Consider the following 113,595-nt stretch of genomic DNA (forward strand, 5'->3'; position numbering starts at 1 on the left):
GCCTACTTCAAGGTGCCCGCCCGCTGGCTGGTCACCGCGGATCCGCTGCCGCGCAACGCCACCGGCAAGGTGCTGCGCCGCGACCTCACTCTGGGGAAGTGAATTCCTGTGTACGACACCATCATCAAGAACGGCCGCTGGTTCGACGGAACCGGCGCGCCGTCGGCCATCCGCAATCTCGGCATCCGTGACGGCCGGGTGGCGACGGTCTCGGCCGCGCCGCTGGACGAAACCGACTGCGGGCGCGTGATCGACGCGACCGGCCGCTGGGTCATGCCCGGCATGATCGACATCCACACCCACTACGACGTGGAGGTGCTGCTCGACCCGACGCTGTCGGAGTCGCTGCGGCACGGCGTCACCACCCTGCTGCTGGGCTCGTGCTCGCTGTCCACCGTGCACGTCGGCGGTTCGGACGCGGGCGACCTGTTCGGCCGGGTGGAGGCGATTCCGCGCAAGCACGTGGTGGAGGCGGTCGACGCGCTCAAGACCTGGAACAGCGCGCACAGCTATGTGGCGGCGCTGGAGTCGCTGCCGCTGGGCCCGAATGTGGCCGCGTTCATCGGTCATTCGGACATCCGGGCGGCGCAGCTGGGTCTGACCCGCGCCACCGACCCGAAGGTGAAGCCGACCGAGAACGAGCTGACGGCCATGGAGCACAAGCTGACCGAGGCCCTGGACGCGGGCTTCGTCGGCATGTCCTCGCAGCAGCTGCTGTTCGACAAGCTCGACGGCGAGGTGTGCCGTTCGCGCACCCTGCCCTCGACCTACGCCACCGCCAAGGAGCGGCGTCGCCTGAATCGCATTCTGCGCGATCGCAAGCGGGCGTTGCAGGGCGGTCCGGACGTGGCCAAGCCGCAGAGCCTGATCGGCATGGCGGCCAGCAGCCTCGGCTTCTTCCGCCCGCACCTGAAGGTGAGCCTGCTGTCGGCGGCCGACATCAAGGCCATTCCCGGTGTGGTGAAGGTCTTCCCGCTGCTCGGCAAGATCATCAACAAGCTGGGCGGCGACTTCCGCTGGCAGCACCTGCCGGTGCCGTTCGAGGTGTACTCCGACGGTATCGACCTGCCGGTGTTCGAGGAATTCGGTTCCGGCGCCGCGGCTCTGCACCTGTCCAACCAGATCGAGGAACGCCGCGCGCTGCTGGCCGACGAGGAATACCGGCGCTGGTTCCGCAAGGACTACGACAAGAAGTGGGGCCCGCGAGTCTGGCACCGCGACTTCTTCGACGCCGAGATCACCGAATGCCCCGATGAGAGCGTGATCGGCAAGACCTTCGGTCAGGTCGGCGTGGATCGCGGCGGCGTGCACCCGGTGGACGCCTTCCTGGATCTGGTGGTGGAGTACGGGCCCAAGGTGCGCTGGCGCACCACCATCTCCAACCACCGGCCCGAGGTGCTGAACGTGCTGGCCGCGGATCCCAGTGTGCAGCTGGGCTTCTCGGACGCGGGCGCGCACCTGCGGAACATGGCGTTCTACAACTTCGGGCTGCGGCTGCTGGAGCGGGTGCAGCGGGCGCAGCGGGCGGGCAACCCGTTCATGACGGTCGAGCACGCCGTGCACCGGGTCACCGGTGAGCTGGCCGACTGGTACGACCTCGACGCCGGGCATCTGCGCGAGGGCGACCGGGCCGATGTGCTGATCATCGATCCCGAGCGGCTCGACGACAGCCTCACCGCCTACGCCGAGAACCCGGTTCCGGAGTACGACAACCTGTCGCGCATGGTCAACCGCAATGACGAGACCGTCACCGCGGTGCTGGTCAACGGCGAGTTCGTGTTCGGGCTCGGCGAGAAGGCCGAGACGCTCGGCACGGAACGGACCGGCGAATTCCTGAAGGCGGGTGCCCGATGAACGCACGCAGATTCGAGGGCCGCACCGCGGTCGTCACCGGCGCCGCCTCCGGCATCGGTTCGGCCATCGCGGCCGCCGTGATCGCCGAGGGCGGGAATGTCGTCGGCCTCGACATCGACGCGGCCGGACTGGAGAAGCGGGCGGCCGAACTCGGTGACGCCTTCGTCCCGGCGGTCACCGATGTCACCGACGAGGCCCAGGTGGAGGCGGGAATCGGAGTCGCCGCATCGCGGTTCGGCGGTCTGCACGCCGCCTTCAACTGCGCGGGCGCGTCCCGCATCGGGGCGGTCACCGACCTCACCGAGGCGGATTGGGACTTCACCATCGACCTCATCCAGAAGAGCGTCTTCCTGTGCACCAAACACGAAGCGCGCCTGATGAAGTCGACCGGTGGCGGCTCGATCGTCAATATCTCGTCCCTGGACGCCCGGGTCCCCATGCCCGGCGGCAGCCCGTACTCCACGGGTAAGGCGGGCGTGGTCATGTTCTCCAAGAACGCGGCCCTGGAACTGGCGCAGCACCGCATCCGGGTGAACGCCGTGCTGCCCGGCCTGGTGGACACCCCGCTGGTCGCGGCGGTCATGGGGTACGAGCCCGCCAAACAGATGTTCCTGGACCGCATTCCGATGGGCGCGCCCGCGACCGCGGAACAGATCGCGGGCCCGTGCCTGTTCCTCGCCTCCGACGAGGCCTCCTATGTCACGGGCATCGACATGGTGGTGGACGGCGGCTGGGAGCTGAGCAATTTCCCCAACCTCGCGAAGCTCGCGGGCTGAGCGGCACGCGATGGACACCGATGAGGTCATCGCCGGAATCGACCTCACCGGTCGCGTAGCCCTGGTCACGGGAACCACGGGTGGTCTCGGAGCCGAGACCGCCCGTGCCCTCGCGGCCGCCGGCGCCACGGTCCTGCTCGCCGCTCGTGACACCGTCGCGGCGGGCACGGTCGCGGCCGGTATCCGTGAGCGGTTTCCCGGTGCGACAGTCGATGTCGTGGGGCTGGACCTGAGCGATCTCGGCAGCGTTCGCGCGGCCGTGCGGGCCGTGGCCGAGCGCGCGCCCGCGCTGCACCTCCTGATCAACAACGCCGGGGTGATGTACACGCCGTTCGGCCGCACCGCCGACGGCTTCGAATCGCAGTTCGGCACCAACCATCTCGGCCACTTCGCCCTCACCACCGGCCTGCTGCCCGCACTGTCGGCGGGTGCGGACCGGTCCGGTGCCGCGAGCCGCGTCGTCACCGTGTCCTCGGCGGCGCATCACGCGTACCCGGCCGACCTCGACGACCCGAACTTCGAGCGCCGCGAGTACGACAAGTTCGCGAGCTACGGGCAATCCAAGTCCGCGAACATCCTGATGACGGTGGAACTGGCGGCCCGAGGCGCGGAGCGGGGCATCCACGCCTACGCCGTGCACCCGGGCGTGTGCGCCACCGACCTGTCCCGGCACATGTCCCGCGAGGACTTCGCCGAGATGCGCAAACTCACCTCCCGCAATCCCTCGGCCGTGACCGCCCTGAAGACGATCCCGGAAGCGGCCGCGACCTCGGTCCTGGCGGCGACCGCCCCCGACCTGACCGCGCACTCGGGCGGCTACCTCGCGGATTGCGCTGTCGCCCAGGCCAGTCCGCACGCCACCGACCCGGCCACCGCCGCGGCTCTGTGGGGGCTCTCCGAACGCCTCATCGCCCCGTCGTCGTAGGTCGGTCGACACCGGTCCCGGCCCCGCGTGGTTCGACCGCGCGGGCCGCGTTCCGGACCTGTTGCGGCGTCCGGCCGTACCAGCGCCGCACCGCCCGGGTCAGCGCGGACTGTTCGCGCAGCCCGATCAGGGTGGTGATGCGGCTCATCGGCAGATCGGTCTCGCACAGCAGCCCGTGCGCGATATCGCGGCGGGCCGCGTCGAGCAGGGCCGTGAAAGTCGTTCCCTCGGCGGCCAATGCGCGTTGCAGGGTGCGCTCGTGCACGGTGAGCATGCGGGCCACGGTGTCGATGTCGGCCCGGGATTCGAGCAGGGCGCGATCGATGGCCGCCCGGACCCGCGCGGCCGTGGTCCGGTCGGGGCCGGGGTAGTTGCGGTCCAGGAACTCCATGGCGACTTTCAGTGCCCGGCCCAGGGATTCGGCGGGAACCAGGGCGTCGCCGTCGGCGATGGCCTCGGGGGTGATCCCGAATCGCCGGAGCAGGGCCGCGCCGTCGCCGCCCAGTTCGTCGATGAGTTCGCGGTATCCGCGCAGGCTCGCCGCGCGCGCCATGATCGCCATCGGCCGGTCGCCCTCCCGCCGGTTCTTCGTCTGCGCGGGGGATCGTAACCTGGCCCGCCGACTGTCTGGGACGGAATGGCCGAATGTGCTTGTCGCACAGGGGTAAAACGATGTCGCCCTGGGGCGAGTCGTTATTACCAGCCAGTAGCAACAATCTGTCCCAACAACGGTGCGAGAGGTGGGACTCAATGCTGAAGGTGCGATGGCGAACCCGGAGATCGGCCGGGAAAGTACTGGTGATCATGGCCGCGGTGGTGGCGGGAACCCAGTTCCTCGCCCCGATGGCCGTGTCGGACACCGCATTCACCGGAATCGACGGCGGCCCGTACGCGGCGGACTGGACCGCCGCGGTGGACGGACCGCAGCCGCACAACGGGATCGTCCCCGATCTCGCCGTGCCGATCACCATGTCCGACGGCGTCGTGCTCAAGGCCGACATCATTCATCCCGCCGACAACGGCCGTGTCCCGGACGGTCGCCGGCCGGTGATCCTCCAGATGCAGGGATACGGCAAGCTGCCGCTGCTGATCGGCGAGGCGGTGCTCAGCGCCGCCGACGGCCTCGGCATCAAACAGCCGCTGGAGGCGTGGGCCGCGTCGCTGAATCTGCCGGGCGTCGGGGTGGACGGCCTGTTCGACATGACCCGGCAGCTGGATTCCGGGGCGCTGGAGGCGGCCGCGCAGGACTGGGCGCTCGCCGAGGCGGGATACACCCTGGTGCAGGTCGACACCCGGGGCACCGGCACCTCCGAGGGCGCCTGGCAGGTCTTCGGCGACCGGGAGAAGCAGGATGTCGCCGAGGTGGTGGACTGGATCACCCGCCAGTCCTGGAGCGACGGAACCGTTGGGGCCATGGGGATCTCGTTCACCGCGATCACCGCGTTGGAGGCCACCGACCGGATGCCGCCGGGCCTGAAGGCCGTGTTCGCCTACGAGGGCAGCGCCGACATCTTCACCGATATCGCGGGCCCGGGCGCCGCGGTGGGCGTCGGCTTCCTGGTGCCGTGGCTGCTGGGGGTCAACGCGCTCAAGATGATTCCGGACGTGACCGCGCTGCTGGTCGGAAAGTTCGATCCCGCACAGCAATCCCGCTGGCTGCGCGACCGCCTCGCCGATCCGCTGACCCTGGTCGACATGGTCGTCAACGGCTACACCGCCCTGACCCCCGACCAGCTGACCGCGCGGACCCGTGAACTGGTGGACCCGAATTCGGGCTTCCGGCGGGGCCTGAAGACCGACATCACCCACATCCGGGTCCCGACCTTCATGGTGGGCGCGTGGTTCGACATCTTCGGCACCACGCCCACCGACACCTTCGCCGCCATCCCGCTGCCGCCCGAGCAGAAGAAACTGATCATGGGCGACGGCTACCACCTGGGTTCCGGCGTCGGCGGTTTCGGCCATCCGGGGATGCCGCCGCGCCTGGATGTGTTGCAGCGGGCCTGGTTCGACCACTGGCTGCGCGGAATCGACAATGGCGTGGACAGATTCACGCCGCTGATCGTGAAGCAGCAGGGCGGCGGCTGGACCGACGCGCCGGAGTTCCCGCGCGCGGACGCCGTCTACCGCCGGATGTATCTGAACGACATCCCGTCCGGCACCGGTCCCGGCTCCCGCTACGACGGCGGCCTGTCCGCCGACCCCGGGCAGCCGGCCGTGCGCGATCTGACGGTCACCCCGGCCCTGTCGAGCCTGTGCGGCCGCGACGCCGCCCGCATCACCGCGGGCCTGACCGCGATTCTCGACCTGTGCACCAACGATTCCCGTGTCTGGGAGAACGACGGCCTGTCCTTCACCAGTAGCCCGGTGTCCGCCCCGACCACGGTGTCGGGCCCGATTAACGTCCACCTGAACGTGGTCGAGGACGCCGCCGACGGGTACTGGGTCGCGACCGTCAACGATGTTGCCCCCGACGGTGTCTCGCACGAGATCGCGACCGGCCAGTTGGTTGCCTCCATGCGTCAGATCGACGAGGACGCCAGCCTCCGCTCCGCCAACGGCGACTACACCGAACCCCACTACTACCTGGACCTGGCTCGGCGGCAGCAGACCGTCCCCGGCGTCCCGGTCACCCTCGATATCGCCCTGACCCCGATCGAGGCCGTCCTGCGGCCCGGCCACCGCCTCCGGATCGACGTCTACGCGAGCAATTTCCCCAAGGCCCTCCCGCCGATGATCTTCCTGGCCGATTCCGGTCTGAAGCCCGAACATCTGCGGCTGGATCCCGACGCCCCCAGCTGGGTGAACCTCCCGTCGACGGTCGCGATCCCGGACTAGTTCCGCGGCGCGCCGAGGGGTCCGGGGCTCGCTGGGGGGTAGCCCCGGACCACTGGGTGGGATAGTTTCGGGTGCCGACCGACTGGAACCGGTGGTTGCGGGTACGGTTTGCCTGATCAGGGCGGACCGGATCCGATGCCCCCAGCAGTCGGGGCCAGTTTTCCGAATCCGGGCGGGTAGGGGTGGCTGGTTTTGTACACTCCCCGCTGAAGTGAACATCTATCACTTCAGTTTTGAGCTCCGATTCGAGGTACTGATGAAGTCTGCTACACCAGGGGTGTTCGCCGTTCGTGCCGCCGCGGCAGTGCTCGGCGGGGCGTTGTTGTTCGCGGGGGTCACAGGGTGCGGCAGCGACAAGTCCTCAGAGGGCTCACCGACCGGTGGTGCGGTGGTGTCGTCGGCGGTGAAGGCCACGGGCGCCCCCGCGCCCACCACCACGGCCGCCGCTCCCGCGCCCGCCGAGTCTCCCGCGCCGGAGCCCGCGGCCACCGAACCGGCCGCCCCGCAGCCCGTCGCGCCGGAAGCCCCCGCGCCGCAGCCCGTCGCCCCGCAACCGGTGGCGCCCAAGCCCGCTCCGCAGGTCGAGCAGCCCGCGAAGCCCGCCCCGCCCACCCTGGACGCACCGGGCTTCGAACCCCGCGCCGGATACTGAGAGAGCTGGACTAGTCAGTTGCTGGGCAAGAATGGACGGTGGCTGTGTGCTGCCGTCGTCGCGGTGGCGGCCTCGGTCTCCGCGATGAGTACCGCCCCCGCCGGCGCCGATCCGGGCGCCGGGGGCAGAGAGCTTGTGACCCTGGGCGATTCGTTCTCGGCGAACGCCTGGGACTTCATGGACGCGGACAACTCCTGCAATCGGCACGGGCGCACCGCCTGGCCGGTGCAGCTGGCCGAGCTGATGGGCGTGCACGGCACCGACCGGGTGTCGGACCCGTCCTGCCCCGGTTCGTCGATCGACAGCGGCCCGGGCTGGACCATGGCCCAGCAGGCGCAGAAGGCCGACAAGGAAGGCGCGTTCGGTCCCAGGACCAAGCTGGTGACGCTGCAGTTCAGCCTCAACGACAAGTGGGGCAAGAACGACCAGACGCTGTGGGGGTCGCTGCAGAAGTGCGTGTTCAACCTTCCGCTCGGCTGTGACCCCGAGGCCGTCGACGAGAACCGTTTCCCCGACTACAACGGGGTCTCCGGCGCGCTGATGGCCAAGCGCATGAGCAATGCCGTCACCTACATCAAGTACTACGCGCCGAACGCGAAGATCGTCCTGGTCGGTTACCCGGAGCTGTTCACGCCGGGCACCGGCACGGTCTGCCTGAGCATCGGCGGCGTCGCGCCCTTCATCCAGTCGCGTGGTCGCGCGGTGGTCGAGTACTTCGACCGGATCGACAAGGCGGAGCGAGAAGCCGCCCAACTACTCGGGATCGAGTTCCTCGATGCCCGCGGGCTCACCACCGGTCATGGGCTCTGCTCGTCGCAGCCGTGGCTGAACGGTGTGTTCGACCCCCGGACAGATCTCGACGGTCTGTTCTTCCATCCGTCCACCCAGGGTGACACCGTCGTCGCCCGCGCCATCTACGACCGCTACGGTCACTGACCGTGTGCACAGCCGGTTATCGACGGTTTGTCCGTCGGTAGCTACTCGTCGAGTCTGCTGGTTGCGCAGGGGTTTTGCAGTTTGCCGAACCCCTGTCGCGGCTCTCGCAGCCTCTTGTACACTCCGCGCAAAAGTGAAAAATCCGCAGTTCAATTTGCGATACGAGGGTTCCAACATGAACATCCGCATCACCGGCAAGTCGACCGCTCGCGCCACCGTGGCCGCCATCGGTTCCGTCCTGCTCATCGGTGGACTCGCTGCGTGTGGCAGCGACAAGGCCACCGACTCGCCCGCCACGACCACCTCCGTGGTCGCCCCGGCGAGCAGCTCGGCCGCTCCCGCGAGCAGCGCGGCCCCCGCGCCCGCCGCCCCGCCGGCCACCACCGAGGCCCCCAAGGCCGAGGCCCCCGCCCCGGCGCCCGCGCCGCAGGTCGAGGCACCCGCGCCGCAGCAGGTCGCGCCGCAGCCGGTCGCGCCCAAGCCCGCGCCGCAGGTCGAAGCGCCCGCCAAGCAGGCGCCGCCGACGCTGGACGCCCCCGGCTTCGAGCCTCGCGCAGGGTACTGACGCACCAGCGCAGGTTCTGAAAGACGGAGATAAGTGCACGTGTCGGGAAACAACGGACGGTGGCTGTGTGCCGCGGTGATGGCAGTCGCCGCGACCATGGCGGGAACTTCGGGGGCACAGGCGGATTCGACTCCGCAAGGTAGAGAACTGGTCATTCTGGGTGACTCGTTCACCGCGAACGGGTGGGACCCGCTGGGGCAGGACAAGACCTGTCAGCACGGCGCCACCGCCTGGCCGGCGCAGCTGCAGGACCGCTTGGGCCTGCGCGGCGACGGACAGGTGTGGAACCAGTCCTGCCCGGGCGCGTCGATCGACACCGGGAACGGCTACATCCTGAAGGTCCAGGCGAGCAACGCCGACAAGGCGGGCGCGTTCGGTCCGAAGACGAAGCTGGTCACCCTGCAGTTCGGTCTCAACGATGTGTGGGGCGACTCCACGAAGTCGCCGTGGGACTCGATGCAGGCCTGCTTCTACGACCCCGCGGGCGGCTGTGGGGCCGACGCGGTGGCCGACGGCCGGATGGCCGACCCGAAGAACGTGACCGGCGCCGAGTACGCCGCACGGATCAGCAAGGTCGTCGCCTACGTCCGGTATTACGCCCCGAACGCGCGCATCGTGATCGTCGGGTATCCGGAGTTGTTCACGCCCGGCCAGGACGCGATCTGCTTCGATATCGCCGGTCTCGAGATCGGCCAGCCCAAGGGCCGCACGGTCGTCGACTACCTCGATCGATTCGATCAGGCGCAGCGGGAAGCCGCGGCCCTGTTGAAGATCGAGTACCTCGACAGCCGGGCGCTCACCCGCGGGCACGGGCTGTGCACACCCGACCAGTGGGTCAACGGCGTGTTCGACCCGAAAGTCAATGTCGCCGGTCTGCCGTTCCATCCGGCTCCGCAGGGCGACGCCGTGATTGCCAACGCCCTGCAGGAGAGGTACGCCCGATGACCCGACCACCCGAAGTCGTGCCCGGCACGCGGGAGGATCCCACCGCGCTCGCGGTGGAGTCCTTCTCCACTCAACTGATCCAACCGGCGCCCGCGGCCCGCCCTGTCGAAACCGCCGCGCCCGCCGTCGAATCCGTCATCGAACGCGCCGCCCGGGTCCGCCCGCCGCTGCCGTCGCTGACCGGCGCGCGCTGGTGGGCGGCGTTCGCGGTGTTCGTGCTGCACGCACTGGTGTTCCTGCCGGTGTACCCGTTCCAGAAGTCGGAGATGTTCCGGAACATCCACGCGTGGATTCCGATGCAGCTCGGCGCGGCGGGTGTGACCTTCTTCTTCGTGCTGTCGGGCTTCATCATCTACTGGTCGTTCCGGCCGGGCATGGCGAAGGGCGCGTTCTATCGCCGTCGCGTGCTGAAGATCTACCCGTCCCATCTGCTGGCGGCCGCGGCGTTCATCGTGGTGGCGAGCGTGCCGCTGCACCGCGCGGTGGTGTGGGTGCCGAACCTGCTGCTGGTGCACACCTACGTGCCCAAGTGGACCACGGTCGGCGGCCTGAACGTGCCGTCCTGGTCGCTGGCCGCGGAAATGCTGTTCTACCTGAGCTTCCCGCTGGTGCTGCCGCTGATCATGAAGATCCCCACGCGCCGGCTGGTGCTGGCGGCGGCGGTCCTGCTGCTGGGCATCGCCGCCCTGCACACCTCGTACTTCCTGTTTTTCGACGGCCCCAAGGGCATCGCGAACGCGTTCGCGCCGCGACTGGTCCCGGGCACCACGTCGCCGTACTACGAGCTGCACGCCTCCCCGGCGTGGTTCCAGCAGGCGAACATCCCGGTGTCGCTGTCGTATTGGCTGAGCTACACCTTCCCGCTGTCCCGCCTGCCGGAGTTCTTCCTCGGCGTGCTGGCCGCGCGCATGGTGCTGGAAGGCAAGTGGCGCAACACCAACCTGCTGTGGCCGATGGTCGCGCTGACCATCTCGTACGCGTTGACCTGGGTCGTGCCGGTGAACTACAAGATGTCGGTCCTGATGCTGGCCCCGATGACCGCGGTGGTCGCCACCATGGCGAACCGTGACCTGCACGGCATCGGCAAGGTCAATTCCCATCCGCGCATGGTGTGGCTGGGCAATATCTCCTTCGCCTTCTATCTGATCCAGTTCCCGGTCATGGTGCTGATCACCCGATACCTGATCGGCGGCAAGGAGTTCGGCGTCGTCGGCTGGGCGGGCTTCGCGATGCTGAGCCTGGTGGTGTCGACGGTGATCGCGGCGGCGCTCTACCACTGGGTGGACCTGCCGATCATGAACAACTGGGCCCGCTCCAAGAAGAAGAAGCCCGTTAAGTAAACGGTGTTCACCGCCCGGCCATGACAGGTCGGGCGGCTGGACATCTGAAGCGTGTTCCATTCGGGTCGTATTTGTAACGACCCGTAAGGAATACCTATGCGCCACAATGGCGTTCGACAACACCTCGGCAAGGTCCTCGCCCTCTCGGCGGCGGCCGCACTGTCCGTCCTGAGCGGCTCGGCCGTCACCCCCACCGTGGCGCAGGCCGCGGTCACCAGCCCGAACCTGATCGTGGACGGCGATGCCGAAGCGGTGGCGCAGTGCTCACCACGCGGGCTCGACGGCATGACGCTGCCGGGCTGGAACGCCGGCAAGGGCGAGCCGAACGCGGTGTGCTACGGCCAATCCGGCTGGCCCGGACCGTCCTCGACCGGCCCGTCGGACCGCGGCGCGAAGTTCTTCACCGGCGGCGGTACCGGCAGCTCCGAGATGGATCAGTGGATCGACATCTCCGGCGCCGCCGCGGCCATCGACCAGGGTGGCGTGAGCTTCGACCTCAATGGCTGGCTGGGCGGCTACGGCGCGCAGATGGACAAGGCCGGCCTGACCGTGTCCTTCCTCGACGGGTCGCGTTCCAAGATCGGTTCGGCCGACGCCGGGAGCGTGAGCAGCATCGACCGCGGCCTCAAAACCGAACTGCTGCAGCGCGATGTGAAGGGCACGCTGCCCAAGGGCACCCGCTCGGTGCGGGTCGCGGTGGACTTCACCTGGACCAACGGCGACACCACCGACGGCTACGCCGACAATCTGTCGTTTACCATCGGCGCCGCCCTGCCCGCGCCGTCGCTGAGCCAGTCCACCACCACGGTGCCGGGCTACGACCACGTCTTCATGGTTTACCTGGAGAACCAGGACTACGACGGCATCACCGGCATCATCGGAAACTCTCAGGCCCCCTACATCAATGGCCTGCGGCCGCAGGGCTCGACGTTGAGCCAGTCCTTCGCGACCACGCATCCGAGCGATCCGAACTACGTCGCCCTGGCGGCGGGCGGACTGTACGGGCTGGTCGACAACAGCGTGACCACCACGACTCTGAACGCGCGCCATATCGGTAACAGCGTCGACGCCGCGGGCAAGACCTGGAAGGGGTACGCCGAGGACGCCAACGGCAACTGCGATCAGACCCAGCATGGCGAGTACTACCAGGACGACCTGCCGTTCCTGTACTTCCAGAACATGAAATCGGATCCGGCCTACTGCGCCGCGCACCTGCAGCCGCTCACGCAGATGAAGACCGACCTGCAATCCGCCGCCACCACACCGAATTTCGTGTGGTTCGCGGCCAACGAATGCCACAACATGGAGGGCTGCGGCGTCGCCTCGGGCGACCAGTGGCTGAGTGCCACATTGCCGGCGATCCTGAACTCGCCGGCGTGGAAGACACAGCGTTCCCTGCTGATCGTGACCTTCGACGAGGGCACGGTCAAGGCGTTCGGCCCGATGTACCCGAACCGCGTTCCGACCATCGTGCTCGGGTCGCAGAACACGGTGAAGGCCGGGTACACCAGCTCCCAGCGCACCGACCAGTACGGTCTGCTCCGCACCATCGACACCGCTCTGGGTCTGCAACCGCTCACCAATAACGACCGCTACGCGGGCACGGTGAACGACATCTATTCCGGCCACTGACATCTGGCCCCGGGCGCGGCGTGTCCATTGCGACGCGCCGCGTCCTGGGTGGATGGCGGAGGTCCGGGATCCTGTCGGCGGCCACCGCTAATCTGCGAGGATGGTGAAACCGGAATCGGCACTGCGCCGCCTGATGCGCGACACGGGGAAGTTGCTGCAGCCGTACGGTTTCGAGGGGGCCGACCCCACCTGGACGCGGGTGCTGCCCGAGGGCGTGGCCACCATCGCCCGCACCCGCACCTTCCGCACCTTCACCGGCGGACAGCAGGTGCTGCGCTTCGGCCTGGGCGCGTGGGCGACCCCGGCGGCCTGGCAGGAATTCCGCGTGTGGCGCACCGAGCGCTACGGACTGCGCCCCCTCGCGCCCGAGGCGGCGTCCGGCCCCGGCCTGCTCCCCGGCGAGGGTCTGCCCGCCGAGCCCGACGAGCTGTGGTCGGTGCGGCTGGATCGCTACCAGCCGGGCCATGTCCAGGCCGAGGACATCGAGGCCATCCGCGCCGAGCTGCCCCGCCGCGTACACGCCCACGGCCGTCGCGCCCTGCGCCTCCTCGAGCCCGGCGCCTACCTGGAAGAGCTACTGGCCCAGCCGGATCCGGGGCCGGCGACCTGGGAGGCGATCGTAGTGCTGGGCGCGGATCAGAGCCCGGACGAGCGCGTCGACGACGCCCTGGACCGCCTGCGGTCCGCCGCCCGGGAGCAGTCCGTGCACAGCGCTCAGGAGGTCCTCGACTTCATCGCCTCGCGCACCATGTCGAGCCGGTCGGCGTAGAAGAACACCCGCCCGCAACCGAGACAGACCAGCGCGCGCAGGTCCGACAGCGACCGCCCGCCCCCACGCGGCACCAGACGCATCTCCATACTGCAGCCCACCGCTACCCGGTGTCCCCCGCAGTCGGGGCAGGGCGTTTTGGGTGGCGTGACCCGCTCGGGCTCGGTCTTTTTCGAGAACACCCGGCTATTGTTGCCCGTTCGACTTCTGGTATTCGCGCCAGGCCTTCTGGGTGTCGGTGAGTTTCGGCTTCGGCGTGCGATTGCGGAAGAAATTGACCACCATCACGACCGGCAGGATGAAGGCCTGGAAGAAGATCAGGTAGGAGTCGCCGTCGAAGAGGAACGCGAGGTAGAAGGCGTAGCCGAGATAGACCAGCCCGAAGACGGCGTCGATGGTGCGCGCGGTGTTGCTCTGCCCCTCACGGACGGAGGCGAGCACCAGCATGATCACCCCGCTGAGCGCGAGCAGGCCGACATACCAATTGAACATGGATTCCCCCGAAGACAATTCAGGCCCGACCAGTCGGTTGGGCCGGGCCGAACGATAACACCGCGAGAAACCGGGCGCCATCGACTATTCGATGAACGCCCGGTTTCCTGATGTGCGAAATCCGCCTCAGCGGCGCGGAATGGCCGGGGTCTCCCAGGCTTTCGCGTAGCGCTTCTTGTCCGCGGACTTGTCGGGCTTGCTGCGGTAGACCACGTACGGCCGCACCAGGTAACCGACCGGCGCGGAGAACATGTGCACCAGGCGGGTGTAGGGCCAGAAGGCGATGAGCGCCAGCACGACCAGCCCGTGCAGCTGGAAGGTCCAGGGCGTGCCGACCATCAGCTCCGGCTCCGGGTGCAGGGTGAACAGGCTGCGGAACCACGGCGACACGGTCTCGCGGTAGTTGTAGGTGCCCCACAGCAGATTGCTGCCCCAGGTGTTGAGCAGGCCGGTGACCAGCGCCGCGGTCAGCAGGACGTACATGACCTTGTCGTTGACCGAGGTGGCCTGCCGGACGGCGGAGACGGTGAGCCGGCGGTATGCCAGGATGGCGACGCCGATGATGACCGCCAGTCCCGCAACCGATCCCGCGGACACGGCGACCAGGTGGTACGCCTCCTCGGACACGCCGATGGCATCGGTCCAGGACTCCGGGATGAGCACACCCATCACGTGTCCGCCGATCACCCCGAGCATGCCGAAGTGGAACAGCGGGCTGCCCAGCTTCAGCAGCCGCGACTCGTGGATCTGCGAAGACCGTGTGGTCCAGCCGAATTGGTCGGTGCGGTAGCGGTACAGGTGGCCCAGCACGAACGAGGTGAAGGCGATGTAGGGGAGCATCAGCCAGAGCGCGGAGCTCATCGGCGGGCCTCCGTTCCGGAGAAGGCGAGCGGGTCCATGGCGAAGGGGTCGAGGCCGACCTCTTCCTCCGGCGGGCCCTGGGCGGCGAGTTCGGCGATGCGCCGGCGGTCGGCGGTGGTGACCGGTGGCAGGGTCGCCACCACCGACGCCAGCACCCCGGCGTAGGGAGATCCGCTGTCGGAAAGCGACAACCGCAGCAGTTCCAGGACCGGGACGTGTTCGCCCAGCAGCCGTTCGCCGCCGATCGGGTCGACGGTGGCGGCGAATTCGAGCAGCACGGGCAGGTGGTCGGGCAGTTCCTCGTCGCCGAGTTCGACCCCGGCGTGCCGGTAGGCGTGCTTGAACCGCAGCAGCGCCATCCCGCGTTTACGGGTGTCCCCGTAGGCGTAGAAGGTCAGGTGCAGGCTGGCCCGGCGGCGCATGTCGAAGGTCTCGACGTACTCCTGGGCCAGGGCGATCGGGTCGCCGGTGCGCAGATGGGTGAGGAACCCGGCCAGCAGCGGGCGCACCGAGTCCGGCAGTTCCGCGGCGGCGGCGTCGAGTTCGTCGAGCAGCGAGAGAGTCTGCGCGTTCGGGTAGTCCAGCAGCAGCGCGCTCAGCCGCCACACCAGCCGCCGGTCCCGGTCGCTCAGGGCGACGGCGGGCTCGGGGCGGCGGCGCAGTTTCAGCAGGCTCATCGCGACGCCTCGGTGGATTCCGGTGCGGCGCCACCGGTTTCGGAGTTGGCGTCGAGCTCGTCGATCAGCGCGCGGGTGCGCGGGTGCGGGTAGTCCAGCGACAGCGCGTCCCGCCGCCACACCTCACGCCGATCGTTGTCGCTCGCGGTGACGGCGGGTACGGAACGCCGCCGCAGTCTGAGCAGGTTCATCGCGCCGCTCCCGTCGGTTCGGGTTCGATCGATTCGGTGTCGACGGCCGCCGGCTCCGGTGCGGGGGTGTGGTGCCCATTTCCATTGGCTCCATTGCCATTACCAGCGGCGCCGTTGCCGTTGGCGGACGTGGGCACCAGCCCGCTGGTGCTCTTGCCGTCCCAGTTGAGCAGGTTGATCCGGTTGGACTTCTGCTCGGGTGCGGCGGCACCGTTGGTATCGGTGAGGTGGAACTTGTCGGCCATGTAGTCGAAGGCCGTCATGCCCGGGCCGCCGTCGGTGTCCAGGGAGCAGCCGGTGGCGAGCGAATCCAGTTCGTGCGCTTTGGAAGTCGCGCCGGAGGGGATCACGTAGCGGTGCTCGTACTTGGCGATGGCGAGCAGCCGGTACATGGCCTCGATCTCCTCGGGCTCCAGGCCGACCGCGTCCGGGATGGACAGGTCGGGCTCCTGGCCGAGGTTGATCGAGCGCATGAACGACCGCATGCCCGCCAGCCGCTGCAACGAGGCGCGCACCGGGCCGATCTCACCGGCGGTGAACAGTTCGGCCAGGTACTCCAACGGAATTCGCAGCGCGTCGATCGCTCCGAACAGGTTGTTGTGGTTCTCGCCGTCGTGCCCGGTCTGGGTGAGGGTGTCGACCACCGGCGACAGCGGCGGCACGTACCAGACCATCGGCATGGTGCGGTATTCCGGATGCAGCGGCAGCGCGATCTGGTAGTCGACGATCAGCTTGTAGACCGGCGAATCCTGTGCGGCGGCAATCCATTCCGGGGAGATTCCGGCCCGTTCGGCCTCGGCGATGACGCGCGGGTCGTGCGGGTTGAGGAAGACGCCCAGCTGTGACGGGTACAGGTCCTGGTCGTTCTCGACCGAGGCGGCCTCGAGCACCTTGTCGGCGTCGTAGAGCATGACGCCGATGTAGCGCAGCCGGCCGACACAGGTCTCCGAGCACACGGTCGGGATGCCGACTTCCACACGCGGGTAGCAGAAAGTACATTTCTCCGCTTTGCCCGTCTTGTGGTTGAAGTAGATCTTCTTGTACGGGCACGCGTTCACGCACTGCCGCCAGCCGCGGCACTTGTCCTGATCCACGAGCACGATGCCGTCCTCGGCGCGCTTGTAGATCGCGCCGGAGGGGCAGGACGCCGCGCAGGACGGGTTGAGGCAGTGCTCGCAGATGCGCGGCAGGTAGAACATGAAGGTCTCTTCGAACTCCAGTTTCACCTGCTCGGACAGCTTGGCCAGCAACGGGTCCTTGCCGACCTGCTCGGGACCCGAACCCAGCGAGTCGTCCCAGTTCGCGCCCCAGGTGACCTTGGTGTCCTCACCGGTGATCAGCGACTTGGGCTTGGCCACCGGGGTGGTGTCCATCTGCGGGGCGGACAGCAGGTTCTCGTAGTCGTAGCTCCACGGGTCGTAGTAGTCCGACACGGTGGGCAGGTCCGGGTTGGCGAAGATATTGAGCAGCCGCTTCATTCGGGATCCGGACTTCAGCGTCAGGCGGCCCTTCTTGTCGAGGGTCCACCCGCCCTTCCACTTCTCCTGGTCCTCGTAACGCCGCGGATAACCCTGTCCCGGACGGGTTTCCACATTGTTGAACCAGACGTATTCGGTGCCCGAGCGGTTGGTCCACGCCTGCTTGCAGGTGACGCTGCAGGTGTGGCAGCCGATGCACTTGTCCAGGTTCATGACCATGGCGAGCTGAGCCATGACGCGCATATCAGTACTCCACTTCCTGCGAGCGCTTACGAATCGTGGTGACCTCGTCGCGCTGATTTCCGGTGGGGCCGTGGTAGTTCAGCGCGAACGACTGCTGCGCGTAGCCGCCGATGAGATGCGAGGGCTTGATCATGATCCGGGTCAGCGCGTTGTGGATGCCACCGCGCTTGCCCTTGCCGACCTTGGTGTTCTCGCCGCCCTCGATGCGGGGGACGTTCACCGCGCGGTCCTGGGCGTGGTACATGAACACGGTGCCCTCGGGCATGCGGTGCGAGACGATGGCGCGCGCCACCACGATGCCGTTGCGGTTGATCGCCTCGATCCAGTCGTTGTCGGCGACGCCGATCTTCTTGGCGTCCACGTCCGACATCCAGATCGCCTGCCCGCCACGCGAAAGCGTGAGCATGTGCAGATTGTCCTGATACGCGGAGTGGATGGACCACTTGGAGTGCGGCGTCAAATACCGAACGGTCACCCCGTTGCCATCGACGTTGCCGATGCCGGGTTCGGCGAACAACGCGCTCATGTCCAGCGGCGGCCGGTAGATCGGCAGCTGCTCGCCGAGCTCCATCATCCAGTCGTGGTCGAGGTAGAAGTGCTGGCGGCCGGTGAGGGTGTGCCAGGGCTTGGACCGCTCGACATTGATGGTGAAGGGGGAGTAGCGGCGTCCGCCGGTCTCGCTCCCGGACCATTCCGGTGAGGTGATCACCGGAACGGGCCGGGCCTGCGTGTCGGCGAAGGTGATTCGCTTACCCTCGTGCTCGGCAGCCAGATCGGCCAGCTCGGTTCCGGTGCGCTCTTCGAGCGCATGGAACCCTTCCACCGCGAGCCGGCCGTTCGTGGTGCCGGACAGTGCCAGGATCGCCTCGGCCGCGTGGGTGTCCTTGGCCAGAGACGGACGGCCCTGCGCGACACCGGAAACCACCGTGCCGTTCACGCCGCGCAGGTAATCTACCTCGGCATCGGGAATTGTGGTGACACCCTTCGTGGTGAGTCCCAGAGTTTCCACGAGCGGTCCGAGCGCGGCCATCTTCTCCGCGACCTTCGGGTAGTCGCGTTCGACGACAACGAGTTTCGGCATGGTGACACCCGGAACGGGTTCGCATTCACCGTATTTCCAGTCCAGTACCCGGCCACCGGCCTGCGCCATGGCGTCAGCGGTGTCGTGCTGCAACGGCATCGCGACCAGGTCCTTGCGCACGCCGAGATGCTTCTCGGCCAGCCAGGAGAACCCGCGGGCGATGCGGTGGAAGGCCTCGAAATCGGTCTTCGCCTCCCACGGCGGGGAGATCGCCGGGGTGAAGGCGTGCACGAAGGGGTGCATGTCGGTGGAGGACAGGTCGTGCTTCTCGTACCAGGTGGCGGCCGGGAACACGATGTCGGAGAACAGGGTCGTGGACGTCATGCGGAAGTCCATCGACATCAACAGGTCCAGTTTCCCGGTGGCGGCCTCGTCGCGCCATTCCAGTTCCTGCGGGCGAATGCCGGTGGCCTCGGTGGTCTGCAGGTTGGAATCGGCGCCGAGCAGATGCTTGTGGAAGTACTCGTTGCCCTTACCGGACGAGCCGAGCAGGTTGGCGCGCCACACGGTGAGGACACGCGGGAAGTTCTCCGGCGCGTCGGGATCCTCGCAAGCGAAGCGCAGATCGCCGGACTTGAGGCCGTCGACCACGTAGTCGGCGGGCGCTTTGCCCGCCTCGTCCGCCTCGTCGACCAGATCCAGCGGATTGCGGTTCAGCGTCGGGTAGGACGGCATCCAGCCCAAACGCGAAGCGAGCGCGATATTGTCGGCCGCGGTCCGCCCGGCGAACGCGCCCTTGCTCAGCGGCGAGGCGAAGGATTCGCTGGTGAACGGGTCGTAGCGCCACTGGTTGTTGGCCAGGTACCAGAACACGGTGCCCTGCATCTGGCGCGGCGGCCGCTGCCAGTCGGAGGCGAAAGCCAGTGTGGCCCAGCCGGTCACGGGTCGGCACTTCTCCTGGCCCACGTAATGCGCCCAGCCGCCGCCGTTCACGCCCTGGCAGCCGGTGAGCAGCGTCAGGGTGAAGAAGGAGCGGTAGATCTGGTCGCTGTGGAACCAGTGGTTGGTTCCCGCGCCCATGAGGATCATGGACCGGCCCCGGGAACGCTCGGCATTGTCGGCGAATTCGCGCCCGAGGCGTTCGGCCTGTTGGGCGGGGACGCCGGTGATCGACTCCTGCCAGGCGGGAGTGTAGGGCTGAGTCGCGTCGTCGTAGCCGGTCGGCCAATTGCCGGGCAGGCCGGACCGTCCGACGCCGTACTGCGCCAGCAGGAGATCGAACACCGTCGTCACCCGTCGCCCCGCGATGACGGTGGTCGGCACGCCGCGGGTGAGGACAGCCGCATCGCTGCCCGCGGAGAGCCCGTCGAAGCGCGGGAACTGCACGGCCGCAACATCATCGGTGCGGCCGTACAGGGTCAGCAGGGGATCGATGTCCCCCAGATCCAGATTCCACCGGCCCTTGCCCGCTTCGTTGAAGCGGTGGCCGAGGGAGCCGTTGGGCACCCGGGGAGCGCCGTCCGCGTCCAGCAGGACCGTCTGGTGCTCCACGCCCTCGCCGGTGTGGCCGAGATCGGCGGCGGTGAGGAACTTGCCGGGGGTGAAGGTGTGGCCGCTGTAGTCACCGTCGGTGTCCCAGCCGCCGTCGTGCTCGTCCAGCGCCACCAGGTACGGCAGGTCGGTGAAGCGCTTGACGTAGTCGTCGAAGTAGGGAGTCTGCTTGTCCAGGAAGAACTCTCGCAGCACCACGTGACCCATGGCCATGGCCAGGGCGGCGTCGGTGCCGGGACGGGCGGGCACCCACTCGTCGGCGAACTTGGTGTTGTCGGCGTAGTCGGGGGAGACCACCACGACCTTCTGGCCGCGGTAGCGGGCCTCGGTCATGTAGTGCGCGTCCGGGGTCCGGGTGACCGGGACGTTGGAGCCCCACATGATCAGGTATCCGGCGTCGAACCAGTCCGCGGACTCCGGCACGTCGGTCTGGTCGCCGAAGACCTGCGGGGAGGCGACGGGCAGGTCGGCGTACCAGTCGTAGAACGACAGCATGGAGCCGCCGATGAGCGAGATGAACCGCGCGCCCACCGCATGCGACACCATCGACATGGCGGGAATGGGGGAGAAGCCCGCGACCCGGTCCGGGCCGTACTTCTTGATGGTGTGCACGTGCGCGGCCGCGGCGATCTCGGCGGCCTCCCACCACTCGGCGCGGACGAAACCGCCCTTGCCGCGCGCGGACTTGTAGGACTTGGCCTTGTCGGCGTCCTCGACGATGGACTCCCATGCCAGCACGGGATCCTTCAGCCGCTCCTTGGCCGCGCGGTACAGCTCGAGCAGCACGCCGCGCACGTACGGGTAGCGGATGCGCGCGGGGGAGTAGGTGTACCAGGAGAACGACGCGCCACGCGGGCAGCCGCGCGGTTCGTACTCCGGCTTGTCCGCGCCCACACTCGGGTAGTCGGTCTGCTGCGACTCCCAGGTGATGACCCCGTCCTTGACGTAGATCTTCCACGAGCAGGAGCCGGTGCAGTTCACACCGTGCGTGGAGCGCACCACCTTGTCGTGTGACCAGCGGTCCCGATAGAACTCGTCGGCCTCACGGCCACCGGTCTTGTGCAGGGTGCGCAAGTCACCGGACACCTCGCCGCGGTTGAAGTACTTCCCCAGTCGAAGCAGCGCATCGGCGGACGAGTGTCCGTTCTGCGTGATGGTCATAACGCCCCCTTCGAGCTGGAAAACCGGGCTGCTGGCTCGACTGTAGGGACGTCCGGGGAGGCATCAAAACGGTTTGCTCACAATGCTCGAAAGGAGTTTGTGAGCTGTGAGATCGCCGCAATGTTCCGGTCACTGAGGGGTAGCGGCCGAGGTCACACCCTCCGCTCGCGACCTGGGAAAACCCTTCCGCGCCCGGTGAAACGTGTTCCCGTGAGGGTGTTTCGGACCAGTGGCGGTGAAGCTTCCGAAACGGTTGGTTCTCGCTTACTTAATATTTGTTAACACACCTTCGAATAGCTGGATGATCGCTGTTGGGGGCTCGCGGGAAAGAACTCGGCAAGGGTCCTGGAAATGCCGTGACGTCGTGCCTACTCCGCGATCAATTCGGCTTCGGCATCCAGCGCGCGTTGCGCGTCCTCCGGAACACGCACGGCTCCAGGGCGATACGTGACGGCGCGCAGCTCGCCGCTGTAGCGGAACACACCCCGGCGCTCCCGGAGGTCCCACGCCACCGGTCCCCGGGCGTCCAGCCCGACCGAGATGCCGGTCCACGGCGACATGCCCGCCAACTGCACCTGGTCGGGCAATTCGCCGGCGCGCACCCCGTCGATGCCCAGCGTGAAATCCCACCGCAGGTGCGGCCGGACCGTCGCCGACAGGGTGAGGAGCCGACTGCCTTCGGCGATCTCGCCCGCGTCTAGGGTGGCGTACCGCCCGTAGGCGTTGTAACCGAAGATCAGTCGACCGTTCTCGACATAGAGCAGGTAACCGCCGAGTGGGTCACCGTGTGCGACCAGGACGCCCTCGTCCCCGGCCCGATAACCGGAGAGTTCGACGGTGATGGTGAAGTCGCGATAGGCGATGAGCCGCTGGGAGCGGTATCGCTCCAGCGTGGGCGTGCCCGGGAGGATCCGGACCGGATCGCCGAGCCGCGCCTCCTCGGGCCGCCGCAGCGCCAGATCCTGGCGGGTGAGCAACGGGAAAACCGTGTTGTGCCAAGCGGCTTCGTCCCACGCGGCGGCGAGCTCGGCCACCTTGTCGGGCAGCCGCTCGGACAGGTCGTGCAGCTCGGTCGGGTCGGCGCGGACGTCGAAGAGCTGCCAGCGCGGGTCGTCGATATCGCGGCCGGGCTCGTGCAGGGCGAGCAGCTTCCAGCCGTCGCGGTAGAAGCCGCGATGGCCGGTCATCTCCGAGTACTGCTCGACATGCAGGGAGACCGCGGACGGATCGTGCAGCACCCGTGCCGCGGAGATGCCGTCGAAGTCCTTGGCGGGCAGGCCGTTACGAACACTCGGCCGCTCCAGGCCGATCAGGTCGAGCAGCGTGGGAGCCAGATCGGTGATGTAGACGTACTCCTGGCGTACCCCGCTGTCGTCGCCGGTCCGCGGCAGCCCCTGCGGCCAGGACAGCACGAACGGCACCCGGACCCCGCCCGCGAAGGTCTGGCCCTTGTAGAACCGGAACGGCGTGTTCGAGGCCTGTCCCCAGCCGCGCGGATAGTGCACGCCGAGCTTGGCGGTGCCGATGAGTTCGTCGTCGTGCGGGACGTCGCGCTCCCACTCCGGCTCGTCGACCTGGGCGAACTGCGCGAAGTAGGTGCGGGTGCCCTCCGGTCCGCCCTCCGCGGTGCCGCCGTTGTCGGAGGTGAACACGATGATGGTGTTGTCCAGCTCGCCGAGCTGTTCCAGGGTGTCCACGATCCGGCCCAGGCTCTGGTCGATGCTGTCGACCATGCCCGCGTACACCTCCATGTACCGCTCGAACCGCGACCGCTGCTCGTCGGTCAGCGCCTCCCATTCCTGGGCCTCGTAACCCGGCTCGGTATTGCGCGGCTTCTGCTCGGTCCCGGGCGGAAACAAGCCCTGCGCGAGCTGCGCGGCGAATCGGCTCTGCCGCAGTCGATCCCAGCCCTCGCGGTAGCGGCCCCGATATTTGGCCTGATCCTCCGGTTTGGCCTGCAGCGGACCGTGCATGGCGGTGTGCGCGAAGTACAGGAAGAACGGCTTGGTGGCGTCGTGCGCGCGCAGTTCCTTGATGTAGCCGACCGCGCGATCGGTGTAGTCGTCGGTGAGGTAGTAGTCCTCGGGATACTCCTCGATATTCACCGGCGAGCTGTCCGAGATGAGCTGATTCGGGTAGTAGAAGGAGTTCAGGCCCTCCAGGGAGCCGTAATACCGGTCGAATCCGCGTCGCGTCGGCCAGGAATCGCGTCGCGCGGCCGGGTGCAGCGTGGCGTCGCGCACCAGATGCCATTTCCCGACCGCGTAGGTCGCATATCCGTTGGCGCGCAGGATTTCCGGCAGCGTCAGCACATCGTCGGCCAGTTCCAGCCGCAACCCGGGATATCCGGGATCGGCATTGGCGACGAAACCGAAACCGGCGCGGTGGGAATTGATTCCGGTCAGCAGCGCCGCGCGCGACGGCGAGCACAGTGGCGTGGTGTGGAAGTTGGTGAGCCGCAAACCATTCGCGGCCAGCCGATCGAGAACCGGGGTGTCGATCTCCGACCCGAACGGGCCGATATCGCTGAATCCCATATCGTCGACCAGCACCACCACGACATTCGGCGCACCGGCGGGCGCGACCGGCGGATACTGCCATTCCGGTGTGGAATCGGCGGTGGTGCGGCCGATCTCACCGGAGAAGCTCTCATAACCACGGGCATGGGCGGGGACTGACATGCTCCCCAGCAAAGGCCGCCCGCCGGTGTGACGGCCAGGGTTTCACTCTGGCTGCGTGCAACCGGTGATCCGTCATGCATTCGCGGTTAGCGTCGCCGCACACAATCCAGCGATCGGTCCACACTCGAGGATTTCCAGATGAATTCGTCCCCCGGCGCCCTGCACCGCCGTACCTTCCTGCGCGGCTCGGCCGTCGCCGCCCTGGCGATCTTCGGCGGCGGGGCGCTGGCCGCCTGCACCTCGGCGGTGAGCCGGCAGAAGGGCGGCGACGACAATGCGCGACCCGTGCGCGGCGGGACCCTGAAGTACGGCGTGCTGGTCGATCTCGTGCCCGCCAACCTGCTCACCAATACCGGCACCACGCCGTACGTGGTCGGCCTGGTCTTCGAGACCCTGGTGCGGTACCCGCACGACAAGCTCGAACCGCAGCCGCTGCTGGCCAAGAGCTGGACCGTCGCGCCCGACGGCAAATCCATCACCCTGGAACTGCGCGACGACGTGACATTCCACAGCGGCCGCCCCTTCACCTCCAAGGATGTGGAGTTCTCGCTGCGCACCTACGCCGACCCGAAATGGTCGGGCCAGCTCAAGAGCACCGCCGCCGCGGTGACCGGCATCGACGCCAGCGCCCCGCACCGGGTCACGCTCACCCTGGCACACCCGCTGAGCAATCTGTTCGACCTGCTCGACACCGTGCCCATCCTCGACAGCGAATCGATCGACCAGCTGGGCACCGGCGAGAAGATCGTCGGCACCGGGCCGTTCCGATTCGTTCAGCGAATCCCCAACCAGCAGTTGGTGTTCGAGAAGAACGCGAACTACTGGGTGCCGGACCGCCCCTACCTGGACCGGGTCGAGCTCACCATCATCTCCGACAACCAGGCGCAGCTGAACGCCCTCAAGACCGGGCAGATCCACCTCGCCGACGGCGTCACCTACCGCGACAACGAGAACCTGGCCAAGACCGACGGCTACCGCGTCTACACCTACGAGGGCGCCGAGATCGAGATCTACGTCGGCGCGAACGTCGCCGACCCGGTGCTGTCGGACGTGCGGCTGCGGCAGGCCATCGCCTTCGCCGTCGACCGGGAGCGCATCATCGCGGAGGTGTTCCGCGGCGCGGGCTACGCCGCGAACCTGCCGTGGCCCAAGAACTCGCCGGCCTTCGACGCCGCCCGCAACACCCGCTACTCGCGAGATGTGGCCAAGGCCAAGCAGATTCTGGCCCAGCTGCCCAAGCCGCCGAAGATCCCGCTCACCTACAACACGGCGGTGTCCGCGTACGAGGCCGCCGCGCAGATCGTCCAGGCCAACCTGGCCGAGATCGGCATCGAGGTGGAACTCGCGCCCACCGACAACGCCACCTTCGTCAAACAGCTGATCGGCGCGCAGTTCCCGGGCCTGTGGATCACCGACCACTCCTGGGCGCAGTTCGTGCCCTCCACACTGACCGTCAGCGCCTACCCGTTCAATGCCCGGAAGAACGCCTCCCACTTCGAATCGCCCGCCTACGTGGCGGCCGCCGACGCGGCCTGGCAGCTGCCGCAGAGCACCGGCCCGGACGCGGTCCGCGCCTACCAGGCGTTGAGCGATCAGCTGCTCGACAGCCTGTTCCTCATCGAGATCGGCGTCCGGTACGCGCAGGGCTCGGCGACCCGGAAGCTGCACGGCTTCAACTGGACCAAGCGCCGCGAACTCGCGTTGACCGAGGCGTTCCTGGCATGACCGCCTACCTGCTGCGCCGGGTCCCCTCCGCGCTGGCGGTGCTGTTCGGGGCCTCGGTGCTGATCTTCCTGCTGTTGCGGCTGGTGCCCGGCGACCCGGCGACCATCCTCGCCGGAGCCGACGCCACGCCGGAAACCGTCGCGGCCATCCGGCATCAGCTCGGACTGGACCGCTCCATCCCCGCCCAGTACCTGTCGTGGCTGCGCGGCGTGGTGACCGGCGACCTGGGCCGGTCGTACCTCATCGGCGGCCAGATCTCCGACCTCATCGGGCGGGGGTTGTCCAACACGCTCATCCTCGCGGGCGCGGCGCTCCTGCTCGCGGTCGTCGTGAGCCTGGCGGTGTCGGTCGCGTCGGTGCTGTGGGACCGCCGCTGGATCCATGCGATCGTGGCCGCCGCCAATACCGTCACCGTCGCCGTCCCGGTCTTCGTGACCGGCGTGCTGCTGGTGCTGGTCTTCGCCGTGACCATCCCCGTCCTGCCCTCGGGCGGCCTGCCGCCGGACGGCTTCCTCGCCCGGCCCGACATCGCCGTGCAGTACCTGCTGCTGCCCGCGGTGTGCCTGGCCCTGCCGGTGTCGGCGGCGCTGACCCGCTTCCTCACCGAGGCGCTGCGCACCGAACTCGCCAAGCCGTACGTCCTCACCGCCCGCGCCCTCGGCGTCCCACGTCGCCGCATCGTCACCCACGACGCCCTGCGCAACGCCCTGCCCGCCATGCTCACCACCCTCGGCATCCAGACCGGCAATCTCCTCGGTGGCGCGGTCCTGGTCGAGGCCGCCTTCGCGTGGCCCGGCATCGGCCGCCTCATCGAAGAGGGCATCAACCGCCGCGACTACCCGGTGGTGCAAGCCCTGCTGCTGTTCTCGGTCGCGGTGTTCGTGGGCCTCCAACTGCTCACCGACATCGCCCACGCGTACCTCGATCCCCGCATCCGCATCGGAGGCCGCGCATGAGCGAGTCCGCCGCAGCCCTCGACACGCTGCCCGCCGACCACACCGCCCAGCCGGCCGCGGAAGATCCGGTGCGTCGATCGGATCCGGGTCGCTCGCCGTGGCGCGCGCTCACCCGCGGTCAGGGTCTGGCCGGAGTGCTGCTCATCGCCGTCATCGTGGTCACGGCGCTGGCCGCCGGGCTGCTGACGACATACGGGCCGCTGGAGCAGATCCCGGGGGCCAATCTGCTCGGGCCGAGCGGGGAGCACTGGCTGGGAACCGATCACCTCAATCGGGATGTGTTCACCCGCCTGCTCTACGGCATCCGCGTCGACCTGTTGATCGCCTTCCTCGCGGTTCCGGCGGGCGCGGCCCTCGGCTCGGTCATCGGGCTGTCCGCCACGGTGAATCCGGTCGCGGATGTGCTGGCGCAGCGCGTGTTCGACCTGATCCTGGCGTTCCCGGCGCTCATCTTCGCGATCGCGCTGACCGCGGTCACCGGGCCGGGCGCGCACGCGGTCGCCATCGTGATCATCGCCGCCGAGGTCCCCATCTTCGGCCGGCAGATCCGCACCGCCGTGCTGGCCGTGCGCGAACAGCCCTTCGTCGAGGCCGCCACCGTGATCGGCGCGAGCACCGCCTGGACCCTGCGCAAACACGTGCTGCCCAATGTGATCGAACCGCTCGGGGTCCAGCTGGCGCTCTCTCTGTCGCTGGCCGTGTTCGTGGACAGCGCCATGAGTTTCATCGGCATCGGGGTGCGGCCGCCGAACCCGTCGCTGGGGTCCCTCATCGCCGAGTCCACCCGCAATCTGGACGCCAATCCCGCCATGGCGGTCGGGCCGCTGCTGGTGGTGTCGGCGCTGACGCTCGGATTCCTGTTGATCGCCCAGGCTCTGGGCCGCGCCCGGAGGGTGATATGACCGCCGAGACCTTGCTCGACATTCGTGACCTGGCAGTACGTTTCGGTGCGCGGGAGGTCGTGCGCGGCGTGGACGTCCAGGTGGCGCGCGGGGAGACCGTGGCGCTGGTGGGTGAATCCGGCTCCGGCAAATCGCTCACCGCGCGCGCCGTGCTCGGGCTGCTCCCCGCCGGCGCCACCGCCACCGGCTCGGTCCGGCTGGACGGGACCGAGATCGTCGGCGCCACCGAGGACGAGCTGCGGCCCCTGCGGGGCACCCGGGCCGCGATGGTGTTCCAGGAACCGCAGACCGCCCTGAACCCGGTGCGGCGCATCGGAAGCCAGATCGCCGAGGCTCTGCGCGCCCACCGGCCGATCGGCAAGGCGCAGGCCCGCGCCCGCGCCATCGAACTGCTCGGACTCGTCGACATCCCCGAGCCGGAGACGCGGGTCGACTGGTATCCGCACCAGCTCTCCGGCGGGCAGAAGCAGCGGGTCGTGATCGCGCTGGCCCTGTCCGGCGAACCGGACCTGCTCATCGCCGACGAGCCCACCACCGCGCTCGACGTCACCGTGCAGGCCGAGATCCTGCGCCTGTTGCGGGACCTGCAGCGGCGCAACGACACCGCGATCCTGTTCATCACCCACAACCTGGGCGTGGTGGCCGCCATCGCCGATCGGGTGGTGGTCATGCGGGCCGGGGAGGTGGTCGAAACACGGTCGGTCCGTGAGCTTTTCGCGAGCCCGCGGGCGCAGTACACACGGGAACTGCTGGCCGCCGTCCCGGTGCTGCCGCAGGACAGCGCGCCCCCGGCGCCCCCGGTGGCCGTGGTGACCGCGGAGCCCGAGCCGCAGACGCCCGCCGCGGCCGACCCCGAACCGGTACTGCGCGTCCGCGATCTCTCGGTCGTCTACCGCCGCCACGGCAAGCAGTTCCAGGCCCTGCGGGGCGTGTCGTTGACGCTGGCCCCGCGCGAGGTGATCGGCCTGGTCGGGGAATCCGGTTCGGGCAAGAGCACTCTCGGCCGCACCGCGCTCGGCCTGGTGCCCGCGACGGCGGGAGAGGTGGTGTTACAGGGAGTCCCGCTCACCGGGCTACCGGGCCGCGAACTGCGCGGGCTGCGCAAGAACGTCGCCCTCGTGCATCAGGACGTGACCGCCTCACTGGATCCGCGGCGGTCGGTGGAGGACGCGATCGGGGAGCCGCTGCGGGTGCACCGGGCGGCGTCGGGCGCGCTGCTCCGCGCCAAGGTCGGCGAACTGCTCGAATCGGTACGGCTGCCGCGTGAGTACGCGACACGCCGTCCCGGGGAACTGTCCGGGGGGCAACGCCAGCGTGTCGCGCTGGCCCGCGCCCTGGCCCTGGCCCCACGCCTGCTGGTGGCCGACGAACCCACCAGCGCCCTGGACGTCTCGGTGCAGGCGCGGGTGCTGGACCTGTTCGCGGACCTGCGCGCCGAGTACGGATTCGCCTGCTTGTTCATCAGTCACGACCTGGCCGTCGTGCATCAGGTGGCCGACCGGGTGGTGGTCCTGCGAGAAGGGCGTATCGTCGAATCGGGCCCGGTCGACGCCGTGTTCGGCAGTCCGCGCGAGGAGTACACGCGCCGCCTGCTCGACGCGGTGCCCGCCCCGGATCCGGTGCGTTCACGGGAAGCGAAAAACTCTTCCGCGGAACCGCCCTTGGCTTTGGGGGCTTGACGGTAGTTTGGAGATCGGACTCCCCGCCGTCCATCACCGATCCCGTGTCACGTATACCAACAGGATTATTCGGTGATACTGATTGGATTTGCGGCGCTGAGAGGTTCATATACCGATCTGTGTAAGTATCCGTCCTGAAGCGGATCTCGGTGGTGCCTCTATGGGGAGGCGAGGTGGGCCACCGGGATTCCGAGAAGGAGGGAACCAGTGGGCGCGAGAGCGGTATGCGGACAGGATTTTCGGGAACTCGAAGCACCCACGTTCGGAAACCTGCTGCGGCGGCTGCGTGACAATCGCGGTGTTTCCCGCGAACGGCTGGCATTCAACGCCGGCGTAAGCGCCAGCTACATAACGCATCTGGAGAAGGGCGACCGCGGAAACCCCACTCGCGAAGTGGTGACCGCGCTCACCCGCTATCTGGACCGGCTGGTCCCGCTCTCCAGCGAGGACCGTCGCCAGCTCGACGATCTGTCCGGCCTGGGATCGGACCAGGCTCCGTCCGCGGCGGAACTGCGCGCGGTCATCACCCCGGAGATGGTCCGCACTCTCGATCTGCACAGCCCGAATATGGCCGCGCTGCTCGACATCCGGTCCAACCTGCTGGCGTGCAATGCCGCCTGGCGCGACGCGTTCCCCGGACTGCTCCCGCACAGCAATATGCTGCGCTGGTTCTTCGGTCATGAGCTGGCCGCGAAAGTGATGGTCAACTGGGAGTCGGACGCCCGGCTGATCGCGGGCTGGATGCGCGCATTGATCGGCCGCTCCGGAAATACCGAGGGATTCACCGATCTGATCCGGGATCTCGGGGAATTCCCGAAATTCCGGCAGGCGTGGTCCGACGGCGGCGTCGAGTTCGCACCCCACGTCTTCACCCTGCACATGCGCAACCCGATCACCGGTGTGCGCCGCCGGATTCTCGCGCAGACCGGCCGCATCGACGGCGCGGCCTACCCGGGCCAGCTGTTGACCGTTCTCGGTCTCCCCGGCTGAGCCCGGTGGAATGGGGGACGCCGCTCTCAGCCTCGCAGCGGAATGAACTCGGCCAGGGCGCCGTCCTCGGCGTCGGCGGGAACGATCACCAGGCCGTCACGGTCCAGCAGATCGGCCAGATGGGCCGTGTGCAGCCGCAGATCGCCCTGGAAGCCGCCATCGGGCAGCGCCCGCGCCGGGACGATGCGGGCCACCGGAGCGGTCAGCTCGGCCGCGTTGGCCAGCGGGCCCAGCACCCGCCGCGCCGGTGTCGCACCGGTCATGCCCTCCACGATGGCGCCGATCAGCGCCAGCAGGGTGGAGATGGCCGCGAAGGGGTTGCCTGGCAGTCCCAGAACGACTGTGCCGGAAGGCAGTTGGGCAGCCACCGTGGAGCCGCCCGGCCGCAGCCGCAGCCGGCGCAACAGCACGGTGGACTCGGTGCGGTCCAGCGCGGAGCGCAGCTGGTCGGCCGCGCCGCCGCCGGTCGCGCCGACGATGACGAGCAGATCGCAGTCGGCCGCGGCCGCCAGCACCTCGTCGAAGGCGTTCGCGGTGTCGCGCAGGTGAACCCGGTCGATCGTGGTGACGCCGTACCAGGCCAGGATGTCGGGCAGCACCGGGCCGATGGCATCGCGGGTCTGGCCGGTGTGCAGCGGGCCGTCCCCGCGAATCTCGTCACCGGTCATCACGATTCGCGCCCGCACCGGGCCGCGGATCGACGCCGCGGCGACCTCGGCGCTGGCGGCCACCGAGATGAGGGCGGCGGTGACCGGGGTGCCCGCGGGCGCGACTTCCGCGCCGGGCAGCCAGTATTCGCCGCGGCGGCGCACGTCCTCGCGGATCGGCGTGTCCGGCAGCCGGTACAGGGTGCCGTCCTCGCCGATGTGCACGAACTCGTCGCGCACCACCGAACTGGTCCCGTCGGGCACGTGCGCGCCCGTCGCGATGCGGACCGCTTCGCCGTCCAGCAGGCCCACCGGCCGCTCACCGCCCGCGAACCCGATATCGCGGCGCAGCTGCCACGGCCCGTCGCCGCTGACGGCGTACCCGTCCATGGCCGACACGTCGAAACGCGGCAACGCGTCGGCGGCCAGCAGCGGGGCGGCCAGGGTCGCGCCGCGCGCCGAGCGCAGGGTGGCGCGGCGCGCCGACAGCGGGGAGATGCTCCCGCGCAGCACATCCCGCGCCTCGTCGAGCCACAGCGGCTCGGCCGTCCGGACCGCGCCGGTGCGCGCCCGGCGCACATCCTCGGGGGTGTCGCAGTCCTCGACGCCGGGCAGCGCGACCATGGCGGTGTCCACCGGCACCAGCGCCTTCATCGGCCGATTCACCAGGGAGTCCAGGGAATTCAGCGCCGCCTCCAAGGCGGCGCGGCGCCACACGCCGACCAGGTACTGCGGGCGGCCCGAGGCGTCGGCGGCGAATACCGCGTCGCTCCCGGATTCCCTTGCGTGGGACAGCAGTTCGCTCACCGCGGCCGCGGTGAGGAAGGGCATGTCGGCGGCCAGCACCACGATCAGCCCGGCGGGGAACTCACACCCGGCCAGTGCGCCCAGACCTGCGGCGATGGCGGCGACGGGGCCCGCCCCGGCCGGTATCTCCTGTGCCTGAAGGACTTCCGGCGGCAGTTCGGGCCGGTGCGGTCCGACCACCACCGTGCGCGCGCAGCCCGCGACCGCGGTGAGCGCCGCGTCGAGCATGGATTGCCCGCCCACGACCAGCGCGGGTTTGTCCACTCCGCCCATCCGGCTGGCCTTTCCTCCGGCCAGCACGATGGCGTCGACGGGTGTCACGATCCCGTTCCTGGGTGGGGGAGTGTCAGGGCCTCACTGCGCATGGTTGAAGATCGTAGTGGCACGCTGTTCAGGGGTCGCCGGGCACGCCGGAAACCTGCGCTTGCTAAGCAATTGCCGATAGTCGTTACGTTATGAGATGTGGCACGACACATAGTAGAAATGGTCTTGTTTTAACCTTCGGAACAATCGCATATGGCAGTATCCGAGTCGAGAACTGGCGGAGTATGCGGCGTTCGTCACAGTTCGCACCAGGCGTCACACCGGGTCCCACTGTCCGGAACCAGGAGGACTCAGAGCGATGAAGGTTGGTTTGCTGAGTGTTTGTGGAGAGGGAACGGCGTGGTGCTGGGCGTGAAACCGGATAGGGACTCGGACGATCTGAAGCCGCCGACTTTCGGATTGCTGCTGCGCCGCCTGCGTGATGCGCGGGGCGTGTCACGCGAAAGGCTCGCGTTCAACGCCGGTGTGAGCGCCAGCTACATCAGTCATTTGGAGAAGGGCGATCGCGGCCACCCCACCCGCGAAGTGGTGGATGCGCTGCTGCGATATCTGGACCGAATAACCCCGCTGTCCGCCGTCGAGCGCCGCCATCTGCTCGATCTGGCCGGACTCGGGGTGAGCGAATTCCCGTCCGTGGAGCAACTGCGCGCGGAAATCACCGACGACATGCGCCGCGCGCTCGATCTGCACGAGCCGAATCTGGCCGCCTACGTCGATACGCGCTGGAATGTGCTGGCGTGCAACGAAAGCTACGCGCGCGCATTCCCGGGGCTGGAGCGCGACACCAATATTCTGCGCTGGTTCCTGGGCAACGACGCGGCGCGCGAGGTGATGGTCGAGTGGGAGGAAGAGGTCCGGCTCACCGTGCACTGGTTGCGCGGGCTGATCGCGAGCTCTGGAGATACCGCCTGGTCGGTTGAATTCCTCGCAGAACTCGGACGTTTCGGACTTTTCCGGGAAATGTGGGACGAGGGCATCGCCGCCTACGGACGGCCCCGCGCCACCATGCGCCTGCGCGAGCGGCAGACCGCCCGGCGCTTCGATATCGCGGTCCAGCTGTTCAGCGTCTTCAACGCCGCCTACCCCAGCCAGATCCAGATCTTCCTCGGCATCCCGAGCTGGCACGAGGCCGGGATTTCCCCCGATGGGACCGCCTTCGACGAGGGCACCGGCCGGCCGTGACCGCCATGGGCACGGCCCGCGGGGCTCCTGCGCCGGCGACCGGCTACTGCGCGGCCTGAACCCCGCGCTCGGCCCGATTCTCGATCTGACCCCGCTTGGCGGGCCACGGCGCCGACAGCGCCCGCGCCAGCCGGCTCTCGCGCCGGGCGATGGACTGCTCGACCAGCCGAATCAGCAGGGGCGCAACGACTTCCGGATGGGTCCAGGCCGCACCGTGCCCCGCGCCGGGAATGGTCACCACGCCGTCGGCTCCGGACAGCCCGGCGGTGAGCGCCTCGGACTTCTGGGACGTGCTGTTGCCGTCGTGGCTCCCGCGCACCACGAGGGCGGGCGCGGTGATCTCCGATAGTCGGTGCAGCACCGAACGCCGCTCCATCAGGCAGCGGGCGGCGGGCATGATGGCCTGGCGGTCGGAGCTGTACCAGCGGCTGGTCCAGGCCCGCCACTGCCGCGGATCGGTGCCGCCGATGAGCTGCGGGGCCAATTCGGCCACCAGCGGGGCCATCGGCTCCTCTCCGGTCCAGCGTTCGAAGAATTCGCGGTAGTAGGCCAATTCGGCCGGCGTGCACGCGGTCGCCTCGGTATCGATCAGGGCGAGCCCCTGAACGCGTTCGGGCGCGAGCAATGCCATGCGCAATGCGGAGTAGCCGCCCTGACTCATTCCGCCGATGACCGCGCGCTCGATTCCGAGATCATCGAGCACCGCCAATCCGTCGGCCGCGAGATCCCAATAGCTGAACGGTTCGCCATCGGGTGTCTGTGTCCGTCCGTGGCAACGCGCGTCGACCGTTACGAGATTGATACCGGCGGCTGCCAGGGATTCGCGCATCGGCTCGAACATCGACTCGTCCATGAAGAAACCGTGGGCGAGCAGAAGCGTGGGGCCGCTGACCTGGCTGATGTTGTAATGCACTGTTGCTGAACCTGATCGCACATAAGGCATGGTCAGACCATAAACGGCGGAACACGCCACTCCCTATATGTTTGCCCGCGTGGTGCCAGGCACCCTGCGGTGCGGTTCCCGGCGGGTACCCACACTGGCCAGTGTCAGTACTGCTAGGGGTTTGCCCCAGATTGCCCCAAAACTGGACAACAAGATCACGGGCACATTTAAATCAGCGCATGGCGCTTTTGGGACAAGCGCAATTTCAAGGGAGGAAACAAATGTTCGACGTCACCACGGCCCGGCGGAACGACTTCCGGATCGACCGCGGCGCGGGATTGCGGGAGTCGCTCGAAGGCCTGTTGCTCCATGACGGGGTCGGCCTCGATGCCCGTATGCGCCACGCGATCGCCGCGGTCGTTCACCTCGCGGTGGACGCCCCGTTGGGCGTTCCGGAAGACGCCGAGGAATTCCTGGGCCGGCTGGATGCCTCGTGGTTGTTCGCCGCGTGGAATGACAGCGATCAGGAACTCTCTCTTCTGAATACCCTCGCGGGCGGCGAGGTTCCGGCATTGAGCTGGTGCGAACTCATGTTCACCACCGCGCTCGCGCCGTGGTCGGGCGCTCCGGCGGCCGTGCACGCCCGTCGCATCTTCGTCAATGGTGAGCAGGCGCGGTTGGCTGCGGTCAGTGGTGACTGCGGCATGGGTCGGTAAAAACCATACCGTGCGTTTTTCTTTCTGAAACTTGTATTGAAGGGATGAGGATAGTGAAGCTGCTTTTCACCAATTTCGACGCCATGTTCGAATCTCTCGCCCGCCGTGACGGAGCCGACTCCGAATCCTGGCACCAGCAGGCCCTGTGCACCCAGACCGACCCCGAGGCCTTTTTCCCCGACAAGGGCGGCTCCACCCGCGAGGCGAAGCGCATTTGCTCCTCGTGCGACGTGCGCAAGGAATGCCTCGACTACGCGCTCTCCCATGATCAGCGTTTCGGCATCTGGGGCGGACTCTCGCCGCGCGAACGCCGCCGCTTCGAGCGCGGCGCGGCCTGATGGCCGTTCCGGCCCGGCAATTTCGTCGATCCGGCCGGAGTTTTTCGAAGATTTTCGTTAGTAAGGGACAGAATTCCTCCGTGGCTCGGGGCCGGTAGCCGGTTCATTCCTCGAACCGGAACCGGGCCCGCCGCAGGTCCACGCGATCCCCGGCCAGCGGGCAGCCCTCGGCGGCCAGCTGGGCCAACTGCCGATGCGCCAAATGTGGTGCGGGCGTACCGTTTGCGCGCAGCACCCGATGCCAGGGCAGATCCGCGGCGTCGGTGCGCATGATCCAGCCCACCGTGCGCGGTGTGGACAAGCCCGCCGCGGCCGCGATATCGCCGTAGGTGGCGACCCGGCCGGGCGGAATCGCCGCCACCAATTCCCGCACTCGCTCGATTTCGGCTTCGCTGGTGGGCATTTCACGCCTTCCGTGAGATCAGAGCAGTGTGCGGATCAGCTCCGCGGTTCGTGCGGGGCGCGCCTGCGACACCATGTGGTCGCAGTCGAACTCGTGGACGGTGAGCCGATCACCCAGATGCGCGGACAACGCCGCCCGGAAGTCCGGGGACACCAGCGGCGGATCCACCTTCATCGCCTGCACCATGACCGTCGGCAGCTCCCGCGGCGGCAGCACGAAGTCGCGCGCGATCTCACCCCAGTAGGCGATGATCGCGGGCAGCGTCATCCGCCAGCCCACCCGGCCGTGCGCGGTCGGCACCAGATGCTCGGCCAGCTCGGCGTCCAGCACCGCGGGGTCGACCTCGCCCCACGCGGTCTCCAGCTTGTCGAAACGGGCCTGCTCGACACTCTCGTAATCCGGCGACGCCAGCATGGACGTCGCGATGCTCAGCATGCGCTCGGCGTCGAGACCGATGGCCGGATCCAGCAGCACCAGACCGCGCACCAGATCCGGGCGGCGGTGCGCCAGATGCACCGCGACGGCCGCGCCGAACGAATGCCCGAGCGCCACCACCGGTTCGCCGGTGCCGAGTTCCGGCAGCGCGGCGAGATCATCCACGATCGCCTCGAAATCCCACGGCGGCACGCCGGGCGACCTCCCGTGCCCGCGCAGATCCGGTGCGATGATCCGGACGTCGGGGAGATGTTCGTCGGCCAGGGCCTGCCAGCGCTTGCCATGGCCCGTCAACCCGTGCAATGCCAGCACGACCGGACCGGTCGGGGGACCGAAACGATGAGTATGAAGCTCCACCACACGCCCATTCTGCTGCCTGCCCGCGCCGCGGGAAATCGCGGACCACGCTCGCCCCGGTCGATCATGAACGCCTCATGGAATGTGACAGGCAGCACGGACAACTCATGGCAAACGAAAACTGTCGGGCCGGTCTGTTGAAATAGCCGACGTGATGCGATCGGATAGCTCGGTGCAATTGGTGCGCCGAGCCGAGGCGGAGACACTCCCCCGGGAGTGGGACCCCGCCCTCCGGCCGCTCTTCCATGAGCTCGGCGCCGACCCCGGCTGGCGACCCTGGCACGTGCTCGGCGGGCCCGGCACCGGGAAGACCACACTGCTGGCCGAGGTGGCCGCCGCCCGCATCCTGGCCGGGGCCGCGCCGGAATCGGTGCTGGTCCTCACCTACACCAAGCGGGCCGCCACCGCCGTGCGCGCGGCCATCACCGCCCGCGTCGCCGCGGCCGCCGCCGATCCGGCCGGGTTCGATTCCGCCGCGTTCGATCCGGACGTGGCCGGCGTGCCCGGCGCGACCCGGGGGCCGTTGGTGCGGACCGTCCACTCCTACGCCTTCGGCCTGCTGCGCACCTTCGCGGCCGCTCACGGCAATCCACCGCCGCGCCTGCTCACCGGGTCCGAGCAGGACATCGTGATCCGCGAACTGCTGCGCGGCGACCTCGCCGACGGCGCCGCCGGATGGCCCGAACGCCTGCATCCGGCGCTCACCGCCGCGGGGTTCGCTGAACAATTGCGGGACCTCATGTTGCGGGCCACCGAACGCGGTCTGGGACCCGAGGATCTGATCGAACTCGGACGCGAACATCGGCACCCGGAATGGGTCGCCGCCGGTTATTTCGCCGAACGCTACGAGCAGATCATGATGCTGCGCTGGTCGGTCGGCATGGACGTGCCCGAGGCCAGCGCGCCCGCCCTCGATGCCGCCGAACTCGTCACCGCCGCCCTCGACGCCTTCCACACCGACCCGGAACTCCTTGCCGCCGAACGGGATCGGCTGCACTGTGTCCTCGTCGACGACGCCCAGCACCTCGATCCCCATGCCGCTCAACTGATCCGTCGGCTGGGTTCGGGCAATGCCGCCACCCTCATCGCCGCCGATCCCGATCAGGCCGTCTACGCCTTCCGTGGCGCCGACCCCCGCTTCGCCGCCGACCCCGGCGCCCCCGCGGACCGCCGCATCGTCCTCCGCCGGAACCATCGCTCGGCCACCGCTGTCCAGGAAGTAGCCGACCGCATCGCGTCCCGCCTCCCCGGCTCCGCGACCCATCGCACCCCGCCGGGTTCCGGGAACGCTGCGCCCGAATTGTCCGAAACGTACTGGGGTGCGCCGCAACTCGAGGGCGAGGTGCGGGTGCAGGTGCTCACCACACCCGCCAAGGAAGCGGCGCTGATCGCCGACCATCTGCGTCGCGCGCACCTCACCCACGGCGTGCCCTGGTCTCGCATGGCCGTGATCGTCCGCTCGGTACCGCTGTCGCTGGCCCCGCTGCGCCGGGCGCTGCTGGCCGCCGGGGTGCCGGTGCGGCAGCCGCCCGCCGACGTCCCGCTCGCCCGGCGGCGCGGCGCGGCCTGGATGTTGTTGGCGCTGCGCGCGATCACCGCCGGTGACCCGACCGCGGTCCGCCACCCGCGGCCCATCGCGTTCACCGCGGACGACGCGCTCGACCTGCTGGCCGGACCCCTGGGCGGAGCCGACCAGATCAGCCTGCGCCGACTGCGGCGCGGCATCCGGCGCACGGTGATGGAGCTCGGCTATCCGCAGCGTGACGACGCGGACGACGCGGTCATCGCGCCGGGCGACGCGGTGGAACCTGTTGTGGTGGAGTCCGATTCGAGCTTCGACGGAGACGCCGATCGTTTCGCCGACCTGGACCGCTCGTCGGCGGAGATCCTCCGGGATCTGCTGGTGGGCACCGGGAACCGCGTCGTGCTCGAGAAGCTCACCACCGTGGAGGCCGCACCCCTGCGGCGCGTGCTGAAGGCGCTGGGCCGGGCACGGAAGCTGCGCCGCGAAGGAGCCGGGCTCGAAGACGTGATGTGGGGCGTGTGGACCGCCTCCACCCTGGAACGGCGCTGGGTGGGCCAGTCCGAGCGCGGCGGCGCGGGCGGCATGCAGGCCGATCGCGATCTCGACGCGGTGGTCGGGCTGTTCGAGGCCGCCGCGGCCTACGTGGACCGGCTGCCGCGCGCCACCGTCGAGGGCTTCGTGGAATACCTGGAGCAGCAGGTGATCCCGCAGGACAACGCGCCGATCACCGACCCGGGCGAGGCGGTGACCATCTGCAGCGCGCACGCGGCCACGGGCCAGGAATGGGACACCGTGGCGGTCGCCGCCGTCCAGGAGGGGATCTGGCCCGACCTGCGGCTGCGCGGCACCCTGCTGGGCGTCGAGGAACTGGTGGACCTGCTCGCGGGCGTGGGCGGCTCGGGGGAGAAGGTGAGCCGGTCCGCGCCGCTGCTGGCCGAGGAGCGGCGGCTGCTGCTGGTCGCGTGCAGCCGGGCCCGGCGGTCGCTGCTGGTCACGGCGGTCGAATCGGTCACGGGCGACCAGGATCTGGTGCCGTCACGCTTCCTCGGCGAGCTGGACGCCGACGCCGCCGACGGGCGACCGGGCAAGATTCCACCGGCCGTAGACCCGGGCCGCGCCCTGGCCGTGCACGCCCTGATCGCGGAATTGCGCACCGCCGCTTGCGATCCCGAGTCGGCTCCGGAACGCCGCGCCCGCGCCGCCCGGCAGCTGGCACGGCTGGCCCAGGCGGGCGTGCGGGGCGCGCACCCCGACGACTGGTACGGCACCGCCGAACTCTCCTCGGTGAATCCTTTGTGGGACAGCGAATCCGGGATGATCTCCCTGTCCCCGTCCACGGTCGACCAGCTCGAGACGTGCCCGCTGCGCTGGGCGCTGGAACGCCACGGCGGCAGCGACGCCGAGAACCCGCACGCCCTCAAGGGCAATCTGGTGCACACCCTGGTGCAGGCGCTGGCCGGGCAGGTCAGCGAAATCCAGGTGAAGCAGGCCCTGGTGAAGGCGTGGAAGAAGGTCGACCCGACCGCCCGCGACGGCGAGAACTGGCATTCCCGGGCGGAATTGCGCCGCACCGAGACCATGGTCGACACCTTCCTGGCCTGGCTGCGCAATACCCGCGACGAACTCACCGCTATCGGGGTCGAGGTCCCGGTGGACTGCGTGCTGCCCGCCCGCGGCCCCGGCGAGGTGCCGGTGCGGATCACCGGCCGGGTGGACCGGGTGGAGCGAGATGCCTTGGGCCGCTTCGTGATCGTGGACGTCAAGACCGGTAAGACGCCCATCTCCAAACAGGCCGCCGAGGAGCACGCGCAGCTGGCCACCTACCAGGTCGCCGCCGCGGAGGGCGCGCTCGGCGAGGGTGAACCCGGCGGCGCGCGCCTGGTCTACGTCGCCAAACCCAGTGCCAAGGAAGGCGCCACCCAGCGCACCCAGCCGCCGCTGGACGCCGCGGGCGTCGACAGCTGGCGCGATATCGTGCACCACGCCGCCGACGCCTCGAAAGGCCCCAGCTACCTGGCCATGCGCAATGACGGCTGCCGCCACTGCAAGGTGGCGGGCAGCTGCCCCGTGCAGGACCGCGGCCGCCAGGTGACCGACGAGTGACCACCGCATCGAACGGCGATCCCGTGGCAGGCGACGGCCGGGCCGCCGGAGGCCGCGTCACCCCGCGCCAACTGGCCGACGCGCTCGGCCTGCCGCCGCCCACCGACGAACAGGCCGCCGTCATCGCCGCCCCGCCCGGACCCACCCTGGTGGTGGCGGGCGCGGGCGCCGGCAAGACCGAGACCATGGCCGCCCGCGTGGTGTGGATGGTGGCCAACGGCCTGGTCGAACCCGATCAGGTGCTGGGCCTGACCTTCACCCGCAAAGCCGCCCAGCAGCTCACCACCCGCATCCGCACCCGCCTGGCCCGGCTCGCGGGCGCGCCCGTCGTGCGCGACCTCGACCCCGCCGGGCACCTGCGCGCCCAGCTCGCCGCCGCCGAACCGGAAATCAGCACCTACCACTCCTACGCGGGTCGACTGCTCACCGAATACGGCCTGCTGCTGCCGGTGGAACCCACCGCCACCCTGCTCACCCAGACCCAGCTGTGGCAGCTCGCCTACCGCGTGGTCTCCACCTGGGACGGTGACCTGGACACCGACCGCAGCCCCGTCGGCGTCACCGAAGCCGTCCTCGCCCTGACCGGGCAGCTGGCCGAGCACCTCGTCCATCCCCGCGAATTGGCCACGGCCCACCTGGAATTGGAGCGCCTGGTCCACACCCTCCCCGCCGGACCGCGCCAGAAGGGCGGACCCAAACGCGCCCTCACCGACATCGTCGAAGCCCAGCAGGAGCGAGTCGCCCTGCTCCCGCTGGTGGATCGCCTCGCCGAGGAACTCCGCCGCCGCGGGGCCCTCGACTTCGGGGCCCAGATGTCGCTGTCCGCCCGCCTCGCCGCCACCCACCCGGAAGTCGGTGTGGCGGAACGGGACCGCTTCCGCCTCGTGCTGCTCGACGAGTATCAGGACACCGGGCATTCCCAGCGCATCCTGCTCTCGGCGCTGTTCGGAGCGACCGCCGATGCACCGGCTGTGACTTCGGAATCAGGTGCACCGCAGCACGATTCGAGAAGTGGTATCGAACGCGATGCCGGAGCGGGTCGTGAGCCGGCGCGACCGGCGACCGGGGTGGATGATCCCCGCGCCCAGTCCGAACCGGCCGAGCCGAGTGTGGTCAGGCCGCATCGTCAGCGGCTGGCGGTGACCGCCGTGGGTGATCCCATGCAGTCCATCTACGGTTGGCGTGGCGCGTCGGCCGCCAATCTGCCGCGATTCACCACCGACTTCCCCAGTGCGCCAGGGGTTCCCGCGCCCGTGCTGCCGCTGCTCACCAGCTGGCGCAATCCGCCCGAAGCGCTGGATCTGGCCAACCTGGTGTCGGACCCGCTGCGCGAGCGGGCCGCGCGCGGCGGGGGAGTGACGGTCGACGCGCTGCGGCCCCGGCCCGACGCCACCGACGGCCTGGTGGCGCTCGCGCTGGCGGAAACCATTGCGATGGAACGGGAATGGGTGTCCGAACGGATCGCCGCCGAATGGGCCGAGGCCGCCGAGGCCGAGAACCCGCCGCCGACCTCCGCGGTGCTGGTGCGGCGCAATGCCGATGCCGCGCCGCTCGCCGAGGCGCTGCGGGAGCGCGGGCTGCCGGTGGAGATCGTCGGCCTGGGCGGGCTGCTGCACACGCCGGAGGTCGCCGATATCGTCGCCACCCTGCGCCTGATCGCCGACCCGGCCGCCGGCAGCGCCGCGGTGCGCATCCTCACCGGCGCGCGCTGGCGCATCGGCGTCTCCGATATCGCAGCCCTGTCCCGCCGCGCGCGCGAGCTGTCCATCCGCCGGCCGGCCGGGCAGACCGACGCCATCACCGACACCGCCACCCTGGACGAGGCGCTGCGCGAGGTCGCCCCCGAACCCGCCGAGAAGGCGGGCCTCGGCGACGCCATCGCGGATCCCGGTGAGGCGGAACAGTATTCGCCGCAGGGTTTCGCCCGCATCGTGGCGCTGGGCCGCGAGCTGGGCGCGCTGCGCGAACGCTCCGGGCAGCCGCTGGCCGAACTGGTCGCCGATGTCGAGCGCACCATCGGCGTCGGCGTGGAGACCCAGGCCCGCCGCACCCACGCCGCCGCCGGACGCGAACACCTCGACGCCTTCGCGGAGGTGGTGGCCGGTTATACCGCCGACCACCGGTCCTCCCTGACCGGGCTGCTCGACTTCCTCGCCGCCGCCGAGGAGGTCGAGAACGGTTTGGAGCCGGGCGAAGTCGAGGTCGCCCACGACCGGGTCCAGGTCCTCACCGTGCACGCCGCCAAGGGCCTGGAATGGGAGGTGGTCGCGGTCCCGCACGTGGTGGACGGCACCTTCCCCTCCGGCACCAGCACCGCCACCTGGATGGGCGCGCTCGCCGAACTCCCCACCTCGCTGCGCGGCGACCGCGCCCAGGAGGACGCCACCGACGGCGTGCCCGTCCTGGACCTGGCCGACCTCTACGACCGCGCCGACCTCGAACGCGCCCTCGACGAACACAAGAAGGCCCTCGCCGCCCGCCGCCTCGACGAGGAACGCCGCCTGTTCTACGTGGCCCTCACCCGCACCGAACGCGCCCTGTTCGTCTCCGCCCACCACTGGGCCGAGACCGGCTCGAAACCCAAGGGCCCCTCCGGTTTCCTGCTCGAACTGAAGAACGAGACCGAGACGCCGGGCTCGTCGCTGTCCGGCGGCGTGCAGATCGACCGCTGGGACGACCCGCCGCTGCCCGGCACCCCCAACCCCTTCACCGACAACCCGCAGACCGCGACCTGGCCCCGCGACCCGCTCGGCGCCCGCCGCGAATTCGTGGAGGAGGGCGCGGCCCTGGTCAAGGCCGCCCTCGACGTACTGCGCGACGAATCCCGGCCCGAACAGATCGAACTCGACTTCGGTCCCGGATTCGGCGACCCGGCAAGCGATCCCGAGACCACCGACGGCGCGCCGGACGACTCCGCGGACGAGGACCCCGAGGGCTGGGCCGAGGACGTCGACGCCCTCATCGCCGAGCACCGCGCCGCCGAACAAGCCACCCGCGAGATCGAACTCCCCGGCCAGCTCGCCGCCACCGCCCTGGTCGACCTGCGCGCCGATCCCGCGAAACTCGCTGCGCGCCTGCGCCGTCCGCTGCCCTACCCGCCCAGCCCCTACACCCGCCGCGGCACCGCCTTCCATGCCTGGCTGCAACGCTGGTTCGCGGGCGCCCGCCTGCTCGGCTTCGAAACCCTGCCCGGCGCGGCCGACACCGGCGACACCGACGCCGACCTGATGCGCCTCCAGGAAGCCTTCCTCGCCTCCCCGTGGGCCGACCGCAATGCCGTGGAAGTCGAGATCTCCTTCGAGACCACCATCGCCGGCACCGTGATCCGCGGCCGTATGGACGCCGTCTTCCGCCGGCCCGACGGGGCCTGGGTGATCGTGGACTGGAAGACCGGCGCGGAACCCCGGCGCGGCGAAGAGGATTCGGTCGCCGTGCAGCTGGCCGTCTACCGGCTGGCCTGGGCCCGGCTGGAAGCCGCGCGCAGCGGCCGCCCCGAAGCCGAGGTGCTGGCCGAGACCTTCGCCGCCTTCCACTACGTCCGCTCCGGCCGCACCATCGCGCCAGCGCACCTGCCCGGCCCGGCCGAACTCGCCGCCATCATCACCACCGCGGCTCCCCGCCGCGCGCCGCAAGCACCGCCCCTGCCGGACGAACCCCCGCTGCCGGACGAACCGGACTACGACGACCCCGGGCCCACCGAACCCGTCGAGGTCGAATTGCTGCGCCCCCGGCCCACTTCGACGCGCCCCGGAACTCCGGAACGCCCCGAGCCCGCGGCGCGCCCGGGAGTCTCCGCGGTCGAGGACGCCGCCGCGCCGCCGCCGGGCTCAGAAGCGCCACTCGGCTCGGATGCGCCGCCGGATATCGAGCCGCCCGCCGACCCGGACACCGGTTCCCGGTCCGGCACACTCCGGGATCCCCTGCCCGACTTCGACTTCCCGCAGTCCGACTTCGATCTCCCACCGGATTTCGAGCCGCCACCGGACCCGGAGTACCTGCCGCCGGACCTCCAGGGATGAGTCCCAGGTCGCGGCTCGAGTTCGCGACGCGCCCCGCTGGGAACCGCCGGGCCCTGGTTCGCCCGGTACGCTCCGGACCTGTGCCGCTGCCAGAAGTGCCAGAAATGAACGGTGATTCGCGTGTTGGGTGATTCTTCGCGCGGACTGGCCGGGCTCACCGATCGGCCCGACTTCGCGCTCGTCGGTGTGCTGCGGATCCCGTCCGCGCAGTCCAGCCCCTGGTATTCGCTGCTGCGGCGGCTCGGCCTGGCGGTGCTGCTGCTGGTCGGGGCCACCCTGGTCGTGTACGTCGGCCGCGACGGCTACAACGACAACGCCCGCGAGCACATGGGTCTGCTGGATTGCGCGTACTACGCGACCGTCTCCCTGTCGACCACCGGCTACGGCGACATCACCCCTGTCACCCCGACCGCGCGGCTGATCAATATTCTCGTGGTCACGCCACTGCGGATCCTGTTCCTCATCGTATTGGTCGGCACCACCCTGTCCGTGCTCACCGAACGATCCCGGCAGGCGTTCAAGATTCAGCGATGGAGGCGCACCGTGCGTAATCACACCGTGGTAGTCGGCTACGGCACCAAGGGCCGCACGGCCGTGGACGCCATGCTCGCCGACGGCGAGCAGCCCAGCAATATCGTCGTCGTCGACACCGACCCGCAGGTCCTCGAATTCGCCGCCAACGCCGGACTGGTGACCGTGCAGGGCTCGGCCACCAAGTCGGATGTGTTGCGGCTGGCCGGGGTTCAGCACGCGTCGGCCGTCGTGGTCGCCGCCAACCGCGACGACACCGCGGTGCTGGTCACCCTCTCCGCCCGCGAGATCAACCCCAAGGCAAGGATTTCCGCCGCCGTTCGCGAGGCCGAGAACACCCACGTGCTGCGCCAGTCCGGCGCGGACTCGGTGGTGGTGTCCTCCGAGACCGCAGGCCGGCTGCTCGGCATCGCCACCACCAAGCCCACCGTGGTCGACATGATCGAGGACCTGCTCACCCCCGACGCCGGTTTCGCCATCGCCGAACGCGACGTGGAGACCGAGGAGATCGGCGGCTCCCCGCGCCACCTGCGCGACATCGTGCTCGGCGTGGTCCGCGACGGCAACCTCATCCGGGTCGGCGATCCCGAGACCGACGCCCTCGAGGCGCACGACAAGCTGCTGTATCTGCGGCGCGTCCACGCCTGAGCGGGGCGCCCGTCTAGTCTCGGGGTGTGTCAGCTTTTGAGCTCAATGCCGTTCCGGTGCTGTCGCGGACCTCGCTCGACCGCGCCGAACACCTCCGCTCCGACGAACAGGCGCTGAAAGAGGGCTGGCCCCAGGCCAAACTCCTCCGGATGAACAAGCGCGGCCAGGTCCGCGTCGACAACGGCGGCGTGGTGCTCGAGGCCGCGCTCACCCTCGCCCCCGAACGCGCCCCCGAGGCCGTCTTCCTCGGCGTCGACGGCGACATCCACCTGTGGGCGGTGCGCGACAACACCATCGAGGGCGAACTGGCCGATCTGCGCGCCTTCGGCGCCACCCTCGACCTCGACGACTTCGGCACCGGCCTGCTGGCCACCGCCATCGCGGTCCTGAACTGGCACGACAAGGCCGCCTTCAGCCCGGTCGACGGCAGCCCCACGACGCCCGCCAACGGCGGCTGGTCCCGGATCAGCGAAGCCGGGCACGAGGACTTCCCGCGCACCGACCCGGCCGTCATCTGCCTCATCCATGACGGCGGCGACCGCGTCCTGCTGGCCCGTCAGCACACCTGGCCGCAGGGTCTGTTCTCACTGCTGGCCGGATTCGTGGAGGCGGGGGAGTCGCTGGAACGCTGCGTCGAACGCGAGATCAAGGAGGAGGTCGGCGTCGACGTCCGCGAGATCCGCTACCTGGGCAGCCAGCCCTGGCCGTTCCCGCGCTCGCTCATGCTCGGCTTCGCCGCAGTCGGCGACCCGGACCAGCCCCTGGCCTTCAGCGACGGCGAGATCGCCGAGGCGTACTGGTTCACCAGGGCCGAGGTGCGCGACGCGCTCGCCGCGGGCGCCTGGGGATCGCCCACCGGAGCCACCGGCGGCGAGGCGAAACTGCTACTGCCGGGCTCGATCTCGATCGCCCGGACCATCGTCGAATCCTGGGCCGCCGAGAACTGAGGTCGCACAACAGGAAGCCGCACACCTACGGGTGTGCGGCTTCTTCGATATCCAAGGGGCTCAGCCGATGGCGGCGAGGGCTTCCTTGACCTGATTCAGGCTCGGGTTGGTGGCGGTCGAGCCGTCGCGGTACTTGATCGTCGGCACAACGTGATTGCCGTTGTTGACGCTGCCGACGAACTCGGCGGCCTCGGGGTGGTCCTCGATGTCGATCACCTCGTAGGTGATCCCGGCCTCGTCGAGTTGGGTCTTGAGGCGACGGCAGTAGCCGCACCAGGTCGTCGAGTACATGGTCAGATCGGTAGCAGTCACGGTCGATGCAACATACTCACCGCCGATCGTGTTCCTGCCGCGGGGTCGATTGTGAGCGGATCGACGGCGGCTCGGAACCGATCGAGGACCGGGGGTTGACGGATAAGTAGTAAGCGCGCATACTAATTTCATGACGTTCATCGCCGAAGCCTCCGCCACCTCGACCGCCGCTCCCGCCGCCTTCTTCACCAAGTGGGCCGACATGGCCACCTGGCCGGAGTGGAACCAGGACACCGAATGGGTCACCCTCGACGGCCCGTTCGTCCAGGGCGCGACCGGCGTCCTCAAGCCCAAGGGCGGGCCCAAGACCAAGTTCGTGATCACCAAGCTCACCGACACCGAGTTCATCGACACGTCCAAGCTGCTCGGCGCGCGGCTGATCTTCGCCCACGAGGTCGCCACCATCGCCGGCGCCACCACCGTCACCGTCCGCGTCACCATGGAGGGCCCGCTGCGCGCGCTGTGGATCAAGATCATGGGTGGCGGCCTGCGCGAATCCCTGCAACGCGATGTCGACGCGCTGGTCGCGGCCGCCGAGGCGGTGCTGGTATGAGCGCCCGGTACTGGCTCGCCGTCGTCTCCCGCGACCACGTCCGCCGCGGCGTCGAACTCGGCTTCGCGCAAGCCAATCACGGCAAACGCGCCGCCGTGGAACGCATGCAGGCCGGAGACGGACTCGTCTACTACTCGCCCCGCACCTGCATGCGCGAGGGCGAACCGATCAAGGCCTTCACCGCCCTCGGCACCATCGCCGAGGGCCCGGCCTGGCAGGTCGAAGAACAGGGCGGCTGCTTCCGCCCGTGGCGGCGCGCGGTCGACTACGACCGCGCCGCCCGCCAGACCCCCATCGACACGCTGCGCGGCGAACTGGACCTGACCAGCGTCCCCAACTGGGGCATCGTGCTGCGACGCGGCCTGATCGAACTCACCGCCCACGATTTCGCCGTCATCTCCCGCGCTATGGTCGGCCGGTGATGGCGAATGACGGACTGCACACCGAATTCGAGCACGCCGACGAAAGCCCCGGCCTCTTGCTCTGGCAGGTGACCAACCGCTGGCAGGCCGCCCAGCGCGCCGCCCTGGCCCCTTTCGACCTCACCCACGTCCAGTTCGTCCTGCTCGCCTCCCTGACCTGGCTCACCGGCAGGTCGGGCGGCGACCCGGTCACCCAGCGCGACGTCGCCGACCAGGCCGCCACCGACCCCATGATGACCTCCCAGGTCCTGCGCACCCTGGAACAGAAGGGCCTGCTCGAACGCCACGAGCACCCCACCGACAAACGCGCCCGCTCGCTGCGCCCCACCGAATCCGGTGCCGCCCTGGTCAATCGGGCCATCGGCGCGGTCGAAGCCTGCGACCACGACTTCTTCGACCCCCTCGGCGATCAGACCCCCCGCTTCGCCGCCGCCCTCCGCCGCCTCCGCGACCGCGACTGACCTCCGCGACCGGCGACCGAACCGCTGGGGCGGACCGCGCTCCGGCCGGGCCGATTCGGGCCGCCACGCCGATGGCCGCCCGCCGTGTCGGAGGGCGCTGTCATGATGGAGCGCGTGACTGCCGTGACCACCCAGGCCCAGCTCCGGCTCGACGACCTCGATGCCGAGCAGGCGGCGGCCGTGCGCGCGCCCCGGGGACCGGTCTGCGTGCTGGCGGGCGCGGGCACCGGTAAGACGCGCACCATCACCCATCGCATCGCGCACCTGGTGTCGGCCGGACACGTCCGGGCCGATCAGGTGCTGTCGGTGACCTTCACCGCCCGCGCGGCGGGGGAGCTGCGCAACCGCTTGCGGGTGCTGGGTCTGAGCGGCGAGGCCGGGCAGGTGCAGGCGCGCACCTTCCACGCCGCGGCGCTGCGGCAGCTCAAGTACTTCTGGCCGCAGGTGGTCGGCGACGTGCCGTGGCGGCTGATCGACGGCAAGTTCCCCATCGTGGCCCAGGCCGCCGGCCGTGCGGGCCTGCCCACCGACACCGACAGCCTGCGCGACCTGATCAGCGAGATCGAATGGGCCAAAGGCTCGCTCATCGCGCCCGAGGACTACGCGGGCGAGGCGGCCCGCCGCCACCGCGACGTGCCCTACGAGGCCAAGAAGGTCTCCGCGGTCTACACCTATTACGAGGCGCTGAAGAACACTCCCGACGGCCTGCTGCTCGACTTCGACGATCTGCTGCTGCACACCGCCGCCGCGCTCGAGGACTACTCCGCGGTGGCCGAGGAGTTCCGCGGCCGCTACCGGTGTTTCGTGGTGGACGAGTACCAGGACGTCACCCCGCTGCAGCAGCGGGTGCTCGACGCCTGGCTCGGCGATCGCGACGACCTGACCGTGGTCGGCGACGCCAACCAGACCATCTACTCGTTCACCGGCGCGAGTCCGACCTTCCTGCTGGACTTCTCACGCCGCTTCCCCGAGGCCACCGTCGTCCGCCTGGAACGCGACTACCGTTCCACGCCGCAGGTGGTGTCACTGGCCAACCGGGTGATCGGCGCGGCCCGCGGCCGGATCGCGGGCACCCGATTGCAGCTCATCGGCCAGCGTCCCGACGGTCCGGAGCCGGCCTTCGCCGAATACGACGACGAACCCGCCGAGGCCGCCGCCGTGGCCAAGGCGGTCGCCAAACTGCTGAACACCGGCGTGCCCGCCGCGGAGATCGCCATCCTCTACCGCATCAACGCCCAGTCGGAGGTCTACGAGCAGGCCCTCACCGAGGCTGGCATCCCGTATCAGGTGCGCGGCGGCGAGGGCTTCTTCCAGCGGCCGGAGGTGCGGCAGGCGGTGTCCGCGCTGCGCACCGCCGCCAATCGCGACGACCTGCCCGATGCGCGCGGCCCGAAACTGGTGACCCTGGTGCGCGCGGCGCTGGCCGGGGTCGGGCTCACCAAGGAGGAGCCGGTCGGCGTCCAGGCCCGGGAGCGCTGGGCCTCGCTGGTGGCGCTGGTCGCCCTCACCGAGGAATTGGCCGCGGCCGAACCCGAACTCGATCTGTCCGGCCTGCTGCGCGAGCTGGCCGCCCGCGCCGAGGCCCGGCATCCACCGACCGTGCAGGGCGTCACGCTGGCCTCGCTGCACGCGGCCAAGGGCCTGGAATGGGACGCCGTCTTCCTGGTCGGCCTGGCCGACGGCACCCTGCCCATCCAGCACGTGCTCGGCCCGGACGCGACCGTGTCCGACGAGGCCGCGCTGGAGGAGGAACGCCGCCTGCTCTACGTCGGCGTCACCCGGGCGCGCGAGCACCTCCAATTGTCCTGGGCGCTGGCCCGTTCCGCGGGCGGGCGCAAGGTGCGCCGGCGCTCCCGATTCCTGATCGGCCTGGTCCCCGACGATTCCCCGGCCTCGCGCATCGCCACCCACACCACCGGGCGGCCCAGCGGTCCCAAGCGGGTCCACCCGACCTGCCGCATCTGCGGCCGCCCGCTGCTCAACACTCAGGCCACCATGCTCGGCCGCTGCTCGCGCTGCCCGGCCGACGTGGATCCCGAGCTGCTCGAGGCGCTCAGGGAGTGGCGCAAGGAGAAGGCCGAAGAGCTCTCGCTGCCGCATTTCGTGGTCTTCAGTGACACCACGCTGACCGCGATCGCCGAGCAGCGTCCGGCCGACGATCGGGCCCTGGTGGCCATCCCCGGCATCGGCGCCAAGAAGTTGCAGACCTACGGTGCGGACGTGCTCGCCGTTGTGAGGTCGAAAACCGCAGGTCAAAAATAGGTTGTGCGTATCTGTATGGATACCTAATGTGGTTCAGGTGCACAGGGGAAGACCCCGCGCGCACCAAGCACTGATCGCAAACGAGTGAAGGAGGGAGGCAGACCAATGAACAGCAACGCAGGCATCGCGACGACCGGCATCACCGCCGGCCGCGTCAGCATGGCGTCAGTCATGTCCGTTGCGCCCGTCTCCCTGGGGATCCTCGCTTCGCAGGGGATTCGTATGTCCGGCGTGAGTGGCGATCTTGGTCTTCAGGTCTTTGCAAGCAAAGCCCAAGCGGATCAGCAGATCGTGATCAAGCAGGACAAGCCCGAGGGCAATTGGTACCCGGCAACCGCAGTCGTTGACACCGTCACCGGCTCGGCCGTCGAAACCGTCACAGGCGCAACCGGATCCGAGCGACCGGTGCATCTGCTGGCAGCCCGCCCCAACACCACCGACCCAGCGTCCGTGAACAGGAGTCGACACCGAAGTCGACTCAGGTAGGGATTCACCTCCCAGACCTCCTGGCCACGGATCGCGACAGACGCGAAACCGTGGCCATAGTTTTATCGGCCTCCAGCCACCGGCACCGGTCTCGCGAAACCTACGAACGACCGATGCACGAGCTGAAGGAGAACGACGTGTCCACCACGGTCATCCGTGAACGAGTGACATGCCGCAACACCGTGGCCAACACGACCGCCCGCACCCGCCGGGCCGTCACCATCAATGTCCCCTGCCGCGCCGGCAACCCCGACCTGTGGTTCGCCGAGGCTCCGGCCCAGCTGGAAGAGGCCAAGGCGCTGTGCGCCAGCTGCCCGATCCGTCAGGGCTGCCTGTCGGCCGCCCTGGATCGTGCCGAGCCGTGGGGTGTCTGGGGCGGTGAGATCTTCGACCAGGGTGTCGTGATCGCCCGCAAGCGCCCGCGTGGCCGCCCGCGCAAGGTCACGGTGGCATGACCGCCCCGGCTTCCGGGGGAATTGAACGCATACGACCCGCTTACCTCGAGGTAGGCGGGTCGTTTTGCGTGTGGGGGCAGTACTACGAGGCGGCGCGGCGGGTTTCGGCGTAGCCGGGGACCCAGTCGTTCATCAGCTTCATGAACGGGACTTCGGCGTCGAGCTGGGCGCAGATGCCGACCGAACCGCCCAGGACCCGGAAGATCATCACGTGTTCGGCCGGAAGTTGCAGGGAGCGGGCCGTTTTCATCATCTCGGCATTGGAGATGTCGGTGGCCTTGCCCGCGACGCGCTGCATCCAGCGGCGGGTGAAGTGGAAGGTCTCGGTCTTGATCGGGTCGGTGAAGGGGCGGAGATAGTCCTGAATCTCCTGGATGCTCACCGTCTTCCCGGGAATGACCCAGCCATGGTCGTGCAGCAGCGCCACCAGCTCGTCGAAACGCTCCTCGACCTCCAGCGCCACCAGTTCACCCAGGACCTTGGGGAAGCCGTTGGGCAGCGGCGCGCACGCGCCGTAGTCGATGACCGCGAGCCGCCCGTCCTCGAGCACCATGAAGTTGCCCGGATGCGGATCGGCGTGCAGCAGGCCCGCGATGGCCGGTGAGCTGAAATGGAATTCGCCCATCAGCGCCGCCACCCGATTGCGCAGCTCGACCGTTCCTTCCGGATCGGCCATGCCCTGCTGGATGATTCGCGAGACCGGGGTGGCATTGTCGAGCCACTCGGTGACGATCACCTTCGGCGCGCTGGCCACCACCTTCGGCACCAGGAAGCGCGGGTGCCCGTGGAACGCCTTGGCGAACTGGCGCTGGTGCCCGCCCTCGATCCGGTAGTCCAGCTCCTCCTCGGTGCGCTCGCTGATCTCGGCGAGGATCGGCTTGATCTCCGCGCCGGGGATCAGCGCGCCCATCATGCCGGCCATCCGATTGAGTGTCTTGAGATCGGCGCGCAGCGCCTCGTCGGCGCCCGGGTACTGCACCTTCACCGCGACGGTCCGGCCGTCGGACCAGACCGCTTTGTGCACCTGGCCGATGCTGGCCGAGGCGGTGGGCTGGTCGTCGAATTCCCGGAATCGTTGCCGCCAACCGGTTCCCAGCTGCTGGTCGAGCTGCCGATGCACGGCCGCGACCGGCATGGGCGGCGCGGCGGCCTGCAGCTTGGTGAGCGCCTCGCGGTAGTGCTCGCCGAACTCCTCGGGGACGGCGGCCTCCATCACCGACAGCGCCTGTCCGAACTTCATGGCCCCGCCCTTGAGCTCCCCGAGCACGGCGAACAGCTGTTCGGCGGCCTTCTGATTGAGCTCGGCGTTGATCTCCTGCTTGTCTCCCCCGGCAAGTTTGCGGCCGAATCCGACGGCCGCCCGCCCTGCGATGCCGAGCGGAATCTTGGCCAGCTTGGCATTGCGGGAAGAGCGCTTGCTCACAATCTCTGACACGTTCCCATCATGCCGATGTCCCAGACGGTCCGCCATGTGATTCGGGTGTTCTGCCGGGTGACGAGGGGGAGTGGTTTCCATCACACCACCGCCTCCGCGCCGCAACCGCAGTCGGGATGCGGCGTCCAGGTCCGCCGATCCAGCCGCGCGGTATCCGGATCCCACTCCAGGGTGGCGTTCAAACTCGCCGGTGGCCGCTCCGCGCGGCCGCGTGCCACGGTCTCGATCTCGCGCAGCGCCAGCGCCGCGGTGAGCACGGCCACGGCCGGGGAAGCGCACCCGACCCGGCCCAGTAGCTGTGCGGCCAGTTGCGGCCACGCCGGTTCGGCCGCCGTGCGGTACAGGTCCGCACAACGCAGGCAAGCGGTTTCGCCCGGCAGCACCAGCGGGCCGACGATCCCGGCCCCGTCGCGGATCCGCACCAGCAGGTGCGGGACGCGCGCCCGCACGAGGTCGGCGACCAGCGCCGGATCGGGCACCAAGGTGTCGGACAGCACCAGCAGATCCGGCCGCTCCGGCCATGGCTCCCCACTGCTCGGCGCATCCGCCCGCCCATGAGAGTGCTTGGCCCGCAGCCCGATCCGCTGCAACCCATCGAGCAGCGCGTCCGCCAACGGCCCGCGCCCGTGCACCCGCACCGTCCGCAGCCGACTTCGCGGTTCCGCCGCCGCCAGCAGCCCGGCATCCGTGAGTTCCCCCACCAGCGTCCGCACGTCTTCGACCTCGAACCCCAATTCCCGCGCCTGCCAGAGGATCTCCGCCTCGGTCCGCGACCCGTCCAGCAGCCGCACCAACGCGGGCCCCGATTCCACAGGACCGGGCGGTCGAACGATGACCGCACGCTCCGAACTCCACCCCAACTGCACCGCGCCATCCGGCCGCACCAGCACCGCGATTCGCGGATGCAACATCGGTCCGCGGGTAAAGGTGGTCGCCCCGCGCGTCGCGGTTCGGGCGAGGGCTGCTGTTGGTGGGGATGTCACTGCCGTCATAGCGTCAGTCTGCGCGTCCCCGGAAATGCGGAAACCCGCGAAAACGCTTGTTGATCAGCGCTTTCGCGGGTTATCCACAACTCTTACTTCGTGTCTTCCCCGTCCGAGGTTCCGGTCTCGGCGTCGCCGCCCCGGGCCTCCTTCTCGGCCCGTTCGCGCGCCTCGGTCTCGGCCAGCTGCGCCAGCGGGTCGTCGAACACCGTCGAGCCGCCGCCCAGCACCGAGTCGATGAAGCCCGCCGGGGAGTCCAGGTCCGAGGAGTCGGGCAGCAGGTCCGGGTGGGCCCAGACGCCGTCGCGCTTCTCGAGGCCGGTGTCGTCGGTCAGTCGCCGCCACAGCGCGGCGGCCTCGCGCACCTTGCGCGGCCGCAGTTCCAGTCCGACCAGGGTCGCGAAGGTCTGCTCGGCCGGGCCGCCGGTGGCGCGGCGGCGGCGCAGCGTCTCGGCCAGCGCGCCCGCGCCGGGCAGCCGGTCGCCCACGGCGTCGCTGACCACGGTCTCCACCCAGCCCTCGATCAGGGCGAGCAGGGTTTCCAGCCGTTCCAGCGCGGCCTTCTGCTCCGGGGTGGTCTGCGGTTCGAAGGTCCCCTGGGACAGCAGCTCTTCCAGCTTGGACGGATCCTGCGCGAGGGTCATCGGATCCAGGCCCGCCGCGGCCTGCTCGATGGCCGAGAAGTCCATCTTGATGCCGCGCGCGTAGTCCTCGACCGCGCCCAGCACCTGCTGGCGCAGCCACGGCACGTGCGCGAACAGCCGCTGGTGGGCGGCCTCGCGGGCGGCCAGGTAGACCAGGATCTCGCTCTCGGGCTGCTCGAGCCCGGCGCTGAATTCGGAGATGGCGGTGGGCAGCAGCGCGGCGGTGCCGGCCGGACCCAGCGGCAGCCCGATGTCGGTGGAGGTCAGCACCTCCTTGGCGAGCTGGCCCAGGGCCTGGCCCAGCTGCGAACCGAAGGCGAGCCCGCCCATCTGGCCCAGCATGCCCATCATCGGCCCGGCGAATTCGCGGGCCTCGGCCGGCAGCGTCGCGGTCCACATGCCCGAAACCTGTTCGGCCACCGGGTCGCAGAGCCGCTTCCAGGTGGGCAGCGTCTCCTCGATCCAGTCGTTGGCGGTCCAGGCGACGGTCTTGCTCGCGCCGGCCGGGAAGGTGGTGGCCGCGTCGAGCCACAGTTCCGCCAGGTGCGAGGCGTCGGTGACGGCCTGCTGCGCGCCCGCGGAGACCGGCGTGACGCTCGCGCCCAGCTGCTGGCGGGCCAGCCGCTTGGCGATGTCGTAATTGACCGGTCCGGCCTGGGCCGCGCCCGGCTGTCCCATGCTGGAGAACATGGCGCCGAGCTGCGAGAGCATCTGGCCGAGTTGCGAGGGATCGAATCCGCCACCGCCCGGGCCGCCCATGGCGAATCCGAACGGGTTGTTCGCATCAGAACCGCTGGACTCGTCGCCGGGCTTGCGCTCCGGGTCGTCGTCGCGATTCGAGAATCCGAACGGGAAATCACTCATACCCACTACGGTACTGGAGCCGCAGATCACACGAACCGCCGAGCGGAGCGCGGCAATGGCCTCGATGACCAGTACCCTTGGCCGCGTGAACCGTCGGATATTCACCCTGCTCGCCGCTCTGATCCCGATTCTGGCGCTGGGTATCGTTGGCAGTGTCGTCACGGTGCCGTTCGTGGCGCTCGGACCAGGGCCGACCTTCAATACGCTGGGCGAATTCGACGGCAAACAGGTGGTCGACGTGCAGGGCGCGGAGCTGAAATCCGCTTCCGGCAATCTCAATATGACGACCGTGTCCGTTCGCGATCAGCTGAATATCTTCGACGCGTTCCGGCTGTGGATCGGCGGCGAACATGGATTGGTGCCGCGCGCCGAGGTGTATCCGCCGGGGCAGACACGTGACGATGTAGACAAATCCAATCAGCAGCAGTTCAAGGATTCCGAGGACTCCGCCGAATTGGCGGCGCTCAACTATCTGAAGCTGCCGACCGCGGTCCAGCTCGCGAATGTCTCCGACGACGGCCCCGCCAAGGATGTGCTGCGCAAGGGCGACGAACTGGTGACGGTGGACGGCAAGCACATCGTCACCGCGAAAGACGTTGTCGCCGCGGTCTCCTCGGTCAAGCCCGGCACCGCCATCGGCGTGGTCTTCCGCCGCGACGGCGTCGAGCAGTCCGCCGAGATCACCCTGGCCCCGCGCCCGGACGACTCCGGCAAGGGCTACCTGGGCATCACGCCCGACGAGATCTCCAAGGGTCCGATCAAGGTTGCGTTCAATCTGGGCGAGATCGGCGGCCCTTCGGCGGGACTCATGTTCACCCTCGCCCTGATCGACAAGCTCACCCCCGGCGACCTGTCCGGCGGCAAGTTCGTGGCGGGCACCGGCACCATCGATCCGGACGGCAAGGTCGGACCGATCGGCGGCATCCAGTACAAGATGATCGCCGCGCGTGAGAAGGGCGCCGAGACCTTCCTGGTCCCGGCCGCCAACTGCAACGAGGCCGCGCAGCGCACGCCCGAGGGCCTGCGCCTGGTGAAGGTCGAGAACCTGTCCGGCGCGGTCCAGGCCCTCGACGACATCAATGCGGGCAAGGACGCGCCGACCTGCGGCTGACCCTCGCCCGGCGCGGGGTCAGAACTCGTCGGGATCGTTCTCGAGGGTGTGCAGCAGCGCCTCGACCAGATTCGGGGCGAGGTTCGGCGCCGTGCGCAGGTCGAGGTCGCCGAACGGGTCCTCTTCCTCCTCGCTGGGCCGCACCTGCAGCAGCGACAGCGAGGTACCGTCGCGCAGCACGCCGACGAACAGCCGGGCGTCGCGGCGTTCGGCGTGGGTGAGCGCCGCCTGGCGACCGGCCTGGTCGGCGGCGTCCCGGTCGGCGAGCAGCGGCGCGATGGCCTCGTCGAGCGACTGCTCGGCGGTCGGCGGCAGCACCACGATCTGCTGCACCAGCACGCAGCCCTCGACCGAGGCCGGCCAGCTGGTGGTGCCCAGGAATTCGTCGAGCGCCATGGCGTCGGCCTCGCCCGCGATGTCCTCCGGGAACGGCTCCTGCGCAATGGGGGTCAGCGCGTCCTTCTCGTCGAGCTGATCCAGCAGCGCGGGCTCGGCGGCGACCAGGTCCGCGGTCGGGACCAGCGCGAACATCTGCGGCGGCCGGTCCCAGCCCTCACCGTCGACATACTCCGCGACTTCCCGAATGCACCGGTACAGGGCCGACGCCGCCCACTGCTCTGGATTCACCCGGTCATCCTCGCATCTCGTGAATACCTGTCCGACGCGGCAGGTGTTGGGCCGCGCGGCGGGCGTTTTACGTAGAGTGGGGCGCGAACGGTCCCCTGGGACCAGCTCGCATCATCGGACTGCGACGTTCGGCGCCGGTTTCCCGGTTCGGACGTCGCCGGACCCTGGGAGAGTGGCATCGTGGGCATGCGCCCCCCGACCGGCTTACCTTCGCTGTCGCGACGCAGCCGCATTCTGCTCGTCACGGCCCTGGTGCTGGCCGCCCTGTTACTGGTCGGGCCCCGGCTGACCGACGCCTATACCAACTGGTTGTGGTTCGGGGAGGTGGGGTTCCGCAACGTCTACCACACCGTGCTGCTCACCCGGGTGCTGCTGTTCCTGGTGGTCGCGGTGGTCGTGGCGGCGATCATCTGGCTGGCGCTGCTGCTGGCCTACCGCACCCGGCCGGTGTTCGTGCCGGTGAGCGGTCCCGGCGATCCGATCGCCCGCTACCGCACCACGGTGATGAGCCGGCTGCGCCTGTTCGGCCTGGGCATCCCGGTGCTCATCGGCGTGCTGTCGGGTCTGGTGGCGCAGTCGAACTGGGTGACGGTGCAGCTGTTCCTGCACGGCGGCTCGTTCGGCGTGCAGGACCCGCAGTTCCATCTCGACGTCGGCTTCTACGCCTTCGACCTGCCGTTCTACCGCATGGTGCTGAACTGGCTGTTCGTGGCGGTGGTGATCGCGTTCTTCGCGAACCTGGTGGCGCACTACGTCTTCGGCGGGCTGCGGCTGTCGGGGCGGGAGGGCACGCTGAGCAACTCCGCGCGGGTGCAGCTGGCGATCCTGGCCGGGATCTTCGTGGCGCTCAAGGCCGTCGCCTACTGGTTCGACCGGTACGCCCTGCTGTCGAGCACCCGCAAGGAGCCGACCTTCACCGGCGGTTCCTACACCGACATCAACGCGGTGCTGCCCGCCAAGCTGATCCTGCTGTCGATCGCGGTCATCTGCGCCATCGCCTTCTTCGCCGGAGTCGTGCTGCGCGACTTGCGCATTCCGGCCATGGCGGCGGCGCTGTTGGTGCTGTCCTCGGTGCTGGTGGGCGCGGTGTGGCCGCTGCTGGTGGAGCAGTTCTCGGTGCGCCCGAACGCGGCCACCAAGGAGCGCGCCTACATCGAGCGCAATATCGACGCCACCCGCTCGGCCTACGGGCTCACCCCGGACAAGGTCGAGTACGTCAACTACAAGGGCGTCGCGACCAATGACCAGGTCAGCTCGCCCGCCGACCAGCAGACCATCAAGAACATCCGCCTGCTGGACCCGAACCTGCTGACCCAGACGTTCATTCAGCGCAACCAGCAGTTGCAGAACTTCTACGGCTTCCCCGACCCGCTCGACATCGACCGCTACACCGTCAACGGTGAACTGGGCGACTACGTGGTGGCGGCGCGCGAGCTCCAGCCGCAGAACCTGTCGGAGAACCAGACCAACTGGCTCAACAAGCACACCGTGTACACGCACGGCAACGGCTTCGTGGCCTCGCCCGCCAACAAGGTGAACGCGGCCCCGCCCAAGGAATCCCAGCAGGCCGGGCAGAGCGCGGGCAGCAGTGATTCCAACGGCGGCTACGGCTATCCGGTGTTCACCGTCGGCGACATGTCCACGGTCAGCGACCTGATCACCAAGAAGGCCGGGCTCAAGGAGGCCATTCCGGTCGACCAGCCGCGCATCTACTACGGCGAGCTGATCGCCAAGAGCGACGCCGACTACGCCATCGTCGGCGCCAACGGCCAGTCCCCGCGCGAATACGACACTCCCACCGACCAGTTCACCTACGCCGGCGCCGGCGGTGTGAAGATCGGCAACTGGTTCAACCGGGTGGCCTTCGCGGCCAAGTACGCCGAGCGCAACATCCTGTTCTCGGGCGCCATCGGCTCCGATTCGAAGATCATCTTCAATCGCAGTCCGCGGGAGCGCGTCACCAAGGTCGCGCCGTGGCTGACCGCCGACGGCAATGCCTACCCGGCCGTGGTGAAGGGCCGCATCGTCTGGATCGTGGACGCGTACACCAGCCTCGACAACTACCCGTACGCGCAGAAGACCCCGCTCGACGGCGCGGTCGAGGACAGCATCGACCAGGCCACGGGGCGTCTACTACCCCGCAAGGAAGTCTCCTACATCCGCAACTCGGTCAAGGCGACCGTGGATGCCTACGACGGCACCGTCAACCTCTACGAGGTGGACAAGAAGGACCCGGTCCTGCAGGCGTGGATGGGAGTGTTCCCGAACTCGGTGAAGCCGGAGAGCGAGATCTCCGACGAACTGCGTTCGCACTTCCGCTATCCCGAGGACCTGTTCAAGGTGCAGCGCGAGATGCTCGCGAAGTACCACGTGGACGATCCGGTGGAGTTCTTCAACGGCAACGCCTTCTGGTCGGTCCCCAACGACCCGACCCAGGAGGGTGCGGCCAGCAGCGCTCACCAGCCGCCGTACTACGTACTGCTCGGCGATCCGAAAACCGGTAAGCCGCAGTTCAATCTGACCAGCGCCATCGTGGGCTACAAGCGGAACTACATGTCCGCCTACCTGCAGGCGAATTCGGATCCGGCGAACTACGGCAAGCTGACCGTGCTCCGATTGCCCGCGGATTCACAGACCTCGGGCCCGGGCCAGACGCAGACGTCCATGACGACGGCCGATCAAGTGTCGAGGGACCGGAACCTGTTGACGGGCGGCAATGTCAACAAGATCAAGTACGGCAATCTGCTGACCCTGCCGGTCGGTGACGGCGGCATCCTCTACGTCGAGCCCTGGTATCTGGAACGCAATACCGGCGGTCCGAACGCGCCGTCCTTCCCGCAGCTGGTGAAGGTGCTGGCGAGCTACCGCGACAAGGTCGGCTACGGCGCGACGGTCAAGGAAGCCCTCGATCAGATCCTGCCCGCCGCGGGCAATGCCGCGACCGATCAACCGGGACAAGCGGTTACACCGCCCACCCAGGGCGCGACGCCGCCGGCCAACCCGCCCCCGCCGACCGGATCCACCGGTAAGGACGCGGCGGTGAAGCAACTCGACGACGCGCTGCGGCAGGTGCAGGACGCGCAGAAGTCGGGCGATCTGGGCGCGCTGGGCAAGGCGCTCGAGCAGTTGCAGACCGCGGTGAACAACTACCAGAAGGCCGGCGGCTGATCCGTTGACGTGAGAGGCGCTGTCATCCATTGGATGACAGCGCCTTTCGCATTTCCAGGCTCGGAAATTACTGTCGCACAATAAGAATTATTGCCTCGAAATAGCGAAAGGTGCCGCGTCGCCATTGACGCAGCACCTTTCCATATCTTCCGGAAAAGGAAGGAGATTCGGGCTACTTGCCCCAGGTCTCGATGAGGCCGGCGTTCGAGGCGAGGATCTGGTTGTACTGATCCTGCATGCCCAGCTGCTCGGCGACGGTGTTGGCGACGCCCTTGGCCTGGTCGATCATGGCCTGGCGGTCGGTGGGGGCCGCGGGGGCGACGGGCGCGGGGGCCGCGGGCTCCTGGGTGGGCTCGGGCTCGGAGATGCCCGTGCGCAGGTACTGGCCGCAGACCGGCCAGGCGCCGACGCCCTGGGAGGCGAGCACGTTCTCGGCCACCCGGATCTGCTCGGCCTTGCTGGCGTTGGAGGCATTGCCGGCACCGCCGTTGGCGGCCCAGGTGCTCTGCGAGAACTGCAGACCGCCGTAGTAGCCGTTGCCGGTGTTGATGCCCCAGTTGCCGCCGCTCTCACACTGGGCGACGCCGTCCCAGTCGTGGGCCGGGGCGGCGGAGGCGGTCGCGGTGAAGCCGAACGGGACGGCAACAAGTGCGCCGGTGACGGCGGCGAGGCCGAGGGCGCGAGTGTTGATCTTCCGGTTCTGTTTCATGTGTTATTCCCTCCCTGTGCCGACCGGCCCGGCGCGGATGCTCCGCCGTGTCCCTGTCCCCAGGAGTCGGGGTGCTCGACCGCGGGACAGGGTTTCCGGAGTGCAGCGGTTCGAGTCGGAGCCCATCGCAGGTTTGTTCCGGGCCGCGACTGACGATAACGAGGAAATCTCGGCAGATCACGTCTTGATAACTTCAGAATTGCATGAAGCGAATGACTGAAAAATCGGCGTTGATGCAGGTTGGCTATGCTGTAAATGCTTAACCCGAGCGGTCTGTTATCTCACCGTGATGTGACTCGAATCACCGACAATTTGTGACACCGGTCACGTTTCTGGCGCATGCCAGCGGCCGAACGCGTGCGCGAGGCTCTCAAATGGAGGATTTTCACTCCAATTGCTCCACTTGATGGGCAACCGTCCGGTCTGATTCGCCACGCACCCCTCGCTCGGTACGCCCGCACCCCCGCAAAATCCCGCCTGACCACCCGATTTGGTGCATCTGCTAGCCCGTGTGTAATGTTGTGTTCACCGACGCGGGGTGGAGCAGCTCGGTAGCTCGCTGGGCTCATAACCCAGAGGTCGCAGGTTCAAATCCTGTCCCCGCTACTACGAGAAAGGCCCGGAACCATCAGGTTCCGGGCCTTTCTCGCGTCTACGGGACGAGTGGGCGCTAACTGTTCGCCAGGATCACGTACTGGGCGGCAGCACGCCGGCGCACGTCCTGCTCGTCATTACTCCAGACAAAAGCGACATGTCTGCCGAACGTCACGCCGCACTGGAACCGGAGGTTGGCGTCGCCGGCCCAGATCGCGTCCTTGGTCTCGAAGCAGCGTGCCGTGCCCAGCTTGGCGGGGGAGTCGATGTCGCGCTTGATGTACTCGGTTCGGTCGGACTTGATGGTCGCGGTGAGGAACGTCTGCGCGGCGTCCTCGTCGCGGGCGCGCAGCACATTGCTGTCATCGGTGGTCGCGCAGCGATCGATCCCGGCCTTCTCCGACAGCCGGTCCCGATGCGGCTGTGCGTTCTCGCACAGCGACGCCGCGCGGGGGCCGATGCTGCCGTACGTGGGGGAGATCAGCTGCTGGTCATTGGTGACGAAGGCCCGGTGCAGCATCTGATCCGGATCGCGGGTCTGCATGGTCAGCGAGGCGTCGACGACCATGCGCACGGTGTCCAGCAGCGGGGACTGGGCGGTGAACACCTGACCGACTCGCTGGGCGAGGGCGTCGGCGTCGACTCGCGTCATGTCCAGCGCCGCGATGATCGAGGTGACGAAGGTGCGGTACGACCAGGTCGCGCCGATGGTCGGGGAGGTCGGCCGATAGTGCGCGTGCGCCTGGGCGAATCCGGGGATCGGGATCCGGACATTGTCGGGGCTGGCGGCGAAGTCGATCGCCTCCATGTCCGTGGCCGCGCGGGCGGCGGCGTCCGGGTTCGGATAGGACATGGTCAGGATCAGCAGCATGTTGCCCTCCGGCTTGCTGCTCCACTCGGTGAATCGCTTGGTGAGACCGACCACCCCGTAGGCGCTGATCATCCCGTACTTCTCCATCACGGGCTGGGTGAGCGGCGTGCTGGTCCCGGCGATCATGGTCGCGGCCCCGGCCGGACTCGTCTGCGCGGTCCCGTAGCGGTGATCGAGGGAGGTGTCGATCTGGAAGGGGTCGGGCATGCCCTCGGCGATCGCGCTCGCGGCGAGGGCCCGGCCCTCCTCCACGGTGGGCGAGCCGGTGAACTTTCGTGGCGTGGTCGAGTAGTGGCCGACGTCGAGCGCGGTGAGGTCGAGTTCCGAGCCGCCCGATCGGCGCAGCACCTGCCAGGTGACCAGACCGGCGATGAGCGCGGCCACGAGGACGACGATGCCGACGAGCAACGGCTTCCGGCGGGAACGAGGCGGTGGCGCGGTCTGTTGCGGGGGCGCGACTTGCATCGGACCTGGCTGCGGCGCACCGAAGTACGGCATCGGTATCGACCCGATGGTGGTCACGACCGGCGTGCGCTCCTGTGTCACCGCGGCTTTGGCGGCCGCAGCCAGCATGCCCGCGGTCGGGAACCGGTCGGCCGGATCCTTCGCCATGCCGCGCGCGACCACCTGGTCGAGCGCCTGCGGAACCCCGGGCCGGATCATCGAGGCCGCGGGTGGGGGTGCGTAGAGATGGGCGTGCATCAGCTGCGGGGCCGTCTTGGCCTGGAAGGGTTTCAGCCCGGTGAGGCATTCGTGCAGGACGCAGGCGAGCGCGTAGGTGTCCGCGGCCGGCGTGGTCTGGCTGTCGGCGAACCGTTCCGGGGCCATATAGGAGAAGGAGCCGATCGCCGCCCCGATCGTGGTCATCCGTTCGGAGGTCATCGTATTGGCGATGCCGAAGTCGACGAGGTACACGAAGTCGTCGTCCGCGACCAGGATGTTGTCGGGTTTCACGTCGCGGTGCACGAGGTTGTCCCGATGCGCGGCGTCGAGGGCGGAGGCCACCTGCGCGATGATCGCGACGGCGCGGGCGGGCGGCAGGAAACCGTTGTCCGCGATGAGCTCTCGCAGGCTCATGCCCTCGACGAGGCGCATGTCCAGGAACAGCTTTCCGTCGATCTCCCCGTAGTCGTGGATCGGGATGACGTGGGCTTCCTTGAGCCGGGCCGCGACGTGCGCCTCCCGCTCGAATCGTTGCCGGAACCGCGGATCGTCCGCGAGTCGTTCGGTCAGCACCTTCAGTGCGACGGTTCGTCCCTTGACGGTGTCGAAGGCCTCGTAGACCTCACCCATGCCGCCGCGTCCGATCATCCGGTCGAGCCGGTAGCGGCCGAACATCGTTCCGGCGCGCCATGATTCATCGGGCACGAGAATCCCTCCCCGGTCGGCGACGGCCGCGGAGCGTGCGCGGCGGCGTCTCGGGGAAATTGTCCTACCGGCGGGGGAGAGGGGCAGGGTATTCGGGCGATTCGGCCGCCGGTCGATCAGGCCTGCTGCCGGCGAGCCTCGAGCGCGTCGAGGATCAGGTCCAGGCCGTAGGCGAATTCGCCGGTGTGGTCGTAGCCTGCCCCGAGGGCGTGGTCGACGATCATCTCCCGCAGGTAGGGCAGTTGATCGGGAGGCAGGTGTTCGAGGATCCCGCTTGCCACGTCCTCGACGTCGGCGGGTGTCGTTATCGGCAGGTTCGCCTCTTGGAGAACGTATCCGCCGGTATAGCTGTCGATGAGCGATACCGCGTGCGCGGCCAGCGGTAGCGGGAAGCCCGCTTCGCGGAGTACGCCGAGTACCGCGTCGTGGCTGCGGAGCGTGGCCGGTCCCGGGTTGCGCCGGGAGTCCACGAGTCCGAGCGCCCAGCTGTGCCGCGAGAGGACCGCTCGAGCTGATCGGGCACGCACGCGAATCGCGTCACGCCAGTCGCCGCCTCCGGCCGCGGGGAGCTCGATCGCCGCGAACACCGTGTCGACCACGCCGTCCAGGAGACCGTCCTTGTTCGGCACATGGTGGTACAGCGACATTGCCTCCACACCCAGTTCCTGCGCCACCCGTCGCATCGTGATCGCTTCCACGCCACCGCGATCCGCGACGCGGATGGCGGCCTCCAGCACGCGTTCCCTGCTCAGTGGTTGCGATGGTCGCGACACGGCGGCTCCCTGGACGAGGTGTTGACAGGCTTACGATCGTAAGTCAACCTTACATGCGTAAGGGTGACTTACACCTGTAAGGCGCCGACGTCATGCGCACTACCGTCAGAAGGAGATGCACCATGCCGATGCCGAGATGGTGGGGGCACGTGAACAAGCGGGTGTTCAACCCGCGCGCGATCGCAAGCGGGAAGTGGCCCGTGCTGACCCACGTCGGCCGCGTCTCCGGCGCGACGTACCGCACCCCGATGGACGCCTACCCGATCGACGGCGGCTACCTGTTCGTCCCCGTGTACGGATCCCGCTCGGATTGGGTGCGCAATGTCCTGGCGGCCGGCAGAGCCGGCCTCCGGATCGACGGGACGGACATGGAACTCACCGCGCCGCGCTTGGTCGGAGCGGGCGAGGCCATCCCGGCCTTCCTCGAAAAGGGAGCGCGCCCACCGAAATTGCTCCGCATCACCGAGTTCCTCCGCATGAACCTGGTCACGGACTGATCGTCCGCGCCACGTCGAGGCGACGCCTGGGCGCTACCGGCTCACAGCGCTTCCGCGATCAGGGTCGCGAACGCCTGTCCGCCACGGGCATTGGGATGGAACGGCGCGGCCGGGGACGCGGGCAGCAGCGGCTCGATCCAGCGGTCCTGCGGGGCGGCGCACGAGTCGTGTCCGAGGCTGGCTCGACGCAGATCGACGAAGGTCGCGTTGTGTGCGGCGGCCTGTTCGGCGATGCGGTCGCCGAGACGGTCGATGGTGGTCTGCAGGTAGTCGGCGTCGCGGGCCGTGATCGGGGCCGCGAGGTCCGGGCATCCGCCGGGGCGCAGGTACTGGCCGTAGCTGGTGATCATGACGCGCGCGCGGGGTGCGCGGCGCGCGATCTCGTCGAGGGTGGCGCCGATGGTCGAGGCGGCGGCGTCCACTTTGTCCGCCAGTTGGTCGACGCCGCCGCCGGTGAATCGGTCCACGCAGGCGCGGGCGGCGTTGTCCGGCGCCGGGTTCAAGCAGCCGATCAGGTCCTGGAACAGTCCGGCGTCGTTCGCTCCGATGGTGAGGGTGACCAGGTCGGTGCTCGCGCTCAGTGCGTCGTACTGCGGTGTCGCGCCGCGGCCCCATCCGGGACCGGCTTTATCGAAGTCCTGGGCTTTGGCTCCGGAGCAGGTCACGTTCCGGAAGTTCCGGATGCCCAGGGTGGCGGCCAGTCGTGCCGGATACCCGTTGTCGACCGACCGCAGGCAGCTCGCCGAGTCGCCGCCCTGGGCCGGTACCAGGGGCCCGGCCGCGAACGAGTCGCCCAGGGCGACGTACTCCTCATAACTCTGCGGGCTCGCGTCAGCCGCTGCCGGCGTGGTGAGCATCGTCGCGAAGGCCGCCGCGGCGGCGAGGCCGGTCAGTGCGGAACGCATATGTCCTCATCTCGATCGAGGCTGAAATCTGTGCGAGTGTACAGATTATTCGAATCTGTGCGTTTGTACAGGATTTTTGGGTGATTCGCTGCGCCGCTGGAGGTTTCGGGGAGCTACTCGGCTTCCGGCCCGACGCGTCGCCGCAGCAGCCGGTCGGCCGCGTCGCGTTCGGGCCCGGCGAGATGCGACAGCGTCAGCGCGCGCAATGCCTGGTGCAGGGAATCGGCTTCCACCGCCCGGGTGCGCGGGCGGCCGAGGCGATGCAGCAGGAAACCGTCGATCATGGCCACGATCTGTCCGGCCGCCTCCTCGGGATCGACGGCCCCGCAGGCGCGCAGCACCCGCGCGGCCAGTGCTTCGAACTGTTCGAGCGCCTCGGTGACCGGACCCTCCAGTGCGGGTCGCCGCCCGGCGTCCAGGTACAGCTGGAACTGGGCGATCACCGCGGTGCGGGAGCGGGCGGCGGTGACGGCGATGAGCCGCAGCAGTTCGTCGAGGGTGGGGCGTTCGGCGAGGGCCTTCTCGAACATCGGCCCGAATTCGGCGATGCGGTCGCGGACCTGCAGTGCGAGGGCCTCGTCGATCAGGTCCTGGACGGAGGCGAAGAAGTACCCGGTCGTCGCGCCCGGTAGTTCGGCGCGGGCGGCCACCTTTCGATGGGTCACGGCCGCGGGGCCTTGCTCGGCGATCAACTCCAGTGCCGCGCGGACCAGTGCCTCGCGCCGCAGTCGGCTGCGTTCCTGTCGGGGCTGTTCGCGCGCGGGACCGCCCATGCCTCCCAAACCCTGTTCGGCGCACAGGCATCCGGCATCCTGTGCGAGTGCCCAGATTCTAGTGGCCGAGCCGCGGATGGCGAATTCAGCCGGTACGAATGTGGGACCGGCAATGGCCCGTGCCGCCCTGAATCAGGGTGCTGACCCGGCGAAATGGTTTCACAACCAAAACCTGTGGATCCATCCGAAATCAGCGTTTCACACGGAGAAGACATCGCCATACAGTTCTGCCGATGAGTCGGCCGCACCCGGTTCGACATTCCAATCAACCGCATTGCGTCCGAAGGAATTCAATGACACACCGAGCAGCTCGGCACGGTATCGCCGTCGGCACCGCGACCGCCGCGGCGGCCTTGACCCTGCTGAGCACCGGCGTGGCGCACGCCGCACCCGACTCCGTCACGTGGACCGACCGCGTCGCGAGCGTCACCCGCACCGTCAGTGACGCCAGCCCGAAGGCCGGCGACACCATCACAGTCACCACCAAGTTCGAGCGCAGCACCGGTCCCGATCTGCAGCTCAACTGGGTCAAGGACTTTCACGACGCGTGCCTGACCTACGTCAGCGACTCGGCCAAGGTCGATGACGGTACCGGTGTGAAGGGTGTCGAGCCGTATCTCGAGATCAGGCCCGGCTTCATCGCGGGAGATTTCATGGCCACCAGCTATCGCATATTCGTCAAGGCCGCCGGCCCCGTCACCTTCACCGTCCAGTACACGGTCGGCGCGAGCTGCACCCGCGGCACGCCCCTCTCGAGCGGCACGTCCTATCTGGGTTCGCTCGGCAAGGGCGATTACAACAGCTACGGCCCGTTCATCACTGTCGCCAAGGACGGCGACGGGGGTGGCGGCGTCTCCACCGGCAGCCTCGGTTCGCTGCTCGGGACCGGTTCCAGCAAGTAGCACGCGGTTAGACCTTCGGATGAGGAACTCGAATGACGTTGACTGAATACCGTTTTCAGCGGCGGCCGAGGTGGGAGGCGCTGTCGGCGTTCACCCTGGTCTCCGCGATGCTGCTGGCCTTGGGGATGTATTTCGCGCCTACCAGCGAAGCTTGGCCATGCCTTTTCAGCGGATCTGCCGGGTGTGGAGGCTCAGGCTCAGGGGGATCGGATCTGAAAGGCCCGCTCAGTACCCGTGGGCGCTATATCGTCGACGCGAACGGGAACCGGGTCAAGCTGCAATCCGGTAACTGGCACGGCTCCAGTGGAACCTGGAACGGCAGCGGCGACGACGAGGATCCGGCCAACAACTCGGGTGGTGAGGTCGGGCATCGAGCGCCGCTCGGCCTGGAGCGTGTCTCGATGGACAAGCTGGTCAAGGACTTCAAAGCGCTGGGGCTGAACAGCATCCGGCTGCCGTTCTCGAACGAGATGATCTCCGACGACCGGCCGGTGCGGGGCCTGACCGCCAATCCCTCGCTCAACGGCCTCAAGCCGCTCGAGGTGTACGACCGGGCGGTGCGGGCGTTGACCGATGCCGGGCTCGGCGTCATCCTCAACAACCACACCACCACCACGAAGTGGTGCTGCTCGAACGACGGCAACGAATTCTGGAATTCGGGCCAGAGCACCGGCAAATGGGTGGACGACTGGGCGTTCATGGCCGCCCGGTACAAGGGCAACCCGGGCGTCATCGGCGCGGACCTGCGCAACGAGATCCGGCGGACCACTTGGAACGACCCCAACGTGGGTTGGGGCGACGACCAGGACTGGGAAGCGGCCTCCCGCCTGGCCGGTGATCGAATCCTGACCACCGCCAACCCGAATCTGCTCATCATGATCGAGGGCCTGAACTGGCAGGGCATTCCCTCCGACCTGTTCCCGCACCAACGCCCCATGCTGAAGCCGCAGGTCTGGCTGAGCTCAACGCTCACCCGCTCGCACAAGGTCGTGTACAGCGCACACTTCTACGGCTACATCGGCCCGAACCACACCGGTGCGACCGGTGCCGGTGAAACCCACGACACGCGCTTCCGGGAAATGTCCCGCGATGACCTGTTCCGCTCGATGGACGAGCTGGCCGGGTACGTGGCCACCACCCCCGACAAGCACTTCACCGCACCGGTGTGGGTCAGTGAATTCGGTGTCGGAACCCAGGCCACCGACCAGGACAAAGCCTGGTTCGCGAACATGGTCGACTACTTGATCAGCCGCGACCTGGACTGGGCCTACTGGCCGATGGTCGGGTACCAGACCCCGGATCAAGGCGACAACTGGGGATTGCTGCGTTACGCCGCCGACGGCAACCTGAGCAGCGTCACCTCCAACGGCGGTGACTGGCGCGGAGGGTACTTCCGTCGACTGGTGGGCGAGAAGGGCAAGTCCGGGCAGGTCGCGCCCGTGCGTACGTGGTCGATGCTCTACGGCACCAACGCGGACCACAATGCGTCTCTGCGGGCGGGCAACGATTGGGATTCCGGCGCAACGAAAATGGTGTGCCCCGATGACCAGCGCCTGATCGGGATCAGCGCGACGGGCAGGCGAGGCCTGTGCACGGACTCGAACGAGGGCGACCTGTGGAGGCCCGGCACGCTCGCGAACAAGGTGAACGAGGAGCGGGTGGACACCGACTGGGCCAACGGCTTCACCAAGTACCAGTGCCAGAACGGGCAGTTCATGATCGGCTACAGCCTGAACGGTGAGGGCATGTCCGCCATCCTGTGCGCCCCCGGCCGCATCCCCCTCGCCGGCGCGGGTCGCACCGTGTGGGACGACAAGGGTGACAACCGCCCGGCCTCCGGCGAAGGCGGCGACTACGCTGCCAACCACTACAAGGGTCAGTGCAACTCCGACGAGTACGCCGCGGGCATCGGCTTCTCCTGGGCCAACCTCCGCCACGGCCACCCGGACGCCCTCTACTGCCGCAAGCTCGAGTAGGCGCGCTTCCTGAGCAATTCGAGCCGCACCCGGTCACCGGGTGCGGCTCGATCTGTGTCCGGGCGAGGCCGCCGTGTCCGATGCCGGGACTTGTCGAACCCAATGGGTTCAGGTCCCACCGGGCACGCCTGGATCGTTGCCGGATGGGCCGAGCCCGTCGCTGTCGACCGGATCCGGAACGCCTGCTGTCTCGAATTCGCCTGGCACTGCGAGATATTCAGCCGTAGAGCTGGACGAAGCGTTCCAGGGACCGTTCGACGTCTCCGCGCAGGGCGCGCGCGACCGCCGAGCCGATGGGCCCGAACAGAGGTGCTCCGCCCAGTTCGAAGTTCGCGGTGACCTGCGAACCGGTCGAACTCGGTGCGACGCGCAGTTCGATGCCGAACTTGGTGCCGCCGATTCCGGAACCGTTGAGGATCAGGCGGTTCGGGGGTTCGGCCGTCTTGACCGTCCAGGTGACCCGGTTACGGAACCCCTTGACGGTGGCGACGCCGATCAGTCGGGTGCCGGGGGTGAGTTCGTCGGGGACCGGTCCGCGCCAGCCCTCGTGCAGGGTCAGCCACTTGTCCAGTTCGGGCAGGTCGGAGGCGTGCGTCCAGGCCTGGTCGGGTGGGATCGGGACGTCTACGGAAACCTTGAGCTTGGCCACGGATGCGATGGTATCCGTTACACGACGTAGCACTGAATGTGCGGGGTCGGGTCGGCGGTTCCTCAGCAAGCCCACAGGCAATTCGGGAGCGGAGCAGGGGTTTCGCCCGTTGAATGGGTAGTGCTGGTCGACAGCACCCCGTGAGGCCGAGTCCCAGGAGGTCGGGTCGTGCACACAGAAGCCATCGAGGTGGGAGACGTCGAGGTCGATGCGGGGCCGCTGCTCGTCCGGGTGTCGGGGGCGGGGGTGAGCCGGTTGGGGCGGCGGACCGTCAATGCGGACGCCTTCGCCACGTACACCGATATGCGAAGTGGGCGTAGCGCTTTCGTGGTGGCCGACGGGGTCGGCGATCATCTGGCGGCGGCCCGGGCGGCTCGGCTGGCGGCCTCGATCGCGGCGAAGGTGGCGGTCGCCGAGGGCGCCCATGCCGCAATCCTGGCGGCGCAGCAGGGTTTGGTGGACGAGCTACCCGAGTCGGCCGCCGACTGTGTGTTGGTGGTCGCGGTGCTGCCGAGTCAGGGGCAGCCGGACGGGCCGTGCGATATCGCGTGGGTCGGCGACTGCCGGGCCTACCGCTGGAACGGCCGTGTTCTGCATCGTATGACCACCGATCACACGGTGGCCGAGTACTTCAGGGCGCGCGGGCACGATCCGCTGCCCGGCATGCGGCATCTGGTGACCACGTCGGTGCGCACGGTGCGGCCCGGCGATATCGGCCGCGCGTCCACCGGGTCGAGCGCGGGCCGGCTGCTGTTGTGCAGTGACGGGGTGGGCAAGCAGCTCGGTATGCCGATCATCAAATCGATCCTGGCGCAGGGGTCCTCGGCGGGTCAGGTCGCGGAGGGGCTGGTGGGCGCGGCGCTCGGGCGGGGCGGCACCGATAACACGACGGCGCTGGTGGTGGACGCGATTCGCTGACTCGGCAGGACAATTTCCCCGAATCCACCCATACTGGTCGAGCGACCAACTAGCTTGGGCTCGAACGTTTCACTGGGCAGCATCGGGGTTTCGCCGTGGCAGACAGATCGACATCCATTCGCGCACGCATCGGCGAGCTGCTCCGGACGCGCCGGGCCTCGGGTCCGCTTCGGGTCCTGGTGGTGCTGTTCCTGGTGGTGCCGACACTCATCTCGGCGGTCTACATGTGGATCATGTGGGACCCGGAGCTGTATCTGAAGCGGATCCCGGTGGCGGTCGCCAGCGACGATGTCGGCGGCGTCTCCGACGGCAAGGCCCAGAACATGGGTACCGAGATTCTCGACACCCTGGTGTCCGGCGGCGAGCTGCAGTTCCATCGGGTGAGCAGCGCCGAAGCCGTGCAGGGCCTGCGCGAGAGTCGCTACGCGTTCTCCGTCGTCATCCCCGCGGATTTCACCCGCAGTGTGCTCAGCGTGACCGATCCGGTGCCGCAGCGCGCCCGAATCGCGGTCTGGTACAACGACTTCAACGGCACTCTCGGCCCCGCCGTCGCCAATAGCGTGATCGCCGACGCCCAGAACCAGATCGCCGCCACCATCGGCCGCGGCTACGCCTCGCAGATCCTGGTCGGCGTCAATAGTCTCGGCGCGGGCATCGGCGACGCCTCGAAGGGCGCGACCCAGCTGGCGCAGGGCACCGCCCAGCTGGCCGACGGCTCCGGGCAACTCTCGACCGGCCTGGACGAGGCCGCCACCGGCGCCACTCAACTCGTCGCGGGCACCCGCGAACTCCACACCGGCACCGTGCAACTCGCCGACGGCGCCCACGAACTGGTCTCGGGCACCGATCAACTCGGCACCGGGGCGACCCAGATCCGCGACGGCGTCGACCAGATCATCACGCCTCTGCTCGACGCCATCGAACCCGCCGGAAAGCTCGCGACCCAACTGAACCCGTTGCTCGACGAGCTGAGCAAGAACCCCGATCCGTCCCTGGCCGACGCCGCCACCCAGCTGAAGGGCCTGATCGGCCAGGCCAGCCCCGGCGACCCCGATTCCCTGGCCGGCCAGCTCACCCAATTGCGTGACGGCACCAAGGAACTGGCCCGCCAGCTCACCGACCCCAAGGCCGAATACCGCGCCGGTGTCCTGGCCCTGGCCGACGGCTCCACCCAACTCCGCGACGGCACGGTCCAACTCGGCACGGGCGCCACCGAACTCTCCACCGGCCTCCGCCAACTCGCCGACGGCGGCCACGAGCTCCGCTCCGGCGTCACCCAATTGGACGACGGCGCAACCCAACTCGACACCGGCCTCCGCGACGGCGCCACCGCCGCACCCCACATCAAAGACCCCACCGCCTCCGCCGATGTGATCGCCCAGCCCGTCACCATGGACATCCGCAACCAGGAGCCGAGCCAGGTGGTCCGCGGCGGCGACCGCAGCCACAAGGAAATCTCCCGAGGCGCCGCCCCCGCCTTGATCGTCATGGGCACCTTCCTCGCCGCCATCATCCTCTGGATGCTGTTGCGCCCCTTGCAAGGCCGCACTCCCGGCGGTACCTCCTGGCGCCGCTCGGCCACCCCTCCCTTCCGCGGCGCAGCCGTCGGCGCCACCGCGGTCATCGCAGTTGCCGCCCTCACCGCGATCTACGGCCACTCGACAGGTTGGTCCCCCGACAACTGGCTCGCCATGTCCGCAGTCCTGGTCCTCGTAGGTGCGGTAGCCGCCACCACAACCCAACTCTTCGTCATCCTCTTCGGCCGAGTGACCGGCTCCATAGCCGCCTTCGCCTTCTACATGTTCCAGATCTTCACCTTCGGCGGCGTATTCCCCGCCGGCACAACACCCCCCGCCTTCCGCCCCTTCCAAGACATCGCCCCCATGACCTTCGCCCGCCGAGCCATCATCCGAGCCGACATCTCCCTCTACGACACCATGTTCTGGACCTCCATCGCGGTCCTCCTGGTGATGCTCGCCCTATCCCTGGCCCTGATGCTCACCGCCCGCCGTTACTCCACCGCCCCCGCCCGTTCGAATTCCCCCTCCACCCCAGACCTCGCCCCCACCCCCGCCGCCGCCGAAGCCTGAAAACCACCCCTGACCAGCCGATTAGGTGCATCCCCACCCCTCTGTGTAATGTTGTCTTCACCGACGCGGGGTGGAGCAGCTCGGTAGCTCGCTGGGCTCATAACCCAGAGGTCGCAGGTTCAAATCCTGTCCCCGCTACTAAGAGGCGGCTCCGGAACCAATGGTTCCGGAGCCGCTTTGTTTTCGTATACGGGCCCCGCGATGTCGGGGCCGTTGTCGCAGACCGCCCTGCTGGGAACCGCCAGCTCCGATTGGTCGGGTTCGGCTGGTCGCGATCCACTGTCGAGTATGAAATGGCTTGTTGGCCAAGGTAATTGCGTGCTGCAGAGGGTGAAGCTGCTTGCTACATTGAGGCTTGGAGGGGTGGGGGGAAGGAATGAACCTTGAATTCGGATTATTGGTGGGACGAGGAATCGCCGGCTGAGTCCGAGACCGTTGCGGAGCGGAGAGACCACTGGCGTGACTACCTGCAGCGTCGGCAGGGGAGTTTCGGCTTGGCTTTCAACGTGCGAGACAGCGGGGGCGACTTCGGTTGGAAGACGCTCGCCCAGGCCGCCGGTGATCTGCAACTCGTGCGATTCTCTTCTGGCCCAGTGCATTACCGTCGAACCGCCCACGATGCCAAGCGCGATGGCGACGATGGCTATCGCCTGATGGTGCCGCTGCAGGGAGAGTTCAAGCTCGCGCAGGGCGACCAAGCCGAGATCTTCGGACCGGGAAAGGTCGCGTTCATTCGCTGGGACCAGCCCGTGGTCATGCGGCAGGATGAACCGCTGGAATCGCTGATCATGACCGTACCAAGGCATTTGGTCAATCGCGGCCTGGCCGATCCCGCCCCCCTCGCGCTGGATGTGAGCCGCCCACTGGTCCCGATGCTGGTGAACCAGATCGAACAGCTCCACGCCTACCACGGGGCGTGGAACGCGCACGACTTCCGTATCGCATATCGCAGTACGCTTTCGCTGCTCGACGGGCTGCTCGACCGCACTCAGGCGCTCCCGGGGGACCGATACACGTTGGTGGCCGCGCAAGCCCGGGAAACAATGGAAGCCCTCGCCGACGACCGCAGACTGACGCCGGATGTCGTTGCTCGGAAGTGTGGAGTCTCCAGGAGGACGCTGCACACCGCCCTGACGAAATCGGACCGTGTCACACCGGCCGCGCTGCTACGAGAGATTCGCCTCGACCGAGCGCGCAAACGACTGTCGCACCCCGGGACCATCGATATGGGCCAGATCGCCGAGGCGGCGGGCTATTCGTCGGTTCGCCGGTTCAGCTCAGCCTTTCAGCGTCAGTTCGAGCAGACCCCGCGGCAGATGCGCGAACAACTGCTCGGATAGCCGTCGCGTGCGACCGGGTTCGAGCGATCGGATCAGCGGACCCGTCTTGCCGAAATGGGCCACAAACATGCCAGAAATGTCTCGAGTATCGCGGTTAGCGTGATCCCTGCCCCAAGGAGGCGGTACCGACAGGTTCTACCGGCCGATGCGGTCTGTGAAAGGCACTTGTGAGCGAAAGTTCATCACTCTCGACGGCGGCGGGGGGCAACGGCGCCCCCCGCATCGCCCGCTACACAGAGTCATTCGCGGCCGACCCACACCGCCACTATCGGGCCAGCAGTGCCGGGGCCGCCCACCAGCGCTACCGGTCGCCGATCACGGCTGCTCTCAGTGGCGTCGATCTGCATCGGGTGCACGAGATCGTCGAGCGTCGGGCCGGGCCGCTTGAGCAACACCCGACACGCGCGCGTGTATTGACTTGTCTCGCACGGGATCCGGCTCGGGAGGGCGCGAAGGGGGCATCCTCCCGGGCCTGGTCCCCTATGAGAGGGGTTCGATGCGTCATCGAACCCCTCTCGGTGGTTATTGCACAGTTTCCGCCGGTTCTGGGGTGGGGACGGCACGTCGGGCGCCGGCTACCAGTGGGCCGGTTGTGACTGCGATGGTGAGGTTGCGTCGATCCAGCCACAGCACGGTCAGTCCGACCATTACGAGCCGAATTCCGAAGCCGGCCAGTCGGTGAGGCCGTACCCGAGGGGCCGTTCAGGTCGTCGCATCACTATGAAGGCTGTTGCCGATGTCGCCATGGGGACCCTGGGCTGAGATACGACTGCGCCCCGGTGCCATCGATTGTGTCGGTGACATCCGGGGCGCGGAAGGGGTAGATCAGCCGAGGTCCGGGTGGCCGACCCACTCGACGATCGTCCAGCCCTTCTGCGGGCTGCCCTTGAGGACGACGTGGCCGCCGTTGCGCATCGGATCGGTGCCGAGCTTGCTCTTGTCGGCGTTGCTGGCGTTCAGCATGGACCAGAACATGATGGTGCCGCCGTGCGAGAAGATCACCGGGTTGAGGCAGTTGCGGCGCTGCACATCGAGCAGTGCCTGATCGACGCGGGCGTCGAACTCGTTGCCGTCGATGGAGCCCGGAATCCGTGCGTTCAGGTCACCGGAGAGCCACTTGAGTGGCGCCTGCAGGTAGCCGGACATCGCCTGGGCCTCGGGAGTGCCCTCGTAGTCGCCGGCCTCGATCTCCCGGACACCGGGCTGAATGTTGAGGCTCAGGTTGTGCTTTGCGACGGTCGGTGCCGCGGTCTGCTCGGTACGCACCATGTTGGACGCGAAGGCGCAGTCGTACTTCTTGTCGGCCAGCTGGAGGGCCAAGTTGTCTGCCTGTGTCCGGCCGCGTGCGGTCAGGTCGGGTCCGGGCACCTTGGTGTCGATCAGGCCGGAGACGTTACCGGCGGATTCGGCGTGGCGCACCAGGGTGATGACCATTTCGCCGGCGCTGCTGCCCGAGCTGCTGCCGGAGTTTCCGAAGTCGATATCGGCGGACGCGATGCCGGTGGTAGCGGTTGTGGCCGCGACCGCGGTCGCCATCACCGCAATAAACGATCGAAGAGATCGGATTCGCATGGGTGGGAATGCCTTTCATTGTGGCGAACGCCACTTCAGGTATGCCGAAGTGGCGTGTCGCGTCTCACAGAAGCAGCAATTTGTCCGAATCGACTACGAGGCATCCCATTCATCGGGATCCTTCGCACACCGGACCTGCTCCGACCCGACGAGAGGTCGTGCGGGTCCCCACTACCAGCGAAGCGGCCCGGAACCAACTGGTTCCGGGCCGCTTCGTGTTGTCGGCCATCGCTCCGGGAGGGGGCACATGCGCCGCGCCCGTCCGCCTCCGAACGACCCAACCTCAGCTGACGAGGGTCATGAACTCCTCGAGGCTGATCTTCTGGTCGCCGTTCAGGTCCGCTTTCGCCAGGATGGACAATGCGGCGTTTCTGGCGGCCTCGGAAGAGAAGCCGTAGGCCTCGACCGCTTGCGTGTACTCCTCGAGGGTGATGTAGCCGTCACTGTTGACGTCGACCTTCTCGAAGACGGCCTTGGCCTCTGCCACGGTGAACCCACCCATGACGCACTCCTTCGTTCTCTTCCCAACACCGAACCAGCCCAAGGAGTATCGCACTCGGCCGACCAATACTGATCCGCGCAGCGGTATCGGCTGAATCCTTCTGCGGGTTGGGCGCCTCTTGTGGATGTCCTGAAATGGCGGAAGGAGAACGGCAATGACGTCCAACCGGAGCCTTGCGAGCGCATCGCTGACCGGCCAGCTGCTTCGCGGTGCGATCGGATTCGGCAGCCTTATGGGGGCTTTGGTGGCGACACCCTTCGTTGGGCCGGTGGGTCTGTTGCTCGCCGCGGTCGGTGTGATCGCCTTGCGTGGTTGTCCGGCGTGCTGGGCCGCCGGGCTCATGGCAACGATGTCGGGCGGGCGTCGACCGCCTGAATGAGCAACCTGACGGAGGGGTTCGATTTGTCCTCGAACCCCTCTCGCAGTGGCTATTACACGGTTTTCGCCGGTTCCGGGGCGGGGACGGCACGTCGGGCGCCGGCTACCAGCAGGCCGGTGGCGATCGCCATGATCGGCCATGGTGTGAGCGGAATGACAAGCGCGCCGAACGCGGTCCATGCACCGAGCGTCCAGGCGAAGAACGGTGGTGGGGTGAGGTCGCGGCGATCCAGCCACAGCACGGTCAGCCCGACCATTACGAGCGGAATTCCGAAGCTGTCCAACGACAGCCATAGTGCGCTGTTCGCGGGGCTCATCGCCGAGAGGTCGTCGTGCCACAGCGCGCCGCTGAACCAGTCGTCGGCATAGCGTGCGGCACGCATCAGGGTCAGGGCCAGGATGGTATGTGCGGCTCCGAAGAGAACTATGAGCCGACCCGCCCACGCAATCACCGGACCACCTCGGTTCGGTGCGAGGGCATGGCGGAAGCCGCGTGCGCGGGGTGGGGGAGTCGATCGGACATGGCACCGTCCTCTGCTGTTATACGGTTGCGTATAATCAGAGATTAGAGCCGTTATACGGTTCCGTACAACATCGAGGTGAGGTGAATCACGGCATGGGTGCTTTGCGCACGCCGCGCGAGAAATGGATCGACGCGGGGCTGGGGGCGCTGGAGGCCGGCGGCGTCGATGCCGTGCGCATCGAGGCGCTCGCCAAGGCGCTCGGAGTGACCAAGGGCGGGTTCTACGGCTACTTCGCCGATCGCGATGCGCTGCTGACGGCGATGCTCGAAACCTGGGAGCGGGAGGCCGTCGACGATGTCCTCGAGGAGGTCGAGCGAGCAGGTGGCAATGCGCTCGACAAGGCTCGGCTGGCGGGTCGGCTCACGTTCTCCAGCGACCGGTTGCTCCCCGTCGACCTGGCCATTCGCGATTGGGCCCGCCGCGACGCCGGTGTGGCCGAACGTCTACGCCGAGTGGACAACCGGCGTATGGACCTGCTTCGAGACGCGATCGGCACTGTCTGCTCGGACCCCGACGAGGTCGAGGCTCGCAGCCTGCTCGCCTTCTGCGGGGCCATCGGCAGCCATTTCCTCGCCGCCGACCACCCCGGCCGCACCCGCGAAGAGGTCATCGCTCGCGCCAGCGATCTGATCCTGAACCGCCCGAGTCCGACGGAGGGTCTGTGAGATGACGACCGACAGCATGCCGGACGGCAAAAGCGTTGAGGTGCACGGGATCTTCCAGAAGATCGCCGACTACTACGATCGGATGAACTTCATCATGACCCTCGGTCGTCATCGCCGGTGGTGTCGTGAGGTCGCCGAGCGCGCGGCGCCACCCGCGGGCGGGGACCTGCTGGATCTCGCGACCGGTACCGGCGTGATCGCGCTGGAGGCGGCTCGTATCCATCCCACCGTCACCGTAACCGGTGCCGATTTCTCCGAGCGGATGCTGGCGCACGCCAGGACCAAGCCGGGGGCCGACGTCATCCGGTGGCGGCAGGCCGATGCCGCCCGCCTGCCCTTCGGCGACGAGTCGTTCGACGCCATCACCGAGGGCTACCTGTTGCGCAATGTCGAAGACCTCGAAGCGGTACTGCGCGAACAACATCGGGTGCTCCGGCCCGGCGGCCGCCTCGTCATCCTCGAAACCTGCCCGCCCAGCGGACCGGTGAAGCCGGTCGTGGAGTGGGGGATGCGCACGATCGTCCCGCTGCTCGGGCACTTGGTATCCGGTGACCGATCATCCTACACCTATCTCGAATCCAGCACGCGCGATTTCGAATCACCACAGCAGGTCGCTGACCTGTTGCGCCGAACGGGTTTTCGCGACATCGGCTGGCGCAAGAAGTTCTTCGGGACGAACGTCATCCTCTGGGCCGCCAAGGCGCGTTGAACAGCTCCCGCGCCACTCGGGTCAGCTGGCGAAGGTGACCGTCCAGTGCTGGTGGTTGTCCTTGTAGATGACGGAGACGCCGACTCGGGTGAGGTTCTTGTCGAGGATGATGGCGCCGGCGGCGATGGCCAAGGCGGCGGCTGCGGGGCGAAGGTTCATTGGTGTGTGAGCGGAGTGGCCCAACGGTCGCGCCGCTCACCAACGAGATCCCAATCAGGCGCTGATCGCCTGGTGGAGCCGGTTTCACTTGGTCAGGCGACCGTGTTGGACCAGTGCCCAGGCGAGAGCGGTGAGGGCCCCGGTATTGGCCAGGGCGCGGACGATGTTCCAGGTCAGCCAGGGGGTTTCGAAGTCCTTGCGCAGGGCGGCGTAGTCGGCGAGGCCGGGCGCGGCGTCGGTGGCGGTGGCCAGGTTGTTGTTCAACGGGACGTTGAAGCCAGAGGTGATGATCAGGCTCAGCAGGTTGAGCGCGGCGGCGACGGCGACCCAGATCAGCACCGAGCGCAGGTCCGCGCGTAGATAGAACACCCCGGCCAGCACCGAGAAGCCCAGCGAGCCGAGGAAGCTGAGCATGAACACCGGGTTCACGATCACCACATTGATCTTGTTCATCACCTCGACGTACGTCTTGTCGTCGAACTTGCCCAGCCCGATCATCACCGAGCAGGCGTAGGCGTAGAACACGCCCGCCAGCAGCCCGGTCGTCACTGTCGCGGCGATCAGTGAGATGACCCCGAACGTCGGGGGCGCGTGCGGCGGATCGAGGACTTCGTCGGCGAGTAATGTGCTGTGCTGCATGTCGTTTCACTCCAGTTCGGATTCGAGTTCGACTCAGCGTCGGTCGATCCGGGTATTCGATCAACGGTGATTCGCGCATGGCCGGATTAGCCCGCGTGATTGATAGCGATTCGGCATGGCGGAAATTGCCAACCAACTGAAACGCCGATGTGTCTGAAAACCCTGCGAAATCGCCGCCGAGCGGCCAGAATTAGCTATGACTGTGCTGCGGATCTGTCCTTCGCGGCGCGGGAACGGGACCCCTTCGGCGGCAGAGGAATCGGAACGATGAGCAGGCTGGCGACCTCGTGCGCGGCGATCTTGGTCACCGCGGCCGTCACGGTCGGGACCCCGGGTATCGGCATGGCGCGGGCGGATACGCCCGCCACGGAGCCGTGCACCCGCTACACCGCGATTCTCGCGCCGGGCACCTGGGAGACCCACCCCGACGCCGATCCGACCGTCCCCGTCGGCCTGCTCCGGCCGATCGGCGACGGCCTGCAACGGCAGTTCGGATCCGATATCACCGTCCTCTACGCCCCCTATGCCGCAAGCGCTTTCGACCAGGGCCTGACCTACGCCCAGTCGCTGGGCACCCTCGAAGCCCGACTGCGCGAGATGGTGAGCGGCCTGTGCGCGAAGACGCGCGTCATGCTCGCCGGGTACAGCCAGGGCGCGGACGGCGTCGGTGATTTCGCCACCGAGATCGGCAATGGCGAGGGCCCGATCACTCCCGACCGGGTGGTGGGCGTCGGCCTGGTGGCGGATCCGCACCGCGACCCGAGAACCGCTCTCCCGCTGGGGACTCCGCAGCCGGGCCACGGCATCGCCGGCATCCGGACCCAGGATTTCGGCGCGCTGACCGACCGCGTGCGCACCATGTGCGCCGACGGCGACCTGTACTGCTCGCTCAATGCCGTGGCGTCCCCGTTCCTTTCGGCGCTCGGCCAGGTGGTGGTCGGTAACCCCGATGCCATCGCGTCCGTGATCCCGCCGGGCACCGATCCCGGCCCGATCTTCGCGCAGGCGATCAAGGTGGGCGCGGGCTGGTCCGCGACCGCGTCGAACATCCCCGCCATCCTCGCCAAGCTCACGGGTCTGCAGGGCCTGATCGAGGCGGGCAACATCCCCGCCGCGCATCAGATCGCGAGTGACCTGAATGCCGCCCTGACCCCGCTCGTCCAGGCCGCCGCCGGAGTGGACCTGCCGCTGGTCGCCTCGGTGATCCGGGCGGCGGGCGGTGTCGACCCCACCGGTTGGACCGCCGCGGCGAGTGTCCTGGCCGACGCGCTGACCCAGATCGACATCGTGCGGATCGCCGCCAATGTGGGCCGCGTGGAGGAGAGCCTGTTCCGCGCCGCCGATGCCCTCGCCCGCGACAACGCGCTGGCCGCCGCGGCGGAACTGGTGAACCTCACCCCGGCGGGTCTGGATCTCGCGGGTTCGGTGGTCGGCCCCTTCACCTCCGCCATCCGCAGTGACCTGCGCGCGTCCGCTCGCACCCTGATCAGCCTGGGCGATCCGGACAGCGTCAACAACCTGCTGGAGATGACGCGTCAGGGCGTCGACCTGGCCAACTTCTACGCCTCCAAGGCCCACGTCGACTACGGCGACGACACCGATCTGCTGCTGGATTTCCTGGGCTCCCAGGCGGTTTCGTAACTCAGTCCAGAGTCTCGGTCCGAGGCTGCAATCCGGCCGCCCACTTCTCCTCGATCCGGCCGTACCGCCAGGTGAGCAGGGCGGCGGCCCAGGTGACGACGAAGAGTCCGACGATCAGGAATCCGATGAGGTTCAGGTCGAGCCCGCTGATGGTGTCCCACGGCCCGCCGGTCCAGCCGAACTCCTCGGCCAGCAGACCGAGCAGTTCGATCGTGCCGATGATGAGCGCGACCGCGATCGACAGCGACGTGATGGTCAGGTTGTAGTAGATCTTGCGCACCGGATTCGCGAACGCCCACCCGTAGGCGAAGTTCATGAACGTCCCGTCGATGGTGTCGAGCAGGCTCATTCCGGCCGCGAACAGCACCGGCAGGCACAGGATGGCGTACCAGGGCAGTCCCGCCGCCGCGCTGGTCCCGGCCAGCACCAGCAGCGCGACCTCGGTGGCGGTGTCGAAGCCGAGCCCGAACAGCAGCCCGATCGGGTACATCTGCCAAGGCTTGGTCACCGATTTCATGATCGGCCCGAGCAGCCGATTCACCAGACCGCGTTGCGCCAGCTGGGCTTCCAGCTCGGCCTCGTCGAAGTCCCCGCTCCGCATCCGCCGGAACACCCGCAGAATGCCGACCAGCACAACGATGTTCAGCAGCGCGATGACGTAGAGGAAGGTTCCCGACACCGTGGTGCCGATCAGCCCGGTGTAGCGGTGCAGCGACGAGGAGTCGTCCTCCACCGGTCCCGCGATCGCCTTGACCCCGAGCGACAGCAGTAGCGCCAGCCCGAACACCACCGACGAATGCCCCAGCGAGAAGAAGAATCCCACCGACAGCGGCCGCTTCCCCTCGCCCATGAGCTTGCGCGTGGTGTTGTCGATGGCCGCGATGTGGTCGGCGTCGAACGCGTGCCGCAATCCCAACGTGTACGCGGTCAGCCCGACCCCGATACCGAGCGTCCGGTCTCCGACGCTCAGCTGCTGCGGCGCGACCAGCACCACCAGCGTCACCCATCCCACGATGTGCAGCGCCACGATGATCCCGGCCATCGCCCCGAGCCGCACCCATTCCTGCCGAGTCACCCGCATCGATCCACGCACCTCTCCACGACCACCCATGGTGCCCGATGGTGTGGAAAGTTCCCCGACCGGCGTGATCGACCACCCGCACCACGATCTGATCGCGCATAGATTCGATCAGTCCGGGCCCGCGCGGGGTGGGCCCGGACACAAAACAACTGCGCTACTTCAGTTTCGCGTGCATGAGGTAGACGTTGTAGCTGTTCCACGTGGAGATCGTGAAATACAGGTCCTTGGCGGTGGACCAGGGGTGGATGAACCCGCCGTAGGCGGTCGGGTAGTCCTCGGTATTGATCAGCGCGACCGGTTCGGTCCACGCGCCCTGGGGATCGGCGGCGGTGCGCAGCACGATCTGCCCGCGCACGGTGTCGAGGTACACCATCCGCCAGAGGTTGGACTCGGCGTCGAACTGGACCGACAGCTCACTGGCCGTGCCGGAGATCAGGGGCGTGGCGAGCAGTTCGTTGGCGCCGTCGGCGGCAATCCAAGCGTCCTTGACCCAGTACTGGTACGCGGACTTGTTGAGCACCTGATCCGTGGGCACCCGGGCGAGCCCGATGGTGCCGAGCCGGCCGTTGGGAGTGCCGAACATGTAGACGTAGTCGCCGCACGGCACCATCGTCGCGACCTGGAAGCGCCCGGCGCCGAACAGGTTGTCCCAGCGCGCCCATTGGGATTTGGTCCAGGTGCGGCCGTGGTCGTCGGACCAGGCGATGCCGCCGAGGTTGGTCCACCACATGCCGGGGATCTTGGACCAGCGATTGACCGACATGTAGGTCAGGTACTGGCGATCGCCGACCGCGAAGCCGGAGGTGGGGATGGTGGTGGTCTCGAAGTTCTTGACCTTGCGGCTGTCCAGGATCTCGGTGGCGTGGCAGCGGGTGTTCTGCACGAAGTCGTCGAGGACCAGACCCTGCGACAGATCGCGGGTGCTGCTGTAGGCGATCACATTGCTGCGCCAGTCCTGCGTGTCGGTGCCCGCGCCGCCGGGCTTCCAGCCCTTGCCGAAGGTGTCGCCGAAGACGACCGCGACCTGGCCGGGCTTGCTCTCCCACATCAGCCCGAGGTCGGTGCCGTCGACCGACCAGCGGGTGTCGGTGCGGTTGACCGACCCGCGCCCGGTCACCTGATTGACCAGTTCCACCGAATCCACCTGCGGCGCGGCCACCGCGGCGGCCGCGGGTGCGGGCTCCGACGGCTGGACGGCCGGGGTGGGCGCGGGCTGCGGTTCGGGCGGTTCACCGCCGGGCACCACGATCGGGATGGGTTCGGGGTCGGGGGCGATCTCGATCTGCGGCAGCGACGCGCTGCCGCCGCCCGGCGGGGCCGGGGTCGGGGCCACGGTGTCGCGGACGTCCGGGCACGGGCTGGCGCACGGGTCCGTGGGCAGCGCGACGTCCACCCGGGTGGTGTCCGGCTTCTGCGCGTACTGGCTGACCGTCACGATCTGCGGCACCGGGATGGGCACCTTGATGGTCTGCGGCGGCTGCGAGGTCGATCCGCTCGGGTCGGCCTGCCGGTTGACCGGGTCGAATCCCGTTTCTCCACAGCTGTTCACGGGAGCGGGCGCCCACGGTCGCGGCGCGGCGGCGGCGGGGGTCGCGGGCAGCAGCATCGCGCCCAGCGTGACGACGGCCGACAGCGACACCGCCGCAGGGGCCGACAGCGACAGCGCCGCAGGGATTTCAGCAGGGTTCGAGCGACGGCGGGATCGAATTCCCATGGGGTAGGCGGCTCCTCGTTCGCGATCGACCCGACCACCTTAGACCGATCTTGTCGCGGGGTGAACCACCGTGAACCGGTCGCGAGATCCGTCGCGTGTGAGGTGGTCGCGGCGCGATCCGGCGCACGCGGCAGACTGAACGGTAATGAACCTGCCCGATCTCCCCGACCTCCCCGTGCGCGCCGCGCTCGGGGAGATCACCGACACGCTGGCCGAGCACGGCACCGCCGTCCTGGTCGCCCCGCCGGGCACCGGTAAGACGACGCTGGTCCCGCTGGCCCTGGCAGCCGCCACCTTCGGGCGTGTCGTGGTGGCGGAGCCGCGGCGCCTGGCCGCGCGCGCCGCCGCCGCGCGCATGGCCGCGTTGCTGGGGGAGCGGGTCGGGGAGACCGCCGGGTACTCGGTGCGCGGCGACCGCAAGGTGGGACCCCGCACCCGCATCGAGGTGGTGACCTCGGGACTGTTGGTGCGGCGCTTGCAGAACGACCCCGAACTCGCCGGAGTCGACGTGGTCGTCCTCGACGAATGCCACGAACGCCACCTGGACGCGGACCTGCTGCTGGCACTGCTCCTCGACGCCCGCGCCGGACTCCGCCCCGACCTGCGTGTGCTGGCCACCTCCGCGACCGTTGCGGCGGACCGCCTTTCGACCCTGCTGGGCGGCGAGTCGGAACCGTCCGCCCCCGTACTGGAGGTGCACGGCCGCACCTACCCCGTCGAATTCGATTACGTGCCACCGCTGCCCCGCGAACGCATCGAGCAGCAGGTGGCCCGCACGACCCGCCGGGCCCTCACCGACAGCCCCGGCGACGTCCTGGTCTTCCTCCCCGGAGCGGGCGAGATCCGCCGCACCGCCGCCCTGCTCTCCGACCTGCCCGACGTCGACGTCGTCCCCCTGCACGGCAGACTGCCGGCCGCCGCACAGGATTCCGCCCTGCGCCCGGGCTCCCGCCGCCGAGTCGTCCTGTCCACCGCGGTCGCCGAGTCCAGCCTCACCGTCCCCGGCGTCCGCACCGTGGTCGACTCCGGACTGGCCCGCGTTCCGCGCATCGACCACCGCCGCGGCCTGTCGGGCCTTGCCACCGTCCGTGTCTCGGCCGCCGTCGCCGAACAACGCGCGGGCCGTGCGGGCCGAGAAGGCCTCGGCCACGCCTGGCGCTGCTGGCCCGACTACGAGCACACCACCCTCCCCGCCTACCCCGAACCGGAGATCCGCACCGCCGACCTGACCCGGCTGGCGCTCGAACTGGCCTGCTGGGGCACCGTCGACGGCCAGGGCCTGGCCTGGTGGGACGAACCCCCGGCGGGCGGCCTCGCCGCGGGTCGCGCGGTCCTGCGCGCCCTCGACGCCGTGGACGACCATGGCGCGGTGACGGATCGAGGCCGCCGCATGGCAGCGGTCGGCCTCCACCCCCGATTGGCCCGAGCCCTCCTCGACGGCGCGAGCGAGGTCGGAGCCCGCGCGGCCGCCGAGGTAGTGGCCCTGCTCGACGACGACTCGCTGGCCCCCGGCGTGGATCTGGTCGCCGCCCTGCGCACCCTCCGCGGCGACCGCCCGGCGCGCTGGCAGAAGGAGGCGCTGCGCCTGGCGCGCCTCGTCAGCGACGACATCGACAGTGGCCGGGGCTCCACGCCCGGGGGCGATGATCCCGCTCTTGTTGCGGCACTGGCGTATCCGGAGCGGCTCGCTCGTCGCCGCGCATCCGGGTCGGCCAGCTATCTGATGGCGGGTGGGACCGCGGTGACCCTGCCACCCGGGAGCGGATTGGGCGATGCCGAATGGTTGGCGATCGCTGTGGCCGGGCGCGATCCGGGCCAATCCGAGGGGCGAATCCGGTTGGCGGCCAAGGCTGATGAGGAATTGGCCCGCCAGGCTGCCGCCAACTTGCTCACCACAGTGGACGAAGTGGACTGGGTCGATGGCGACCTGGTGGCTCGCCGGGTGCGCCGCTTGGGCGCGATCGTGTTGTCCGAGCAGCCCCTGCGCGATCCGAACCCGGACTTGGTCTCGGCGGCCTTGCTGCGGGGATTGCGCGCCACCGGACTCGACCTACTGCGCTGGACCGATGATGCCCGCAGCCTGCGACAGCGCCTGGACTTTCTGCACCGCACCCTGGGCGCGCCGTGGCCCGCCGTCGACGACGACACTCTACTCGCCGACGCCGAAATCTGGCTGGCCCCAGAACTTTCCACCGCCCGCCGCCGCTCCGACCTCGAGCGCGTGGATGCGGGTCAAGCGCTCCGCCGCCTACTGCCCTGGCCCGAGGCCGCCCGGCTCGACGAACTCGCCCCCGAACGCCTGGAGGTCCCCTCCGGCAGCAATGTCCGCCTCGACTACTCCACCGACCCACCGGTCCTCGCCGTCAAGGTCCAAGAGATCTTCGGCTGGACCGAAACCCCGCGCCTGGCCGACGGCCGCGTTTCGCCTGTCCTGCACCTGCTCTCCCCGGCTCAACGACCGGTGGCGGTCACCGCCGACCTCCCGTCCTTCTGGCGCACCGGATGGCTCCAGGTCCGCGCCGACCTGCGCGGCCGCTACCCGAAGCACGCCTGGCCCGAGGACCCCACCACCGTCGTCGCCCACCGCGGCACCGCCCGCAACGCCAACCGGCAGGGCTAGCCAGGGCCGGAGGCGCCTCCGCCTCCGCTGGGACCTCGGTGAATCCGAGACCCAAACGGCCACAAGCGCTACGGCCTCGATATGAGGAGCATCGGTAGCGTCGAACCTGACCTGTGGCCGACATGGGACACCCGCGCGGCCCGCGGAATAGTCGGCTCGTCGCGCATGCTGCACTCGTGCGTCCGGGTTCGGACGATGTGGCGACGCGTCTGGTGAGCAGGCGGAGAGGGAGTGGGCGGTATGCGCGCGATTCGATTCGACGAGTACGGCGGGCCCGAGGTGCTGCGGTCGGTGGAGCTGGAAGTACCGGAGCCGGGCGCGGGCGAGGTGTCCATCGAGGTGGCGTACGCCGGGGTGAATTTCGCTGACCTGCAAGCCCGTTCGGTGGGATATCGGGTTCCGGCATTGCCGTATGTGCCGGGGCTGGAGCTGTCCGGGCGGGTGCGGGCGGTCGGCGCGGGCGTCGAGGGCCTGAGTGTGGGGCAGGCGGTGGCGGCGATCTCGGACGGCGGCGCGTATGCCGAGGTCGTCGTCGTCTCCGCGGCGACGGTCTTCCCGGTGCCCGACGGCGTCGATCTGCGCACTGCCGCAACGCTTCCCACGGTGCTGCCGACCGGTTACGCCCTGCTGCACACGGTCGGCCGGCTGCAGCCGGGTGAGACGGTGCTGGTGCAGGCCGCCGCCGGTGGCGTCGGCACGGTGGCCGCGCAGATCGCCAAGCTGGCGGGCGCCGGCGCGGTGTACGGCGTGGTCTCCAGCCCGGCCAAGGCGGACTACGCCCGCGAATACGGTTATGACGACGCGTTCTCGAATGAATCCTTCGACGCCGACGTCCGCGCCGCCACCGGTGGCCGTGGGGTGGACCTGGCGTTGGAGTCGATCGGCGGTGACACCTTCCGCCGTACCGTGGAGTCGCTGGCCCGCTTCGGTCGCCTGGTCTCCTTCGGCAATGCCGGTGGCGAGGCCCCGTGGCAGGTCGGTGCGCCCGAACTGTTCCCGCAGGGCCGTTCGGTCGCCGGTTTCTCCATCATGGGACTGAGCGCGTCCGCCCCGGATGTGTTGCGCGAGATCTCCTCTCACGCCTTCGACCTGGCCACCTCCGGCAAGGTGCGGCTGCCGATCACCGCCGAGTTCCCGCTCGCCGAGGCGGCCGACGCGCACCGGCTGATGGCGGGCCGCTCCTCGACGGGCAAGCTGGTCCTGGCGGTCAACTCCCAGCTGTGATCCGACCGGATTCGATTGCCGCGAGCAGGGATTCGTGGTCGGCGTCGGTCTGGTCGGCGTAGGCCAGCGCGAATTCGCCCATGGCCCGGTCGAAGGTGTCCTTGCCGCCCAGATAGGCCGCGATGGCCGCCCGGTCACCGGACCGGGCGTGCCCCCGGGCCAGGGTGTGGCCGCACAGGGCGGCGTACTCGCGCAGCTGCGCGGGGGACATGTCGTCGATGCTCAAGGAGCCCTTCATGTCTCGCAGTTGCCGCCAGTAGTAGAAGCGTCCGTCGGGGCCGGTGGCCCAGCCGAGGAAGATGTCACCGGCCGATTGGGAGAGCCGCTGTCCGTGTACGACGCGGTGGCCGTGATGGAGGAACTGGCTGTGGCTCAGGTGCGCTGACAGCACCGAGGGCTCGGCCTGCTTCACCTGGAGGAACAGCGGGTCGCCGGTATTGCGTCCGGTCAGTAGCGCGATGTAGCAGCGGGTGCCGACGCTGCCCACGCCCACGACCTTCATGGCGATATCGCGGAGTTCGTAGCGGTCCAGCAGGACGCGGCGCTCCTCGGGCAGCGTGTTCCGGTAGTCCGCCAGCACCGAAAGTAGTTGCTTCTGTGCCTTTTTCGGCACCGGAAGCAGCAGGGGCGGGTCGGCCTTGATCCGCGGTGCGCCGTCGGGCCCGAGTTCGGTGAGCTTGTCCAACGCGTGCAGGCTGGTGCGCGTGCGTGCCCGGCTGATCACCTTGGCGGTCATCTTGCGATGTTCGGGCCGCATCAGGGCGGCGACCTTGTCGGCGTCGATCATCTCGTACCAGACGTCGGTCTCGCCGAGCTCGGCCAGCCGGTTCATGGCCTCGCGATAGGCCCGCGCCGCCGAGACCGCGGCCTCGGCGGCCTCCTCGTCGTCGCTGCCATTGGCCCGTGCCGCCACCGCCACGCTGGCCGCGAGCCGCTTCACATCCCATTCGAAGGGCCCGGGCAGCGTCTCGTCGAAGTCGTTGACGTCGAACACGAGTGACCGTTCCGGCGAGGCGAACAGCCCGAAGTTGGACAGGTGCGCGTCCCCGCACAACTGCACGTGCAGGCCGGTGTTCGCGCCGCTGGCCAGATCCCCGGCCATGATGGCGGGCGCGCCCCGGAAGAACGGGAGCCGTCCGGCCGCCATCCGCTCGTACCGGATCCCGATCAGTTCGGGCAGTCGCGTGGCGGCCTGCCGCTCCAGTACCGCCACCGGATCCGGCCGATCCACCGCGGCTTTCCACTCACCCAGCGACCGCCGCGGCACCCGCTTGCGCACCGCCCGCCCCGCCTTCGATCTCGACATGCGCTGACTCTAATGGATTGTGCCAAACCACTATCGACCCGCTGCTCGCTCGAAACAATTCGCAGCTATCCAGGAGTAAGTAGCCGCATTCACTCATTTCGAGTACTGGTCCCGGGGAAGTGCTCATGCGCACTCGATTTCGTTGTCTCGTCGCGTCCGCCCTCGTCACGGCCGCCGCACTGCTCCTGGTCCCCGGTGTGTCCGGTACCGCGTCGGAGGAACGCGCCGGTGTGCTGGGGGACGATTTCCTCTGGGGAGTGGCGGCGTCCGGGTTCCAATCCGAGGGACAGTCACCCGACAGCAATTGGACGCGCTATATCGACGCCAATCCGGGCTGGGACCGCCTCGGCGGGTCCGTCGATTTCCACACCCGCTACCGGTCCGACATCGCCCTCGCCAAGAGTCTCGGTGTCAAGGTCTTCCGGATCGGGATCGAATGGGCCCGGCTGGAACCCGAACCGGGAGTGTGGGATTCGTCCGCCTTCGCCTACTACGACGACGTGATCGCAACCATCGTCGCCGCCGGTATGCGTCCGATGCTGACGCTGGACCACTGGGTGTACCCCGGCTGGGCGGCCGATCGCGGCGGCTGGCGCGATCCCGGCATGGTCTCGGACTGGCTCACCAACATGCGCAAGGTGGTCGACCGTTACGCCGCCCGCAATCCGGTGTGGGTGACCATCAACGAGCCGGTCGCGTACATCATGCACGAGGTCCGCCAGAACGGAACCGACGCCGATCAGATGCTCGACAGTGTGGCGCGGGCGCACGACACCATCTACGACTACATCCACCAGGTCCAGCCGAATGCCCTGGTGACCAGCAATGTCGGCTATGTCGCCGGGGCGGAGTCGCAGGTCAACGGACCCCTGATGGACCGTATCGGCGACCGGCTCGACTTCATCGGCGTCGACTACTACTTCGGCTACGAACCGCCGGACCTCGGCGCCGCGAACGCGCCCTCGGGCATGTGGGATCTGCCCGTCCGCCCCGAGGGCATCTACTTTGCACTGCAGCACTATTCACAGCGCTTCCCCGGCAAGCCACTGTGGATCGTCGAGAACGGTATGCCCACCGAGAACGCCCGACCCCGCGCGGACGGCTACACCCGTTCGGATCACCTCCGCGACACCGTCTACTGGCTCCAGCGGGCGAAATCCGACGGTATGAATGTCATCGGCTACAACTACTGGAGCCTGACCGACAACTACGAATGGAGCTCCTACACACCGAGATTCGGGCTCTACACGGTGAACGTCCGCACCGATCCGACCCTGAGCAGAATCCCCACGGACGCCGTCGCCACCTACCGCGCCATCATCGCGCACGACGGCGTCCCCGCCGACTATCTGCCCCTGCGTCCAGTCGCCGACTGCCGTTTGATCGATCCACCCGCCAGTTGCGCCACCCCGGTCGCCGCACCTCGAGCCGATGGCTGACCATCGGTTCGAGGCACAGCGAGAACCCCTGTCTCAGGCGAACTTTCCGGGGTTGGCGGCCACGGCCCGGCGCAGGGTGGGCCGGTCGGCGCGGTAGGCGTCCACCACCGATTCCAGTTCGTGCGGGCTGGCCCCGTGCATGATCACCGAGTGGCAGCCGAGGTCGTACTCGCGGGAGATCTTCCGCACGCACTGCTCCGGCGTGCCGTAGGCGGCCGAGGCGAGCCACTCGTCCGGGATGAGCGCGTCCAGCTGCTCCAGCACGTCGACCGAGGCGGACGCGTCGATGGGGCCCGCCGCCGCCGCGTCCTGGAACAGCTGCGTGCCGCGAATCCGCTCCCACACCTGCGGATCCCAGCCATTGGCGCTGATCAGGATGTCCGCGTACGCCTGCAGATAGGTGACCAGGCGACCGGTCCGCCGCCGCAGCTGGTCCTCGGGGGTGAGCGCGTCGCTCGCGGTCGCCAGGCAGGACCAGATGCGAACGCTGTCGGGGTCCTTGCCCGCGCGCTCCGCGCCCCGCCGCACCGCCGCGACCGAGTTCGCGGTGGCCTCGTCGGAGAAGAAGGTGTGCAGGACGACGAAGTCACCGATCTCACCGGCGAGTTCCATGGTCTTCGGGCCGACCGCGACGAAGCCGATCGGGGGCGCTTCATCGAGTCCGTTCTGGTGGTATAGCACGGGCCATTTGCCCGCGGGCCCATCGTGATTCACGATCGTCTCGCCGTCCCACAGGCGACGCAGGATGCCGACGAAATCCCGCAACTGCGCTTCGGTGACGGCTGGCAGCCCGATGGCGTTCCAGTTCGCCGCCATGCCGCGCCCGAAGGCCATGGCGTACCGGCCCTCGGTCAGCGCCTGCATGGTCGACCCGATGGTCGCCGTCACCATGGGGTGCCGAGTGTGGTGATTGGTTGCCGCGGCGGCGATTCCGAGATCGGTGGTGCATCCGGCGAGACCGCCGGACAGGACCGCGGAGTCCTTGACCGTCATGCGCTCGCCGATCATGCAGGAGCCGAGTCCGAGTCGCTCCGCGTCGCGGGCCTCGGGCAACAGGACGCGGGCATCGGCGGGGTGCCGGGTGATGCAGTAGTAGGCCAGTTCGTTCAGTTGGTCGGTCACGAGAGTTGCACTTTCCTAATAGGTTTCGAGAATGGCGGACGCCGGAGTGTCAGGCGCCGAGTTCGGTGAGCAGTTCTTCGACGATCGCCCGGTGGTGGAGCAGCACCTCGATGTCCTCGGGGCGCTCCATCTCGCCGAAATGGATCTGCCGGCCGCCCGCGCGCAGGAAGACGACGGCGTAGTTGAGGGCGGCGAACATCGTGTACCAGGTGAGGTCGGCGAGTTCGACGCCCGAGTGCCGGGCATAGCTGGCCCGCACGTCCTCGACGCGCATGAAGTCCGGCATGCCGGGGAACCCGAAGTTCTCGGCGATCGCGTGAAAGACGCGGTGCCCGAACGTGATCCAGGCGACATCGAGTTCGCGCGGCCCGATCGTGGCCATTTCCCAGTCGAGCACCGCGACCGGCGCGAAGTCCCGGTACATGCAGTTGCCGAGCCGTGCGTCACCCCACGAGAGCACGGTCTCATACGACGACGGCTCCGGAAGATTATCGCCGAGCCACTTCAGGATTCGCTCCACCAGCGGTGAGGGGCCGATATCGCGGGCCGCGAACTCGTACCATGCCCGGGCGCGATTCAGGTTCCGCTCGAGCAGGCTGGCGCCGGGCTGCCGCGGGTCGAGGAAGGCGAAAGTGGTTGCCGCGTCCGGGATCGCGTGGATCTTCGCGAGCGCCTCGACGGTGCTTTCCTGCACGCTGCGCTGCTGTGCCGGGTCGGCGTCGAAGAGCCAGTTGTTGCCGAACGTGTAGGGCATGACGTCGGGCGGCACCAGGCCCTCGACCCGATCCATCAGCAGGAACGGCGTGCCCAGCACCTCGCCGGTCGGTTCGAGGAACCGCACCAGGGGGACGCGGACGTCGCTCGCCTCGGCCACGATGCGCATGACGTCGAACTGGTCGCGCAGGTTGTAGTGCTCGTAGACCGGGAAATCGCCGGGGGCCGGCACAACCCGGGCGATCAGGTCGTTGACCTGCTCCGCTCCGGCTTCCTGCCAGCGCAATGTGAGGGTGAGCGTCTCCGCGGACATGCCGTTGCTGTCGATGCCGGACCCCAGCGTGAGCTCCGGATTCGCATCGTCGGGCAGCTGGGTGGCCAGCCATTCGGTGAGGCGCGGAATCAGGGCGGCGGTGTCACGGCTGCTGCGCTGCAGGCGCATGCCCTGATCATCGGGAGACGGAGACATGAGTCACTCCTGACTGGATTGCGAAAGCTGGAGGTAACAGTGGACCTCCCCATCGCAATTGTCAACGAGGGTTCTCAAAGAATGTGGGTTATTGCAGGTAAGACGCTATGGCGTCGACCAGGCAGTGGCGGGCTTCGGTCAGTTCGGCGGGGGAGGACAGCCGGCGCTCGTTATTGATGCCGCGCATGGCCATCGGGATCAGCGCCTGGACGCGATGCAGTTTGTCCGCGTCGAGCGGCAGGTCCGCGAGGAAGTACTCGAAGGCCCGGAGCCAGGCGTCCTCGTACCCGGCCATCGCCGCCGTGGTCAGCGGGAAGTCCTCGAGCCGTTCTTGCTGCCCATTGGGCAGTCCGGCCCGCAGCGTCTCGACCGCCCGCCCCTCGGGCGTGCCCAGGATGGTCCACATGGCATCGACCATCTCCCACACCCGTTCCCGGGTCGTGCCGGTCACCTGCGGCCAGCTCTCGGGACTGTTCGCCCCGGTGCGATCGGTCAATTCGACGAGCACGGCCGCCCACAGTCCGTCGATGTCGCCGAACTGATGCTTCAGCGTCCCCCAGCTGACCCCGGCCTCCTTGGCGACCCGATTCGCCGACAGCGGTTCCCCGGACCCCGTCGCGAGACAGCCGATGGCCACCTCGAGCAGCCGCTGCCTGGTCTCCCGCCCCTTGCGGTTGAGGCGAGTTCCGGCCGCGGATTGCATTGTCGAACTCGTCTCGGTCATCGCCGCTTCCGTTTCGCATGTCCCGAAATCTCGGAATCTCCGATCAATGGTCCGACGATAGCCGGAGGACTTGAGTCTCCATCCGGGGGAGACAGGAAGGTTGGGGCATGGACGACGACACGCTCTTCACGATCGGGGCTCTGGCCGAACGGACCGGCTTGACGGTCAAGACGATCCGGTTCTACTCCGACAAGGGGATCGTGCCGCCGACCGATCACACCCCCACCGGCTACCGGCTCTACGACGCCGAGGCCGCCACCCGCCTGGAACTGGTCCGCACCCTGCGTGAGTTGGGCATCGACCTGCCCACCGTGGCGCGGGTGCTGGCCCGCGAGACCTCGCTGAGCGCGGTCGCCGCGGCCCACGCCGACGCGCTCGACGTGCAGATCCGGATCCTGCGGATGCGGCGCGCGGTGCTGCGAGCCGTGGCCGAGCGGGGCTCCCACCGAGAGGAAATGGAACTCATGCACAATCTGATGCGCCTGTCCGAGGCCGAACGCCGCCGCCTGATCGACGACTTCATCGACGCCGCGTACGGCGGCGTGGACGCCAATCCCGCCATGGTGGAGCTGGTGCGCACCAGCATGCCCGAACTGCCGGACGACCCGACCGTCGCGCAGCTCACGGCGTGGATGGAACTCGTGGAACTGGTGCGGGACAACGACTTCCGGGAATCGGTCCGGGCCATGGCCGAGTACCAGGCCCGCGAACGCGCCGAAGGCGACACCACCGGCCTGCACCACGACCTGACCGAAGCCGTCCGCACCGACATCGGCAAGGCTCTCGCCGACGGAATAAGTGCTGATTCCCAGGCTGCCGCGGCGGTGGTCGACGGGCTCGCCGCACGCTATGCCGAGACCTTCGGCAAGCCGGACGACGCGCGACTGCGCCGTTGGATCCTGGAACGGCTCCAGGTGGCCAATGATCCACGTGTGGAACGCTATTGGCGGCTGGTGTCGGCCATCAACGGCTGGCCGGAACTGCCCGACATGGGGCCGGTGTTCACCTGGTTCGCCGCCGCGCTCCGCGCCCACCCGGCCTAGGGGTTCCATCGGGGATTCCCTCGGGTGAATCAGGGAGCGATTTGGGGGATCCGCCGGATCCGGGGAAAGGCCGGTCTTCCTTAGCGTTCGAGGGATGAGTGACGGGTCTCGGATGCGGCGAGTGTTGGTCCGGCTGGGCGTGGCGGTGCTGGTGGTGCTTGTCGGGCTCAGCGGTGCGACGGCCTGGGTGTACACCTCGGCCGAGGTATCCACCGTGGGGAAGGTGGATTTCGTGCGTCCGCTGGCCATCCCGCCGCTCGCGCAGTCGACCGTGGCGGCCGACGGTGCGCGGGAGTTCGAGCTCGACATGCGGTCCGGCAGTACGGAATTCCGGCCCGGGCAGGCAATCGATACCTGGGGGTTCAACGGGAACCATCTCGGACCGACCCTGCGTGCGCGCCGCGGTGAGCAGGTTCGGGTGCGGGTCCGCAATGCCCTGCCGGAAGCGTCGACCGTCCACTGGCACGGCATGCACGTGCCCGCCGCGATGGACGGGGGACCGCATCAAATGGTCGAACCGGGTGCGGAGTGGAAGCCGGAGTGGACGGTCGAACAGCCCGCGGCCACCCTCTGGTACCACCCGCACCCGCACGGGGCCACCGAAACTCATGTCAGCCGCGGGCTGGCGGGGATGTTCCTGCTCGACGACGATGCAAGCGACGCGCTCGCGCTGCCCCACACCTACGGCGTCGACGATCTCCCGGTGCTGGTTCAGGACGTCCGATTCCGCAACGGGCGCTTCGACTTCGGGCACGGCGCGTTCCGCGACGCCGGATTCCTGGGCGACGAGGTCCTGGTCAACGGCACCCTCGCGCCGTACCGCGAGGTGAGCGACGAACTGGTGCGACTGCGCCTGGTCAACGCGTCCCCCGCGCGCATCTACAACTTCGGCCTCTCCGATGGCCGCGACTTCGCGCTCATCGGCACCGACGGCGGCCTGCTCGAGCGCCCCGCCCAGCTGAAGCACGTGCAACTGTCCCCGGGCGAGCGCGCCGAAATCGTGGTCCGCATGAAGCCCGGCGAACGAGTGACCCTGCGCAGCGACCGCCTCGACGCCGGACTCGACATGTTCACCAACCGTTTCAGCGGCGGCGACGACCGATTCGACATCCTCGAACTACGAGCCGCCGCCACCCTTCGCCCGGCACCGCCCCTGCCCGACCACCTCGTCACCCCGCAGACGCCGAAGGCCGCGGATTCGGTGGGGGAGCGGTCCTTCGAGCTGGAATTCGGCAAGATCAACGGCAAGGCAATGGACATGAGCCGCATCGACGCCACCGTCACGCGCGGCACCACCGAGACCTGGATCGTCCACAACGGTGACGGCACCCCGCACAACTTCCACATCCACGACACCCAGTTCGCGGTCGCAGAGGTCAACGGCAACCAACCCCCCGAATCCCTGAGCGGCCCGAAGGACACCGTCTTCGTAGCCCCAGGCTCCACTGTCACACTGCTGGTTCGCTTCGATGGCCCCGCAGATCCCAACGCCCCCTACATGTTCCACTGCCACCTGCTCTGGCACGAGGACCTGGGAATGATGGGCCAGTTCGTGGTCGTGGACCCGGGACAACAACCCGGAACGCCGCACCACAGCGGACACTGACAGCGGGCCATGGCAATTGGTCCGCCTACAGGACCAGTGCCGCGATGACCTCATGAGCTGCGCGCTCGCCGGACTCGATGGCGCCCTCGATGTACCCGGCGTGCTCGCGGGCGGTTTCGGTCCCCGACCAGTGAATAGGCCCGGTCGGTTCGGCGGGGTGCGGGAAGTAGCCCTCGTCGTGACCGATGCTCGGCAGTGCCGAGTAGCCCCCACCGGCGTGAACGTCCTGATGCCAGGCCTTTTCATGCCAGCCCCGCGGCTCGAGCACTTCGGAGCCGAGGCGGTCGGCGATAGGGCCGAGGATGGTCGAGCGGCGGGCGTCGGGACCGAGCTCGCCGAGGTCGCGTGCTTCGGGACCGGCGACAAGAACGCACAGGTGCCCCGGCCCGTCCGGTGGCGAGGTGTCGAATACCGCCATCCCGGGTTCGGTGAGCACGATCATCTCGGCGTCCGCGCGCTCACGCCAGAACGGTCGCTCGAAAACGGCGATCGCCTTGTACACCGAACCCATGTAGGTGTTGTCCTGCAACCGAATCCGATCGGCGGGCAGTGGCGGCTGGTGTGTGATGCGGGCGGCCATCGGGGGCGGGACGGTCACGATCACCTTCTCGGCGCGGTAGGTGCCGGAGGCCGAGTGGATCGTGACTCCGGTGGCGTCGCGGTGCAAGGCGGTGACCGGACTGTCGAACACGATCTTGCCGTCGAGTTCGTCGGCCAGCCGTTCGGCGAGCGTTCCCGCCGCCTGGGTGACGAGGCTTTCCTGCGCGCCGCCCGCGGTGGACACCATGGTGGCGAGTCCGCCTTGGTAGCGGACCATGTCGAGGAGGGCGTACATCGAGAACCGGTCGAGGTCGGCGGTGGTCGATACCGAGACGAGGACCTCCATCAGGCGGCGCGCGCGGCGACCGGGAATCCGCCGCAGCCACGACTGGACGCTCTGCCGCTTCCATGACCGGGGTGTCCGGAGCCGGGAGACGGTCTCCCAGATCAGCAGAGTCATGTTGGCGGCCATGGCATCTCGACCCCACTGCCCGAGGGCGGCGCCGCCTTCGGCGATGACGGGCCGCGCGGGGGTGCGCATGGCGAAGACATCGGTGCCCAGTTCGGCGGCGAGCTTCTCGAAGCGGTGATGGCCGTGGCCGATCCACTGCCCGCCCAGGTCGACTCGCGAGCCGAGCACCGTGGTCTCGGCCAGCACCCGCCCGCCGGGCCGTGCGGCGGATTCGAGCACGAGGACGCCGATGCCCTGCCGGTGCAGTTCGCGTGCGGCGACGAGTCCGGCCATGCCGGCGCCGATCACGGCAACCCTGACTTGTTGGAATCCTCGATCGCCGGGGTGATCGATGGGTGGGTGCTGGGTCATCTCGCCACGCTCCAAAGGCTTAAAAAAGTCGGTCAGCCGTATGAGTCACGATAAATCGAATGTGACCCAGGACGCAATAGGCGGTGAAATCGAAGCGGCTACTCGTCCTCGGCCGGCGCCGCGGCGGGCCGCGGCCGGGTCCGGCGCGCCACCGGCTGGGGGTCGGCGAAGAGGACCAGCATCTCCAGGGCCTGCTGCAGGTCGCGGCGGGCGCGCTCGGGGTCGGGCTTGGCGATGTATTGCAGTATCAGGCCGTCGACCTGGGCGAGCGCGAGGCGTCCGAGGGTCTCGAAGCCGACGGCGCAGCGCTCCCCGGCGGCCCGGGCGGCCTGCTCGCAGAAGTCGGTGACGACCGAGCTGTAGCTCTCGTACTGCAATCGGGCCAGCTCGCCGGACTCGTTGCGCAGGGAGTAGCTCATCAGCTCGTACTGCATGATCTGCAGTCCGATGCGGTTGTCCACCAGCTTCTCCCAGAAGCTGGTGACCCCTTGGCGCAGGGCGTGCTCGACGCCCTTGTCGAGGTCGAGGTGCGGCCGCAGCGCTTCGGAAATGTCGTGGATCACCTTGGTGATGACCCGGCGAAGCAGCTGGTCCTTGCTGGAGAACACGTACTGCAGGGTCCCGAGCGGAACGTCGGCCTCGGCGGCCACGCCGCGCAGGGTGGTGGCCGGCACGCCCACGTCGCTGAGCACCCTGATGGCGGCCGCGATGATCTGCTCCTCGCGCTCGGACGCCTTGACGTAAACCACGGACTCTCCTCGTTCAACGGCCGACGAACCTCGGCACAACTCTTGCATATCGGCGCCGCCGTGACCTACCTTACAGTCATACAGCTGACTGACTCTTTGTCGAAGGACCGAATATGACCGACGTAGATGTTGTGGTGATCGGCGCGGGTCTCGCGGGGTTGACCGCGGCCAGAACCCTCCGCGCGGCCGGGCGCAGCGTGCGCGTGCTCGAGGCGCGCGACCGGGTGGCCGGGCGCAACCACGGGGGCACGCTCTCGAACGGAGTGCCGGTGGAATTGGGCGGCCAGTGGATCGGCCGGACGCAGACCGAGGTGTTGAAGCTCGTCGAGCAGCTCGGACTGGAAACCTTCGCCACCTACGACGACGGTGAGGCGGTCACCCTCTACAACGGCGCGCTGACTCGCTACGGCGACGCGACTTTCGGCTTGTCCGATGCGGCGGCCCTGGAAGTGGGCCGTCTGCAGGCCGAGCTGGAGGCGCTCGCCGAAACCGTCTCGCTGTCCTCCCCGTGGACTACGGAGCACGCGGCGGAACTCGATCGCCGGACGCTCGACGAGTGGTTGCGGACGAACACCGACAATGCCGAAGCCCTGGCGTTCTGGGACGCGGTCGTGCCGGGCCTGTTCTCCGCCGAGACAGCGGAGATGTCGTTGCTGCACTTCCTGTTCTACATCAAGTCCGCGGGCATGATCGACATCCTGGTCGCCGTGACCGGCGGCGCGCAGGAGCTGCGTGTCGTCGGCGGAACCCATCAGATCGCGGAGCGGCTGGCCACCGAACTCGGCGACGAGGTCGTCACCCTCGACGCCCCGGTCCGTTCGATCACATACGGCGATGACGCGGTGCGAGTGGACTATTCGGGCGGAACGATCTCCGCCGAGTACGCGATCGTCGCGATCCCTCCCACCCTCGCGGGGCGGCTGCACTACCAACCGGCGCTGCCCGCCACCCGCGACGGCCTCACCCAGCAGATCCCGATGGGATCCGTCATCAAGATCCAGGTCGCCTACCCGACGCCGTTCTGGCGGGACTCGGGACTGAGTGGCTTCGCCTTCAGCCTCGACGACCCGATCAGCGTCACCCTCGACAACTCCCCGCCGGACGGATCCTGCGGTGTGATCGTCGGCTTCTTCGAAGGGGCCCACGCGCGGATCGCCGGCCAGTGGAGTGCGGACGAACGCCGGACGGCCGTCGTGGCGACCTTGACCAAGCTGTTCGGCACGCAGGCCGCGGACCCGGTCGACTACCTCGAATTGAACTGGATGGAAGAGGAATACACCCGCGGGTGCTACGGCGGCCGATTGGGTGCGGGGGTCTGGACCCAATACGGCGCGGCGCTGTCGGAGCCGGTCGGCCGTATCCACTGGGCGGGCGCGGAGACCTCCGATGTGTGGAACGGCTACATGGACGGAGCCGTGCGATCGGGCTACCGCGCGGCCGCCGAAGTCGACCTCCGCCTGAATTCCTGAAGGAGAATCGTGACCACATCAACCGACCGCGTCGCGGTCCCACCCTTGGATGCCGCCGTCGACCGCCTGCGTGACGGCGAAAAGATCTGGGCATATTCGACCGCCTCCTGCTGAACGGATTCACCGCCGAGGTCTGGTCCGAGCCGGGAATCTCTGCCGGGGATCTGCGTGATGCCGCGGGCCTGGCGCAGCGCACGCCGACCGAAACCGGTGGCGTCGGAGTCGTTCTCGGTGCCGGGAACATCTTCTCGATCGCGCCCTTGGACACCGTCTACGAACTGTTCGCGCACAATCGGGTAGTCCTCCTCAAGCTCAACCCGATCACCGATCCGCTGCTGCCGGTGTTCGAGAAGATCTTCGCCCGCTGCATCGAACTCGGGCTCGTCGCCATCGTCACCGGCGGTGCGGACGTCGGCCACGCCGCGGTGACCCATCCCGGCATCGGGCACGTTCACATCACCGGCAGCGTGAAATCCCACGACGCCATCGTGTTCGGCGGCGACGCGGAGGGGCGGGCACGCCGAGAACGCGGTGAGACTCTGCTGAACAAGCCGATCACCAGCGAACTCGGCGGAGTCTCTCCAATTATCGTTGTCCCCGGCAAGTGGTCGGCCCGAGACCTCGCCTACCAGGCCGAACACATCGTCACCCAGAAGCTCCACAACAACGGCTACAACTGCGTCGCCTCCCAGGTCCTGGTGCTGAGCAGCGACTGGGACCAGAAGGACGCCTTCGTCGCCGCCCTGCGCAAGGCCCTCGCGAACGCCCCCGCCCGATCCCCGTACTACCCCGGCAGCGACGACCGATGCGCGAGCGCCCTCGCCACCCACCCCGATGCCGAACGCCTCCCGGGCACGGGCCGGATCCTGCTCGACAACCTCCCCGCCGACGATGTCGCGTTCACCGAGGAGTACTTCGGCCCGGTGCTGGCCATCACCTACCTGCCGGGCCGCGGCCGCCAATTTCTCGACAACGCAGTCGAATTCGCCAACTCCCGCCTCGCCGGCACCCTCGGCGCGAACATCGTCATCGACCCCCGAACCGCCCGCGAGCTCGGCGCCGAATTCACCGACGCGATCACCCCCCTCCGCTACGGCACCATCGCCGTCAACGCATGGACCGGCGTCGGGTACCTGACCGCCCGCGCCACCTGGGGCGCTTTCCCCGGCCACACGATCTACGACGCACAAAGCGGCATAAGCATCGTCCACAATGGCGTCCTCCTCGACCACACCGAACGAACCATCGTCCGCGGCCCATTCCGCCCCTTCCCCCGCTCGATCCTCACCAGAGAATTCACCCTGTCGCCCCGCCCGCCCTGGTTCGTCACCAACCGCACCGCAGCCACCACCGGCCGCAAACTGGCCGAGTTCGCCGCCGACCCCACCTGGGCCAAACTCCCCGCGATCTTCGCCTCCGCCCTGCGCGGATAGTGCGAGCCTGCTCTTTCTTCTCAGCGAGGCATAAGGATCCCATCGGTACGCTCGTCCACATGGGCGGGGAATTGTTGCTGCTGATCGCCTTCATCGGCCCATTGGCAGTGCTCGGATGGGCGGCTGTTCGCGCGAAGCGCCGCGGCCTCGGTGGCTCGTTCGTCGGTCCGTTCCAGGAGATGTTCGACCCCGGCGCGGCACGAGCCCAGATCGTCATCGAGGAGCGGGCGGAACTCCCGGACCCTTCGGACTCCGGCGACCCGGACAATGACGACGATCGGCCGAACACCGTGGTGTACAAGGGTGTTCGACTCCACATCAACCCTCGGCGGCGCGCCGAGGGTTGATGTGGATTTACGGTCGGCGGCGCCCCATCAGCCGAGCACGTGCCAACTCCAGCGGCTCCGGACGCGTAGGGGCGTGGCCGGAGTAACGGTGTACGGCAATGTATTCAGGCCGTCCGGGGGTCCCGACTGCGGTTCGACGCACACGCCCTCCGGGCGTTCGTCGTAGACGACGACCCACTGCACCGGGCTGGTGATCCGGAGCTCCAGGCGGCCCGGCCAGGTGAGCGTCACGTCGACGCCCTCGGGCATGCCGAAGCAGTCGTCCCACGGTCCGGGTCGTGGCGCGATGCGCTCGCCGGAGGGCAGGTAGTCCGCGCCACGAAGCTCCTGCCAGGACGGAGCGAAGTCGATTCGGACGGGTGCGTCGCCCATGGACAGGGTGCGGCGGAACCAGGGGTGCCATCCGGCTTGGGCCGGAAAGTCCATGGCGGCAGCGGAAATCGTCATTTCCAAGTCGAGGCCGCGGTCGTCGATCGAGATCCGCTGGGTGGCGGTGCCGCCGAACGGCCAGGGTGCGCCGAGGTCCAAGGACAGTTCCGCGGTGGTCTCGGTGGCCGCGGTGACGGTCCACGCGCGCGTCCAGCCCAGGCCGTGGAGGGCATGCGGTGGGGCGTCGCGCGGGAACGGATACGAGTGCCCGGCGTGGTGCAGCACGCCGTCGCGCAGCCGGCCACACCACGGAACCATCGGGAAGCTCCCGTGCGGGTCGCCGTCGAGCAGCAGCTCGTGCCCGGCCACCGTGAGGCCGCGAATCCGGCCGCCATTGTCCGGGGTGAGGTGGACGGCGGCGTCGGCGCTGCGCAGCGTGACCGCGTCCGGCGGGAGGCTCATGGCCGCGAATATAGCAACGTGCGCACCAGAATCAGACGGGTCTCAACAGTTTCGCTCAGGCGAAATGTTCGTATCTGTTAGGTTCTGGGACCATCTACTCGAACTTCTCTGTGAGGAGGTCGTCGGCTGTGTCCCTCGCACTCGACGCCCCGCTCCGGCTCAACGTCGGCGCTCTCGACTACTCGCTGATCGCGATCTACTTCGTATTCGTGCTCGGCATCGGCTACCTGGCCCGGCGCCAGGTGTCCTCCAGCCTCGACTTCTTCCTGTCCGGGCGGCGCCTCCCGGCGTGGGTGACCGGAATCGCGTTCGTCTCCGCCAATCTCGGCGCGGTCGAGATCATGGGCATGTCCGCCAACGGCGCCCAGATCGGCATCGCGACCGTGCATTACTACTGGATCGGCGCGATCCCGGCCATGGTCTTCCTCGGCCTGGTGATGATGCCGTTCTACTACGGCTCCAAGGTGCGCAGCGTGCCGGAGTTCATGCTCCGGCGCTTCGGGCCCGGCGCGCACCTGGTCAACGCGCTGAGTTTCGCTGTGGCGCAGGTGCTCATCGCCGGCGTGAACCTCTACCTGCTCGCGACGGTCGTCAACGCGGTGCTGGGCTGGCCGCGCTGGGTGTCGCTGATCGTGGCGGCGGCGGTGGTGCTCACCTATACCGCGCTCGGCGGGCTGTCCGCCGCGATCTACAACGAGGTCCTGCAGTTCTTCGTGATCCTCGCGGCGCTGGTGCCCCTCACCGTGATCGGCCTGATCAAGGTCGGCGGCTGGAGTGGGTTGCGGGACAAGCTGATCGACACCCACAATGCCGACGGCGTGGTCACCGCGACCGCCGCCGAGCAGATGCGGTCCTGGCCGGGGCAGGCGCTGAGCGGGTTCTCCTCGCCGGTGTGGTCGGTGGTCGGGATCGTGTTCGGCCTCGGGTTCGTGCTGTCCTTCGGCTACTGGACCACCAACTTCGTCGAGGTGCAGCGCGCGATGGCCTCGGACTCGATGTCCGCGGCCCGCCGGTCGCCGATCATCGCCGCCGTCCCGAAGATGCTGATCCCCTTCGTCGTCGTGGTGCCGGGCATGATCTGCGCCGCCATGGTCGGCGACATGATCAATCTCAAGAACACCGGTGCGTCCGACGGGATCACCTACAACGACGCCATGCTGCTGATGATCCGCGACATCCTGCCCAACGGGCTGCTGGGCATCGCGGTGGCCGGCCTGATCGCCTCGTTCATGGCGGGGATGGCGGCGAACGTGTCCGCGTTCAACACCGTGTTCAGCTTCGACCTGTGGCAGCGGTACGTGGTCCGCGACCGCGAGGACCGGTACTACATCCGGGTCGGCCAGGTGGCCACCGCGGTGGCGGTGGTGCTGGCGATCGGCACCGCGACCATCGCCGCGGGCTACTCCAATCTGATGGACTACCTGCAGACCTTGTTCGGCTTCTTCAACGCGCCGCTGTTCGCGACCTTCCTGCTCGGCATGTTCTGGAAGCGGATGACGGCGACCGCGGGCTGGGTCGGGCTGGTGGCCGGAACCGCTTCCGCCGTGACGGTTTTCGTACTGCAGGAGACCGGGGTGATCGACCTGCCCGGGCAGGGCATGGCCTTCGTGGCGGCCTCGGTGGCGTTCGTGACCGATATCGCGGTCTCGGTCGCGGTGTCGCTGGTGACGACGCCGCGCCCGGAGTCCGAACTGGCGGGCCTGGTCTATTCGCGCACGGACCGAACCGCTTCCGCCGGCGACGACGCGGGCGCCGCGTGGTACGCCCGTCCGGTGCCGCTGGGCTGCGTGGTGCTGGGGGCGGCCGTGGCGCTCAGCATCGTCTTCCACTGACCCGTATCCCGTTCACGCACAGAAGGAGTCGTATCGTGAACACCCCCGAGAAGCCGAGCCGATGGGCCCTGTTGTTCGATATCCGGTCCATCATCGCCGCGCTGCTGGGCGTGTACGGCGTGGTGTTACTCGTCGCCGGGCTCGCACCGGGTCTGGCACGAGTCGGCGCCGGCGCCGCGACGCACTCGCCGGATCGCGCCGACCTGGCGGCCGGCAGTGGAGCCAACCTGTGGGTGGGCGGCATTCTGGTGCTGATCACCCTGGTCTTCGCCGCCTGGGTCGTGCTGCGCCCAGCCGACCGCGCCTGAGCCGATGTTCGGAATAGTTGATTTGTGTTCGATGATGATAGTTTCAGCGAATGCTCGCCGCTGAACGCCGCCGCCGGATCCTCGACACCGCCATCGCCTACGGCGTCGTCCGGGTGCTCGGTTTGTCCGCCGAGCTGAACGTGTCGGAGATGACCATCCGACGCGATCTGGACCGGCTGGCGGCGGCCGGAGAGCTGGTCAAAGTACACGGCGGTGTCGTCCGTGCCGGTGGCCGTTCGGCCAATCGGGGCCTCGAGCCGACCTCGGCCCGGAAGGCCGAACGCGAGATCGCCGAGAAACTGGCCATCGCGCGGACCGCGGCGACCCGGATCGAGGACGGCATGACGCTGGCGATCGGCGCCGGCACCACCACCCTGCAGCTGGCCCGGCTGCTGCGCGGGCGGGCGGTCTCGGTGGTGACCAACTCCATCTCGATCTTCCACGTCCTCACCGATCCCGACGACGATCACCTGCCCGCCGGCGAGGTGCAGCTCACCGGCGGGCAGCGGACACCGTCCGACGCCCTGGTCGGACCGGTCGCCAACGCCATGCTGGAACGCGTGCGCTGCGATCTGGCGCTGTTGGGCACCCACGGCATCGACCCCGCGGCCGGCTTCACCACCCCGAATATCGGTGAGGCGGAAACCAATCGGCGCCTGATCGGCGCCTCCCGTTCGACGCTGATGCTGGCCGATCACACCAAGTTCGGCGAGATCGGCACCCATCTGTTCGCCGATTTCGACGCCGTCGACGGTTTGATCTCCGACGCCGGGCTGAGCGCGGCGGCGCGGGAGGTACTCGATGCGGTAGTGCCGCTGACGATCGCGGAAGGAGCCCCGGCATGAGTCGTGTGCTGCCGACCCCGGTCCGCGGCCGGCTCGCCGACGATCGCGAGATCCTGCTGTTCGACACGGACACCGAGCTCGGGGTGGACCGGCGCGGCCTGCCGCTCCGACCGGCGTTGCCCACCACCACCGTTCGCCGTGATCCGCGCACCGGGGACCACGTGATCCTGGCACCCGCCCGGCAGGAACGCACCTATTTCCCGCCCCGGCAGATGTGCCCGCTGTGCCCGGATCCGGAGGGGCTTTCCAGCGAGATCCCCGCCGCGGACTACCGGGTCGCGGTGCTGGAGAATCGATTTCCGTCGCTGGACACCCCGCAGGTGCCGTATCCGGCCGAGTCGCAGGAGAATTCGCTGCGCCGTGAACGAACCGGCACCGGGCGCTGTGAAGTGGTCTGCTTCAGCAGCGATCACGACGGCTCCTTCGCCGAACTCCCGGATGACCACGCCCGCTTGATGATCGATGTGTGGGCGCAGCGCACCGCCGAGCTGTACTCGCGGGACGACATCGCCGAGGTGTTCTGTTTCGAGAACCGTGGCACGGAGATCGGTGTCACCCTCCCGCATCCGCACGGTCAGATCTACGGCTATCCGTTCCGCACCCGGCGCACCCGCACGCTGCTGCGCACGGCCGCCGAATACCGGGCCGAGCACGGCGCGGACCTGTTCGAGGCGCTCCTCGCGGCCGAGATCGCCGACGGCACCAGGGTTTTGGTGCGCACCGCGCACACCACGGCGTTCGTTCCGTATGCCGCGCGCTGGCCGGTCGAGGTGCACATTCTCCCGAATCGCCACGTGCGCAACCTGACCGAGCTCACCGACGACGAAGCCGACGATCTGGCCCGGGTCTACCGCACGGTACTGCGGGCCTTCGACGCGCTCTACGCGCGGCCGCTGCCCTACATCGCGTCCTGGCACCAGTACCGGGCGGACGCCGCGGAGGGCTACCTGCACGCCGAACTGTTCTCCATCCGGCGCAGCGCGGACAAGCTGAAGTTCCTGGCCGGTTCGGAGTCCGGGCGGGACGCGTTCGTCAACGACAAGACTCCGGAGACCATCGCCGCCGAACTGCGGGCGGTGCTGTGATGACCCGGGTACGGGCGTACGCGCCGGGGCGGGTCAACCTGATCGGCGAACACACCGACTACAACTCGGGATTCGCGCTGCCGGTCGCGCTCGAGGCCGGCACCGTCGCCGAGTTCGAGGCGGGTGGACAGGACGCGACGATCCACGCCGAGTCGGACCGGCAGCCCGACACCGTGGCGGTCCCGCTCGGCACGGCCCCGGGTCCGGACCGGATCACCGGGTGGGGCGCCTACATCGCGGGCTGTGTGTGGGCGCTGCGCGAACACGGTGTTGTGGTGCCGGCCGGTCGGATGCGGATCACCTCGACGGTGCCGGTCGGTGCGGGCCTGTCCTCGTCGGCGGCACTGGAGTGCGCGGTGCTGTACGCGCTGACGGCGGCGTCCGGCTCCGATATCGACCGCGTCGAGCTGGCCCGGATCGCGCAACGGGCGGAGAACGACTACGTCGGTGCGCCGACCGGGCTGCTGGACCAGCTCGCCGCGCTGTACGGCGCCGTGGACACCGCACTGCTGGTCGACTTCCGGTCCGTGCGGGTGACCCCGGTTCCGTTGGAGCCCGCCGACGGCGTGTGGCTGGCCGTCGACTCGCGCACCCCGCACCGGAACGCCGCCGGCGAGTACGGCCGCCGGCGCCGCGCCTGTGAGCGGGCCGCCGAACTGCTGGGCGTGGTATCCCTACGGGAGGCCGACGACGATGCCTGGCGCCGACTCGCTGACGACGAGGTGCGCCGCCGCGCCCGGCACGTCCTCACCGAGAACCGTCGCGTGCTCGACGGCGCCGCCGCGCTGCGAGCCGGTGACGCCGCCGGTTTCGGAGCCCTGATGACCGCTTCCCAAGCCTCGATGCGCGACGACTTCGAGATCACCACCCCCGCAATCGATCTCATCGCGGCAACCGCGGTAGCCGCAGGCGCGTACGGCGCCCGCATGACCGGCGGCGGTTTCGGCGGCACCGTGATCGCCTACGCCCCGGCCGCCGCGGCCGCCCGCATAGCCGCGGAGCTACCGGACGCGGTCGCCGCCGCCGGACATCCACGCCCGGCCTGCACCCAGATCCGCCCGGGCGCCGGCGCACACCTACTCCCGTAGCCGGCCGTCATCTATGACGGCCGTTGCCCACGAATCGTGACGGCCGGTCCATCAGGGGGAGGCCTTGTTCACGAACGCCGACGCACTGTTCGCCCATCGTGAGATAGTCCTCCGACTAGACTTCGCGGTGTGCCACACCGTCGTTCGCTCCTCCGTGCCGGAATCACGTGAGGGCCATCGTGTATGACCGCTACGGCGGTCCCGAGATGCTGTCGATCGCGGAAATCCCGGTACCTTGCCCTGGGCCGAAACAGGTGCTTGTCCAGGTGCACGCGACGTCGATCAACCTCTCCGATTGGGAGACGCTGCGGGGGACGCCGCTGTATTCGCGCATCGGCGGGCTCCGGGCACCGAGAACCCCGGTTCTCGGATCCGATATCGCCGGACGGGTCGAGGCCGTCGGCTCCGAGGTCACTCTGTTCGCGCCGGGTGATGAGGTCTACGGCGACAATCTCACGCTCAAGGGCGGTTTCGCGGAATATGCCGTGGCTCCCGAATCGGCGTTGGCTCGAAAACCGGCGTCGCTGAGCTTCACCGAGGCATCGACCCTGCCGCAGGCAGGCGCGATCGCACTGCAGGGCACAGCCGACATCACCGCCGGTATGTCGGTGTTGATCAACGGTGCGGGCGGGGGCTCAGGAGCGTTCGCGATCCAGTTGGCCAAGCGCGCGGGAGCGCACGTGACCGCGGTGGACAACGCAGACAAACTGGCGTTCATGCGCACGCTCGGCGCCGACGAGGTCATCGACTATCGCGCCGAGGACTTCACCCGAACCGGACCGTACGACCGGGTACTCGACCTCGTCGCCCACCGATCGGTCTTCGCCTATCGCAGGTCGGTCGCACCCGGCGGCCGGTACCGCTGCGTCGGCGGCACCACCAGCGCGTTGCTGCGGATGACGACGGTTGGTGTGGTCGCCGGGATGGTGACCGGCCGCAGGCTCGGGGTCCTCGCGGTGAAGGAAGGCCCCGCGCACTTCACACCCCTCACGGAGTCGTGCGTCGCGGGCCGGATCGATATCCACATCGACCGCAGCTTCCCCCTCGACGAGACCGCGGCCGCGCTGGCTCATGTGGGTGCCGGGGGTGCCCTCGGCAAAGTGGTGGTCGAGATCCGCTGATCGGCGCGGGCTCGGGCGGTCAACGGCTAGAACGCTCCCGACCGCCCAGAACGCGGCAGATGAGTGCGCTTGCCTGAGGTGCGCGCCTATCGGTGCCTGCGCAGGGCTTCGGCGAACCATTTGAAGGCTGGCACGCTCGGCTCTTCAGGTGCGTGGCCGTTGATCAGACTCAGCAGCTGCCAATACCTTTCGACACGTGGTTCGGTGACGGTATCGAGCCAGGTCAAGAGTGAGACCTGTTCGGTCGCAGACAAGTCCATCGGCACGATGCGGTCCAGGGTCATTCGACCCTGCTCGGATTCGGGCGCGATACCCGCTGCGACAGCATGGGCGGCGTGTTCGATCACCAAAGCCGAGACCGACGCGCCCGGTCGCTACCCGTTCCCCGCGCGCCTGGCCCACCTGGTGCCCGCCGAGTAGGCGGCGTACCGAACGCTCTACTAGGTGCGCGGCAGATCGGTTGCGGCGCAACATCGTCGGATGGATGAGTACGACGCCATCAACGAACGCAACGCCGCGCGGGCCCGCGCCGCGGGCTGGCCGGAGCTGACCGGGACCGACGCGCAGCTCGGGTGGGCGACCACCGTGCGGCAGACGAAACTCGACGAGTTCGACGCGGCCGCGGTCGCCGAGCCGCAGCGCAGGCAGATGCGGGCCGTGCTGCTGCGTGAGACGAGCGCGAACGTCTGGATCGACAACCGCGGCAACCCGTGGGGCGTGGTCTGGCTGGCCAACCTCACCGACACCGAACGCGCCGCGACGTTCCCGACGCTCGGCGGCCGGCCGTGAACGGGATGGGTGAGCAGTACGCCGAGCTCGACGCCATCCTCACCCGCCAGCGCGGGATCCCCGTACAGGAGGACCTGCTTGCGGTCTGGGAGCGGCTCGACCGCCTCGACGCCGGACTGCCCCGCGTCTCCGATGCCGTTCTGCGCCAGCAGCTGACGCACGCCAGCGACCGCACCCACCAGCATCTTCTCGGCGCGTGGCGCGAGCTCGGCGTCGCGTACGAGACCGCGGTGGCGGCCTACCGGAACTGGGCCGCCGACCGCGCTCACCCGACAGTGCTGTCCACGCCCGACCGTCCAGCGCCGCAGATCCCGGACCGTCCGCACCTGCCAAAGCATCAAGGCCTGCCTGAGCGGACGCCGGTGTGGGACGGGTTCGACCGGTAGCCCGGGACGGCCTTGCGTCGCCGCGGCGTGCAGGCCGGAATTGGGGAGGCCACCTGGGCGGGCTGCCCGTTTCCTGCCGCTGGTCGTGCTGTATCAACTGCGGGGGTTGCGGGTGTGGACTGCGCGAGTGATCACCTCTTCCAGGCGAACTCGCAGGACCGTTCGACAGCGCGGCAGGTTCATCGGCTGCCGGATCATTGCCGACAAGTTTGCGCTCACACGGAGTTACCGGATCCCGACGATCACGCGGTCGTCGCCGTACTGCCAGACGATGCCGGATTCGGCGAAGCCCGCCTCGCGGGCGAAGGTGATGTAGTCGTGGACGGTGGGCCGGTCGTCGACCGTGTGGGCGGATCCGCCGTCGCGTAGCCGGACCAGGTCAGCCAATTCGGGGGCATGGTCGACCGCGGCCCACCACGCGTCCCAGTCCTCGGTGGTCGCGGTGCCCATGCGTTGGGCGCGGCGGGCGGTCATGGCTGCGCCCAGGGCGTCCAATCGCGGGCCGGTCGCTCCCTCGTGGAGATGGTCCCCGTCGATGAGCAGACCGCCGGGTGCGAGTGCGTCCGCGCAGGTCCGGATGAGCGTGCGCAGCGGTTCACGGTTCATCCAGTGCAGAGCGGTGGTGCTCACGAACGCGTCGGGAACTCGATGCAGGCGCAGCCTGTCGAACCAATCGCGCTCGCGCAGATCGGCGTTCACTGTCCGGAATCGTGGTGAGCCCAGCGTCATCTCGGCCAGTGTCAGCAGCAGCGGATCCACGTCCACGCCGACGATGGTGGCGGCGGGCATTCGGGTGAGCAGCCGGTCCGACAGTGTTCCGGGCCCGACGCCGAGGTCGACGATCAATGGGTCCGGCCGGTCGACGAGTTCGGTCAGGATGTCACCGATCACCTCGAAGCGCTGTTCGCGATCGGGCATGTAGTGCTCCTGCTGGCGATCCCACCGGCCGACCCAGTACCGTGCCCGCGATATGTCGAGCTTGCTCGTCGTCACACGAATCCTCCTCGAAGGTAAGGTATTTCGCGCATTCCGCGACAACCGCCGCCGAGCCCTCTTCCGGTCGCCGGGCTTCGCCGCCCCAGCCTAAGTGCACCGAACCCAATACGAGACCATTTGGTCCGGTTCGGAGTGTGAGAACTTCCGCGGTCAGAGTGCGCCACTCGTGCGCACCCGCCGACAGTCCGGGCATCCCGGATATCACCGCGGCGTGCTGGTAAGCATGCGTTGCCGTAAACCCACTCGCTGCGGAAAGGACCCGGGATATGCCCGACGAACATTCTCATGTCGAGCCACATACCCATACACACAGTCACGGCGCCCTGACCCATACCCACGCCCACAGCACGCACGAGCACGACCACAGCGAACACGAACACACCCATACCCATGAGGACGGGACCGTGCATTCCCATCCCCATGTGCATCAGAGCGATCTGCTCGACGATCACTCACACACCCACGACTGAGTCGGAGCACGCGAGAACACGGCCGCGGTCCGGCTGGTGGGTGTCAGCCGGTCAGTCGCCGAGGTCTGTTCGCGGCTGGAGTCCGGCGGTCCATTTCTCTTCGATGCGTCCATAGCGCCAGGTGAGGATGGCGATGGCCCAGGTCGCGACGAACAGGCCGACGACGAGGTAGCCGATCAGGTTGAGGTCCAGGGCGCTGATCCAGTCGAAGAAGCCTCCGGTCCAGCCCAATTGGTCGGCGAGCAGGCCGAGCAATTCGATGGTGCCGATGATGAGGGCGACCGCGACCGAGAGCGCGGTGATGGTGATGTTGTAGTAGACCTTGCGCACCGGTTTGGCGAAGGCCCAGCCGTAGGCGAAGTTCATGAAGCTGCCGTCGATGGTGTCGAGCAGGCTCATGCCAGCGGCGAACAGGATCGGCAGGCACAGGATCGCGTACCAGGGCAGCCCGGCCGCGGCGCTGGTGCCGGCCAGGACCAGCAGCGCGACTTCGGTGGCGGTGTCGAATCCGAGGCCGAACAGCAGCCCGATCGGGTACATCTGCCACGGCTTGGTCACCGACTTCATCACCGGACCCAGCAGCCGGTTCACCAGACCGCGTTGCGCGAGTTGGTTTTCCAGCTCGGCCTCGTCGAACTGCCCGCCGCGCATGCGCCGGAACACACGCAGGATGCCCACCAGCACAGCGATATTGATGATCGCGATGACGTAGAGGAACGTCCCCGAGACAGTCGTTCCGATCAGTCCGGTGTAGTGGTGCAGCGCCGAGGAATCGTCCTCGACCGGGCCGACGATGGCCTTCACGCCGATCGAGAGCAGCAGCGCCAGACCGAACACGACGCTGGAGTGGCCGAGGGAGAAGAAGAATCCGACCGACAGCGGTCGTTGCCCGTCGTGCATGAGTTTGCGGGTGGTGTTGTCGATCGCGGCGATGTGGTCGGCGTCGAAGGCGTGCCGCATGCCCAGCGTGTACGCGGTCAATCCGACGCCGATGCCCAGGGTGCGGTCGCCCAGGCTGAAATGCTGCGGAGCGACGAACGCCACCAGGGTGAACCAGCCCAGCACGTGCAATCCGATGATGACTGCGGCCATGGCGGCCAGCCGCAGCCATTCCTGGCGGGTCAACGCCAGCCGATCGGTCACAGCGCGGAAAGATCTCAGATTCATCGACGTCACGACATGCCCTCTCCGCACGAACCGAATTCTTTTGAAGGTAAGTCGGTCCCGGGCTTGTTGCAACTCATTGGCAAGAAGCTGGTTGGCGGGTGCGGGCCGAGGCGGCAGACTGGGGCCATGGCCGGCGCTTCGCAACACACCCACGCCCCGGACTCGGCCGGTGAGCACAACGCTCGCCGTCTGCTGCGCGGCCACGGACTGCGATGCACCGCGCCGCGGCTGGCCGTGCTGTCGGTCCTGGACGACTCCCGCGATCTCGGGCACCTGACCGTCGCCCAGATTCAGCAGGGCCTCACCTCGGCAGGCCACGAGGTCGACCTCACGACCGTCTACCGCACCGTCTCAACCCTGGTCGATGCGAACGTCCTGCACGCCTTGGTCATCGACGAACGAGTGACCAGCTACGGGCTCACCGACATCCCGCACCATCACGCGGTGTGCACACGCTGCGGCGCGATCGACGAGGTCCCCTCGGAGCATCTCACCGCGGCCCTGGCCGAAGCGCGCAACGGTAGCCGATTCGCCCTGCCCGATACCGGCGGACTCACCCTGCACGGCCTGTGCCCCACCTGCCAACAGGACATCGCGAACTGACCGGCGGCGTCAGCTCGAACGCGGGTGTCCTCGCGCCGCGCAAGCCGTTTCGGCTGCGCTGGGTGTTCCTGCCGATGCTCGCTCTCGTCGCGTACTTCGTGCTGCTGCTCCTGCTCTGAGCAGCCGCGAAAGGCGCCCACCGGCGGCGCCACGGTCTGGGCGCTACCAACGCGACGGAGCCAGCGTCTCGGCCTGCGACAACGGCCTGCGAAAGCGCCCACCGGACAGCCGTCGCGTGCACCGACTCACCCGCACCGGTAGGTGCGGTCAGTAGTCGAACTTCGGGTCCGCGAGGAGCTTGACCGCGAACAGCACGCCCGCCCGGAAGTCGGGGCTGACCCCGTCGTCCTCGAACCGATCCACCAGGGCATGCAGCGCCGGAATCTGCTGCAGGACAGGGTTGTCGGTCAGCTCCTCGGCGCTCTTGGCGGTCTTGTTACTCATCGCGGTGCTCCTGCGGGTTCTGGTGCTACGACCAGCGTCGGGACGCCGAGTTCGGCGGCTTTCACTTCGCCCTGGACGACGGCGAGGCTGACGCCGACGCCGCGCGAGATCTCGCGCAGGGACTGGCCTTCGGCGCGGCGCGCGAGGATGGCGCGGCGTTTGTCGTCGTCGACCACGCGCGGCCGGCCACCGCGGTTGCCGCGGCGGGCGGCGGCTTCGAGTCCGTCGCGGGTCTTGCGGGTGATGTAGCGGCGGCGGTCCTCGGCGAGTGCGAGCGCCAAGTCCAGCAGGAAGTTTCGTTCGGTGTGCTCGCCCGCGGCGATGCCTTCGAGGATCTTCACCGCGATGCCCTGCTGGAACAGATCGGTCAGCACGATCAGGCCTTCGAGAAGGTTGCGGCCGAGTCGATCGGCTTCCTGCACGGTGAGCATGTCGCCGGGGCGCATGTAGTCCAGGGCGGCCTGCAGGCCGGGTCGCTCGGCGACCTTCAGCTTCCCCGACCGCATCTCCTCGAACACCTTCACGCAGATCGGATCGAGCGCGTCGTGCTGGCGCGCGGTCTCCT

General features: G+C 68.5%; 101 protein-coding genes and 2 tRNA genes (1 of these 103 only partly in view). 61 read left to right on the forward strand and 42 right to left on the reverse strand.

Features of this window, described 5'->3' with window-relative positions:
- Positions 1-108 precede the first annotated feature (108 nt).
- From ACWEOI_RS20965 to ACWEOI_RS20975, 3 genes are read left to right on the forward strand one after another with little or no spacing between them, the layout of a single operon-like run.
- A complete protein-coding gene (locus ACWEOI_RS20965) occupies positions 109-1,854 on the forward strand; it encodes an amidohydrolase family protein (protein WP_433667792.1) in 1,746 nt (581 codons plus the stop codon).
- Positions 1,851-2,630 (forward strand): SDR family oxidoreductase, encoded by a 780-nt coding sequence (locus tag ACWEOI_RS20970; protein WP_433667790.1) that lies wholly within the window; start codon positions 1,851-1,853, stop codon positions 2,628-2,630. The genes ACWEOI_RS20965 and ACWEOI_RS20970 overlap by 4 nt, the downstream gene beginning before the upstream one ends.
- Before the next feature lie 10 nt (positions 2,631-2,640).
- Positions 2,641-3,555 (forward strand): SDR family NAD(P)-dependent oxidoreductase, encoded by a 915-nt coding sequence (locus ACWEOI_RS20975; protein WP_452360672.1) that lies wholly within the window; start codon positions 2,641-2,643, stop codon positions 3,553-3,555.
- Here the strand turns inward: ACWEOI_RS20975 and ACWEOI_RS20980 are convergent.
- Positions 3,536-4,117: a helix-turn-helix domain-containing protein gene (locus ACWEOI_RS20980; protein ID WP_452360673.1), complete on the reverse strand. Its 582-nt coding sequence runs from the start codon at positions 4,115-4,117 to the stop codon at positions 3,536-3,538. The genes ACWEOI_RS20975 and ACWEOI_RS20980 overlap by 20 nt on opposite strands.
- Positions 4,118-4,305: 188 nt before the next feature.
- On the opposite strand from ACWEOI_RS20980, the gene ACWEOI_RS20985 reads away from it, so the two are divergent.
- The 8 genes from ACWEOI_RS20985 to ACWEOI_RS21020 all read left to right on the forward strand — a co-directional run bounded on the left by ACWEOI_RS20985 (position 4,306) and on the right by ACWEOI_RS21020 (position 13,232).
- Positions 4,306-6,393 (forward strand): CocE/NonD family hydrolase, encoded by a 2,088-nt coding sequence (locus tag ACWEOI_RS20985; RefSeq protein ID WP_433667784.1) that lies wholly within the window; start codon positions 4,306-4,308, stop codon positions 6,391-6,393.
- A gap of 256 nt (positions 6,394-6,649) precedes the next feature.
- On the forward strand, positions 6,650-7,045 hold the full coding sequence (locus ACWEOI_RS20990; protein ID WP_357086951.1) for a hypothetical protein: 396 nt from the start codon (positions 6,650-6,652) through the stop codon (positions 7,043-7,045).
- A gap of 18 nt (positions 7,046-7,063) precedes the next feature.
- Positions 7,064-7,981 (forward strand): SGNH/GDSL hydrolase family protein, encoded by a 918-nt coding sequence (locus ACWEOI_RS20995; protein ID WP_452360674.1) that lies wholly within the window; start codon positions 7,064-7,066, stop codon positions 7,979-7,981.
- A gap of 175 nt (positions 7,982-8,156) precedes the next feature.
- Positions 8,157-8,546, forward strand: coding sequence for a hypothetical protein (locus ACWEOI_RS21000; protein WP_433667780.1), 390 nt, complete (start codon positions 8,157-8,159; stop codon positions 8,544-8,546).
- A gap of 39 nt (positions 8,547-8,585) precedes the next feature.
- On the forward strand, positions 8,586-9,491 hold the full coding sequence (locus ACWEOI_RS21005) for a GDSL-type esterase/lipase family protein (RefSeq protein ID WP_433667779.1): 906 nt from the start codon (positions 8,586-8,588) through the stop codon (positions 9,489-9,491).
- Positions 9,488-10,831: an acyltransferase family protein gene (locus tag ACWEOI_RS21010; RefSeq protein ID WP_433667777.1), complete on the forward strand. Its 1,344-nt coding sequence runs from the start codon at positions 9,488-9,490 to the stop codon at positions 10,829-10,831. The genes ACWEOI_RS21005 and ACWEOI_RS21010 overlap by 4 nt, the downstream gene beginning before the upstream one ends.
- A gap of 96 nt (positions 10,832-10,927) precedes the next feature.
- Positions 10,928-12,463: an alkaline phosphatase family protein gene (locus ACWEOI_RS21015; RefSeq protein WP_433667775.1), complete on the forward strand. Its 1,536-nt coding sequence runs from the start codon at positions 10,928-10,930 to the stop codon at positions 12,461-12,463.
- A gap of 100 nt (positions 12,464-12,563) precedes the next feature.
- The gene (locus ACWEOI_RS21020; RefSeq protein ID WP_452360675.1) at positions 12,564-13,232 is read left to right on the forward strand and encodes a hypothetical protein; all 669 of its coding nucleotides are present in this window, start codon (positions 12,564-12,566) and stop codon (positions 13,230-13,232) included.
- A 186-nt stretch (positions 13,233-13,418) separates the two neighbouring features.
- Here ACWEOI_RS21020 and ACWEOI_RS21025 read toward each other — a convergent pair whose 3' ends face one another.
- The 7 genes from ACWEOI_RS21025 to ACWEOI_RS21055 form a co-directional block, all read right to left on the reverse strand.
- Entirely contained in the window at positions 13,419-13,724 is a 306-nt protein-coding gene (locus tag ACWEOI_RS21025; RefSeq protein ID WP_433667772.1) for a hypothetical protein, read from the reverse strand.
- A 126-nt stretch (positions 13,725-13,850) separates the two neighbouring features.
- Positions 13,851-14,585 carry a respiratory nitrate reductase subunit gamma gene (narI, locus tag ACWEOI_RS21030; RefSeq protein ID WP_433667770.1) on the reverse strand — a complete coding sequence of 245 codons (735 nt, stop codon included), beginning with the start codon at positions 14,583-14,585 and terminating at the stop codon, positions 13,851-13,853.
- Positions 14,582-15,262, reverse strand: coding sequence for a nitrate reductase molybdenum cofactor assembly chaperone (narJ, locus tag ACWEOI_RS21035; protein ID WP_433667768.1), 681 nt, complete (start codon positions 15,260-15,262; stop codon positions 14,582-14,584). Before narJ ends, narI begins: the two co-directional genes overlap by 4 nt.
- On the reverse strand, positions 15,259-15,453 hold the full coding sequence (locus tag ACWEOI_RS21040) for a hypothetical protein (protein ID WP_433667766.1): 195 nt from the start codon (positions 15,451-15,453) through the stop codon (positions 15,259-15,261). The genes narJ and ACWEOI_RS21040 overlap by 4 nt, the downstream gene beginning before the upstream one ends.
- On the reverse strand, positions 15,450-17,165 hold the full coding sequence (narH, locus tag ACWEOI_RS21045; protein ID WP_452361056.1) for a nitrate reductase subunit beta: 1,716 nt from the start codon (positions 17,163-17,165) through the stop codon (positions 15,450-15,452). The genes ACWEOI_RS21040 and narH overlap by 4 nt, the downstream gene beginning before the upstream one ends.
- Before the next feature lie 10 nt (positions 17,166-17,175).
- The gene (locus ACWEOI_RS21050; protein WP_433667764.1) at positions 17,176-20,907 is read right to left on the reverse strand and encodes a nitrate reductase subunit alpha; all 3,732 of its coding nucleotides are present in this window, start codon (positions 20,905-20,907) and stop codon (positions 17,176-17,178) included.
- 368 nt (positions 20,908-21,275) lie between these two features.
- Positions 21,276-23,588 (reverse strand): arylsulfatase, encoded by a 2,313-nt coding sequence (locus ACWEOI_RS21055; protein WP_452360676.1) that lies wholly within the window; start codon positions 23,586-23,588, stop codon positions 21,276-21,278.
- A gap of 138 nt (positions 23,589-23,726) precedes the next feature.
- On the opposite strand from ACWEOI_RS21055, the gene ACWEOI_RS21060 reads away from it, so the two are divergent.
- The 5 genes from ACWEOI_RS21060 to ACWEOI_RS21080 all read left to right on the forward strand — a co-directional run bounded on the left by ACWEOI_RS21060 (position 23,727) and on the right by ACWEOI_RS21080 (position 29,840).
- A complete protein-coding gene (locus tag ACWEOI_RS21060) occupies positions 23,727-25,313 on the forward strand; it encodes an ABC transporter substrate-binding protein (RefSeq protein WP_452360677.1) in 1,587 nt (528 codons plus the stop codon).
- A complete protein-coding gene (locus ACWEOI_RS21065; protein ID WP_433667760.1) occupies positions 25,310-26,269 on the forward strand; it encodes an ABC transporter permease subunit in 960 nt (319 codons plus the stop codon). Before ACWEOI_RS21060 ends, ACWEOI_RS21065 begins: the two co-directional genes overlap by 4 nt.
- A complete protein-coding gene (locus tag ACWEOI_RS21070; RefSeq protein WP_452360678.1) occupies positions 26,266-27,171 on the forward strand; it encodes an ABC transporter permease in 906 nt (301 codons plus the stop codon). The genes ACWEOI_RS21065 and ACWEOI_RS21070 overlap by 4 nt, the downstream gene beginning before the upstream one ends.
- Positions 27,168-28,850 (forward strand): dipeptide ABC transporter ATP-binding protein, encoded by a 1,683-nt coding sequence (locus ACWEOI_RS21075; protein ID WP_452360679.1) that lies wholly within the window; start codon positions 27,168-27,170, stop codon positions 28,848-28,850. Before ACWEOI_RS21070 ends, ACWEOI_RS21075 begins: the two co-directional genes overlap by 4 nt.
- Positions 28,851-29,057: 207 nt before the next feature.
- Positions 29,058-29,840 (forward strand): helix-turn-helix domain-containing protein, encoded by a 783-nt coding sequence (locus tag ACWEOI_RS21080; protein WP_452360680.1) that lies wholly within the window; start codon positions 29,058-29,060, stop codon positions 29,838-29,840.
- Between the two features lie 26 nt (positions 29,841-29,866).
- Here ACWEOI_RS21080 and ACWEOI_RS21085 read toward each other — a convergent pair whose 3' ends face one another.
- Positions 29,867-31,615: an NTP transferase domain-containing protein gene (locus tag ACWEOI_RS21085; protein WP_452360681.1), complete on the reverse strand. Its 1,749-nt coding sequence runs from the start codon at positions 31,613-31,615 to the stop codon at positions 29,867-29,869.
- A 342-nt stretch (positions 31,616-31,957) separates the two neighbouring features.
- Here ACWEOI_RS21085 and ACWEOI_RS21090 point away from each other — a divergent pair, with 342 nt between their 5' ends.
- Positions 31,958-32,800, forward strand: a complete 843-nt coding sequence (locus tag ACWEOI_RS21090; protein ID WP_452360682.1) for an MmyB family transcriptional regulator — start codon at positions 31,958-31,960, stop codon at positions 32,798-32,800.
- Positions 32,801-32,843: 43 nt separating this feature from the next.
- Here ACWEOI_RS21090 and ACWEOI_RS21095 read toward each other — a convergent pair whose 3' ends face one another.
- Complete coding sequence (locus ACWEOI_RS21095) at positions 32,844-33,713, reverse strand: alpha/beta fold hydrolase (protein ID WP_452360683.1); 870 nt, start codon at positions 33,711-33,713, stop codon at positions 32,844-32,846.
- 251 nt (positions 33,714-33,964) lie between these two features.
- Between ACWEOI_RS21095 and ACWEOI_RS21100 the strand changes: the two genes are divergently transcribed.
- Positions 33,965-34,399: a hypothetical protein gene (locus ACWEOI_RS21100; RefSeq protein WP_433667746.1), complete on the forward strand. Its 435-nt coding sequence runs from the start codon at positions 33,965-33,967 to the stop codon at positions 34,397-34,399.
- Between the two features lie 44 nt (positions 34,400-34,443).
- Positions 34,444-34,737 (forward strand): WhiB family transcriptional regulator, encoded by a 294-nt coding sequence (locus ACWEOI_RS21105; protein ID WP_379275954.1) that lies wholly within the window; start codon positions 34,444-34,446, stop codon positions 34,735-34,737.
- A 103-nt stretch (positions 34,738-34,840) separates the two neighbouring features.
- Here the strand turns inward: ACWEOI_RS21105 and ACWEOI_RS21110 are convergent, their stop codons facing one another.
- Positions 34,841-35,140, reverse strand: coding sequence for an MGMT family protein (locus ACWEOI_RS21110; RefSeq protein ID WP_452360684.1), 300 nt, complete (start codon positions 35,138-35,140; stop codon positions 34,841-34,843).
- Positions 35,141-35,158: 18 nt separating this feature from the next.
- On the reverse strand, positions 35,159-35,935 hold the full coding sequence (locus tag ACWEOI_RS21115; RefSeq protein WP_433667742.1) for an alpha/beta fold hydrolase: 777 nt from the start codon (positions 35,933-35,935) through the stop codon (positions 35,159-35,161).
- Positions 35,936-36,086: 151 nt separating this feature from the next.
- Here ACWEOI_RS21115 and ACWEOI_RS21120 point away from each other — a divergent pair, with 151 nt between their 5' ends.
- From ACWEOI_RS21120 to nudC, 4 genes are all read left to right on the forward strand, one after another.
- Entirely contained in the window at positions 36,087-39,560 is a 3,474-nt protein-coding gene (locus tag ACWEOI_RS21120; RefSeq protein ID WP_452361057.1) for an ATP-dependent helicase, read from the forward strand.
- Positions 39,561-39,583: 23 nt separating this feature from the next.
- Positions 39,584-43,579, forward strand: coding sequence for a UvrD-helicase domain-containing protein (locus ACWEOI_RS21125; RefSeq protein WP_452361058.1), 3,996 nt, complete (start codon positions 39,584-39,586; stop codon positions 43,577-43,579).
- A 120-nt stretch (positions 43,580-43,699) separates the two neighbouring features.
- Positions 43,700-44,758 carry an NAD-binding protein gene (locus tag ACWEOI_RS21130; protein ID WP_433667741.1) on the forward strand — a complete coding sequence of 353 codons (1,059 nt, stop codon included), beginning with the start codon at positions 43,700-43,702 and terminating at the stop codon, positions 44,756-44,758.
- A gap of 26 nt (positions 44,759-44,784) precedes the next feature.
- Positions 44,785-45,705, forward strand: coding sequence for an NAD(+) diphosphatase (gene nudC, locus ACWEOI_RS21135; protein ID WP_433667739.1), 921 nt, complete (start codon positions 44,785-44,787; stop codon positions 45,703-45,705).
- A gap of 60 nt (positions 45,706-45,765) precedes the next feature.
- Here nudC and ACWEOI_RS21140 read toward each other — a convergent pair whose 3' ends face one another.
- Positions 45,766-46,017: a mycoredoxin gene (locus ACWEOI_RS21140; protein WP_357086879.1), complete on the reverse strand. Its 252-nt coding sequence runs from the start codon at positions 46,015-46,017 to the stop codon at positions 45,766-45,768.
- A 130-nt stretch (positions 46,018-46,147) separates the two neighbouring features.
- On the opposite strand from ACWEOI_RS21140, the gene ACWEOI_RS21145 reads away from it, so the two are divergent.
- From ACWEOI_RS21145 to ACWEOI_RS21170, 6 genes are all read left to right on the forward strand, one after another.
- The gene (locus ACWEOI_RS21145; RefSeq protein WP_357086876.1) at positions 46,148-46,570 is read left to right on the forward strand and encodes an SRPBCC family protein; all 423 of its coding nucleotides are present in this window, start codon (positions 46,148-46,150) and stop codon (positions 46,568-46,570) included.
- Positions 46,567-46,992, forward strand: a complete 426-nt coding sequence (locus ACWEOI_RS21150) for an EVE domain-containing protein (RefSeq protein ID WP_452360685.1) — start codon at positions 46,567-46,569, stop codon at positions 46,990-46,992. Before ACWEOI_RS21145 ends, ACWEOI_RS21150 begins: the two co-directional genes overlap by 4 nt.
- Positions 46,992-47,453: a MarR family transcriptional regulator gene (locus ACWEOI_RS21155; protein WP_433673450.1), complete on the forward strand. Its 462-nt coding sequence runs from the start codon at positions 46,992-46,994 to the stop codon at positions 47,451-47,453. Before ACWEOI_RS21150 ends, ACWEOI_RS21155 begins: the two co-directional genes overlap by 1 nt.
- A 105-nt stretch (positions 47,454-47,558) precedes the next feature.
- On the forward strand, positions 47,559-49,715 hold the full coding sequence (locus tag ACWEOI_RS21160) for an ATP-dependent DNA helicase UvrD2 (protein WP_452360686.1): 2,157 nt from the start codon (positions 47,559-47,561) through the stop codon (positions 49,713-49,715).
- Between the two features lie 105 nt (positions 49,716-49,820).
- On the forward strand, positions 49,821-50,201 hold the full coding sequence (locus tag ACWEOI_RS21165; protein ID WP_379272049.1) for a hypothetical protein: 381 nt from the start codon (positions 49,821-49,823) through the stop codon (positions 50,199-50,201).
- 113 nt (positions 50,202-50,314) lie between these two features.
- Positions 50,315-50,656 carry a WhiB family transcriptional regulator gene (locus tag ACWEOI_RS21170; RefSeq protein ID WP_357086867.1) on the forward strand — a complete coding sequence of 114 codons (342 nt, stop codon included), beginning with the start codon at positions 50,315-50,317 and terminating at the stop codon, positions 50,654-50,656.
- 82 nt (positions 50,657-50,738) lie between these two features.
- Here the strand turns inward: ACWEOI_RS21170 and ACWEOI_RS21175 are convergent, their stop codons facing one another.
- The 3 genes from ACWEOI_RS21175 to ACWEOI_RS21185 form a co-directional block, all read right to left on the reverse strand.
- Positions 50,739-52,127: an ABC1 kinase family protein gene (locus tag ACWEOI_RS21175; protein WP_357086865.1), complete on the reverse strand. Its 1,389-nt coding sequence runs from the start codon at positions 52,125-52,127 to the stop codon at positions 50,739-50,741.
- A gap of 44 nt (positions 52,128-52,171) precedes the next feature.
- The gene (locus ACWEOI_RS21180) at positions 52,172-53,002 is read right to left on the reverse strand and encodes a TOMM precursor leader peptide-binding protein (RefSeq protein ID WP_452360687.1); all 831 of its coding nucleotides are present in this window, start codon (positions 53,000-53,002) and stop codon (positions 52,172-52,174) included.
- 164 nt (positions 53,003-53,166) lie between these two features.
- Positions 53,167-54,582: a zinc-dependent metalloprotease gene (locus tag ACWEOI_RS21185; protein WP_433667731.1), complete on the reverse strand. Its 1,416-nt coding sequence runs from the start codon at positions 54,580-54,582 to the stop codon at positions 53,167-53,169.
- 85 nt (positions 54,583-54,667) lie between these two features.
- Between ACWEOI_RS21185 and ACWEOI_RS21190 the strand changes: the two genes are divergently transcribed.
- Positions 54,668-55,693, forward strand: a complete 1,026-nt coding sequence (locus ACWEOI_RS21190; protein ID WP_433667729.1) for a S16 family serine protease — start codon at positions 54,668-54,670, stop codon at positions 55,691-55,693.
- An 18-nt stretch (positions 55,694-55,711) separates the two neighbouring features.
- Here the strand turns inward: ACWEOI_RS21190 and ACWEOI_RS21195 are convergent, their stop codons facing one another.
- On the reverse strand, positions 55,712-56,320 hold the full coding sequence (locus ACWEOI_RS21195) for a PPA1309 family protein (RefSeq protein ID WP_433667728.1): 609 nt from the start codon (positions 56,318-56,320) through the stop codon (positions 55,712-55,714).
- 180 nt (positions 56,321-56,500) lie between these two features.
- Between ACWEOI_RS21195 and ACWEOI_RS21200 the strand changes: the two genes are divergently transcribed.
- Positions 56,501-59,488: a UPF0182 family protein gene (locus ACWEOI_RS21200; protein WP_433667726.1), complete on the forward strand. Its 2,988-nt coding sequence runs from the start codon at positions 56,501-56,503 to the stop codon at positions 59,486-59,488.
- Between the two features lie 172 nt (positions 59,489-59,660).
- Here the strand turns inward: ACWEOI_RS21200 and ACWEOI_RS21205 are convergent, their stop codons facing one another.
- Positions 59,661-60,197 (reverse strand): transglycosylase family protein, encoded by a 537-nt coding sequence (locus ACWEOI_RS21205; RefSeq protein ID WP_433667725.1) that lies wholly within the window; start codon positions 60,195-60,197, stop codon positions 59,661-59,663.
- A gap of 532 nt (positions 60,198-60,729) precedes the next feature.
- Between ACWEOI_RS21205 and ACWEOI_RS21210 the strand changes: the two genes are divergently transcribed.
- Positions 60,730-60,803, forward strand: a tRNA-Met gene (locus ACWEOI_RS21210).
- Between the two features lie 64 nt (positions 60,804-60,867).
- On the opposite strand, the gene ACWEOI_RS21215 is transcribed toward ACWEOI_RS21210, so the two are convergent.
- Together ACWEOI_RS21215 and ACWEOI_RS21220 are read right to left on the reverse strand one after the other, a co-directional pair.
- Positions 60,868-63,030, reverse strand: coding sequence for a serine/threonine-protein kinase (locus ACWEOI_RS21215; protein ID WP_452360688.1), 2,163 nt, complete (start codon positions 63,028-63,030; stop codon positions 60,868-60,870).
- A gap of 116 nt (positions 63,031-63,146) precedes the next feature.
- Positions 63,147-63,803: a TetR/AcrR family transcriptional regulator gene (locus ACWEOI_RS21220; RefSeq protein ID WP_452360689.1), complete on the reverse strand. Its 657-nt coding sequence runs from the start codon at positions 63,801-63,803 to the stop codon at positions 63,147-63,149.
- A gap of 122 nt (positions 63,804-63,925) precedes the next feature.
- Between ACWEOI_RS21220 and ACWEOI_RS21225 the strand changes: the two genes are divergently transcribed.
- A complete protein-coding gene (locus ACWEOI_RS21225) occupies positions 63,926-64,300 on the forward strand; it encodes a nitroreductase/quinone reductase family protein (RefSeq protein WP_452360690.1) in 375 nt (124 codons plus the stop codon).
- 41 nt (positions 64,301-64,341) lie between these two features.
- Here ACWEOI_RS21225 and ACWEOI_RS21230 read toward each other — a convergent pair whose 3' ends face one another.
- Both ACWEOI_RS21230 and ACWEOI_RS21235 read right to left on the reverse strand, forming a co-directional pair.
- Positions 64,342-65,205, reverse strand: a complete 864-nt coding sequence (locus ACWEOI_RS21230; RefSeq protein ID WP_452360691.1) for an SGNH/GDSL hydrolase family protein — start codon at positions 65,203-65,205, stop codon at positions 64,342-64,344.
- A 113-nt stretch (positions 65,206-65,318) separates the two neighbouring features.
- Positions 65,319-65,978 carry a TetR/AcrR family transcriptional regulator gene (locus tag ACWEOI_RS21235; protein ID WP_452360692.1) on the reverse strand — a complete coding sequence of 220 codons (660 nt, stop codon included), beginning with the start codon at positions 65,976-65,978 and terminating at the stop codon, positions 65,319-65,321.
- Between the two features lie 293 nt (positions 65,979-66,271).
- Between ACWEOI_RS21235 and ACWEOI_RS21240 the strand changes: the two genes are divergently transcribed.
- Together ACWEOI_RS21240 and ACWEOI_RS21245 are read left to right on the forward strand one after the other, a co-directional pair.
- Positions 66,272-66,880 (forward strand): hypothetical protein, encoded by a 609-nt coding sequence (locus tag ACWEOI_RS21240; RefSeq protein WP_452360693.1) that lies wholly within the window; start codon positions 66,272-66,274, stop codon positions 66,878-66,880.
- Positions 66,881-66,912: 32 nt separating this feature from the next.
- Positions 66,913-68,856 (forward strand): glycoside hydrolase family 5 protein, encoded by a 1,944-nt coding sequence (locus ACWEOI_RS21245; protein ID WP_452360694.1) that lies wholly within the window; start codon positions 66,913-66,915, stop codon positions 68,854-68,856.
- Positions 68,857-69,073: 217 nt separating this feature from the next.
- On the opposite strand, the gene ACWEOI_RS21250 is transcribed toward ACWEOI_RS21245, so the two are convergent.
- Complete coding sequence (locus ACWEOI_RS21250; RefSeq protein ID WP_452360695.1) at positions 69,074-69,505, reverse strand: type II toxin-antitoxin system Rv0910 family toxin; 432 nt, start codon at positions 69,503-69,505, stop codon at positions 69,074-69,076.
- A 168-nt stretch (positions 69,506-69,673) separates the two neighbouring features.
- Between ACWEOI_RS21250 and ACWEOI_RS21255 the strand changes: the two genes are divergently transcribed.
- The 4 genes from ACWEOI_RS21255 to ACWEOI_RS21270 all read left to right on the forward strand — a co-directional run bounded on the left by ACWEOI_RS21255 (position 69,674) and on the right by ACWEOI_RS21270 (position 73,853).
- Entirely contained in the window at positions 69,674-70,423 is a 750-nt protein-coding gene (locus ACWEOI_RS21255; RefSeq protein ID WP_452360696.1) for a PP2C family protein-serine/threonine phosphatase, read from the forward strand.
- Between the two features lie 95 nt (positions 70,424-70,518).
- Positions 70,519-72,513, forward strand: coding sequence for a YhgE/Pip family protein (locus ACWEOI_RS21260; protein ID WP_452360697.1), 1,995 nt, complete (start codon positions 70,519-70,521; stop codon positions 72,511-72,513).
- Between the two features lie 64 nt (positions 72,514-72,577).
- Positions 72,578-72,651, forward strand: a tRNA-Met gene (locus tag ACWEOI_RS21265).
- Positions 72,652-72,896: 245 nt separating this feature from the next.
- On the forward strand, positions 72,897-73,853 hold the full coding sequence (locus ACWEOI_RS21270; protein ID WP_452360698.1) for an AraC family transcriptional regulator: 957 nt from the start codon (positions 72,897-72,899) through the stop codon (positions 73,851-73,853).
- 825 nt (positions 73,854-74,678) lie between these two features.
- Here ACWEOI_RS21270 and ACWEOI_RS21275 read toward each other — a convergent pair.
- Both ACWEOI_RS21275 and ACWEOI_RS21280 read right to left on the reverse strand, forming a co-directional pair.
- Positions 74,679-75,389: a histidine phosphatase family protein gene (locus ACWEOI_RS21275; RefSeq protein WP_452360699.1), complete on the reverse strand. Its 711-nt coding sequence runs from the start codon at positions 75,387-75,389 to the stop codon at positions 74,679-74,681.
- 319 nt (positions 75,390-75,708) lie between these two features.
- Complete coding sequence (locus ACWEOI_RS21280; protein ID WP_433667611.1) at positions 75,709-75,927, reverse strand: EF-hand domain-containing protein; 219 nt, start codon at positions 75,925-75,927, stop codon at positions 75,709-75,711.
- Positions 75,928-76,081: 154 nt separating this feature from the next.
- Between ACWEOI_RS21280 and ACWEOI_RS21285 the strand changes: the two genes are divergently transcribed.
- Positions 76,082-76,306, forward strand: coding sequence for a hypothetical protein (locus ACWEOI_RS21285; RefSeq protein ID WP_433667609.1), 225 nt, complete (start codon positions 76,082-76,084; stop codon positions 76,304-76,306).
- Between the two features lie 52 nt (positions 76,307-76,358).
- Here ACWEOI_RS21285 and ACWEOI_RS21290 read toward each other — a convergent pair whose 3' ends face one another.
- Complete coding sequence (locus ACWEOI_RS21290; RefSeq protein ID WP_452360700.1) at positions 76,359-76,757, reverse strand: DUF6463 family protein; 399 nt, start codon at positions 76,755-76,757, stop codon at positions 76,359-76,361.
- A 164-nt stretch (positions 76,758-76,921) separates the two neighbouring features.
- On the opposite strand from ACWEOI_RS21290, the gene ACWEOI_RS21295 reads away from it, so the two are divergent.
- Positions 76,922-77,494, forward strand: coding sequence for a TetR family transcriptional regulator (locus ACWEOI_RS21295; RefSeq protein WP_433667607.1), 573 nt, complete (start codon positions 76,922-76,924; stop codon positions 77,492-77,494).
- A gap of 1 nt (position 77,495) precedes the next feature.
- A complete protein-coding gene (locus tag ACWEOI_RS21300; protein ID WP_452360701.1) occupies positions 77,496-78,203 on the forward strand; it encodes a ubiquinone/menaquinone biosynthesis methyltransferase in 708 nt (235 codons plus the stop codon).
- 21 nt (positions 78,204-78,224) lie between these two features.
- On the opposite strand, the gene ACWEOI_RS21305 is transcribed toward ACWEOI_RS21300, so the two are convergent.
- Both ACWEOI_RS21305 and ACWEOI_RS21310 read right to left on the reverse strand, forming a co-directional pair.
- Positions 78,225-78,362 (reverse strand): hypothetical protein, encoded by a 138-nt coding sequence (locus ACWEOI_RS21305; protein ID WP_433667603.1) that lies wholly within the window; start codon positions 78,360-78,362, stop codon positions 78,225-78,227.
- 84 nt (positions 78,363-78,446) lie between these two features.
- Positions 78,447-79,001 (reverse strand): anthrone oxygenase family protein, encoded by a 555-nt coding sequence (locus ACWEOI_RS21310; RefSeq protein ID WP_433667602.1) that lies wholly within the window; start codon positions 78,999-79,001, stop codon positions 78,447-78,449.
- Positions 79,002-79,268: 267 nt separating this feature from the next.
- On the opposite strand from ACWEOI_RS21310, the gene ACWEOI_RS21315 reads away from it, so the two are divergent.
- On the forward strand, positions 79,269-80,642 hold the full coding sequence (locus ACWEOI_RS21315; protein ID WP_452360702.1) for a cutinase family protein: 1,374 nt from the start codon (positions 79,269-79,271) through the stop codon (positions 80,640-80,642).
- A gap of 1 nt (position 80,643) precedes the next feature.
- On the opposite strand, the gene ACWEOI_RS21320 is transcribed toward ACWEOI_RS21315, so the two are convergent.
- Both ACWEOI_RS21320 and ACWEOI_RS21325 read right to left on the reverse strand, forming a co-directional pair.
- A complete protein-coding gene (locus tag ACWEOI_RS21320; RefSeq protein WP_433667598.1) occupies positions 80,644-81,753 on the reverse strand; it encodes a Nickel transporter NicT in 1,110 nt (369 codons plus the stop codon).
- A gap of 124 nt (positions 81,754-81,877) precedes the next feature.
- Complete coding sequence (locus tag ACWEOI_RS21325; protein ID WP_452360703.1) at positions 81,878-83,437, reverse strand: DUF4185 domain-containing protein; 1,560 nt, start codon at positions 83,435-83,437, stop codon at positions 81,878-81,880.
- Positions 83,438-83,582: 145 nt separating this feature from the next.
- On the opposite strand from ACWEOI_RS21325, the gene hrpB reads away from it, so the two are divergent.
- A complete protein-coding gene (gene hrpB, locus ACWEOI_RS21330; protein ID WP_452360704.1) occupies positions 83,583-86,057 on the forward strand; it encodes an ATP-dependent helicase HrpB in 2,475 nt (824 codons plus the stop codon).
- 240 nt (positions 86,058-86,297) lie between these two features.
- Positions 86,298-87,281 carry a quinone oxidoreductase family protein gene (locus ACWEOI_RS21335; RefSeq protein WP_452360705.1) on the forward strand — a complete coding sequence of 328 codons (984 nt, stop codon included), beginning with the start codon at positions 86,298-86,300 and terminating at the stop codon, positions 87,279-87,281.
- Here the strand turns inward: ACWEOI_RS21335 and ACWEOI_RS21340 are convergent.
- On the reverse strand, positions 87,265-88,587 hold the full coding sequence (locus ACWEOI_RS21340) for a DUF2252 domain-containing protein (protein WP_452360706.1): 1,323 nt from the start codon (positions 88,585-88,587) through the stop codon (positions 87,265-87,267). The two genes, ACWEOI_RS21335 and ACWEOI_RS21340, sit on opposite strands and share 17 nt — an antisense overlap.
- 125 nt (positions 88,588-88,712) lie before the next feature.
- Here ACWEOI_RS21340 and ACWEOI_RS21345 point away from each other — a divergent pair, with 125 nt between their 5' ends.
- Positions 88,713-90,026 (forward strand): family 1 glycosylhydrolase, encoded by a 1,314-nt coding sequence (locus ACWEOI_RS21345; RefSeq protein WP_452360707.1) that lies wholly within the window; start codon positions 88,713-88,715, stop codon positions 90,024-90,026.
- Positions 90,027-90,059: 33 nt separating this feature from the next.
- Here ACWEOI_RS21345 and ACWEOI_RS21350 read toward each other — a convergent pair whose 3' ends face one another.
- The 3 genes from ACWEOI_RS21350 to ACWEOI_RS21360 form a co-directional block, all read right to left on the reverse strand.
- The gene (locus ACWEOI_RS21350; RefSeq protein ID WP_452360708.1) at positions 90,060-91,148 is read right to left on the reverse strand and encodes a TIGR03857 family LLM class F420-dependent oxidoreductase; all 1,089 of its coding nucleotides are present in this window, start codon (positions 91,146-91,148) and stop codon (positions 90,060-90,062) included.
- 49 nt (positions 91,149-91,197) lie between these two features.
- Positions 91,198-92,331, reverse strand: coding sequence for a phosphotransferase family protein (locus tag ACWEOI_RS21355; protein WP_452360709.1), 1,134 nt, complete (start codon positions 92,329-92,331; stop codon positions 91,198-91,200).
- Positions 92,332-92,419: 88 nt separating this feature from the next.
- A complete protein-coding gene (locus tag ACWEOI_RS21360; RefSeq protein WP_452360710.1) occupies positions 92,420-93,055 on the reverse strand; it encodes a TetR/AcrR family transcriptional regulator in 636 nt (211 codons plus the stop codon).
- A gap of 107 nt (positions 93,056-93,162) precedes the next feature.
- On the opposite strand from ACWEOI_RS21360, the gene ACWEOI_RS21365 reads away from it, so the two are divergent.
- Together ACWEOI_RS21365 and ACWEOI_RS21370 are read left to right on the forward strand one after the other, a co-directional pair.
- The gene (locus tag ACWEOI_RS21365) at positions 93,163-94,098 is read left to right on the forward strand and encodes a MerR family transcriptional regulator (protein ID WP_452360711.1); all 936 of its coding nucleotides are present in this window, start codon (positions 93,163-93,165) and stop codon (positions 94,096-94,098) included.
- 94 nt (positions 94,099-94,192) lie between these two features.
- Positions 94,193-95,704, forward strand: coding sequence for a multicopper oxidase family protein (locus ACWEOI_RS21370; RefSeq protein WP_452360712.1), 1,512 nt, complete (start codon positions 94,193-94,195; stop codon positions 95,702-95,704).
- 25 nt (positions 95,705-95,729) lie between these two features.
- Here the strand turns inward: ACWEOI_RS21370 and ACWEOI_RS21375 are convergent, their stop codons facing one another.
- Both ACWEOI_RS21375 and ACWEOI_RS21380 read right to left on the reverse strand, forming a co-directional pair.
- Positions 95,730-97,067 carry a flavin monoamine oxidase family protein gene (locus ACWEOI_RS21375; protein WP_452360713.1) on the reverse strand — a complete coding sequence of 446 codons (1,338 nt, stop codon included), beginning with the start codon at positions 97,065-97,067 and terminating at the stop codon, positions 95,730-95,732.
- A gap of 98 nt (positions 97,068-97,165) precedes the next feature.
- A complete protein-coding gene (locus ACWEOI_RS21380) occupies positions 97,166-97,816 on the reverse strand; it encodes a TetR/AcrR family transcriptional regulator (RefSeq protein WP_452360714.1) in 651 nt (216 codons plus the stop codon).
- A 113-nt stretch (positions 97,817-97,929) separates the two neighbouring features.
- Between ACWEOI_RS21380 and ACWEOI_RS21385 the strand changes: the two genes are divergently transcribed.
- The 3 genes from ACWEOI_RS21385 (at position 97,930) to ACWEOI_RS21395 (ending at position 101,065) form a co-directional block, all read left to right on the forward strand.
- Positions 97,930-99,285 (forward strand): flavin monoamine oxidase family protein, encoded by a 1,356-nt coding sequence (locus ACWEOI_RS21385; RefSeq protein WP_452360715.1) that lies wholly within the window; start codon positions 97,930-97,932, stop codon positions 99,283-99,285.
- Between the two features lie 260 nt (positions 99,286-99,545).
- On the forward strand, positions 99,546-100,718 hold the full coding sequence (locus ACWEOI_RS21390) for an aldehyde dehydrogenase family protein (protein ID WP_452360716.1): 1,173 nt from the start codon (positions 99,546-99,548) through the stop codon (positions 100,716-100,718).
- 59 nt (positions 100,719-100,777) lie between these two features.
- Positions 100,778-101,065 carry a hypothetical protein gene (locus ACWEOI_RS21395; RefSeq protein WP_452360717.1) on the forward strand — a complete coding sequence of 96 codons (288 nt, stop codon included), beginning with the start codon at positions 100,778-100,780 and terminating at the stop codon, positions 101,063-101,065.
- Positions 101,066-101,092: 27 nt separating this feature from the next.
- Here ACWEOI_RS21395 and ACWEOI_RS21400 read toward each other — a convergent pair whose 3' ends face one another.
- On the reverse strand, positions 101,093-101,896 hold the full coding sequence (locus ACWEOI_RS21400; protein ID WP_452360718.1) for an aldose epimerase family protein: 804 nt from the start codon (positions 101,894-101,896) through the stop codon (positions 101,093-101,095).
- A 128-nt stretch (positions 101,897-102,024) separates the two neighbouring features.
- Between ACWEOI_RS21400 and ACWEOI_RS21405 the strand changes: the two genes are divergently transcribed.
- The 6 genes from ACWEOI_RS21405 to ACWEOI_RS21430 all read left to right on the forward strand — a co-directional run bounded on the left by ACWEOI_RS21405 (position 102,025) and on the right by ACWEOI_RS21430 (position 108,175).
- Positions 102,025-103,728 (forward strand): sodium:solute symporter family protein, encoded by a 1,704-nt coding sequence (locus ACWEOI_RS21405; protein ID WP_452360719.1) that lies wholly within the window; start codon positions 102,025-102,027, stop codon positions 103,726-103,728.
- A 35-nt stretch (positions 103,729-103,763) separates the two neighbouring features.
- Positions 103,764-104,036: a hypothetical protein gene (locus ACWEOI_RS21410; protein ID WP_452360720.1), complete on the forward strand. Its 273-nt coding sequence runs from the start codon at positions 103,764-103,766 to the stop codon at positions 104,034-104,036.
- A 50-nt stretch (positions 104,037-104,086) separates the two neighbouring features.
- Positions 104,087-104,881, forward strand: a complete 795-nt coding sequence (locus ACWEOI_RS21415) for a DeoR/GlpR family DNA-binding transcription regulator (protein ID WP_452360721.1) — start codon at positions 104,087-104,089, stop codon at positions 104,879-104,881.
- Positions 104,878-105,966: a galactose-1-phosphate uridylyltransferase gene (galT, locus tag ACWEOI_RS21420; protein WP_452360722.1), complete on the forward strand. Its 1,089-nt coding sequence runs from the start codon at positions 104,878-104,880 to the stop codon at positions 105,964-105,966. The genes ACWEOI_RS21415 and galT overlap by 4 nt, the downstream gene beginning before the upstream one ends.
- Entirely contained in the window at positions 105,966-107,054 is a 1,089-nt protein-coding gene (gene galK / locus ACWEOI_RS21425; protein ID WP_452360723.1) for a galactokinase, read from the forward strand. The genes galT and galK overlap by 1 nt, the downstream gene beginning before the upstream one ends.
- Positions 107,055-107,260: 206 nt before the next feature.
- Complete coding sequence (locus tag ACWEOI_RS21430; protein ID WP_452360724.1) at positions 107,261-108,175, forward strand: NAD(P)-dependent alcohol dehydrogenase; 915 nt, start codon at positions 107,261-107,263, stop codon at positions 108,173-108,175.
- An 86-nt stretch (positions 108,176-108,261) separates the two neighbouring features.
- Here the strand turns inward: ACWEOI_RS21430 and ACWEOI_RS21435 are convergent, their stop codons facing one another.
- Positions 108,262-108,459, reverse strand: coding sequence for a hypothetical protein (locus ACWEOI_RS21435; RefSeq protein WP_452360725.1), 198 nt, complete (start codon positions 108,457-108,459; stop codon positions 108,262-108,264).
- A gap of 196 nt (positions 108,460-108,655) precedes the next feature.
- Here ACWEOI_RS21435 and ACWEOI_RS21440 point away from each other — a divergent pair, with 196 nt between their 5' ends.
- Positions 108,656-108,964, forward strand: coding sequence for a hypothetical protein (locus tag ACWEOI_RS21440; protein ID WP_452360726.1), 309 nt, complete (start codon positions 108,656-108,658; stop codon positions 108,962-108,964).
- 5 nt (positions 108,965-108,969) lie between these two features.
- Entirely contained in the window at positions 108,970-109,350 is a 381-nt protein-coding gene (locus tag ACWEOI_RS21445) for a hypothetical protein (RefSeq protein ID WP_452360727.1), read from the forward strand.
- A gap of 225 nt (positions 109,351-109,575) precedes the next feature.
- Here the strand turns inward: ACWEOI_RS21445 and ACWEOI_RS21450 are convergent, their stop codons facing one another.
- Both ACWEOI_RS21450 and ACWEOI_RS21455 read right to left on the reverse strand, forming a co-directional pair.
- Positions 109,576-110,343: a class I SAM-dependent methyltransferase gene (locus ACWEOI_RS21450; protein WP_452360728.1), complete on the reverse strand. Its 768-nt coding sequence runs from the start codon at positions 110,341-110,343 to the stop codon at positions 109,576-109,578.
- A 524-nt stretch (positions 110,344-110,867) separates the two neighbouring features.
- Entirely contained in the window at positions 110,868-111,983 is a 1,116-nt protein-coding gene (locus ACWEOI_RS21455; RefSeq protein ID WP_452360729.1) for a HoxN/HupN/NixA family nickel/cobalt transporter, read from the reverse strand.
- A gap of 126 nt (positions 111,984-112,109) precedes the next feature.
- Between ACWEOI_RS21455 and ACWEOI_RS21460 the strand changes: the two genes are divergently transcribed.
- Both ACWEOI_RS21460 and ACWEOI_RS21465 read left to right on the forward strand, forming a co-directional pair.
- The gene (locus ACWEOI_RS21460; RefSeq protein ID WP_452360730.1) at positions 112,110-112,586 is read left to right on the forward strand and encodes a Fur family transcriptional regulator; all 477 of its coding nucleotides are present in this window, start codon (positions 112,110-112,112) and stop codon (positions 112,584-112,586) included.
- On the forward strand, positions 112,553-112,705 hold the full coding sequence (locus ACWEOI_RS21465) for a hypothetical protein (RefSeq protein WP_452360731.1): 153 nt from the start codon (positions 112,553-112,555) through the stop codon (positions 112,703-112,705). Before ACWEOI_RS21460 ends, ACWEOI_RS21465 begins: the two co-directional genes overlap by 34 nt.
- A gap of 148 nt (positions 112,706-112,853) precedes the next feature.
- On the opposite strand, the gene ACWEOI_RS21470 is transcribed toward ACWEOI_RS21465, so the two are convergent.
- Together ACWEOI_RS21470 and ACWEOI_RS21475 are read right to left on the reverse strand one after the other, a co-directional pair.
- Positions 112,854-113,030, reverse strand: coding sequence for a hypothetical protein (locus ACWEOI_RS21470; RefSeq protein ID WP_452360732.1), 177 nt, complete (start codon positions 113,028-113,030; stop codon positions 112,854-112,856).
- A protein-coding gene (locus ACWEOI_RS21475; protein WP_452360733.1) for a recombinase family protein crosses the window boundary here: on the reverse strand, positions 113,027-113,595 show its 3' portion. Its footprint extends 40 nt past the window's final position; 569 of the gene's 609 nt are visible here — the last part of the coding sequence; its start codon lies off the right edge, out of view; the stop codon is at positions 113,027-113,029. The genes ACWEOI_RS21470 and ACWEOI_RS21475 overlap by 4 nt, the downstream gene beginning before the upstream one ends.

Source organism: Nocardia sp. NPDC004340 (assembly GCF_053602575.1).

What these genes read in the sequence shown, in the direction of transcription:
- ACWEOI_RS21455 (WP_452360729.1), bottom strand. Translation starts at nt 111,983, where the DNA reads ATGAATCTGAGATCTTTCCGCGCTGTGACCGATCGGCTGGCGTTGACC.
- ACWEOI_RS21345 (WP_452360707.1), top strand. Translation starts at nt 88,713, where the DNA reads ATGCGCACTCGATTTCGTTGTCTCGTCGCGTCCGCCCTCGTCACGGCC.
- ACWEOI_RS21180 (WP_452360687.1), bottom strand. Translation starts at nt 53,002, where the DNA reads ATGTTGCATCCGCGAATCGCGGTGCTGGTGCGGCCGGATGGCGCGGTG.
- galT (WP_452360722.1), top strand. Translation starts at nt 104,878, where the DNA reads ATGAGTCGTGTGCTGCCGACCCCGGTCCGCGGCCGGCTCGCCGACGAT.
- ACWEOI_RS21110 (WP_452360684.1), bottom strand. Translation starts at nt 35,140, where the DNA reads ATGCCCACCAGCGAAGCCGAAATCGAGCGAGTGCGGGAATTGGTGGCG.
- ACWEOI_RS21155 (WP_433673450.1), top strand. Translation starts at nt 46,992, where the DNA reads ATGGCGAATGACGGACTGCACACCGAATTCGAGCACGCCGACGAAAGC.
- ACWEOI_RS21120 (WP_452361057.1), top strand. Translation starts at nt 36,087, where the DNA reads ATGCGATCGGATAGCTCGGTGCAATTGGTGCGCCGAGCCGAGGCGGAG.
- ACWEOI_RS21175 (WP_357086865.1), bottom strand. Translation starts at nt 52,127, where the DNA reads ATGGCGGACCGTCTGGGACATCGGCATGATGGGAACGTGTCAGAGATT.
- ACWEOI_RS21325 (WP_452360703.1), bottom strand. Translation starts at nt 83,437, where the DNA reads ATGGGAATTCGATCCCGCCGTCGCTCGAACCCTGCTGAAATCCCTGCG.
- galK (WP_452360723.1), top strand. Translation starts at nt 105,966, where the DNA reads ATGACCCGGGTACGGGCGTACGCGCCGGGGCGGGTCAACCTGATCGGC.
- narH (WP_452361056.1), bottom strand. Translation starts at nt 17,165, where the DNA reads ATGGCTCAGCTCGCCATGGTCATGAACCTGGACAAGTGCATCGGCTGC.
- hrpB (WP_452360704.1), top strand. Translation starts at nt 83,583, where the DNA reads ATGAACCTGCCCGATCTCCCCGACCTCCCCGTGCGCGCCGCGCTCGGG.
- ACWEOI_RS20975 (WP_452360672.1), top strand. Translation starts at nt 2,641, where the DNA reads ATGGACACCGATGAGGTCATCGCCGGAATCGACCTCACCGGTCGCGTA.
- narJ (WP_433667768.1), bottom strand. Translation starts at nt 15,262, where the DNA reads ATGAGCCTGCTGAAACTGCGCCGCCGCCCCGAGCCCGCCGTCGCCCTG.
- ACWEOI_RS21075 (WP_452360679.1), top strand. Translation starts at nt 27,168, where the DNA reads ATGACCGCCGAGACCTTGCTCGACATTCGTGACCTGGCAGTACGTTTC.
- ACWEOI_RS21145 (WP_357086876.1), top strand. Translation starts at nt 46,148, where the DNA reads ATGACGTTCATCGCCGAAGCCTCCGCCACCTCGACCGCCGCTCCCGCC.
- ACWEOI_RS21285 (WP_433667609.1), top strand. Translation starts at nt 76,082, where the DNA reads ATGACGTCCAACCGGAGCCTTGCGAGCGCATCGCTGACCGGCCAGCTG.
- ACWEOI_RS21445 (WP_452360727.1), top strand. Translation starts at nt 108,970, where the DNA reads ATGGGTGAGCAGTACGCCGAGCTCGACGCCATCCTCACCCGCCAGCGC.
- ACWEOI_RS21320 (WP_433667598.1), bottom strand. Translation starts at nt 81,753, where the DNA reads ATGGGTGGTCGTGGAGAGGTGCGTGGATCGATGCGGGTGACTCGGCAG.
- ACWEOI_RS21065 (WP_433667760.1), top strand. Translation starts at nt 25,310, where the DNA reads ATGACCGCCTACCTGCTGCGCCGGGTCCCCTCCGCGCTGGCGGTGCTG.
- ACWEOI_RS21245 (WP_452360694.1), top strand. Translation starts at nt 66,913, where the DNA reads ATGACGTTGACTGAATACCGTTTTCAGCGGCGGCCGAGGTGGGAGGCG.
- ACWEOI_RS21050 (WP_433667764.1), bottom strand. Translation starts at nt 20,907, where the DNA reads ATGACCATCACGCAGAACGGACACTCGTCCGCCGATGCGCTGCTTCGA.
- ACWEOI_RS21020 (WP_452360675.1), top strand. Translation starts at nt 12,564, where the DNA reads ATGGTGAAACCGGAATCGGCACTGCGCCGCCTGATGCGCGACACGGGG.
- ACWEOI_RS21470 (WP_452360732.1), bottom strand. Translation starts at nt 113,030, where the DNA reads ATGAGTAACAAGACCGCCAAGAGCGCCGAGGAGCTGACCGACAACCCT.
- ACWEOI_RS21015 (WP_433667775.1), top strand. Translation starts at nt 10,928, where the DNA reads ATGCGCCACAATGGCGTTCGACAACACCTCGGCAAGGTCCTCGCCCTC.
- ACWEOI_RS20990 (WP_357086951.1), top strand. Translation starts at nt 6,650, where the DNA reads ATGAAGTCTGCTACACCAGGGGTGTTCGCCGTTCGTGCCGCCGCGGCA.
- ACWEOI_RS21010 (WP_433667777.1), top strand. Translation starts at nt 9,488, where the DNA reads ATGACCCGACCACCCGAAGTCGTGCCCGGCACGCGGGAGGATCCCACC.
- ACWEOI_RS20970 (WP_433667790.1), top strand. Translation starts at nt 1,851, where the DNA reads ATGAACGCACGCAGATTCGAGGGCCGCACCGCGGTCGTCACCGGCGCC.
- ACWEOI_RS21235 (WP_452360692.1), bottom strand. Translation starts at nt 65,978, where the DNA reads ATGGGCGGTCCCGCGCGCGAACAGCCCCGACAGGAACGCAGCCGACTG.
- ACWEOI_RS21300 (WP_452360701.1), top strand. Translation starts at nt 77,496, where the DNA reads ATGACGACCGACAGCATGCCGGACGGCAAAAGCGTTGAGGTGCACGGG.
- narI (WP_433667770.1), bottom strand. Translation starts at nt 14,585, where the DNA reads ATGAGCTCCGCGCTCTGGCTGATGCTCCCCTACATCGCCTTCACCTCG.
- ACWEOI_RS21150 (WP_452360685.1), top strand. Translation starts at nt 46,567, where the DNA reads ATGAGCGCCCGGTACTGGCTCGCCGTCGTCTCCCGCGACCACGTCCGC.
- ACWEOI_RS21060 (WP_452360677.1), top strand. Translation starts at nt 23,727, where the DNA reads ATGAATTCGTCCCCCGGCGCCCTGCACCGCCGTACCTTCCTGCGCGGC.
- ACWEOI_RS21360 (WP_452360710.1), bottom strand. Translation starts at nt 93,055, where the DNA reads ATGACCGAGACGAGTTCGACAATGCAATCCGCGGCCGGAACTCGCCTC.
- ACWEOI_RS21205 (WP_433667725.1), bottom strand. Translation starts at nt 60,197, where the DNA reads ATGAAACAGAACCGGAAGATCAACACTCGCGCCCTCGGCCTCGCCGCC.
- ACWEOI_RS21355 (WP_452360709.1), bottom strand. Translation starts at nt 92,331, where the DNA reads ATGTCTCCGTCTCCCGATGATCAGGGCATGCGCCTGCAGCGCAGCAGC.
- ACWEOI_RS21100 (WP_433667746.1), top strand. Translation starts at nt 33,965, where the DNA reads ATGTTCGACGTCACCACGGCCCGGCGGAACGACTTCCGGATCGACCGC.
- ACWEOI_RS21435 (WP_452360725.1), bottom strand. Translation starts at nt 108,459, where the DNA reads ATGACCCTGGACCGCATCGTGCCGATGGACTTGTCTGCGACCGAACAG.
- ACWEOI_RS21365 (WP_452360711.1), top strand. Translation starts at nt 93,163, where the DNA reads ATGGACGACGACACGCTCTTCACGATCGGGGCTCTGGCCGAACGGACC.
- ACWEOI_RS20985 (WP_433667784.1), top strand. Translation starts at nt 4,306, where the DNA reads ATGCTGAAGGTGCGATGGCGAACCCGGAGATCGGCCGGGAAAGTACTG.
- ACWEOI_RS21395 (WP_452360717.1), top strand. Translation starts at nt 100,778, where the DNA reads ATGGGCGGGGAATTGTTGCTGCTGATCGCCTTCATCGGCCCATTGGCA.
- ACWEOI_RS21070 (WP_452360678.1), top strand. Translation starts at nt 26,266, where the DNA reads ATGAGCGAGTCCGCCGCAGCCCTCGACACGCTGCCCGCCGACCACACC.
- ACWEOI_RS21165 (WP_379272049.1), top strand. Translation starts at nt 49,821, where the DNA reads ATGAACAGCAACGCAGGCATCGCGACGACCGGCATCACCGCCGGCCGC.
- ACWEOI_RS21240 (WP_452360693.1), top strand. Translation starts at nt 66,272, where the DNA reads ATGACACACCGAGCAGCTCGGCACGGTATCGCCGTCGGCACCGCGACC.
- ACWEOI_RS21000 (WP_433667780.1), top strand. Translation starts at nt 8,157, where the DNA reads ATGAACATCCGCATCACCGGCAAGTCGACCGCTCGCGCCACCGTGGCC.
- ACWEOI_RS21310 (WP_433667602.1), bottom strand. Translation starts at nt 79,001, where the DNA reads ATGCAGCACAGCACATTACTCGCCGACGAAGTCCTCGATCCGCCGCAC.
- ACWEOI_RS21370 (WP_452360712.1), top strand. Translation starts at nt 94,193, where the DNA reads ATGAGTGACGGGTCTCGGATGCGGCGAGTGTTGGTCCGGCTGGGCGTG.
- ACWEOI_RS21340 (WP_452360706.1), bottom strand. Translation starts at nt 88,587, where the DNA reads ATGTCGAGATCGAAGGCGGGGCGGGCGGTGCGCAAGCGGGTGCCGCGG.
- ACWEOI_RS21375 (WP_452360713.1), bottom strand. Translation starts at nt 97,067, where the DNA reads ATGACCCAGCACCCACCCATCGATCACCCCGGCGATCGAGGATTCCAA.
- ACWEOI_RS21160 (WP_452360686.1), top strand. Translation starts at nt 47,559, where the DNA reads ATGGAGCGCGTGACTGCCGTGACCACCCAGGCCCAGCTCCGGCTCGAC.
- ACWEOI_RS21335 (WP_452360705.1), top strand. Translation starts at nt 86,298, where the DNA reads ATGCGCGCGATTCGATTCGACGAGTACGGCGGGCCCGAGGTGCTGCGG.
- ACWEOI_RS21430 (WP_452360724.1), top strand. Translation starts at nt 107,261, where the DNA reads ATGCTGTCGATCGCGGAAATCCCGGTACCTTGCCCTGGGCCGAAACAG.
- ACWEOI_RS21440 (WP_452360726.1), top strand. Translation starts at nt 108,656, where the DNA reads ATGGATGAGTACGACGCCATCAACGAACGCAACGCCGCGCGGGCCCGC.
- ACWEOI_RS21280 (WP_433667611.1), bottom strand. Translation starts at nt 75,927, where the DNA reads ATGGGTGGGTTCACCGTGGCAGAGGCCAAGGCCGTCTTCGAGAAGGTC.
- ACWEOI_RS21105 (WP_379275954.1), top strand. Translation starts at nt 34,444, where the DNA reads ATGAGGATAGTGAAGCTGCTTTTCACCAATTTCGACGCCATGTTCGAA.
- ACWEOI_RS21460 (WP_452360730.1), top strand. Translation starts at nt 112,110, where the DNA reads ATGGCCGGCGCTTCGCAACACACCCACGCCCCGGACTCGGCCGGTGAG.
- ACWEOI_RS21185 (WP_433667731.1), bottom strand. Translation starts at nt 54,582, where the DNA reads ATGAGTGATTTCCCGTTCGGATTCTCGAATCGCGACGACGACCCGGAG.
- ACWEOI_RS21400 (WP_452360718.1), bottom strand. Translation starts at nt 101,896, where the DNA reads ATGAGCCTCCCGCCGGACGCGGTCACGCTGCGCAGCGCCGACGCCGCC.
- ACWEOI_RS21305 (WP_433667603.1), bottom strand. Translation starts at nt 78,362, where the DNA reads ATGAACCTTCGCCCCGCAGCCGCCGCCTTGGCCATCGCCGCCGGCGCC.
- ACWEOI_RS21315 (WP_452360702.1), top strand. Translation starts at nt 79,269, where the DNA reads ATGAGCAGGCTGGCGACCTCGTGCGCGGCGATCTTGGTCACCGCGGCC.
- ACWEOI_RS21040 (WP_433667766.1), bottom strand. Translation starts at nt 15,453, where the DNA reads ATGAACCTGCTCAGACTGCGGCGGCGTTCCGTACCCGCCGTCACCGCG.
- ACWEOI_RS21295 (WP_433667607.1), top strand. Translation starts at nt 76,922, where the DNA reads ATGGGTGCTTTGCGCACGCCGCGCGAGAAATGGATCGACGCGGGGCTG.
- ACWEOI_RS21055 (WP_452360676.1), bottom strand. Translation starts at nt 23,588, where the DNA reads ATGTCAGTCCCCGCCCATGCCCGTGGTTATGAGAGCTTCTCCGGTGAG.
- ACWEOI_RS21385 (WP_452360715.1), top strand. Translation starts at nt 97,930, where the DNA reads ATGACCGACGTAGATGTTGTGGTGATCGGCGCGGGTCTCGCGGGGTTG.
- ACWEOI_RS21275 (WP_452360699.1), bottom strand. Translation starts at nt 75,389, where the DNA reads ATGGCGACCGCGGTCGCGGCCACAACCGCTACCACCGGCATCGCGTCC.
- ACWEOI_RS21170 (WP_357086867.1), top strand. Translation starts at nt 50,315, where the DNA reads ATGCACGAGCTGAAGGAGAACGACGTGTCCACCACGGTCATCCGTGAA.
- ACWEOI_RS21230 (WP_452360691.1), bottom strand. Translation starts at nt 65,205, where the DNA reads ATGCGTTCCGCACTGACCGGCCTCGCCGCCGCGGCGGCCTTCGCGACG.
- ACWEOI_RS21415 (WP_452360721.1), top strand. Translation starts at nt 104,087, where the DNA reads ATGCTCGCCGCTGAACGCCGCCGCCGGATCCTCGACACCGCCATCGCC.
- ACWEOI_RS21225 (WP_452360690.1), top strand. Translation starts at nt 63,926, where the DNA reads ATGCCGATGCCGAGATGGTGGGGGCACGTGAACAAGCGGGTGTTCAAC.
- ACWEOI_RS21025 (WP_433667772.1), bottom strand. Translation starts at nt 13,724, where the DNA reads ATGTTCAATTGGTATGTCGGCCTGCTCGCGCTCAGCGGGGTGATCATG.
- ACWEOI_RS20980 (WP_452360673.1), bottom strand. Translation starts at nt 4,117, where the DNA reads ATGGCGATCATGGCGCGCGCGGCGAGCCTGCGCGGATACCGCGAACTC.